The following is a 115,343-nucleotide window of genomic DNA, read 5'->3' on the forward strand; positions in this document are numbered from 1 at the left end:
CTATTTTAATTTGTTTATCATCAGGTATTTCTTGATAAGAAATGACACGTAAACTCGGAATCGTGTATTTAACAAACTTAGCCAACACGTGTCGTAATATACCTGATGTTAATAATATTGGTGTATCTCCAGCCATTTCTTGCTGGTTAGCTCCTTCAGTTAATGATTGCTGTAAGCGTTCCGCTAAACCTGGTTCAATACCAGCACCATCATCTCCTGCCATTTGCATTGACTGATGCAACATTTGTTCCAACTCTGGAGCCAAAGTTATGACAGGTACTTCTTGTGCGCCACCCACAAGGTCTTGAACAATAAATTTTCTTAAACTAATTCGCACTGCGGCGGTAAGTACTTCAGCATCTTGACTTTTTGGTCCGTACTCAACAAGGGTTTGCACTATCGAACGCATATCACGTACGGCTACACCTTCATTCATTAAGCTTTGTAATACTTTGACAACCGTACCTAAAGTTAAAGTGTCTGGAACAAATCCTTCTACCAACTTAGGGTAGTTTTTAGCAAGTAAATCCAATAGGTTTTGCACTTCCTCATGGCCTAATAGCTGAGCAGCATTATTTGTCAATATTTGACTTAAATGAGTAGCCAATACGGTAGCAGAGTCAACCACGGTATAACCCAAAGTTTGCGCCTGTTCACGCTGATTTTGATTAATCCAAGTTGCATCAAGGCCAAAAGCGGGGTCTTTTGTCGCTACCCCATCAAGCTGTCCAAATACCTGCCCAGGATTGATGGCAAGCTCTTGGTCATGTCTAATTTGCGCTGTGCCGACAACAACTCCCATCAATGAAATTTGATAACTGTTTGGGTCTAAATCTAAATTGTCACGAATATGCACTGCGGGTACTAAAAAGCCAAATTCTTGAGAAAGCTTTTTACGAACGCCTTTAATTCGGCTCAGTAGCTCGCCACCTTGCGCTTTATCTACCAATGGAATTAAACGATAACCAATTTCTAGACCAATAACATCGACATGATTAACATCATCCCAATCAAGTTCTTTTACTTCATCTTGTTTTTGTTGATGCTGAACTTGTTCATTTTGTGCTATTTTTTCAAGTTCGACTTTTTGATTTACTTTATTTTTAGCGCCAAAAAAAGCTGCTGATGCGATGATCGCTGCAAATAACAAAAAGACAAAATGTGGCATACCTGGGATTACGCCCATAACAAACATTACACCGGCAGCGACGTAGAGTGATTTCTCTTGACCAAGTTGACTACTTACTTGCTCACCCATGTCTTGCGATGTATTTTGACGGGTTACGACAATGGCAGTACCAATTGACAGTAGTAAACCTGGTATTTGTGCAACCAGACCATCACCAATAGTAAGTAAAGTATATATCTCAACAGCACGACTAAAAGTTAAATCATGCTGAACCATACCAATAATTAAGCCACCAACAATATTGATGAATAAAATCAGAATACCGGCAATCGCATCACCTTTCACAAACTTACTGGCACCATCCATAGAGCCATAAAAATCGGCTTCACTAGTTACTTCAGTTCTGCGTTCTTTGGCTTGTTCTTGGGTAATAAAACCAGCATTTAAATCAGCATCAATTGCCATTTGTTTACCTGGCATTGCATCTAAGGTAAAACGAGCTGTCACTTCAGCGATTCGCCCCGCACCTTTGGTTACAACAACAAAGTTAATAATGATCAATATAAGAAAAACCACTAAACCAACAGCATAGTTTCCGCCGATAACAACAGAGCCAAATGCTTCAATGACCTTACCGGCAGCCTCAGGACCTTCATGTCCTTCTAATAGAACCACTCGCGTACTAGCAACATTTAGTGCCAACCTTAAAATAGTCGCGACTAGCAGCACCGCAGGGAAAGAGCCAAAATCAAGAGGTTTTAAGGTATAGACGGTAATCAGTAATACAACGAGGGAGAGTGCGATATTAAAAGAAAATAAAATATCTAATAACCAAGCTGGCATAGGTAAAATAATCATACCTAAGGCAGCCATAACCAATATAGGTGTCCCTAAGCCGGTCAGATGGCGGAGTGTGGTTTTATCAAACTGATTAAAATAAGCGGTTAATTGCATTACTACTTCATGATGTTTTTTTGACAGATACCTTGAATTAGCAATTTTTATACCAAAAAAAGACAGCTGTAATTATTTACAACCAAAGCGAAAGTTATCACCCAGTTTTATAAAAGAGCACTTTGCATTACCGAGTGACTAATATCTAAAGTCATCAGGTATCGGAAGATCTTTAGAAACTGGCGTTGGTTTTTTAGCATTACCTTTTTTATGTTCATTAAGTTGAAAAATAAAGGCTAATACTTGGGCTACCGCAGCAAATAACTCTTCTGGAATATCATCGCCAACTTCTGCGGTATAATAAAGTGAGCGGGCTAATGCTGGTGATTGAATTATCTCTACTTGGTGCTCTTTTGCAATGGTACGGATATGTAGAGCCATTTCATCAACACCTTTGGCTGATAATACCGGTGCTCCGCCTACCGCGGCATCATATTTAAGTGCGATTGAAAAATGTGTTGGATTAACAATCACCACATCAGAATCAGGCACGTCTTGCATCATACGTCGTTGTGACATTTCATATTGTGTTCGACGAATACGGCCCTTTATTTCAGGACTACCCTCAGTGCCCTTATGTTCATCTTTAATTTCTTGCTTAGTCATTTTCAACTGTCGATTGTGATTCCAAACTTGGTACGGCGCATCAATGACAACAATAATGCCTATTGATAAAGCAAGTATCAAAAACATCCACTGCAACATGGTAAGAGCGTGTTCAAAGTTATTGGGAATCGTTTCTCGGCTTAAACCAAGGATTTCTTCAAACAAACCACTTAACAGCAAAAAGGCGACGATAAAAACTACAAAGAACTTTAAAATAGATTTGATCAGTTCGACAGCAGCTTGGACACCAAACATACGTTTAAAACCGGCAGCAGGGGAAAGTTTACTTGCTTTAGGCATCATGGCTTCTCCTGAGAAACTCATACCGCCAAGTAAGGTATTGCCAATAAATGCCGCTAGCATGACAATAAAAAAAATCCACAGTAATGGCGAGACAATTTGATAAACGCCATCATTTATCACTTTAAAAAGTGCATTTACATCCATGACTTCTTTACGACTTAGGCTAAATAAATGTTTCATCATGTTAGCCATTGCACTAGCTAAAGCTGATCCCATCAATAACATGGCGCAAGCGCTACCCACTAAAACAAAAAAAGTACCTAAATCTTTAGAACGGGCAATTTGACCTTTCTTACGGGCATCGCTAAGTTTTTTAGCCGTGGGTTCTTCACTTTTTTCACCACTATCAGAATCAGCCATTTAGGTCGCCTTACAATCAATAAGGTAACAACTAAAATCAAGCGCTCGTTGCCACTGCAACTCAAAGTGAGTGAAAAAATTACCAAAGGTTAGCCACATAATAAGTAAACCTGCCATCATAGTAATAGGAAAACCAATGGCAAAAATATTAAGTTGTGGAGCCGCTCTGGTCATAATACCAAAAGAAAAATTGATCAATAACATGGCAGTGATTGGCGCTAAAGCAAGTGATAAAGCTGTTGCAAACATCCAGCTGCCCCATTCAACTACTTCGCGGTATTTGATGCTAGATAAGTGCTCCGTTGGGATTGGTAAAGTATCGAAACTTGCGACAATAAATTGCAAATAAGCAAGGTGACCATCCATCACCCAAAATAACAATGAAGATAAAATGAGAAAGAATTGCCCAATGGCAGGTACATTCATACCACTTGCGGGATCAACTAAAGAAGCAAAGCCAAGGCCAGACTGCATAGCAATAATTTGACCCGCTAGGGTGAAAGTATTAACCACCATGATAGTGACAAAACCAAGCATAATGCCAATGATCATTTGCTGTCCCAGTAGAATAGCAGTATTGAGTGACATTAAATTATCTACAGTAGCTGGCGGAATTGCTGGCATCACAGCAATGGTAATACTGACGCATAAAAACAGTTTGACCCGACCTGGAATAGTCTTTGAGCTAAAACCTATCATTGTCATAATCAAAGCCGAAATACGACTGAATGGCAGAATAAAATCGGCCATATATTGATTAATAATAGACTCAGTAAATTCCATTAAGCTGCCCTAGTAATAGAGATGCCTAGACACATAACTAAACAATCACACTAGGAATACTAGCAATTAGCCGGATTGTATAATCCATGACTTTTTGTACTAACCAATGTCCACCAATAATTAAAGCTAGCAAGGTGACGATTAATCTTGGTAAAAAACTTAAGGTTTGTTCGTTAATGGATGTAGCCGCTTGAAAAATAGCGACCATTAGACCCACGGCTAGACTCGGCAGGATAATAGCGCACACTAAAAGGATCACAAGTAATAATGCATCACCTAACATATCTACATAAATTTCTGGACCCATAAGCTGCTCTCTTTACTTATCTAACATTTTTAACAATATAATGAATAACGACTGAAAAACTAGGTTAGGTTCCTAATCCGTAACTGGTTGCGATAGTGCCAATAACTAAATTCCAGCCATCAACTAAAACAAATAGCATTAATTTAAAAGGTAAAGAGACTATCATTGGTGAAAGCATCATCATGCCCATCGCCATTAAAATACTAGCAACAACTAAATCAATAATCAAAAAGGGAATAAAGAGTATGAAACCAATCTGAAAAGCCGTTTTTAATTCACTAATAATAAAAGCAGGAATAATGACTGTCATGGGCAAATCAGTTGGTTTGTCAACTGTATCGATACCAGCCATTGACGCTAAAGTATCTAGATCTTTCACACGGGTTTGCTCTAACATGAAGGCACGTAATGGCACCTTACCCAGGTTAATAGCTTCAGTGGTTGTTAATTCCTCTGATAAATATGGCTGAATTGCCGTTTTATCTATTTGATTATAAACAGGTGTCATAATAAAGAGTGTCATAAAAAGTGTTAAACCAATAATCACTTGATTTGACGGTGTTTGCTGAAGACCAAAGGCTTGTCGTAAAATCGCCATCACCACAACAATACGGGTAAACGATGTCATCATAATAACCGCTGCTGGAATAAAACTCAGCGCAGTCATAAAGATCAAAATCTGTAGGTTTACCGAATACTCTTGTGAGCCATCAGGGTTAGTAGTAAGTGTTAATGCTGATAGTGATAAATCTTCAGCAAAAGCTCCGAAACTCATACTGAGCAAACATAATACTATAATTGTTAATAACGAGATTCTTTTCATAGTTCGTTGGTCTTCCCTAAAAAACAACCTGATTTACAGTCGTTATAATGGCATTTATGAGTAACAATTGTGAGCCTATTCAATATTAAGACTTTTTAGCTAACAGAAAAGACAATAAACCTTTGGGTAACTCAGTTGCTTTTAACGTTTGAGTAGCTAAGGGCTCAGCCAAGTGCTCAATTAAGGTAACTTGTTGTGCGGTAACCCCTAGGAGCAACTGTTGTTCTCCTGCTTGAATGACAACGACACGCTCTTTAGCTCCTAATGATAAACTCGTCACAATCTTTAACTGGCTAACATTTTGTTGACTAAAGTTAAAACGTTTAAGCACTAAAGCACAAATAATAATTAAGGCTAGCACCATTAACAAAGATAAAATCATACTGCCAGCATCCATGTTAGCCATAACATGCTTCCCGACTTCAGGGCTATCACTAACAAGTGCTTGTGGAACAGAAATTTCCTGAGTTATATCTTGCTGTACCGAACGTTGAAGTGCCAGGCTTTCCTGTGCTGTTTGCTTATGGTTGACCGACTCTACAATAACACTTTTTGATAGCTCATTTTCAGATACACTTTCTTGTGCTAAAACCACTAGAGACATTAAACAACAACTAAAAGCCAGTAATATTCGCATTGTTTTTACCATATTAATTTTATGTCTCTATTGAATTAGTACTTATTAAGCCATTTTGATTAATTTATTTTAATTTTTTAATACGTTCAACTTGGCTAACCACATCGGTTAAGCGAATACCAAATTTATCATTAACAACCACTACTTCACCATGTGCAATCAAGGTACCATTAACTAATACATCAAGTGATTCACCCGCGACTCGGTCTAATTCAACTACCGAACCTTGATTTAATTGTAATAAATTTCTGATGCTAATATTACTTCGACCTACTTCCATCGAAATAGTAACTGGAATATCTAAAATAGAATCAAGTTTTCGCTTCTCTTCACCGGTAATCGGCACATCATCGGGAGTTAACTCTTCCAGTTCAATTGCTTCAGCATCGGCTCTTGCTTCTGCTTGCTCATCTAATGCTTCATCCCACATACTTAGATCTTCATCTTTATCGTCACTCATACCACAGGCCTCAATTTATAATTTTGTTCAAATAGGTCAACTTATACTACTTATAAGTCATCTTCTAGCAGATGAAGCTCTGCATCACTATCAAGGCGTTTACCACCTTTAGTTAAGATAGTTAATTCAGATTTAGCTGATTCAGGTCGTTTAATTTTCGATTCGATTTTCAATGCTATATTATCTCTACTTCGGCCTAATTTAGCTCTAAAAGACGGTAAGTCTTCAATTAGCACCGTAATGTGCTCAGGCATTTCAATCGGTATAATATCCCCTGCCTTTAATTCCATCACTTGACTTAAGGTGAGGTCAACCTCAATAAACTTAGTATTAATGGTAACCGGTACATCCATAATTTCATCACGAAGCGCTTTAGACCAGCGCATATCAGTATCTTCTTTATCACTTTGTACACCCGCATCAAGTAATTCACGAATAGGTTCGAGCATAGAATAAGGCAATGCGATGTGAAAATCACCACCGCCACCGTCTAATTCGATATGAAAAGAACTAATAACCACCACTTCGGTAGGGCTAACTATATTTGCCATTGATGGGTTAACTTCTGAATCTAGATATTCAAAAGAAACGTCCATGACAGGAGACCAAGCCTCTTTGTAATCTTCAAAAATAAGCTTTAATAGCATTTGAATAATACGGCGCTCTGTCGGAGTGAATTCACGGCCTTCTATCTTGGCATGGTAACGACCATCTCCACCAAAGAAATTATCTACCAGAATAAAAACTAAGCGAGCTTCCATAGTAATTAGCGCGGTTCCCTTTAAAGGGCGAAAACGCACCATATTCAAGCTAGTAGGTACAAACAAAGTATGTATGTACTCACCAAACTTTATCATTTGAATACCATTAATGGAGACTTCAGCAGTTCGACGCATCATATTAAATAAGCTAATACGCATATGGCGAGCAAAACGTTCATTAACCATTTCCAACGTTGGCATACGGCCACGCACAATACGATCTTGTGAAGAGAAATCATAATCAGAGGTACCATCTCGTGATTGGACGACATCCTCAATTACGTCTTCTTCTTCAACATCATCAACACCATGTAATAAGGCATCAATTTCGTCTTGGGATAATAAATCACTCACTCGATAATCTCTTCATATTTACTTTGCTTTTCTTAAGGTTAAGCTTAACTAGAATGATGGGTATTTCAGCCAAGAAACTTAGCTGACTATTGCATGACAAAACCGGTAAAAAGTACTTTTTCAACCGTTTTATCACCTTCTACATCTGTCATGATTTTCTGAACTGCTGCTAAAGATTGCTGTTTTAAAGACGTTTTTCCGGCACTTGTCGCTAAATCATCAGCATTGGCTTGCGAGAATATGCCGAGCAAGGTACTTTCTATCAATGGAATATGCATTTTAGCATTTTCTTCATTATTGCCACCGCGAACAAGTAACTGTACACGTATTTCAACAAAACGATCTCGAGCGGCGCCAGGCACATTAAAGCGAAATGGTCTTGGCATTGGCACATAAAGTGCGCTCCCCAACTTTGCCCCCGAAGCCGCTTTAACCGCTGTAGTTTCTCCATTACTACTATCAAGTGCAGCAGCTAGCTGTGCTTCACTACTATCACCACCAGACATAAAGAAAAAGTAAGCTCCTACACCACCGCCGAGTAAAACAACCACAGCAATAATGATAATCATCATTTTTTTCTTTTTGCCTGATTTGTCTAGCTCTAATTCGCCTTCTTTGCCATTTTCTTTTTCGTCTGCCATGAGAACCCTTAAAATTTTATCGCCACAAATAGTGATTATAATAAGTGACTAATTAATGACAAATTAATGACATAGTATTTATTGATAGACTATATCCTTGAATAGTCTTCTAGCCAATGTGTTTTCATCAACTTCACTTCATTTTGAACGATTAAGCATAGTAATCTACGCTAGTTGCAGAAGAATCGAACAATTGCGCCGATAAAATGTGCTCTACATTATGCTCATCTTTTTGAGTTCCGTTTGTTAAAATATCTCTATTGCCATTATTTTGCTGCAAGTTTTGTTCATCATTGTTTTGCTGCTGATTTTGTTGCTCAACATTAGCGTCACCTACATCAACACCTTGCTCTGATAACATATCTCTTAATTTGTGCATATTCTGTTCTAGTGCATCTTTTGCTTGCTGATTTTGCACAACAAAATTAACTGAAGCTTGCTCACCTTGTAAGTTAACGCGCACTTGCATATTACCAAATTCTGGCGGATCTAATGTTATGTCAAACTGCTGCAACTTCTGATTAATGGTCATCATCACTTTATCTTTTACCGCATCGGCAAAATCTTTTCTAAAAATAGAGATGGTTTCTTGCTGAAGCTGAATATTATTTTTCTGTATCTGTGCGGTATCACTAGCAACATTATGATTGAGTACTTCAGACACTTGATGCTCAAGGTAAGCATCATTACTTTGTTTCGTTTGCATCGCTTGCACTGTTTGAGTTTGTAATTCAGATACAGAACGTATTGCAATATTATCTATAACTTTACTGTTTGTTTTTACACCTTGTTCTTTGGGCTGTTCTTCAGCAAAAAGCATTGGTTCGATATGCTCTTCACCTGCACCTTCAAGGGCTTGTTGCTCACTAATCGCTGACTGTACTTTTTGTTGGGCCTGAATTTGCTGTAATGCCTGTAATTGAGCACTTGTTATCACTGGTTGTTTGTCTTGATTCGCCACTGATTGTTCTTTGGAAATATTCTCAACTGTAGCTTGTGAATTTCGCTCTACTATCAGTTTATCAACATTAACTGTACTTAACTGCGATGTCCCCGAATCACTCTTATTCGGCTTAACATTTAAAAAATCTGACGAAACATCACTCTTTTTTGTTGAAGGAATAAGAGTATCTTCAACTGTTTCAGAGGCCAATTCGGCATCTATTTCACCTTGGGGTTTAACGAGTAAATTTTCTTTATTTCCAGCTTGAGTTATTTTTTGCTGAGATATCTCATCTTTAACAACTGAAACTTTAGCCGAATTGGCTATGTTCTCAGTGATAGATTCGTCCTTGCCAACTTCCTCAACAGGCAATTGGTATAAGCCAGAGTCTACTTGCTCTGTAAGCAAGCTTTTACTCGCTAGTGATACACCCGAGGCAACATCAGTGATGCTATTATTGTTCAGTTTCGCATTAGCTAACTGGGCATTCATTAACTGCTCGCTGGTAATACTTTCACTTTTTATAAAACCTTGCTGAGATTGTAATGATAATTGGTAATCTTTTAATGCTTGACCACTTAATTGCGTATTCAAAACATTGTTATTATTTAGCTGCGTACGCGCTAGTAGTTCGTCTTTAGAAAATGCTTTTAACTTATGCTCACTCGTGAGGTCAGGATTATCTTGCGACGAAGACACGGCAACAACTTCGGCCTTTGCATTTTTACTCATAATTGTTGCATCATCAACGTTGATATTTGCATCATTTACTTGACCTAAATTAGCATTAAATGTGTCCTTACCTGCCTTAGTTTTATCACCCTTCTCAGCTAAGGTTTGGTCACTATTATAAAGTAATGCCATAAACTGTTCAGATTCAGTTAAAGGTTCATTATTTGTTGAAGAATCTTTATTCGCCTCATTTTCTTTTGTCTGGATTTCATCTACAGGAGCTTCTCCACTGGTATTACTAGCACTCTGTGATTGCTTAGCGCTATTTTCTTGGCGACTATTAGTCTCATCGATGTCATTTTTGCCGTTGCCGGCAATGGTTTTACCATCAGTTGCCATGGCATCTTGCTCAGCTGCTGTAGACTCTTTTCGGCTATTCGCTTTATTTTCTTCTGGAAGGTGTTGCTCAACTAAACTAAAAAAATCAGTATTTTTATTGCTGCCAGCGGAAGCGTTTGATGATTCTTTATTCTTTAAATCAGCATCTTGCGAGACAAAAACAGGTAAAACATTCACTGGTTGCATAATAACCCCAATAACTTAAATCAATTTTAATGGTTTTAATTAGAACAATAAATCCGCGTATTGTTAGTACAGCGCGTCTTAGCATTCTCAGGTTTTCTTTCTAACTATGGAAAATAGAGCAAAAATCATTCCACTTCATCATGATGACCAAATAGATAAACTTACTACCATAGATGTTTAGCGATTTGGACGGCGAATATATTGCTGCGTCGCTATTTCATCAAACATTTTTTGTTCCGATTTATCAGCTGCCACGGCTATTATTTTCAAACGCTTATCACGTAATAACTCAACGGCTTTAACTTTTTGTCTTTGCTTAAACCAGATATTCTTACTTTGCTCTACCAATGCTTTTGCTTGTCGCGTGGCTATTTCAACTTGTTTAGACGCGGTATCAAGCTTGCCAATAAAGGCATGGTAATGGCTATAGGTGGCGCTATCTAAACCGTGTTCAGCTCTTTGACTTAAACGTTTCATGTATTCTAAACGATAGTCCGCAACGCCTTGTAACCGATTAATATTCTGTTGATATTCATTTTCAGCAATCTTTAATTGATCAGCGCAACGTTGCTCGTTGTCACGTTCATACTTTAAAATGGTATCAAGTTGCTTCATTGGCATGCTGAGTACTCTTTCTATCAATCTTTTTGGTTCAATGCTTTTTATCAAAAAGTATAATGTTTTGACTATCGATTATTGACTACTGATTATTATGAGCATGTGCTGCTGCGATGATTTCTTTCATTTGAGCAATACTTTGATCATACGGAATAACTTCACTAATTTTTTGTTGTAAAAAGAAGTTAATTACCGGTAGCACGTTTATTGCCTGATCAATACGAGGGTCATTACCTTTGGTATAAGCACCTATCGCAATGAGATCTTTATTTTGTTGATAAAGGGCATACATTTGCTTTAATTGTTTTGCTAATTCTTGATGGTCATCGCTCGTAACCATTGGCATTACCCTAGAGATAGAGCCTTCAATATTTACCGCGGGATAATGCCCCGCATCAGCTAACTCTCGAGACAATACAACATGTCCATCTAAAATAGCACGAGCAGCATCAGCTACAGGGTCTTGCAAATCATCGCCCTCTGTTAATACCGTATAAAAAGCAGTAATTGATCCTTGCCCTTCTCCACCATTGCCTGCACGTTCAACTAACTGAGGTAATTTAGAAAAAACTGATGGCGGATATCCTTTTGTTGCTGGCGGCTCGCCAACGGCTAAAGCAATTTCACGTTGTGCTTGTGCGTAACGTGTTAATGAATCAAGTAATAACAAAACATTTAAGCCTTGATCACGAAAGTACTCACTAATTTGTACTGCAGTTTCACAGCCTTTAAGACGCATTAAGGGGGAGTTATCGGCGGGCGCCGCAACAACAACGGCTCGCTTTAGCCCTTCATCACCTAAAATCTCTTCGATAAATTCTTTGACTTCCCGGCCACGTTCGCCAACCAAGCCTACAACGACAACATCGGCCGTTGTGCCACGTGTCATCATACCCATCAATACACTTTTACCGACACCTGAGCCAGCAAAAAGCCCCATGCGCTGACCTTTCCCGATACTGATGAAACTATTGATAGAACGAACCCCTACATCAAGTACTTCAGTAATGGCTCGTCGTGACAATGGATTAATTGGTCTACTGTCATGGTGATAGTCATCATCAGACTTGATAGGTCCTTTACCGTCAAGTGGTTTGCCTACGCCGTTAATTACACGACCGAGTAGATCCATTGATAAAGGTACTTTAGCTTTACTCGATATAGGTAATACTCGCGCGCCTGGCATAACACCACGCAGACTTTCTTCTGGCATTAAATAGGTGATATCTTGAGCAAAGCCAACCACTTCTGCTAATAAATCGCCATGTGCCGTTTCAACGAGGCATTGGCTACCCACAGGCGCTTTAACACCAACAGCTTCTAATGTTAAACCGACAACACGGACAAGTCTGCCCGCAACGGGGGCTTTGAAGTTATGAATAAATTGCTGACTTTTTTGTAAGCGCTCGGTTAAGCGTAAGCTATCAACCATAGAATCTATTTACCTTAAAATAAACATTCAACATATAAGAATATGACGCTCAATTAATTAAGAGCTTTGGTGTAAAGCATTCTGCAAGAAAGGTTCCAGCACTTGCTTTAATCTAGCCTTCATCTGTAAATCAATATTTGATGTGCTGTTTTCTATTTGACAACTGCCTTGAGCTACTTGTGGCGCAGGTAATAATCGCCAGCCTTGTTGGGCAATGTGTTCTGCACCAAATTGAGCTTCTACCAGCTTAATATCAATGGGATTCAAGTATATTTGTGTCTGCGCGTCGCTGCTAGGCAAACTTTTGATACCCGTTGCAATCGCCGCCATTAAAATGTCAGGGTTGGTTTTTGCTTCATGTAAAACTACCGCTTCAGTCAATTGTAAAACTAAATTAAGTAATTGCTCTTCGACATTTTTTTCCACGCTGGCAAGCGGCTGATGTAATTGATCAATTAGACTTTGCCAATTCGAACTTTGTTCGTCAATGTGATCCTTGCCTTGTGCTAAACCTTGTTCAGTACCTTCTGTTATTCCCTGTGCCAGACCTTCTTCCAAACCTTTAGCTTTACCTTCTTCATAACCTTTAGCAAAACCTTCTTCTTTTCCTTGACCAAATCCTTCATCACTTGCCGCTTGACGAATTTCTTCAATATCTTGGGCAGTTAAGGGTTGAGGTTCTACTTCTTCAGGCTCTGGAGGCTCATATACCCAGTTGTTTTTTTTACCTAAAGCGTTTGTTTTCTCGTTATCTTGAACACTGGCTTGCTTTTGCACACTGGGCAGAGACCAAACATCTGTCACGTCTTCTTGAGACGCTTTAATAATACGGATAGGTGATTTACTCATAAAAAGACCTTTTATACTAAACGGATTAGTTTATTGTTATAAGAACTCATCGCCGCCACCGCCGCCGCCAAGCATAATTTCACCCGCGTCAGATAATCGTCGGGCAACAGATAAAATTTCTTTTTGTGCCGCTTCAACTTCACTAATTCGTACTGGTCCCATCGCTTCTAGATCATCCATCATCATTTCTGCAGCACGTTTTGACATGTTACTCATTATTTTTTCTTTTAATGCCTCATCGGTACCTTTAATTGCTTTCATCAAGGCCTCTTGTTGCACTTCACGTAGGATAGCCTGCATACCACGGTCATCAACATCAGCAAGGTTTTCAAAGACAAACATTAAATCTTGAATTTGCTGACTCATCTCTTCATCATTTTCGCGAATTGAATCCATCAACATACCTTCAACATTAGACTCTAGGTAGTTCATAATATCTGCAGCCGCTTTTAAGCCACCCATTTTCGCAGCTTGCGCGCCAGCTTGACCCGCAAATTGTTTCTCCATGATTTCATTCAACTCTTGTAATGCCGCGGGTTGTACTTCTTCCAAATTGGCAATACGCATCATTAAGTCTAAACGAACTTTATCGGTAAACTGACTCATAATTTCCGCTGACTGCTCAGGCTCAAGATAGGAAAGCACAATAGTTTGAATTTGAGGATGTTCATTACGAATAATATTTGCTACTTGTTTAGAATCCATCCATTTCAAAGAATCTAAACCTTTAGCACCACCACCCATGACTATTTGGTCAATTAAGTTACCTGCTTTATCTTCACCCAATGCCGCGGTTAACGCTTTACGAACAAACTCTTCGCTTTGGAAACCAATGGTGGAGAAATTTTGTATTTCATGAATAAATAACTTATGAACAGCGGTGATTTTTTCTTGAGTAAAATCCGTCATCGCCGCCATCACAGTGCCCACTTGCTGCACTTGCTTGGGTTCAAGGTGTTTTAGAATTTGTGCTGCATCTTCTTCAGATAGACTAAGCAGTAATATTGCTGCTTTTTCAGAGCCTTCTAATTTGTCTACATCAAAGCCTGTAGGCGCTGCGGCTAATTCGCCGATTTCTTGTTTGTCATCACTCATCTTCGTTCAACCAACTTTTAACTACTTGCGATGATAATTCTGGCTCATTCGCGACTAACGCTCGAACCGCTTTTAATACATCTTCATCTCGATGAAGATCAGGTAATTGTAAACTACCATCAGGTGCAAAACCTACTGCACCCGCGTCAAAATCAGACGTCAGCATATCCATGGTTTCATCACCTAAATCGATATGGCCATCAAGTGATTTATCACCGTAATCATCAGGTGTTTGATCTGGGTAGATTAAACGTTTCAGCATAGGACGAACAACGGCTAAAATCAGAACTATAATAACCAAAGCACCCAATACTAATTTAAGTACTTTAACAAACCAAGGTTGTTGCCAGATAGGTAACTCTACTACTACGCCAAAATCGGGACGATTAAAGGGTATAGTCACCACTTCTAAAACATCACCACGCTGTAAATCAAAACCAATACTACCTTGTAAAAGACGACGGATACTAGCCGTTTCAACTGCAGAACGTGGAACTAAGCTTGCCGCTGGCGTATTGGCACCTCCTTCAATAGGCGCCGTTGCAACACCTGCGACATAATCAAGTGCTACAGATACACTAACACGTCTAACTACGCCCGCTTGCTGTTTAGTATGGCTAATAGCTTCATCAAGCTCATAATTTTTAGTCGATTCAGAATGCTTTCTGCTTGGCATGCTTTTCTTTTGTCCGCCAACTGCATTTTCAGGAATAAAAGATTCAATGGGTGGCTGGTTTGTTAAGGCGCCAGGAATACCACCTAATGCGCCACCAATATTACTGGTTTCAACGCTCATTTCACTTCGCAACGCCGGTAAATCTGAATTATAACGACGTTGTGTTTCTTCAACATTGGTAAAATCCATGGTGATATCAACTTGTGCGGTATAGTTTCCTAGACCTACAACAGGGATAAGAATACTGTCGATTTTCTCCATGTATTCTTGTTCACGTTTTTGTTCAATCTCAAATTCTTTTCTTGAGCGAGAGGAGATAGAGTCCTGTGAGCCTGAATTAAGTAAACGACCATTTTGATCTGTCACTGTGACTCGATTAGGCGTTAAGCCTTGTACTGCCGAAGCAACAATATCAACGACGGCATCAACTTCTTCTTCCGATAGCATTTTTCCGCGTTGCAGAGTAAGTACAACGGTCGCTGAAGGATTTTTTTCTCTACGGGCAAATATATTTTCACGAGGAATGGCCAGTAATACTTTAGCGCGACTTATGCTTTTTAATTGCTCTATTGTTTTAGCAATTTGTTGCTCTCTACCATATTTTAATCTTTCACGTTCAAGGCGTTGGCTAACACCAAAGCCCATATCTTTCATTAAAATGTCTTCACCTTGAGAAGGCTCATCTGTTAATCCCTCTCGAGCCAACAATAATTTGATATCTTGATATTCATCTGTAGGCACTGAAATGGTGTTGTTTTCTTGACGATACTCCACTTGATTGGCATCAAGAAAGTCCATGGTGGTAATTAATTGCTTAGTGGGGAGTTTTGAGAGGAAGCGGTATTCCGGCTCATTAGCCAGCATAATAACAAATACGGCAATGGCTAAACAAATAGCCAAAGCAACCACTATGGTGATTTGTCGTAAAATATCCACATTACCTAATGAGGCAGAGAATCCTGATTTTTGTTCTCCTATACCCGCATCATCAGCTTCGCTGGCGATCATATCACCACTGCGATCGGCTGTAACCATTGCGTTTGTATCAGACACTTTACTTCTCCGCTGTACTGTTTTTTAAATAAATTTTACAAAATAATTGATAAAAATTATTTCAATAGTCAGATTTAACTGTGGATAAATCAATTATAACAAGGCACTTAATTGATGAATAGCTAGCCTATTCTGAAAGAGAATAACGCTGTCATAAGTGATTTAGACCAACTAAATTATACTGGCATACTCATTATTTCTTTATAAGCTTCAACAAATTTATTTCTTATTTGCACGGTCGCATCCAAGGCAATACCTGACTTAGAAGAAGCAATCATGACTTCAGCAAGCGTTACATTACTGTCGCCCATTTCAAAAGCCCTCTTCTTGTCGCCAGACTCTTTCTGTAATTCATTAACGCTCTTAAGTGCGTCGGTAAGCATATCGCCAAAATTACTGGTAGATTCATTGATTTTACCAACACTATTACTGGCAGTACCGTTGATACCAATAGCGTCAACGTCAATTGCTGGCGGCTTATTACCCATAGCTTGTAAAGACATGCTTTGCATTTGGCTATATAGAGAATTACTTTTGATATCCATAGGGCGCTCACTTTTGTCAATTTTTTAACGTTAAACAAGATATAACAGTGAGGTTGCAAACATAGTGCCAAAAGAACCAATTTACGTTGTGAAGTGATCTAGAGAGGTTTAACTGAGGCTTGATTCCCCTTGAAAATATAGTTAACCGAGAAGTTAATCTACATTTTAGGGGGATGGAATCACGTTTTCAAAGTATCATTTATAATAACGGAAGGTTAATTATGCTGGGATCTCGATACCTGAATCACGCATTTTTGCAATTTTATAGCGTAGTGTCCGTGGGCTTATTCCTAAACGTTCGGCTACGTCTTTTCTACTGCCATGACAGGCTTGTAAGGTATCTAGAATAATTTGATGTTCTTGTAATTTAAGCTCACTGCCGAGTTTATCTTCACTAATAGTGTCTTTCTCTGCTTCTACGATCAATGCCGTATCAAAGTTTTCAATCAGTAAGTCTCCAGCATCGATGAGCTGGTCGGTATGTAAAATGAGTGCTCTTTGAATAACGTTGTCTAATTCACGCACATTACCAGGCCAATGGTAGGCATTAAGCTTACTGCGCGCTGCACCTGAAAACTCAGGAATAACATCGCCATTTTTTTGACAATGACGGGAAACTAAGTGTTGTGCTAACACAAGTATATCATCAACTCGCTGGGCTAACGGTAACCAGGAAAGCGGAAAAACATTAAGGCGATAATAAAGGTCTTCTCGAAATACCCCATCATTTACCGCGCCTTTTAAATCTCGGTTACTGGTGGCAATAACACGGACATCAAGGCTTATCATTTTTCTTCCACCTAAACGTTCAACTTCACGCTCTTGTAATACCCGTAAAATTTTTGCCTGCAAACTCAAATCCATTTCGGTTATTTCATCAAGTAAAATAGTGCCACCTTGTGCTTGTTCAAACTTCCCTGGGCAGGCTTGTATTGCGCCAGTAAAAGCCCCTTTTTCATAGCCAAATAACGTTGCTTCAAGCATGTTTTCAGGAATTGCCGCGCAATTAATAGCGACAAAAGGCTGAGTACTACGCTTTGAATGGTTGTGCACGTACTGCGCTAAGACTTCTTTACCTGAGCCACTTGGCCCAAGGATCATAACGGATGCATCAGTGCTAGCAACCTTTTTAGCCAAGGTAAGTAGTTCTAATGAGCGTTTATCTGCAACGATAGGATCATTTTTATTCACTATTTGTGGCGGAATATATTGGCTGACCATATTGAGCAGTACTTGAGGCGCGAAAGGCTTAGCAATATAGTTACACGCACCATCTTTCATAGCTTGTACCGCATCATTTATGGTGCCATAAGCAGTCATCAATAATACCGGTAAATTAGCATGCTGACTTTTAATACTTTTTAGTAAAGATAAACCACTCATGCCACCCATTTGTACATCACTGATGACAATATCCACCTGATGGTTTTTTAACGCTAACAAAGCAGCCTCGCCAGAGTCAGCTTCAATGCAGTGATAATCAGCTAATGAAAGTGTATCCACCAGCGCTTCGCGCAACCCGGCATCATCTTCCACAACGAGAATTTTATGTTCAGTCATGAGTTTCTCCTACTGGACTACTATTCATTACGTTACCTTGCTGTAGCAAAGGTAACTTAATAACAAAGTGCGCACCTGTATTTCCGTTCGTATTAGTTTCGTTAAGTAGACTCACCTCACCTTGATGTGCGCCAACTACCGATTTAACAACCGCTAAACCAAGACCAGTTCCCTTACTGCTTGAGGTATAGAAAGGCTGAAAAATTTTATCGCTAATATTAACGTCAATACCAGGGCCATTGTCTTTAAGACTTAAATATAGATAGTTAGCTTGGCTATATACTTGAATATTTATCAACGGGTCTATCACATTATGAGTACTCAACGCTTGTAATGAGTTATGTAATAAGTTTTGAATTGCCCCTGTTAAAGCATTTTTATTACCTAATATATAAAGATCATCGTCCGGTAATTGTACTTTTACCTGCACAGTAGCTTTGTCTAGCATTGCATCCATTGAGCTAACCGCATCATTAATGAGTTCACCTACCTTTACAGGAGCAACCACTTGCTCTGTACCACTCTTAGAAAATAACAGCATATCGTTCACTTGCTGCTCTAAGTCATGTAAGCGATCATTTAATTTTCCTTGAAATTTTAACCGTGAAGTTTCTGCTAGTTTATTCGATGCTAAGTTTTCGCTATATAAAATGGCGGCAGATAAAGGAGTACGTATTTGATGAGCCAGTGTTGATACCATTTTACCTAACGACGAAAGACGCTGCATTTGCGCTAATTTATCTTGCAGTAAACGGGTTTCTGTTAGATCAGTTATCATAATTAACTGACCGGGTTGCGATCCTAAGCTAGTAATCTCTAACTTTACTCGGCGACCATCTTTAAGTGATATCTCATGCCAATCGTCTTCTCGTGGATTAAATGATCGGGCAATAACATTAAACCAAGGTTGGCCAAGAATAGGCTCATCAAGTAATCGTCTAGCGACTTGGTTTATTTTTACCACAATACCATTACCATCAAGCATAACTAAGCCTGTAGGCATCACTTCTATTAGCTGGTCTGCTAATAAATTAGCACTGAGGGGCTGTTTTTGTGACGTTGAGCTATGACAATGATTAGTACTGGCAATTGAACGAGGGAAAAAATTATCCGTTGTACTTTGAGTAGCTTGTGCTCTCAGTGCTGCTAATTCACCAGGAAAAGCTTCATGCTCAAGAAAAGAAGGCTTACTTGCCCCGACCACATTCATTGAATGAAACGCGGCATTAACGCTTGCTTCCCTTGCTAAAGGCATAATGCTAGGGATTACTGCAGGGTTTGCTTGTGCCATAACTTGTGCCATACATAGGTACTCAATAAAACTATCTAGTACCTATAAAGCATTTACTATGCCATTATTTTATTCTTATAATTCAATACAATAAAAACAAAAAAAACACATTCCGTTAATATTCACTGTCAATCTATTGACTTTCACCATTGATCTTGGCCAAGTTATTCACTTGGTTTATTCAACTCATATTTACGCATTTTTTCAACTAACGTTGTTCTCCGCATGCCCAGTGTTTCGGCCGCACGGGCAACCACATAATCATGCTTACTTAACGATTGTTTAATTAACGACACTTCAAGATCAGCCAAATGCTCTTTTAGGTTTAAACCATCACTGGGTAATAAAGTTGCATTGGTAGTGTTTTGCACGTCATTAATATCACTTTCAACAGTTACCCCATCTTCCGCATCATAGTCGCTGTCGTCATCGTCATAATCAAAACCAGAGAAAAGCTCATTAATAACATCTTGCTCTTGTAACTCTTCTGGGTATTCGGGGTTATAAGCTTGTACATCTATATGCTGATATTTATAAGGTAACTCTGCAACATCAACAATTTGATCACCGTACATAATTAACATACGTTCAATCAAGTTTGATAGTTCTCGAACATTACCTGCCCAAGGATGTTCCATCAATGACTCAATAGCTTTTTCAGTAAAGCGAACTGTTTTATTTTGTTCAACTTCAAAGCGAGTAAGTAATTCTTTTAGCAGTAGTGGAATGTCTTCTTTTCGGTCACGTAACGCTGGAGTCTCTATTGGGAATACATTCAAACGATAGAATAAATCCTCTCTAAAGCTGCCCTCTTTGATCATTTCTTCTAAATCTTGATGCGTAGCAGCAACAATACGCACATCAGCTTTAATACTTTTACTGCCTCCTACGCGTTCAAAAGTTCGCTCTTGTAGAACACGTAACAATTTTACTTGCATAGGTTGTGGCATATCACCAATTTCATCTAGAAATAACGTACCACCTTCAGCTAATTCAAAACGACCTTTACGGGTAGAAATAGCGCCAGTGAATGCACCTTTTTCATGACCAAACAATTCACTTTCAAGTAACTCAGCGGGAATAGCACCACAATTAATAGGTACAAAAGCTTCTTTTGCCCGATCAGATAAATTATGAATATTCCGTGCAACCACTTCTTTACCTGTGCCTGATTCACCAAGCACAAGCACACTGGCGGGTGTTTTCGCAACTTGCTCAATTAAAAATCGAACTTGTGCCATCGGTTCACTACTGCCAACCAATGAACGAAATAAAGCACTCGAGTTAAGTTTAGAGCCATTACGCGGTAATTTATTATGGTATTGATGGCAGTGATGAATTAGCTCTGTCAGTTGAGCATAATTGAGTGGAGCAGAAAGAGTACCGATAACATTAACATAAGCGGCTAATAAATTGGCATCAAGCACATCATGCAGAATAAATGGCACGCTCGGATTAGCTTTAATTAGGCTTGCACATTCCGCACTGACATTACCCGTTAAAATAACCGTAAGTATATGGCTTCTATCGGCTAATTTTTCAGTAGCTTCTTCTTGTGGGCAATGAATAAAGTGCTCACCAACAAAGGCAAGTACGGTACTCAATTGATGACCTCTGGCGGCATCATTATCAACCACTAAAATTTGCTTATGCCCTGTTAATACTACCGTATCATTCATAACTGACTCTTTGCTGCTAATGCTAACATGCTATTTTTAATATTGTTTTATAGCTTGAAAGTCAATTTTAGACATTAATATAATTTAAGCAACAATAAATTGACGCATAGTCGTCATTTATTTGTCATTGTTCATAAAGAATCAAAATATCTATTGTTGAAAATTCACACAAATTAGACTCAAGAAATAAAATGATCTGCCGATATACAACTATTACAGCTAATTATTTCGCCTTATTAAAGTCAAAGACTAATGACGTGATGCTTATATGAATACAATAAATACCAATGTAACAAGCTTATTTCTGCAGAGACAACTTACAGATAACACTAACAAGTTATCTGTGACTTTTGCACGCTTGTCATCTGGTATGCGTATTAACTCTGCTGCGGATGATGCAGCAGGCTTACAAATATCGAATAGACTGACTTCGCAAGTTAATGGTTTAGCGGTTGCCCAACGAAATGCTAATGACGGTATTTCAATTGCCCAAACTGCTGAGGGTGCGTTAACTGAATCAACTAATATATTGTTTAGAATGCGAGATTTATCATTACAAGCCAGTAACGGTTCACTATCTACAGAAGATAAATCAGCCCTTAATAAAGAATCAGAGCAATTAAAACTTGAACTAGACCGAATAAATAGCACCACATCCTTTGGCGGCAACCAACTTTTCGAACAAACAGATTCGATAGCTTCAGGGAGTGGATCCGAAGCGGAAAGAAATATATTACAAATTCTACAAAGTGGTGTATTAGCTGAGTCAGAAGATATTATTCAAAGTGTTTTAGGGCTTACAGGAGACGGTTCAAAATTTAAAATTGACTTGGAAAATGTTGACGGTGCTGGAGGAAAGTTAGCCTCTGTTTCATTTCTATCAACAAACCCTGGTACTAACTTAGTGATGACCATTGACCTAGATGATTTTTCAACCCTTGATGCAAGTAAAACTAAGCAATTAAAGTCCACTTTACTACATGAAATGACCCATGCAGTGATGGCAAATAACATGGATCTAACAACTGTTCCTTTATGGTTTGTTGAAGGAACCGCTGAAGCGATCAGTGGTGCTGATAGTCGTGTTGCTGGGGATATTAGCAGTTATGGCGTTGCTGCAATAAAAACAGAGTTAAATGGTATATTTGGTAGTAATAGCCCCCCTCTTGTATCTGGCATTGATGTGGCAGGTGTCTATTCTGGTGGTTATATAGCCATGCGCTACTTAGAAGACCAAATAGGTGAAGCGGGTATTCAAAGTATTATGACAAGCTTGTCTGGTGGGTCCACTTTTGATGCGGCTCTTGCTGCCCAAGGTACATTTGCCAGTAACGCAGCTTTACAAACTGCATTAACTGATCCTATGACTACCGTTTTTGAAGATTTCATTACATCAAACATAAATACAGCTAATGCTGATAATGGTGCTTTTGGCGGTTTAGACGCTGCTGGAGGAGCTAGTAGAGAAGAAACTATTGTTGGTGCTAATGGCGCAGAGACAACAGCAAACTTTAGTGCTTTTTTTGTTAGTGGTGATGATGATACCGACCAAACTGATTTTGATTCTAGCAATGCTAACTGGGATCCCACAATATTTAATGAAGTGTCTCTTGCTAATTACAGTACAGCCTTTACTTTATCAGGTACAAAAACTGACTTTCAAATAGGCGCTAACGCTAATGAAACCATCGATTTAGAGGTAGCAGGCTTTTCAAGTAAGAATATGGGGTTAGCCAATGTAGATTTAGTGTCTGATTCACAGTTAGCGATAAAACAAATTGATGATGCTTTACAATACATTGATAATCAGCGTTCTAGTTTAGGTGCTTTTATGAATAGACTAGAGCACACCATATCAAATTTAAGTAATATCAGTGAAAATGTCTCAGCTAGTCGTTCTCGCATTCAAGACACTGATTTTGCGACAGAAACAGCCCAATTAACATCTCTGCAAATTAAGCAACAAGCAACAACTGCATTAATGGCTCAAAGTAATATTGCAGCGGAATCAATATTAAAATTATTGGGTTAAGTTGCACTATCAAAAAGTTGACGCCTTCTTTAATAAAGACTTGAAAAACTCAACATTGAAAAACAAAGTGTTAATTATCAATCAATTACACCAAAAAAAAGCGTCAACCTCACTATTGGCATAAAAAAAGCATAGTCATAATTAGTATTATTTTTAACCCGGTTTTAGTAATAGTAGGATAATGAGATGTTGATCATAAATGGCACTGCTGAATTAATGCAAGATAATCAAGAGTTCACCAAAGGGACTCGACATGAATTTAATATGTTCTCAAGAGAAATGCCTTTTGAACAACAAGTTACACAAATAGAAGCATATTTAGTAAAACGTGGCTGGGATAATATTGAAGTATTAAGTAATGGTGTCATCGAAGATGCAAAAGAGATTACTCACAACATTTTACAACAAGCTTTTGAAAAAGCTAAAAAAGAAGGCTTTGCGGTCACTGTTAATAATCAACCGTTAACTTAGTTAATATAAGCTGCCACATATCTAAGCTAAGACTAAGTTATCACTAAGACTATTGTTTCAATTCTAGAAGTTTTCTATACTTAATTTATAGCTAACGCGGAGGTGTCTATGACACATGCATCACTTAAAAAATACCACCAAACAAATAAAAGCACTGCCCAGCAGGCTTCTCCTTATCAGTTAGTAGCGATGTTATTTCAAAAACTATTAGGAAATATCGCGACCGCTAAAGGAGCTATTTCACAAAATAATTTCGATAAAAAAGGCACCGAGCTATCTAATGCTATTGCTATTATTGGTGTTTTAGAAGGCTCTCTCGACTTTAAACAAGGCGGTGAAGTTTCAGAAAATTTAGCATCACTTTATAAGTTTTGTTCAGAGCAGCTATTAGTTGCCAGTACTAACAATGACCCAGACAAGCTAGAGGAAGTTATCCAAATTCTATTACCAATAAAAGCAGGTTGGGATTCAATCCCCTTAGAAAATCAAAATCAGGTGAGCTTTTAGTGTCTAATGATACCAAAAAATCACTTGAAGAAATAAATGAGGTATCGCGGCAGTTACTGTCGCGTATGCTTGCTATTCATAGAGACTCGAAAACGCAGCCTCAAGTACTTGATTTAGATATTTCCGAAGAACAATCAGCTAATAAAGAAAATAAAAAATCAGCTGAGTTAACGGAATTAACTCAAAAGCGACAAATATTAATAACGAAGTTATTTAAAGAAAGTACAGCTGAAAACCTGAATACTGAATCCGATCTTTTACAGAAGATGATAGCGCTTGATAGCGAATTAACCGCTAACGCTAAATTATCTAAACAAGCAATAACCGCACAAGTGATTAAAATAAAAAAAAGTAAAAAAGTGACTAAATCCTACCAAAAATATTAACTCATATGCCTTTTAGCCAAGCACTATTTACTTAATTGAGTAAAAAAACAGTTCAAAGCCTATAATCCAAACGCAACAATTATACCTGTACCAATCAGGTATAGTATCACTGTACTTAATAACTATTCTATTCATTACGACGCTATTTGTTACTCTGTTATTCAACGCCCCTCCCCCCAAAACCTCTCAATAGTTTAAATTATGAACAATCACTTCTATACTTAACGTTATATCGATTATTTCAGTTATTGAACACTTAACTGATGACTTAGAGACGACGCTGGAGAGTGTTATGTCAATTGCCAATCCACTAACCGCAAGTAGTGATATATCACGAAGTTTTGCTTCAAGAATTCAAGCTCCTGAGAAAGAGAACCCTTTAAAGCCAGATTTAGGAGTGTTTTCAGCTGATGTTGTTGAAATTTCAAGGCTGGGTATTGAAAAGCAGCAAAAGGAAACACAAGTTGAAGCATCAAGAGAGATTGAAGATATTGCCAGTGAAGTGATAAGGATCAGCTCAACTATAGGTAGGGCACGTTCTGTGGGTAATTTAACAAATAATCAAGCAACTAACCTTTATAATAAAATAGCGTCTTTGCTATAAATAACATTTCAGTATTTATTAATTACTGATTGGAAATTATTGCTTACTGTACTCGTAGAAACTTATTTATCTTTTCGAACCACACCTGGCATGTTATCTAATTGAGCCATTATATAACTACTGGTAGAGTTTAACTGGGCCACAAGTAAATCCATGGCATTGTACTGAGCAAATAATCGCGCTTCTAATGAGTCCATCCTGCGAGCAAAAGCTATATTATCATCATCTAATCGGTCTAATTGCGTTGTTCTACTGTCAATTCTATTTTGAATAATACCATCTGTGTCGGTATAAAAACTGGTCAATTCTTTAAATGACGCGGCAAAGCCATTTGTTGAATCAGTGCCAACAAAAAACTGTTCTATACCATTAACATCATCGTTAATAAACTCATTCAAATTTTCTGTATCTAAGCTTAAAACACCATAACGGTCACTTGTTACACCTAGCTCAGATAGAGATAAAGTATTAGCATTACCTGTATCAAAGCCTTTACTTAGCTCTTGACGTAATTTTCCCATCACGCCCCGAAGCAAAGAATCACCGGCTAGAGGCCCACTACCGCCCTCTCCTGCCGCACCTAACTGCTTACTTAATTTTTGTAATTGATTATAGCTTTCTACAAATCCCTCTAAGCCTGATTGAATATTAGCGTTATTCTCACTAAAACTAATTTGGCTAATATCATCATCAACGTCATGCAATTTTTTAGCAGTTATATCAACACCATCAATAACATCTGTGAACTCATTAGTGCTGCTAGTAACGACAAGCGTGCCATCGATAGTAATCTGTGCATCAAGCGCTTCAGTAACCTCAGCTAAATTTGTAATATGATTGATAGGAAGTGGATCTGAAACATCATAAGCAAGGCGTGACAATCCTAAATTATCAGTATTATTACCATCACTAACATCCGTAACTGTAGTGGTAATAGTGTTAGCAACACCCGTTTCCTTACTGGTCATAATAAGATGTTGACCCGCATCATCCGTCACTATAGTGGCGATAACAGAATCATTATCAACACTGTCATTAATTGCATCTCGAATATCACTTAAGGTATCGGTAGCCGACACAGTAATATCAAAATCACCTGCCGCTACCGCAATATTTAAAGTTCCTTCACCAACAGCTTCCGTTTCACCAATAGCGCCCGACATTAATTTATGAGATTGTGCTAAGGCATCAACTTTTACCGAATAATTACCTACTTGCGCATCTTTACTAGCACTAAGGTTAACAAAACTATCAGCACCACTGGCTCTTCTTTGCTGGTAATTATCAGCATCAGATAAACTTTCTATAGAATCGGTAACACTTTCTAAAGCAGACTTTAATGCGCCGATAGCAGAAATATCAGTGGTGATTTTTGACTGTTGCTTATTAAAACGAGAAACATAAGGGGCGGTTTCTGCACCAACAATAGCATTAACTATTTCGCTAACTTGCAACCCTGAGCCTATCCCAGTAAACGTTAAATCAGGCATAAGACCCCCTTTTCATTTAAAAAACAATCAGTTTTCTATAGTGTAGGTAATACCTACACTATAGAAAACAACTTACATCACTATACTTTGGCGTCAACAAAACCGCCAACCATATCAGACAACTTAGCGACTAAAGTTAATACTTCTTCTGATGGATATTGCTTAACCAAATCACCACTGCTTTTATCAATAACCTTAATCACATCACGACCTGAATCTTTATCAACAGTAAATTCTAGACCACGATTCATTTCTCCAACAAAATCCTGCAGTTGTTGTGCCACTTTTTCAAGTTGCTCTGCCGTTAAGGGTTGCTTGTCATCTGCTTTATCAACGGCTTTATCGACAGCGATTTTCGGAGTAACATTTTCACCTTCCGCTATGTTATTATCAATTGCTTTTGCTAATGACACATTACTTTCTGAGTTTTGTGTTTTTGCGTACTCAGAAGTTAAGTTAGAAGAGCTAAGATCAATACTACTTTGTATTACACTCATTATAGACTCCTTATTTTATAACTACACTTTTTTGACTATTGGCTGAGAACTTAAGCTGAACGAAAACACAAAAAGGAAGAGGTATTTGGGCCCCTTCCTTTTCAATACTTTAGGCCGAACTTAGCTAATTTAGCTTTAGCTCTTAATGAGATTAACCAATTAAGCTTAATGCAGCTTGTGGCAATTGGTTAGCCTGGGCTAAAATTGACGTACCTGCTTGTTGCAATATTTGGTTTTTAGTCATTTGTGCAGTTTCTACAGCAAAGTCAGTGTCTTGAATACGGCTACGTGACGCTGATACATTTTCTGAGATATTAGCCAAGTTACTAATAGTATGCCCAAATCGGTTTTGCAATGCACCCAAATCTGCACGACTGTCATCAATACTTGCTAACGCCGCATCAATAACATCAATAGCACTTTGAGAGCCCGCTTGCGTTGATAAATCAACATTTGCAATGCTATCTAGGGACGAGCTAGCACCCGCGACTGCAAAAACATCTGTACTAGTAGCCCCTGAAAAGCTAAATGAATCACTACTTGTTAACTTAATTTCACCAACAGCAATATAATTAGCTACAGCCTCACCAGTAGTTACTGGCGTAGTTCCTTCCTGACCTGTGATATTCATAGTAGCAACAGCTACAGTGCCTACAATTTCACCAAACGCTAAATCAATATCTTTATCTGCACTTAAAGTAAGTGATGAAGGGTCATTCTCATTAATAGTGGCAGTTACACCTGTTGTCGCTGACTCTTCATTTATAGCACTAACTAGTTTACTTAAATCTGTATTACTAAAACTAGTAACATCTATAGCTGTACCTTCAATGGTTAAGCGGACACCATTACCTGCTGTACCTGCACTAAAACTGTCCAAAGTTACTGAATTTTGCACTTCAGCCTTAACTGCCACACCACTTGAAGAGGTTGCTACATTGATCTCTTGTGCAATAGTAGCCGAGTCTGCATGCTGGGCGAAATCGATATCTCCAGCTTGCGTAGAATTACCACCACCAGAAATAACCATAAGAGCGTCGGCCACAATCGTATTAGCGCCAATAGCTCCAGTTATAACGGCACCTGCTTTACCTCCAGCAGTATCATATGTCTCACTACCAATGGCTTCAGCAGATATGTTGCCCATACTCATTGTAATAGTTTCATTTGCATTAGCGCCAACTTGGAATTCTTTACCGCTAAATGTTCCATCTAACAATTTTTGACCACCAAAGGAAGTCGTTTCTGAAATACGTGTTAACTCTGCCTGTAGTGCGCCAACTTCTTTCTGTAAAGCATCACGGTCTGAAGAAGAGTTTGAACCGTTAGCTGATTGCAATGCTAACTCTCGCATACGTTGTAAAATATCGGTAGAGGCTTGCATTGCACCCTCTCCAGTTTGTGCAATTGAGATACCATCATTGGCATTACGTTGCGCCACACCTAAACCATTAATTTGCGATGTTAAACGGTTTGAGATCTGTAGGCCCGCCGCATCGTCTTTTGCGCTGTTAATACGCATACCTGATGATAAACGTTGCATTGATGTTGCTAAGTCGCCACCTGATTTAGACAAGTTACGTTGAGCATTTAGTGATGATACGTTAGTAATTACTGAAATAGCCATGTTAAAACTCCTGCTTACAAAAATGTAATGCGTTAAATTAGTTTATTAAATTGGAACTTTCAGTAATGCTGCCAGTCCCCGTTCTAATCACCTTAACGGCAGGTGGAAAATTAACTTTAGGTTTTTTATTGAAATACTTAATAAATTTTTTAGATGGGGCTTGAATAGGTAATATTACTTAGGCAGAGCCTGTCAAACACGCCTTCATGAAAGGATTACAGGAGATTGTCCGACTGAAGTTCTCCCTACAATAATATAAAACATGATTAACTACACCGAACGTAGGGGCTAATTTATTCGCCTGAAAATACACAGCATAAACGGTTGGTGTTATTTTGACGCTGTTAATTAGGCGACTGAAGTCGCCTCAACAAGAGTATAAACATTATTAACTACACCGAACGTAGGGGCTAATTTATTCGCCTGAATATAGATGTATCAAAATATAGAGGTGATTGGATCGGGTACGTGATTAGGCGACTGAAGTCGCCTCTACGTCCCTCCCCTCTACGAAATCAACTCAAATCACTCATCACCATGCAAATACACTGAATCCCAAAATGGATAATCACCTACGTTCGCAACTAACCTAGCCCTTAATGGATTAGCAACAATATAACGTGATACCGCTAATAAACTTTCTTCCGTTCTAATAGCGTGATCATAAAAACCTCGTTGCCATGAAAATCCCATTCCCTCATCATGCTGATTTATAACTCTAGCGCTTCGCCCTTTTAACGTTTGAATAACTTTAGACAAGCTATTTTCTGACGTTAATTGAAATAACCAATGTAAATGGTCAGGCATAATCACCCAGGTAATAGATTCAATTTCATGTTGGTCAGTTAAGTTTTTCATTTCATTGATTAACAGGCGAGCACATTGGAAGTCATTGAAGAGTGGTTGACGATTTTGAGTGCATGTTGTGACGTGGTACACATGATGTTTGAGGGAGGTTCGTCCTTTGATAAGGTTGTTGCGTGACATAATCAAAATCCTTTTGATGTAGTGTTATTTTATTGTAGTCAAATAATTGTTGTTTTAATAATAGGCGACTAAAGTCGCCTCTACGGTCTCTTCAACCCTACAGTGCTTTCCGGCGATATTTAACCTTGCTGCCACCATCGCATGTAGGGGCGAATTTATTCGCCCAACGATAGATGCAACATAATGCAGAGGTGGTTGGTGCGGGGGGGTTAGGTTAAGCGACTGAAGTCGCCCCTACAGTCGCCTCTACAATCTGCAAAGCGTCAAACATACAAGTTTAAAAACAAAAAACCGAACTTACATTCGGTTTTTAATATTAACCACAATAATATGGTTAACGATATTACTAACGGTTAAAACTAACCACCAATCAAGCTAATCGCTGCTTGTGGTATTTGATTAGCTTGCGCTAGAATTGATGTACCTGCTTGTTGCAATATTTGGTTCTTCGTCATCACTGCCGTTTCTACCGCAAAATCGGTATCTTGAATTCGACTACGTGACGCCGACACATTTTCTTGGATGTTTGCTAAGTTACTAATAGTATGACCAAAACGGTTCTGAATAGCACCTAAACTAGCACGACTATCATCAATAGTTGCTAACGCCGCATCAATAACGTCAATAGCGCTTTGAGAGCCGTCTTGCGTTGATAAATCAACATTCGCAATGCTATCTAGGGACGAGCTAGCACCCGCGACTGCAAAAACATCTGTACTAGTAGCCCCTGAAAAGCTAAATGAATCACTACTTGTTAACTTAATTTCACCAACAGCAATATAATTAGCTACAGCCTCACCAGTAGTTACTGGCGTAGTTCCTTCCTGACCTGTGATATTCATAGTAGCAACAGCTACAGTGCCTACAATTTCACCAAACGCTAAATCAATATCTTTATCTGCACTTAAAGTAAGTGATGAAGGGTCATTCTCATTAATAGTGGCAGTTACACCTGTTGTCGCTGACTCTTCATTTATAGCACTAACTAGTTTACTTAAATCTGTATTACTAAAACTAGTAACATCTATAGCTGTACCTTCAATGGTTAAGCGGACACCATTACCTGCTGTACCTGCACTAAAACTGTCCAAAGTTACTGAATTTTGCACTTCAGCCTTAACTGCCACACCACTTGAAGAGGTTGCTACATTGATCTCTTGTGCAATAGTAGCCGAGTCTGCATGCTGGGCGAAATCGATATCTCCAGCTTGCGTAGAATTACCACCACCAGAAATAACCATAAGAGCGTCGGCCACAATCGTATTAGCGCCAATAGCTCCAGTTATTACTGAACCTGCTTTACCTCCAGCAGTATCATATATCTCACTACCCATTGAATCGGCAGCAATATTATTCATTGTCATATCAATGGTTTCGTTGGCATTTGCACCCACTTGGAAAGCCTTCGAACCAAAGGTACCATCTAGTAGTTTTTGACCACCAAACGATGTTGTCTCGGCAATACGCGTTAACTCCTCCTGCAATGCTGCCACTTCTTTCTGCAAAGCGCTACGGTCTTCAGCAGAGTTTGAGCCGTTAGCAGATTGCAGAGCTAACTCTCGCATACGTTGGAGAATGTCGGTAGAGGCTTGCATTGCCCCCTCAGCTGTTTGCGCCATTGAAATACCATCGTTGGCATTTCGTTGCGCTACTGCTAAACCATTTATTTGCGAGGTTAAGCGGTTAGATATTTGTAAACCTGCAGCATCGTCTTTGGCGCTGTTGATTCGCATACCTGATGACAAACGTTGCATTGATGTAGCAAGCCCTTCACCTGATTTTGTTAAATTACGTTGTGCATTTAGTGATGAAACGTTAGTGACTACTGATAAAGCCATGATAAAACTCCTAATGTGCTAACTGGTGTTAACGTCTGTTTATGTGTTGATGTAGCGTTGTCCATAAACCGGACGTTAACGCTTGGTTATTAGAAGCTTGGTAAGCAAGCCTCTGCTCTTTTACTAATAAAAAACGGTCGGGGTATTTAATTTCTAGTTAAAGTTTACCGACATCATTTTGTTGTTTTTTGTTATTACTTACTATTCAAAGCATAAATAATGCCACTTTAAAAAAGTGCACGTATTTGGTTATATATAATTTAATAAGCTTAAACCTTGCACCTTACTAAATGTCTGCTGTGACGCTTGCAAGGCCATTTTTGATTGCTCAAATTCTGAAATGGCTTTGGCAAAATCTAAATCTTCAATATTTGATTTTCCTGAAGTTAGACTTAACTCTGAATCAAGGTGCCTACTCTCCTGACTTTCAAGTACTTGTAAGCGAATACCAGCATCGACTCGTCTTGAGGTTATGTGAGACGTGGAAGAGTTGAGTTGATCAAGTAAAGTGTTGTAATCTACTTGGTGTTGCTCTGTATTGGTTGAAACAGAACCTTTTTCCAACCAAGTAAGCGCATCATTAATAGTATCAAATATACTAATATTGGCCTGTTCATTAAGAGTAAAGCTCTCACCCGGCAATGGATTGCCGCTTAAAGTAACGTCAATGCCGTCAAAGGAAATAGTTTCTCCTGCCACATAAGGAGCAGGAAATGCTGGCGGTAATGGGAAAACAGTAGCGTTAGTACTGTCTGTAACCGTTAAATCATTAGTAATTGGGTCCGTAGTAAAAGTATGAGGACCTGCACTTGTATTGTATGCATTTCTGTCGGTTACATTGGCACTTTCAACTGCAACACCAGAGGTGTTAGCATTAAGGATAGTGGCTGTCGGGGGATAATTGACACTAAAGTCCCCAATAGTATTATCTACTTTCATAAAAGCAGCATCGCCAGATTGACTGGTGGGTATTTTTATATTTTTAGCTATTTGTAACTCTCTAACGCCTGTATCGCCGCTATAAGAAACAGTACCGTCAACTTGTTGACTAAAAGGCTGCTGTTCGGTTTGAAAGCCCGAAAAAATATAATCACCATTTTCATTTTGACTATTAGCCATATCAATTAAGTGTTCAAGGTTATTTCTAGTCTGTTTAGCTATTGCTTGTAAGTCTTCAGATGTCATCGCACCGTTATTTGCTTGTATCATGTGTTCTTTAATATTATTTAAAATATTTTCTGCATTAGCAAAAACAACTTCTTGCAAGTTATTATGACTTTCAGCTTGGGTAATATTACGCTTATATTTTTCGATATTAGCTAAACCATCTTTATAGCCCGCCAACGTGCCAAAAGATACGGCATCATCTTTAGCGGTTAATACCCTTTTACCACTAGATAGGTAAGCCATTTGCTCATTCACTTCAGAGCTTTTTTGACTCATTTGTTGAGCACTTTGTAAATAAAACTGAGAGGTAGATACGCGCATAAAAAGCTCCTTATCTCACTGCGGCTAAAATGGTGTCAAAAAGTGTATTGGCGGTAGATATAATTTGAGAAGCCGCCTGATAAGCTTGTTGATACTTCAAAAGATTTGCCGCTTCTTCATCTAGATTGACCCCTGATGTAGATTGATTTCGGTTATAGGCTTGAGTAAACAATGCTTGCGCTGTATCTGCAGTTAAATTGGCATTACTTGCTTTTGAACCCACCACGGAGGTAGAAACCGCTAAGCTTTTACTAAAGGTTTCTTTGCCGCCGTTGGTTACACCAATCTCTTGAGTTTTTGCCATGGCAACAGCATGATTACCGTTACCAACACCAAAGGCATCTCCTAAGGTAAAGGTTTCACGAGCATTAGTACCAGAGCCAACTAAATCGCCACTAATTTCAATTTGAAAATCAGGCGTACCTGCAGGAATATCAATCACAGCACTTGCCCCTGAGGCATAAGAGCCTGCCGCTATAGTTGGTGCTGGTGGTGGTGTAGTGGTGTTATAAACACGATAGCTAAATATACCAGAGGCACTTTCATAGACATCAACGGTGACATCATAACCTCGTGCTGCTGCGGGATCGGTAACACTGGTTATTTCTATTTTTCCATTACTAACATTATTCGCGGATGGAGTCACCGCAACGGCAGTACTTGCTGCAATAGCATTACCATCGGTTAATGTTGCCTTCATCAGTGCTGCACTGTTTTTTGTGGGCACAATGCTAAAGGTATCACCCGCTTGAAGTGAGGCTCCATTTGTCTCAACAAATGAAAAACCATAATCAGGTGATGTAGGTGTATGAGTGGTGGTGCCAGAAGGTAATGTTGGTGGACCTAAGTTCTCACTTGCACCTGACGTTAAGTTATGCAGTGTAAAATCTGTACCATCAAAACGTACTTCAAACTCATCAGTTGGTAACTTAGACACATCTGTTATAGTAACTTGTGTTTGTATAGTGGCTGAATTAGATGAATGCGCTAATACTCGGCCTTGCTGTAATTGCGTGGTGTTAATATCAGTAAATATATTGCTACCTTGTAAGCCATTCAAATCTAAGCCACTGGCTTGGCTATCGTTTAGCGTAGAGGATATTGCCATCGCCAACCGATCAATTTCAGTACGGGTTTGGCTTAAATGCTTATCTCTAAATTCAAAACTTGCCGCTAACGAACCACCTAGCTTTGTACCGTTTATCGCAACGCTACTGCTACCACTGACTAACCTTAACTCTGTTTGTGTTGTATCTGGATCACCCGAACTAACTTGTAATGTTAGCGGGGTTATGCCGGCAACTAACGTAGTGCCTTGCCCAATCATTACCGTTAACACACCATTACTATCTTCTACTGTAGAAACACGGGTAAACTTACTTAGCTCACCAATTAGTTGGTCGCGCTTATCAAGTAAATCATTTGGCTGCCCTGTTTGTAGCGTGCCATTTGATTGCATAATAGTTTCATTGATTTTGGCCAATTCTTTTGATATTTCAGATATTTTACTGACGACTTGTTCTATTTCACCATTGACCGCTTTGGTCATATTGTCAAAGTTACTGGTTAACTCATTAAAGTCATTACTGAGAATATTCGCTTGGTTAAGCACTATGCTACGTAAGCCTGAATCATTGGGATTATCAGCAACCCCATGTAGTGCTTGGTAAAAATTATCTAATGAACCGACAACGGCATTACCCGCAGTAGCCATCACTTGGTCAAGCTGCGTTAAACTGGCATGCAGAAAGTCAGCATTACCTAAATTACTTTGATTAAGTAGCTGCTCTTTGTGGGAGAATTGGTCGTACAAGCGCGTAATATCTTGAATATAGGTGCCCGCACCTATGTAGTTATTACCATTATTAAGACCCACAGAGGCATTTTGTTCTGCGCGTTGACGGGTATAACCGTCAGTATTAACGTTAGCAATGTTATGACCTGTTGTTGCCAGCTGCTGCTGAGCGGCTAATAAGCCACTCACACCGGTTTGGTACAAACTTACTGTCATAATATTGTCTCCTATAACAAGGTGGGCTGAGATAAGCGCAAGCGTAAATACAGCGATATGACCTGTTATAAATAATGTTTTTTGAAAGGTTGCAGCAAGAGCAGCTATAAATGAATTTATACTTGTCTTGTGGGGTACCCTTCCCTAATTTATTTGTTTTATTTATTTGGCTAGCAGGTTAGTAACTGTTTTCAATGTGCCAAGAATTTTATCGGCATATTGAGGATCGGTTGCATAACCTGCTTTTTGTAAACCTTGCAGGAAGTGTTCCACATTGCCTGAGTCTTGCAATGCTTCTTGGTAGCGTTCGCTAGTTGATAGGAAGTTTATGTAGTCATCGACACTGTCGCTCAGTGATTGATAGGTTCTAAAAGGTTCCGATTTTTTAATCATAGCGCCCTGTTCAAACTCTAAAGTATCTTTAGTTATTTTATCGCCAGCCCAGCGAGAATCGGCTTTAATGTTAAAGAGGTTATTTGAACTTGCCCCCTCTTTATCTTTAATCATTTTTTGTCCCCAACCGGTTTCAAGTGCCGCTTGGGCAATAACCACTTGAAAAGGAACACCTAAGGTTTTTTGAACTTTTTGGGCGGGTTCAATTAAAGCGGTGACAAAATCTTTAGGTTCATTAAAGTTGTGATTTGATAAAGGTGCTGAATTATTGACGCTTTGTGATTGGTTATTAACTTTATTTGTTCTTTTGTCCACGTCACGGATAACAAATTGACTTGCGGCATTGCTCACTTGATTACTGGTAATATTTTGAGCTTGATAACTGCCTGCAAAAGGAATATCAATATCTGGCTTAATTTTACTTTTATCCGCCAGCATTTTTTCTATTAAGGAGTTATGTTGATTGTCTTTCTTGGCTTTACTTACTTTATCATCGCTAGCATTAACACTCTCTGTTACCGTCAAATTTCCATCATTACGCAACACTGAGCTTGGTTTAAAGTTGCCGCTATCACCGCCAAGTTGCCTAACAATTAAATCAGTTAACCCGAGAGAGCCATTAGAAGATAGCTCGACGGCCATTTGTTGGTCATGCATATCACGATAGAATTTGGTTGATTGCGAGTTAAATGGGCTGTCTGATTCAAGAACTTCTTGTGCTTTACGCATACTCGACAGTAACATTTTCATAAAGATAGCTTCAAACTGCTGAGCTGCTTCTTGTAAAGCTTCCTTTTTAGCCTCGCCATCTCCTGCACGTGATTGCTGACGAATATCATTTAAACCATTAAGATCAAGGGCATTACGCGCTTGATCAAAATTTTGTTTTTGGCTTGAATTGATATCCATAATTTCACTTACCTAAAAATAGAATGATTTATACCAATTGAAATAATGAATACATCATCTTCAAATGGTCTAAACACCCAATTTCTGCGTTGCGCTCAATCCCAATAGCTAGCTATTGCTCAATCACGCGCCTTGAACTTGAATATTTATCCTCATTGAATTTTGATCAATTCTTTAATTCATTTGGTATTACTGTTTATTAAAAACCTAACGTTGTCTTTGTTGTTCTTTTACTATTTATTTTCTGTAGCGTGGTCAATATTTACTTATTTAACTATTAACTGTTTAGCTTTAAGCTATATGGTTCAAGTTAAAGGAAATAGCACGGAGCTGGCGTTAGTCAGTGAGTACTTTTGACGCCTTAATTGATTCATACAACGGCAAGATAAATAGTTAAAATTAGATGATGACCAATTCGCCTCGTATCGCACCCGCTTGATCTAATGCCTCTAAAATAGCCATCACATCACCCGGGCCTGCGCCCACTTCATTAATTGCTCTAACGAGAGTTTCTAGCGTAACACCTGGTTTGAAAACAAACATACGGGCATCTGTATTACTAACATTGACCGCTGATTGATTGGTTACTACCGTTTCACCTTCAGCAAATGCATTAGGCTGCGAGACATCTTGAACTTCGTTAATGGTAACGGTAATACCACCATGGGTAATGGCTGCGGCAAGTAATGTTACTTCTGAGCCGATGACAATAGTACCCGTACGTGAATTAACAATAATCTTAGCTGAGGGAGATGCGGGTTCAAACTCAAGGTTCTCAAGTACGGATAAAAAACTGACTCGGTCGCTGATATCACGCGGAGCGTTAACTCGTACAGAAGTTGCATCAATTGCTTTGGCTGAGCCTGCAATAAGTTCATTAATGGTATCTGATAAAAGTTTCGCGGTAGTAAAATCAGACTGATGCAAATTAAAGGTAATATGATCACCGGTGGAAAAAGGTGATTTGACTTCTCGTTCAACAATACCACCATTAGCGATACGACCAACCGTTGGAATATTAACTAACACTTGAGAGCCATCTAAGCCTTGTGCACCTAAGCCACTAACGATTAAAGAACCTTGCGCTACGGCATAAGCATTACCATCAATACCCATTAAAATAGTTTGTATTAAAGTGCCTCCCCGTAAACTTTGAGCACTCCCCATACTAGAAACGGTAACATCAATAGTTTGACCTGGTTTAGTAAAGGCGCCTAATTCTGCATGAACAGCTACTGCGGCAACGTTCTTTATTTTAGGCTTTAAATTATCCGGCATGGTGATACCGAAGTTACTTAACATAGTTTTAAAGCTTTGCTCGGTAAATGGGCTTTGCTCACCAGTACCCGGTAACCCGACGACTAAACCATAACCCACTAATTGGTTTGAGCGTACACCCGCAACATCAGCTAAATCTTTAATTCGCTGAGCATTCACTGACAATGAAGCGAGTAAAGAGAAAAAGATAAATGTATTTATTATAGCTTTCATATTTTAGTACCTTAAAACAATATTCTAAAAAAACCTTAAAACAAGACCTTAACCTAAAGCCTTAAACAACATAGGAAGAAATATATCTAAATAGTACATCCACTAAAATGGCCACCAAGTGCTATTGAAAAACTTAACCAACCAACCTTGTTCATTGGCATCAGCAAAGCTACCGGTACCTGCATATTGAATGCGGGCGTTAGCAACTTTGTTAGATAAAATAGTGTTATTGGAATTAATATCTTTTGAACGAATAACACCTGTTAAACGAATATATTCATCACCATTGTTTAACGTTAACCATTTTTCACCACGGATCATTAAATTACCATTGGGTAATACTCTCAGAACGTGCACTGAAATATTACCGCTTAAGCTATTACCTTGATCCGCTTTAGCATCACCTTTAAAGTTTGAATCTTGGCTGATACCAAACTGTAATGACTCGCCTCCAATGGTTACAGGAACGCCACCTAAACCGGTTACAGCATCCAAATTAGTTGCATTTTCTTTTTTCAATTCAGTTTTAGCATTTTTCTTCGCTTGAGTTTTTTCACTCAAGATAACAGAGATAATATCGCCTACACGATGCGCTTTAGAATCTGAATAAATGTTATTAACATAATGCGGCTTAAACAATGAACCCGATGGCACAATTCGCTCTTCTTCTTCTTCAGGCATTATCGGCGCAAAATCGGGATCATTGGGTAGTGCTTTACTTAACTCTACGGTATTACTACATGCCGTAGTAACAGCGATGAGTAAACTAATGGTAAGTAACTTAACGATACGAAGCTTAGCTATGCTTAACTTAAGTCGATTTAACCTATATATACTTTTCATCTCTGCCTCCATTTATTCTTTAAACTTTTATATAAATTTTTACTGAAATAATAATTATTTACTAAAGCTGCTGGTTGATATAACTCAACATTTCATCAACAGCTGAAATCACTTTCGAATTCATTTCATAAACACGCTGACTTTCAATTAAGTTCACCAATTCCTCAGTGGTATTTACGTTTGAGGTTTCAAGCGCGCCTTGTACCAACATACCGTAACCTTCAAGGCCAGGAACCCCTTCTTGTGGCGCTCCACTTACCGCAGTTTCTGTGTATAGGTTTTGTCCTATTGGTTGAAGGCCTGTCGGGTTAACAAAGTTGATTAGGTTGATTTGACCAACAACCGCAGGATCAGCTTGACCTTGAAGTGTCACTGACACCTCACCATCTTGAGAAACTATAATGCTTAATGCATCTTGCGGAATAGTGACTTGCGGCTGAATCATATAACCAGCGCCCGGAGTAACCATGTTGCCCTCATCATCCATGGTAAATTGACCATTGCGACTATAAGCAGAACTACCATCAGGCATCTGTATTTCAAAAAAACCTTCACCTTGAATCATTAAGTCAAGCGCGTTGTCTGTGGTAATCATGTCACCTTGGGTATGAATTTTTTGTGTCGCGACAACTTTGGTACCAGCGCCTAACATTAATCCTGAAGGAGCTTCAGTATCTTGCGCGGTTCTGCCACCTGGCTGATTAATATTTTGATAAAGTAAATCTTCAAATACCGCTCGGCTTTTCTTAAAGCCAATAGTACTGGCGTTTGCCAGGTTGTTAGAAATTACCGCAATATCTTTATTTTGCGCATCTAAGCCGGTTTTACTTATCCATAATGCTGGGTTCATACATCACCTCTGATTGTGTAGTAACGACTAACTAAATTAAGTTGAGTTAATCTAATCATTACTGATAGTTTGCTATGCTTAGAAAGCACGTAATAGGGAAGCTGCGCTTGTATCAATTTCTTCCGCAGTCTTCATCATTTTTAATTGCATTTCAAACTGACGCTGTAAGGCAATCATTTCTGTCATTTCACTAATGGGGTTTACATTACTCGATTCGAGTGATCCGCCAAGAACATTGACATTAATATCGGCAAGTAATTGCCCACCATTTTTGGCGCGAAAAAGACCATCGTTGCCTTTTTCAACAAGACGGGTATCAGGGTTGACCATTTTGATACGGCCGACTTCTTCTTGCACGCTACTAGGTGCTCCTTCTGGCTGTACCATGATGGTGCCATCACGACCAATTTGAATGTTATTAACCGGTAGTGGCAAAATAATGGGGCCATCTTCACCAATAACTAATTCACCATCATTGGTTTCTAACGCGCCGGTTTCGGTTAAGCGAAAGTGACCGCCGCGGGTATAAGCTTCTTGGCCATCTTCAGCTTGAACAGCAAAGAATCCCTCACCTTCAATCGCCATATCTAATGAACGACCGGTAGTGAGAATAGATCCTGAGTCAAAATTTTGGCTAGCACGTTCTGTCATTGAAAAAACACGTGAAGATTGCCCCTCACCAAATGCTTGCATACTTCGCGCTTGCGCTAAATCAGCTTTAAAGCCTGTTGTTTTAGCATTCGCCAAGTTGTTGGCATTAATTGATAAGGCTTGCATGTTTTGTTTAGCGCCACTCATGGCGATATAAAGCAACTTATCCATAATGTATTTCCAAAAAATAAAAGGTTATACAGAGTAAATGCAAATAGAGTGCCATTTATAATAAAAACGTTGCTTTACGTGGGGATTGGAACAAATTACTTAGGTAGGATTTAGTGACAAAAAAAACTGCTAGCAAAGTAAAATATACTTAGTACTAACAGCTTTTATGATTGAAGTAACAACAACTTTAGTTTGCTATCGAATCATTTATAAATTATCTAATTTGCAAGATGGTTTGGTTTAGTTGGTTATCAACTTCTAATGCTCTCGAGTTAGCCTGAAAGTTTCGCTGCGCGGAAATCAAATCAATTAACTCTGTGGTCAAGTTAACATTAGATTGCTCTAATGCTGAAGAGTTAATGGTACCAAAAGTGCCTGAGCCACCTTCACCTGCAAGTGCTTCACCAGAAACAATACTCTCCTTCCAGTTGGTACTGCCGACTTGTGATAACCCCTGTTCGTTAGCAAAATTTACCATGGCAATACGTGCTAGGGGCTGTGAAGTGCCATTACTATAAGTTGCGCGTACTAAGCCATCAACTCCAATATCAATACCCGTTAATCGCCCTACCGCTAAACCATCTTGATTTAAAGCCGTTACTTCAAAGTTTGACGCAAACTGGGTTGGTTCATTCGGGTTAGGTGCTGTTGGATCTAGATTAAAATCAATTTGTACTGATTGTGTATTATCTGCACCATTGGGTAAATGATTGGTAAAGGGTACTGTAACTATACCGCCATTTGCTAATGGGGGAAGCTGAGAAATAAAGTCACCTGAAGCGTTAAAAACTAAACGTGCCCCAATAACACCGCCTGTTGCTTGTAATGGGCCGGAAACACTACCGCCAACACGTCCATCAGCTACAGCAGTACCGTTAGGATCTTCTAAATCGATAACTTTACCGTCTACTGCTGCAAACAACATCCACTCATTAGGGTTAGTGGTAGGATCATCTTTGACAAAAAAGTAAGTCATTACATGACTGTCGCCTAATGAGTCAAAAATGGTTACTGAAGTAGAGTTATTAAAGGTAAGTGGATCATTGGGATCAAAATTACCGGGTGCTCCAGCGTTATAACTATCCCCTGCGGGTAAGTTCATTCGCACATCTACTGAACTTGTTTTTGTTGGTGCGCCAGATGCTGTTGGTATACGAATAGGCTCGGCGGTACTTAAACTAACCGAAGCGGATGAGCCATCAGGGTTAACCGGAAAGCCCAACAGATGGCCACCTTGTGAATTAACAACAAAGTTGTCGGCATTCAGTTTAAATTGACCTGCGCGTGTATAGGAAGTTTCTAACGAGTCGAGCTCGGGTACCGTGGCAAAAAAGCCATTACCGGTAATGGCTAAATCAAGCGCGTTATTGGTAAATTGAATACTACCTTGAGAAAATTGCTGAGCAACATCGGCAGTTAATACACCATCGCCTACTTTAGTTTTACCCGATGCCAGTAAAGATGCAGCATAAACATCAACAAATTCAGCTCGAGACTCTTTAAAACCAACCGTATTGACGTTGGCAATATTATTTGATGATACATCTAAATCTTTTTGTGCCGCGTTTAAACCGCTTAATGCAATATTAAATGACATATTTTAATCCTCTTAAAAATTCGTTACTTTGCTTAACACCTGTTCTGCATAATATTTATGTTAGCTCTGTCAGGTACAGCCAATAATTTCTACTTACTTACTTTTACTAAAATACTTAAGTATCGCCTTCAGATACTTCAACTACATCAGCTAGTGCCATAGAACTGCCACCGTTAAGGTTAAGCACTATATTGCCACCTGAACCAGCTAAGGTAACACTGTCTACTTTCCGATAAGTCTGGGCTTCTATTTCTGATGCTTCCCCCTCGACTAAACCAACAATGCGGAAGCGATATGCACCTTCTGCAGCGGGTTCGCCCTTAGCTGTTTGTCCGTCCCAGGTAAAAGTAAATCCTCCGGCAGCAACACTTCCTACAGGAACAGTTTGAATCACTTCACCGGCAATATTTTCAACATAGATATTGACGTTACTAGCCGCTTTGTCTGAGACTAACTTGCCTTTAACCGCTTCACCTTCTGACATACCAAATACATTGTCTTCAACGAGAACACTTCGTCCAACCAAAGAAGATGCTTGTAATGCTTGGCTAGAAGTCATTGAAGTTGCAAAGTTGTTGAATTGATCATTTAGCTTTTGAACGCCATCAGTAGTGGAGAAGGCTGTCATTTGCGAGATCATTTCATTATTATCAACCGGCTTAGTTGGGTCTTGATTCGACAGTTCTTTAGTCAGTAGCGCAAAAAAGTCAGCTTGTGTGAGCATACCTTTATCTTGCTCAGCAACTTTGTACTCTTCTTTTTGCCAACGAATACCCTCTAAGGGATTAGTGCCTTTAACTGTTTCCATTATCAACTCCTACATTACGCAATAAGCTAAACGACATATTAATGTTGCCCATTATCTTTGTCCTAACTGTAAGGTTTTATTCAACATATTTTTAGCTGACTCAGCTAACTGAACATTCGTTTGATACGAACGCGATGCAGAAATCATGTTGGTCATTTCCTCAATAACATTGACATTAGGCTTATAGATATAGCCATCTTTATCTGCCATTGGGTGACTAGGTGCATATTCCACATTCAATGGTTTATCACTTTCAACAATACCTAAGACACTAACTCCAACCCCACTGCCATCATTTGAACCCTGCCCTGCGGCAGCTTCTTGCATAGCAGCGGCAAAAACAGGATGCCTAGCACGGTAAGTTTGATCGGCACTGCTACTAACACTATCAGCATTGGCAATATTACTCGCGGTAGTATTTAGGCGCACTGATTGTGCGCTCATACCACTACCGGTAATATCAAATACGTTAAAAAGACTCATAATTATTGACCTCCGCTGATAACTTTCTTCATGGCTTTAATTTTTCCATCAAGAAACTGAATACTTGCTTGATATTCCATTGAGTTTTTTAGGAACAAGTTTCGTTCAACTTGTACGTCAACCGTATTACCATCACCTGTATCAGGTTGATTTGGCACACGAAAATCTACGGAATTATTTAACTGGGTTCGTACATCAAAGTGTTTATCATTAGTACGCGACATACCCATTTGCTGCTTAGATGCTGCTTGTGCGAATGCTTGCTTAAAGTCTAGTCCTTTAGCTTTGTAACCCGGCGTATCTGCATTGGCAATATTACTGGCAATAACTTCTGAACGTTGAGAACGGATAAGCATGCCCTGCGTATGCAGTTGAAAGCCTTTATCAAAACCTATAGCCATAATAGCCTCACAATGATTTACGTTTAGCTAAAAGGTATACAATATTTATGCCAGTTAATTACATAAGAAAGGAAAAAGGGTGAGATGGCAATCGGGGGATAATAAATAAAATAGCTAACAGCAAGTAAAAGTAGCTGTTAGCTTAGGAGGGATTAAATTATTTTTTCTGATAAACAATACCGGGGTTACAGCGTAACATATTAAAATCTTGGTTTATGCCTGATAAGGATTCTGAAGCGCCTAAAAATAAATAGCCATCATTATTTAATACGCCATGAATTTGACTAATTATTTGCGTTTTTATCTCTGGAGAGAAATAAATTAAAACATTACGACAAAAAACAATATCGAAGCGCCCCATTAAACTATAGCTATTAAGTAAATTTAGCGGTCTAAAGCTGACCATTTGCTTTACTTGGTCTTTTATCTTCAACATACCATTGTCACCCGCTTCAAAAAACCGCTGCTTACGCTCCGCAGATAAGCCTCGAGCAAGCGCTAGATTGTCATAATGTCCATATTTACAATGTTCTAGCATAGTCGTGGATATATCAGTGCCGATAACTTGCACACCACGTGGAAAGGCACCCGGATTTTTTTGTTGGTATTCTAATACTGACATAGCGATAGAATATGGTTCTTGACCTGAAGAACTTGCCGCAGACCAAATTTTTACTGGCGTTTTACGATTAGCAAAATCAGGTAGCAACTTACTTTGAAGTAACTTGAAAGGGTAGTCATCACGAAACCATAACGTTTCATTTGTGGTCATGGCATCTATTACAGCGGCACGCATTTGCCGCTCAACCGGAGCAAGCGTACGATTAACTAATTCACTCAAGGAACTTAGTTCAAATTTAGCCATCAAGGGAGCTAATCGGCTTTTAACTAAATACTGCTTTTTATCACCCAGTACTATGCCACATTGCTGCTCTAGGAATATTCTAAATTGATTGTAACTTTTTTCATCAAGTTCTCTTGCTGACACTATAACTTCCTATTTATTTAAAATTATTTAACCCTCCTTTAAAATGGAGGTCGCCATTAATTCACTATAATGGCTATTCAAATAGAGGAAGAATTAATCTTCTATTTTTAACCATTTCTTCACAGCTGTTGCGAGCTCATCAGGATGAAATTTAGGTATAAAATCTTCGGCACCAACTTTTTCAACCATTGCATTATTAAAAACGCCACTTAACGATGTGTGTAAAATGATAGGCATTTTTGACATGCGAGGATTTCCTTTCACTTCAGCAGTTAGGGTATAGCCATCCATTTCGGGCATTTCGATATCAGAGATCATTAATGCGACTTTTTCAGTGATACTATTTTCACAAGTCGCTTCAATGGCCAATAATTGCTCTAAGGCATCTCGACCATTTTTAGCTAAAACCATATTAATGCCTAATGGCTCTAGTGCTCTTCTTACTTGATTTCTTGCTACGGTGGAATCATCTGCAATCATGACAAGCTTATCCCCTAGGCTTTCACCGACAGAGACATCAATGATATCTTCACTTAATTCCGTTGAGACAGGACTAATTTCATTTAAAATTTTCTCAACATCTAATATTGATACCATCTGACCGTCTATTTCAGTCACCGCGGTTAAGTAGCTAGATTTACCAGCACCTTCAGGCGGTGGCATAACATCAGCCCAACTTAGCGTTACTATTCGTTCAACACCAGCAACAAGAAAGCCTTGCACACTTCGGTTATATTCAGCAATGATAATATAACTCTCTGCTGTTTGCTCAATTGCCGGCCCGCCTGTAGATTTACTTAAATCAATAACCGAGATGGTTTGCCCACGAATATGTGCAACCCCTTTTATAAAGGCATCTTGTTTAGGTAGTATCGTTAAACGCGGACATGGCATGACTTCACGAACTTTAAAAACATTAATGCCAAATCGTTGTGTACCATTAAGTTTGAAAAGTAACAATTCCAACCTATTTTCACCAACAAGTTGTGTACGCTGGTTTACTGAATCGAGTATGCCTGCCATATGAACCTCATGTAAGACCGTACCATTTATTATGTTTAACCTAATAAACACATAAGGCACAATTCTTGAATTGTATTTAAGATATCGAGTTGATAATCACACTAAGCGTCTGAAAATTGACGCATGATTTAACCTCATTTCACATTGCTGACTTAGGTTAAGCATAGACGACTATTTGCATTTACTTAAAGATAGATAACAAAATATATGCGCCTAACCAAACTTTTTTTTACTTTTTTATTCTTATTGTTCATTAAGCAAACAATTGCTAATGCAACTGAGCTAGATAGTGCTTTTATAGAACATTTTGCAAAGGCTTATTTAACAGAGCAGTTTCCTTCAACCGAAGAAGAAAATGTACGAATTTCTGTTGCACATTTAGACCCTAGAATTAGTATTAATCCCTGTAAAATTCCGCTTACTGCAAATATACCTGAAAAAAGTAGTACGAGAAATGTAAATATAAAAATTAGTTGTGATGAATCAATATCATGGAAAATATATTTATCGGCAAAAATTGAAATAACTAAAGCAGTTTTAATTGCAAAAAGTACAATTAGTAAAGGGGAAAAACTTGACGACAGTAATATTGAGTTAGCTTATATCCCAATCAACAGGATTCGAGGTGATAAGTTAACGGATATAAATATTGTTTTTGGTGCTAAAGCTGAAAAACGAATTGCAAAAGGTAGAACCATCAGTAAAAGCAGTATCTGCTTAATATGCAAAGGAGATTTCGTAACCATCATCGCATCATCAAGTACTTTTAGTATCAAAGCTCGAGGAGTCGCTTTAAGTTCAGGTAATATTAATGAACAAATTAGAGTAAAAAACTCACGTTCTAATAAAATAATTACCCCTCGAGTCAAAACTATTAACCAAGTAGTAATTAATCTATAATGAAAATATACATAAACGAAGTTAACAAAGAACTTGAGAGTTAACCTCCGCAAGATTTTATTTATATTTTAATCTATTTTTAGCTAAAGTTTCTACCGTAATGGTCGATAACAAGATACTAGAACTTTTTGAAATATCATTTCATTGCTAAAGGATGAAATTATGGCTATAAATATCAACAACTTGAATGCAAGCAATCAAGTTAAACACACTCAACAAAATCAAATAAAGCAGCAGTCTGCCCAAACGGCATCGAGTAATGCTCAGGTAAAAAGCTCAGGACAAGATTCTGTGTCGATTACTCCACAAGCAAAGCAGCTTAATGAATTACAGAAAAAAGCAGCAGATGCACCGGTTATTAACCAAAAGAAAATTGATGAACTGAAAAAAGCTATTAGCGCTGGTGAGTATAAAGTTAATCCAGAAAAATTAGCGGCCAACATTGCTAACTTTGAATTCAAGCTTGTTTAACGATAGACTGTAAAGTAAATCATTTACAGTCAAATCAAAGGTAAACCTTCATGTTATCAAGCTCAAAAAACCAGGGATTAACTCCCACCGAATTGGTAGCAAAACAACATCAGCAATTAACTTTGCTAGCGCGGATTATTGCTGACGAAAAGCAAATATTGCAGCAGCACGACCCTCAAGCGCTGCTTACGATCAGTCAAGAAAAAAACACCTTACTTTTAGCTATTCAACAGCTTGATCAAGAAATTGGTCAAAATCAAGGTTTCGCTCAAGAGAAAGCAGCTGGAAAACTCACCCAAGAACTTGCAGAAATAGCTGATTTATTAATTAATTGCCAGCAAAAAAACCTAGTAAATGGCCAAATCATTCAGCAATCTCAACTTGCTGTAGAACGTATGAAAACGAGCCTACTAGAAAACCATAATAAGAACGCAATTACTTATGATAAGAAGGGTAAAAAAAGCGCTGGACTCTCTAGCTTAGGGCTAAAAGCCTAGCGACTTTGACAATTGTAAAGCACAAAAAAGGCGTTCATCATTATGATAAACGCCTTTTTTGATATCGACTGTAAATAAATACTCGCTAGTTATGAGCTACACTCCTTAAAAGTGTGTCACTTCTTTGATTTCTTTTCTATTCTGATTTGCTTGATAAATATTATAGACATCTTCAAAGTTTAACTGTAACTCAGTGGTATAAACATCTCCTACTGGATAGCTTTTTATCACCTTAGCACCGCGAATAACTCCTTGAACTGAAGCCATTAATTGCTGTTCTTCAATTAACAAATCAGCCATGGTTACTTTACCAGCAATTTGCTGACCATATACCTGCTCCGCAAGCTCGGCATAAGCGGCAATTTTTGACGCTTTAATGGCCATTAACATCCGCTGAGTCTCATGTGTTGATTTTTGCATACTGATGGGGGCAAACCCTGTAGCATAAAGCACAGGAAAAACGTCAGGTTTAACCGTTTGCCATTGTACGTGCTTATCGTAAATAAGGGAGCATGCGCTAGTAAAAATAAGCGTGCTCAAAATAAGAATAACCCGAGCCAATGATTTATTCATAGGTGCTCCTTTGATTGTAATCGCTAGTAAAACTAATAGAAAATCGACAACTTATTAATAAAATAGGGTGAGTAATAATTTCGTCTAATAAGACTAATTTTGAATAATTACAGCACGTTCATCCTTATGCAACATAGCATTATCACGAATAATCATACCGTCTTTCATCTTTACTTTTTCACTATGGCTCATCTCATCACCCAGAACCCAGGCCGGAATAAATGACTGCGCGGTAGCAACAACAACCTTTGACTGAATACCTATCATACGAGCATTCACTAAAATACCATCGTTTTGTTCAACCATAGTTCCAGAAACAACGTAGTCAATTATCTGACGTTCAGGTAATTCCTGCCAGTCACGACTAAAGACAAAGTCCCCTGCTTTGGTGACACGAATATGCCCTGTAGTTTTATAATCTATAACGACTAAACCATGACGCTGTAATTCATGAACAAAACTTTCAGCCAGTTGATTCCCTAGCCAATTAGTGCTTTCAAGATTCTTTAAATCGACAAAGGAAGCCACGGCAACAGGAGTTTTCGCATTGACAAAGCTACTACTCGCTAGCATTTGATAAGCTAAACCTTTTACCACGTCATTAATGGCATGACGCGGTAGTTCAAAGCTATCAATCTCACCTTTTTCAATATGAGTTGATTGATAAAAACCATCATTATTAGTTGCTCCACATGAGAGTAAAGCAGGTAAAATCAATGGTATAATCCATTTTTTCATGGTGTTCCCCTTCAAAACTAAGTACTAACAAGTATAACGGATAGTAATACTTTATTAATTTTCATACTCAGAACAATGCACATTCTAAGCCAACAATCATCACTGGATAATTCAATGATAAGATGAAGGGCATGAAATATGCATAATCACTGTTAGTTAACAAAATAGCGCTATTCCCGATATGAGTAATGTCAATCGGGTTAAAGCTAAACAGGAATACGTAAGAATATGCACACACTCATTAAACAATTAACTATCTTTAGCTTATTATGCAGTTTTTCTGTTTGTAGCCAGTGGTACGAGACGCAAGGCCATGCTAGAACCAATGATACAAGTGTTGAAATTGCACGCACTAAAGCGATAGAAAACGCCCTTAAAAAAGCACTACTAGTCTCAGGTGCCAGTGTTTCGAGCGTTCAACAAGTGGTTAATGGTTTGCTAACGAAAGATCAAATCAATATCAGAGCAAGTGGCAGTGTCAATTCTATTGAGCTAGTTGATGAAGTGCATAGTAATAACCTTATTACGGTGACAATTCGTGCCGATATATTTCCACAAGAGAGAAAATGTTTTGCGGTAAACTTTAAAAAATCACTCTTAATTACACGTAGCCACTTGCTTCAAAGAGAACAAGCTAATATTGGTGAGATTTACTTAATTGATAAAGCGATTATGCGTAAACTAGGCGAACAACTTAACGAACACAGTGTTTTTACCAAAACCAGTAGCATACTCAATAATAAAACTGACTTTTCTCGCCTTAATAATAGCTTACAAAGTGATGAAATATCTCAATTAACACAGTCGTTAAGTGAGAGTACCGATAGTCAATATATTATGTTTAGTGAAATAACCAATGTTTCATTCGATAAACAAGCCACCAATAGTTGGTTGTTTTGGCAGCAAGGTGTGTATCCAAGAAATTTTGCCATAAACTTCTATCTATATAATGGTTTAAATGGAGAATTAGTTTGGCAAGACGATTATCAAAACACAGCGCCGTGGACGTTTACAAAACGTATTAAAGTTGATGTCAATGGTAATGCTTTTTGGCAAAGTGATTATGGGATGATGATAGATAACATCTTAGATAAAGTCATAAAAGATATCGATGAAAATATCATGTGTGAACCAAGTAGAGGTAAAATCATTCAAGTTCAGGGTAATCAAGTTACCATTAACTTAGGCAGAGATCATGGCTTGAAAATAGGCGATGAATTTAGCTTATTACACTTAACTCATTTTACCAACAATTCAGGAAAGTCTTACGCCGGCTTTAACGTAAGCCCTTACAAAGTGAAGGTAACAAAGTTAACTAGAAAAACAGCAACAGCAGCAACTCCTGATGGTCTCTTATTTGGTAACATTCAGATTGATGATTTAGCCGTACGCTATGAAAACTGATAACAACCAAACGAGATAGTTCGAAGCTTATATAAGTGGCTTTATAAAAGATAAACGCCGACTAAGGTTCCCCTTAGTCGGCGTTTATCTATAAATTTAAAACGGTTAAAGGAACATTATTGCAGCGGATATTGCGGTAACTTGTGCCTTGATACAATTTTCATCATCAACTAACGGGCTGTCAGGGTAAACCTCGGTCGTAGTAACATATGGCGCATCAGTTAGCCCCATACATAAACCTAGCTCTCTTCCTGAATAATTTATAACACCAAATTGCTCAATATCAACTCCGATCAATTTATCATTGCTATCTGGTGGAGCAATGTGAGTAACTTTTGCTACCGCTTGATTAATTGCTAATTGGAAATCTGCTGCAGGCTTAGTTGAATCACCAACCAAATAAAAACCATCGGGGATATTCCAGCTTTTCTGTTCAATAGCATCACGTGCAGCAAGTGCAGGTCTAAATTCACTATTATCTGTATCAGTAGTTTCATGTAAATCGATATGCATAGCAATATCGACATCAAGTTCATTAATGAAAGACATAAGTGCCGCCGACTCTTGGGCCGGACTGTCTGGATAAAAGGAACGGTTTGGATCTATCGCCTCATTATTCCAGCGATTAATTGTTTCATAACCCCAAGGGCTCACACAAGGAACAACAATGATATTAAATTGTTCACTAAAGTCGTTCGCACACGTTTCTAAAAAACGAATTGCACCTTGAACACCACTGGTTTCATAACCATGAACACCACCAGTAACTAACACGGTTTGATTGTTGGTTTGCCAATTTTTACTTTGCATAGCATATAAAGGATATCGGCTTTCATCAATAGATAAACTGCCGTATTGAATCATATCAAATGAAGCCGTTAATAATTCAAGTTTTGCTAATACTTCGTCTTGATAAGAGCGCTTAATACTTTGCTTCGTATGCCATAAAGCTTTCTCAGTATCTGCCCATGCTTGACCTTGCGTACCGATAGAATAAACTGAATCACTCATGATTTTACCTTATTGTTCAAGTAACTAGTAAATAGCTTTTAGTTACTAGTATGTCGTTTTTAGCGCTGATCCCGAGTAATAAAAAATGCCCGAATAGTCGGGCATTTTTTATTGGTTACTTTTTTTTATTGGTTACTTAGTATAGAGATCGTAGAGAAAAGCTTATTATTTCGAGTCAGCTCGACCCATAAACTTGCGTTCTTCGGTATTGACTTTAATTTTATCACCCGTTGAAATGTGCTCAGGCACTTGAATAATTAACCCTGTAGAAAGAGTTGCAGGTTTAGTGCGAGCACTTGCTGAAGCACCTTTAATAGAAGGGTCAGTCTCTGTAATCAATAATTCAACACTGGCAGGAAGGGCTATAGCTACTGGTGCATCGTCAACGATGATGACAGATATTCCTTGAGTCTCTTCGTCGATAAAAAGAATTTCATCTGCAATTGATTCTTTATCTAAGCTATACGGTGTGTAATCTTCATTATCCATAAAAACATATTGTTCGCCATCAATATAAGAAAACATTGATGGACGACGGCTTAAGTCAGCAAAATTCAACATATCTTCGGCTTTAAAAGTTTCATCCACTTTAGCACCTGTCACTACATCGTATAAGCGCATTCTATATAAACTTCCGCCTGCTCTACCTTGCGGTACTGAACGGGTAATATCTCTAACAATTAACACTTTACCATTGTGCTCTATCGCAGCATTTTTCTTTATATCGCTTGCCTTTGGCATAAGATGACTTCCTCTGAATTTATTGTTAATAATTTTGTTTTAAACGCAATGCAGGGAAAATAGCATGAACCCAAAGATATGCAAATAATTTATCAAGGGAAAAGTGTTTTTTTCATCAAAACCTCAGTTAAATCAAAATACAAATGATAACTTTCATAACAGAGATCATTTAAAAGCAAAAAAGACAAATATATAAACTATATTTGTCTTTTCAATCTATTGAGCTTTGTGTTTTTATACTCGCTAATTAATGACTATTATAAAGTAATAATTAAGTGAGAAAATACTAAGCAAACTACTCGTAAGAACGCTCAAGCCAAGCGATTTGTAACTTTAAATCTTCAATTTCATGGTTTGCATCGGCTAATTGTTCTAACGCTGACTTTTGATCATCATTACAGTTATCTACACTAGCATCAGTACTTTTTGACATATTACGTCTTTCCTCATGGGCCATGTTAGCCTCCAAAAAATTGTTACCACACATGTATTATTACATAATAACTTTCACATGTAAGCTTTTGTCCTAAAATTGTCCTAAAAAATAAATAGCTAAACTGTAAACTAATGTTAAATATTTATCCTATGGCCCATATCGACAAATTGGTTCGTGAAGATTAATTCAGAGGGTATAGTATTTAGTAATCCTCAAAGTTACCTGATTTAATTCACCTTATTAGCCTATTCACTGTAGTTTTTTATTATTAAGACCGAAAATAAGATAAATATAACTCAAGATAAATACCTGCAAATTTAATCAGAAAAACTATACTTTATAGGTGAATAAGTAGGAGGTGACTATGCTAATAGCGTGCTCTAAAAGAAATGCATTAATTGCTTTTATCTGCTTTATAATGACTAATGCGTTGCTTGCAGTACACGCAGGGCAATTAAATATTCAATTGGAAAATGATGGCATCTTTGCTAACGATGGAAACTATACCAATGGGTTTTCATTCGCTTGGGAAAGCAAACCTCTGCTCAGCCATCAGCATGAACAGCCCGCAAGTATGCCGACACTCTTTCAATTGCAACACTATATTAGATTGCCGATAACTCAAACACATAGTGCTTGGGGATTGAAAATTTCTCAGCGTATGTGGACACCAAATAATATTGATATCATAGAGCCGCAAAGTGATGACAGACCTTATGCTGCGTTACTTGAAGTTGAAAGTCATACCGTAGACTACGGGCCAAAATTTGCTCAAAAAAGCTGGCTAGCACTGGGTACCATAGGTCCCAACTCTAAAGCGGAATACTTCCAAAAAAAAATACATGCTTTAATTGGTTCAACCACACCCTTGGGCTGGCATTACCAAGTACAACAACAAATCACTTTACAGTTTGCCTATGAGGTAGACGCGCTAGTATTTAGATCAAATAAATTTATAGAAAAACCTTCTCCTCATAATCAATGGGAAGTCAGCAGTTATAGTCATATCGCCTTAGGAAATTTTAATACTGAAGCATCATTGGGGTTATTATTCAGGTGGGGAAGCAAGTTAAACAAAACCTTTGGCCGACTAAGTAGTCATTTTGGCCATATAGGCAATACCACCCAAATTATTAATAGCAATAGCTTCACTGTATTTACAAGGTTGCAGCTAGGTTATCGCTTTAACGACTTAACCATTGACGGTGAGCTTCCTTATGAGTCTCACGTTGATATTGAGCATAATCAAGCCAAAGCGGCTATTGGCATCAATTGGATCATTGATAATTACATGATTACTTGGAGCTTAAATAGCTACACCCGCGCTTATCGTAGTGATAATAAATCTTGGTATAGTTATGGCTCTTTAACTTTAAGCAGCGAGATCTAATCAGCTTTGCAATAGATAGGAGCGGGTCACCAACTTAATATTATACCCAAACTACCTCAAGATGCTCGTTTCAGGACGTCTGAGCGAATCATGTTCAAGGCGCATCTTTTTATTAATGGATGTTCCCTTAAAAACAGATGGTACGATGGGCATGGTTTGCTCAGCTGTCCCCAAAGGGCTGGTTTAAAATAGTTTTAAGCTGCGTTATTGATTTCGACAAGGACGCTCCATGGATGCAGCTTATTAGAGAGTGCTGGAGCATATTCTCCTGAATAACCATTCTCTGCAATCAATGCCTTGCCTAAAGACGTTTCTAATTCCAGCTGCCTCTTGAGGTTGTTTGGGTATAGAACCATTAATGCTGTTACTAGTACCGTAATATTTACAATAAAGGCATCATTATCAATGCGTAATTGGCGCTTTATAACAACTTTATACTGATTTAATTTTAAGGGTTGTTTAAGGTATCAACCTATAGGCTCCATTAACCTGCTTAGGAAAAGATATGTACGATCCCCTCACTGATGAATCACTTGCCGGTAATGCGCCCTACCCTAATAGTTATTGGGCTGATGTCGCAGGTACTGCACCTGAAGATGACGGTCAGTTAAATAAAGATATCACTGTTGATGTAGCGATTATTGGTGCCGGTTATACCGGCTTATCCACCGCGCTGCATTTAGCGCGTGAGCACGGTATCAAAGCGACGGTCTTAGAGGCTAATCGCACGGCCTGGGGAGCAAGTGGGCGTAATGCTGGTTTTATTTTAAAGTCCTCAGGACGAAAGCCCTATGCGAGCATGCAATCTCAATGGGGAGAAGAAGTCATGCGCGGCATTTACAATGAGATGTGTGCGGGTGTAGATACCGTCAAAAGTTTTATTAGCGAGGGCATTGATTGCGATCCGCAAGACAATGGTTATATTCGCGTGGCGCACAAGCCCGGCATGTTAAAAAGTTTACTTGCTACTGCTGCGCTGCAAAAAAAGATGTTTGGTTATGATGTCCAAGAGTTAACTCGTGAGCAGTTACACCAAGATTATATGGCAGATCACAATGCTTATGGCGCCATCCGTTATCATGATGGTTTTGGCATTAACCCATTAAAACTTGCTTGGGGTTATCAAAACCTTGCTCGAAAAGCTGGCGTCACTATTCATTGTGATAGTCCCGTAGGAAAATGGCATCAAGAGTCGTCGCATAAAGCAGCACAGCAAAGCCAAACCACACAAATATTGCACACGCCCAAGGGTATTGTAAAAGCTAAAAAGGTTGTTATTGCAACTAATGGTTACTCTGCCAAAAACTTTCATCCCTTAATTAAGAGCAAGAGCTTACCAGTATTATCGCAAATTATTGTCACTCAGCCACTCACACAAGAACAATTAGCCGCATGTAACTTTTTAACGAGTAATGTCATCATGGATACCCGCGCGTTAAAATACTACTATCGAAAGTTACCTGACAATCGTATTTTATTTGGTGGCCGAGGGGCTATAACGGGAAAAAATGCAACTGATCCCTACTACGCCAACCGTTTACTTGCAGTACTGAAAACAAGCTTCCCCGCACTACAGTCCTTACGTTACGATTATGCTTGGTCTGGATGGTTAAGTATGTCATTAGACGATATGCCTCATGTCTATCAAAATGAACAAAAAAATATTTTTTATTCGATGGGCTATTGCGGTAGTGGCGTTTCATTTTCTGTGCAAGCAGGCAAACGTTTGGCTGAAAAGGTAGCGGGTGTCACTGTCCCCAACTTGCCAATTTATCAAACTCCTTTAGTAACATTTCCCTTCGCTCCTTTAAGGCGTGTTGGGCAATGGGGCTATTTTCAGTATGGTAAAGTAAAGGATCGCTGGCTATAACATTTTATTCTCTTAAAGGGAGACCACTTAGTGATCATATTATAACGATGATCAATACGTGCCGTAATATTAAAACTTGTATCACCGAACCAATTGTATACAATATACCTGAAATTTTTTATTGAGTACTCTGGCCATATCAGCAAATGCTCAGTAAATATCCCCAAATTATTAAGTGCTTTAAAGGAAGATTATATGACCATTGGTATTGGTGGCTCTACAGCCGAAATAGAATTAGACAAATTAATCGATATGACAACTGATATCACCCCTATCTCATTAGGTGAATATCAACAGCGTATTGTTAAAGCACAGCAATTAATGCGTGAACAAAACATTAGTGCTTTATATCTTAATGCGGGTACTAATTTAGCGTATTTTACGGGTACAGCTTGGTATGCTTCAGAGCGATTAGTCGGTGCTATTTTACCAGCACAAGGCGATTTAGTTTATATCGCACCTTGGTTCGAAGTAAGTACGCTATCTGGCTTTATGGAAATAAAATCTGAAGTCGCTAGTTGGCACGAACATGAATCACCATACCAACTTGTCATTGAAGTACTTAAGAAAAATAATTGTGCACAAGGCACTATTGCCATTGATGAGTCTACGGCTTTTTTTGCCGTTGATGGTATGATTAATGCGGCAAAAGCTCAAAACCTCTCGTTAGATTTTACCAGTAGCAAAAATATTACCGCCGGCTGTAGAATGATTAAATCAGCAAGCGAAATTGCTTTATTACAACGCGCTAAAGACATGACCATGGTGGTACATCGCGCAGTAGCTAAAATATTAACGGTTGGTATCACAACGTCCCAAGTCACTGACTTTATTAACAAAGCACATATTAAATTGGGAGCCCCAAAAGGTTCATCTTTTTGCATCGTTTTATTTGGTCAAGATACCGCCTATCCTCATGGTGTAAAGGAGCCGAAAACACTCGACACTAACGATATGGTATTAATAGATACTGGTTGCTTAGTTCAGGGATATAATTCAGATATAACCCGTAGTTATGTCTTTGGCGAAGCAAGCCAAAAGCAACGGGATGTTTGGTTACATGAAAGAACGGCACAATTACACGGCTTTGCTGCTGCACAAATATCTTCCCCTTGTGAAGCGGTAGATATTGCTGCTCGCAGCTACCTTGAAACGCAAGGTTATGGACCAGACTACCAAGTACCTGGGCTACCACACCGAACTGGGCATGGTGTTGGCTTAGACATTCATGAGTGGCCTTATTTAGTTAGAGGCGATAAAACACCATTAGATGCTGGCATGTGTTTCTCTAATGAGCCTATGTTATGTCTTTATGGTGAGTTTGGTGTGCGTTTAGAAGATCACTTCTATATGACCACATCAGGACCAAAATGGTTTAGTGAACCTGCTCACTCAATTGATGATCCTTTTGGCTATGAAGCCTAATAAAAATCAGTATCAGTATAAATGAGCATTCACACGGTATAAAAATGAAACACTTAGCTTAAAATAATAAGTGCATATACATATCAATAAATAATAAAAAGGCGCTACCGCAAATATAGGTAGCGCCTTTTATATTAAATGCGAAAGCTATTCTGCCAACTTTTCAACCACACAATGTGCTGCCACTAAATCACTTATCGCGGTGCCTACCGACTTAAAAAGCGTTATTTCTTGGGCTGATTGACGAAGCAATGCAGGTGTTTTACACATATCAGCAAGTTCTCCAACAATATCGTGTTTATTAAAAGCACCTTCAGCTATAGGTATCAGTAATTCACCCGCTTCGTTTAAGGTATTGGTTAAGCTGTCAACAAAAACCCTAGCACGCGTTACCGTTGCTGTATCGCACTCACGTGCATCTTTCATGTGATTACCTAAGCAATCGATATGAGTACCATTACTGACAAGATGACCATCAAATAAAGGTGTTTTAGCACCCGTTGCACAACAAATAATATCTGCATTCGCAATTTCACTATCAAGATCAATACTGGCTTTAAAAATGACGGCTGGATATAAGACGGTATAAGACTCAATCAATTCAGCTACTTTTTCAGGGTTACGTCCCCAAAGAGTAACGTGCTTAATATCTCGCACACTTAAATGCGCTTTTACTAAGTAATTTGCTAAGTTTCCGGTGCCAAATAACATTAAATGCTGGCTGTCTTCTCTAGAAAGTAATTGACTCGCTAGTGCTGAAATAGCTGCTGTTCGCCAATAAGTCACACTCGTACCATCAACTAACGCTAGCGGCTCACCCGTTTGGCGTTTAAATAGCATAATTTTAGAAAACAAGCTCGGTAGTTCATGCTTAGCAGCATTGTCAGGGAAGTAAGTGAACATTTTATTACCAATCACTTTTTCATTCCATGAAGGTAATAAAGCAAAAGCATCATGATTCCCACTCTGCTCTGGTGAAAGTGCATGAACTTGACGCTGAGGCATACTAAAAGTATGACTAAAGCTATGTTTTAGTAATGGAATTAACTCATCAAAATTAAGATTTTGATGAACTTGTTCGGCACTAATAATTTTCATGGTGGTCTCGTTTTACTGTTCATTATTTAAAGTGGTATTGAGCAGCTATAAGCTACCCATAGAAGTTAAATCTGACTCAGGCTAATTCTGACTTAGACTAAATTTTGCGTAGGTCAAAAACCTAGAGCTCTATCAGGCCTTTAGGTGATTTGGTGATGATTTTTAAACCATCGTCAGTTAATACCACATCATCTTCAATACGCACACCGCCCCAACCAGGAATATAAATACCCGGTTCAATAGTAAAAACGCAGCCTTTCTCAATAGCGATATGGCAATCAGGTCCAATAAATGGTTGTTCATGTAAAACTAGCCCTACGCCATGACCTAAGCCTTCACCGGCATATTTTTTATATTCACTATTAAGCAGTATGTTCGCTGATTGTTGGTATAAATGGCTGCCAAGAACACCTTCAGATACGGCATCAATTGCTGCTTGTTGTGCTGATTGCACCAAGTTATAAATATGTTTTTGCTCTGCACTTGCTTGACCAAAGACAAAGGTTCGTGTCATATCAGATCGATAACCATTAACCACAGCACCAAAATCAATTAAGATTAGATCACCAAGCTTTAGTTGCTTATCTGACGGGATACCATGGGGTAAAGCACTACGTTCACCAAATAATAAAATGGTGGCAAAAGACACTTCTTCTGAGCCAAGTAACGCCATTTGATAATCAAGTTCAATAGCCAATTCGCGTTCGGTAACGCCGGCTTTAACTGAGTTAAGCATTAACGCTAATGCTGTATCTGCTATGTGAGCTGCTTGTTGCATTGAAGCTATTTCACTTGCTGACTTAATAAATCGTAGCGCTTCAACAGCACCGCTTACCGGCTCTATTTGACTAAGCTTAGTTAATTGGCTTATCTGCTGATGAATCTGTTGCCATTGCATCACGCTAATATGTTCACTCTCAAAACCAAGGCTTTGACAGTCATCTTGAAATAATAGCTCTTCGATTAATGACGCTAAACTTTGGTTAGCCCTATCGCGACAAATAACGGTAAAGTGACTTGCTTGAGATTTAGCTTGTTCAAAATAACGGTAGTCGGTCAGTAAATAGTTGCCCTTGCAGGTCAATAATACTGTCGCCGCGTGACCCGTGAATGTGGAAAGGTAGCTGATATTAATATCACTAAAAATCAGCATAGCACTGTGAGGGGGGTTTAGTACTTTATCTCGTAATTTAGCTAAGTTCATAATAATCCTTAAAAATTCTATTCGAATATTAAATTTAATCGCTTGTTAATTGTAAGTTATCTTAATAAGAAACCATCTTTTAATGGGTCTTGTGAATTAATCAGCCACTGGGCTTTGCCACAAACATAGGCATCACCAGTCACTTCTGGAATAACGGCATCAACTCCGGCAAAGGTGAGCGCTTCAATAGCACGAACACTAAATGGGCTAGCTAAAATACTTTCAATAATGATAGATTCATCAAGAGCGACTTGCTGATTAGCATAATGCAAGGCAATACGACCACTCACGCCACTGCCTGTTGGGCTTCTATCCAGCTCACCGTCCGCAAAAATACACACATTACGTGAATGAACGTCTTTATTTGGCGAATCATCAATAAAAATCACGCCATATAAAAAACTCAACTCTGGCGTAGTTGGATGTGAAATAGTTAATTCTGGGGCTGAAGAATTCATGATGGCTTTTTTGATTTTTCGACCATAATCAATGAGCTTTTCTTGTTGCTCTGCCACTAATGACAAACCAAGTGATGAGGCTTGTACATAAGCATAAAAAGCACCACCGTAAGCAATATCAAACTGAACGCTGCCAATGCCATCCACTTCAATTTTTTGATCTTTGATATAAACAAATGACGGTACGCATTGAAAGCTAACTTTTTTCACGACATCGTTATCGCTATAAGCCAGCGCGTGAATTTGGCCACAAGGAACATCGATAACAACCTTAGTAACATCACCTGTTCTGGCAACAACTCCTGACTCTACCGCGGTTTTTGTTAAGGCGATCACCGCATGACCACACATAGTGCTATATCCTTCGTTATGGATAAATATAGCGCCAAAATGGCTATCGTCCAGCTCAGCATCCGTAATAATAGCGCCATACATATCAGCATGACCGCGTGGTTCAAACATTAGTGCTCGGCGAAGATCATCGTGATTTTTCTTGCAATAGTCTCTTTTCTCTAAGATCGTATTGCCTTTAAGGGCAGGAAATCCGCTGGTAATAATACGTAAGGGCTCACCACCGGTATGGCACTCAAGGGTGTTAATGGTTAAGAAACTTTCTTGCTCATTGTTTGGCTGCCATTGTTCAAATTTTTCTGCTGCTTTGTTGATATTTTTAGTCATGTTTTTTACTCTTTCATTTACAATTTACTTGTCCTACTTTTACTCGAGGCAATTGACCCTAAAAAATAAACAGCCTCTTCATAGCTAATTCCCTAAGCTACCGATGTTGATTGTTTAGCTGATTGTTCAGCTAATTGCTCTGTTAATTGTTCTTTTTGCGCTAACTGCTGCTTTTGTATAGCGCTGATAAAATGCTTATTAAATAAATAAAAGGCGATACAAGTAGCAAAACCAAGACAGGCAATAATGGCCCACATCATTTCAGGCCGTGATAACTCTGTGGCAAAGTAGCCATATAACCAACCAGAAAGTAAGCCGGCAAATAAGTTCCCCAATGCCATTGAAACAAAGTAGTAACCCATAAACATGGCCGCTTTGTCTTTAGGTGAAAAGCTTGCCACATACTCTTGACTTTTCGGTACTGAAATCATTTCGCCAACAGCAAAAACAGCTACAGCGCAACTGACGAATAAACCGCCAAAAATCATACCGTGGGCAAAACCTTGCATTAACATAGAAATGGATAAAATAGCGGTACCAACAATCAAGGCAGGCAAGGCTTTAAACTTGTCAACAAAATGGCTAATACTTATTTGAAAGATAATGATCATTAAAAAATCAATACTTAAAATAGTCGCTGGATTCATTTGACGATACTGTGAGGCCCACTGCTGTGCCCATTGCTGAGCAACATCTGGGGTGAGTATTTGTACCATAGCCGCTGATTGGCCTACTTGGTTTAGTTGGCTTAACTGGCCAAAACTATTAATAATTTCTTGCTGAGGAAGACGTATATCTAAAGCTGATAACGTTCGAGTGATCTCTTCTATAGCAACTTGGCTTTGCGCAATATCTACCTGACTATAACTGGCCGCTAAACGCGTTATTTCACCCGTTAGGGTATCAATATTGATCGACGTTAAGACGTCATGTAACCAAGGGTTTATGCTATGTAACAAGGTTACTAAATCTGAACTATCGACAAAATCTCGAATATAAACAGGTAAGGTTACAAAAATTTGCATATAGACAGTCCAAAACCCTGTCAAAATAAGTAAATAGACCATAAAAGGTTTATTACCAATACGCATTTTTTGTAAATACCATGGCGGGTTTACTGGCGCTGATTTTCGTTGTGGTACTTGGTTTTGTATTGCGTTGTTATTGTCATATTTAGCAACAACAACGTCCCAAATAATCGCACTTACAATCAGTACTATCACAGTTATTAATGTCATTGTTTCATTAATAAAACCGGCATAAAAACCAACTAACAACACCAATAATGGCACAGCTAATAAGGCTAAACGGAAGTTGCCCAGCACTTGCTGCATTTCATGAAAAACTTGTGTCAGTGTTTTATTTTCAGCATGACGTTCAGGTTCTTTATAGAAAAATAACGCCGGAATAAAGTTTACTGAAATCCAAATACACGCGAAAATAAACACCCATTCCCAGCCATAATGCTTTTGGATAATAGGCGCTAATAACGGGCCTAAAAAGCCGCCGATATTAACCATCATATAAAAGATACCAAAACCTAAGCCTCTGTTAGTATCATCAGTTGTACGGCTAATGGTTGCGATGACCACAGGTTTGAAAATTCCGGCTCCGAGGGCTATCAACATGAATATACTCATGAAACTGCCCAAATCTTTGGCATAACCCAAGAAATAATAACTTGGCGCCATCAGAGTAAGTGATAATAAAAACATTTTTCGATAGCCAAACCTATCCGCTAACGCACCAGAAACCACAGGGAAAAGATAAAGGAAGAAAGGTACCACGCCCATAATCAAGCCACGCTCGGTATTACCTAACCCCAAACCTCCTTGACTAGTCGGTGTCATAATATAGCTAGCAAGTAACGTGTACATGCCATACCAGGCAAGTCGCTCAAAAATCTCCATGGTATTGGCTACATAAAAGGATCGCTGAAAAGGACTTCTTTTTATTTGGCTCACTATCTTATCTACCTGTAGTGTTAAGCTTGCTACAACCCTTGGGTTATGCAATTGAAAGTAATAATTTACCCGTGAATGACAATGACACCCACTGACCAATAAATTTAATGAATATGTTTAATCGTTAACGTTAATTTCGAACACTATTGCTAAGTTAATCGCTAATTTAAAAGTAAAAAAAAGCCAAGTACTTAACATGCACTTGGCTTTAAAATTAGTCTTTCAACAAAGTCGGTAATAACTCTGCCGGCATATTTTGATAACAGATAGGACGTCTAAAGCGAGTAATGGCTTCACTGCCCACTGACGTTGTTCTGATATTGGTTGATGCTGGGAATGGACCGCCGTGGTTCATTGAAGCACACACTTCAACCCCGGTAGGCATTTGATTATAAATCAAACGACCAACTTTATGGGCAAGGCTTAAACTTAACTCTTTCGATGCAGATAAATCACTATCCAAACCATGAATACTTGCGGTTAAATTACCTTTAAGTAAGGTAACAAACTGCATCATTTCAGTCATATCTGCACAACGCACAACTAAAGCGCTAAAACCAAAAACTTCTTCTTGAAGCAATGGCGTTTTAGCGAAGGTAGCAAGGTCAGTAGCAAACAATGATGCTGAACACTCTTGCTCACTGCCCGTTTTACCCGTTGCGACTAAGTTAACACCGCTTAGCGATTTACGCTCTGTAACAGCAGCATTATAACCTGCACACATAGCTGGCGTTAACATGACACCAGCACTTTGCTGTGCTAAAGATTCACTTGCTGAGGTAATAAAGGTTTGATAATCAGCGCTGTCTTCATCGCCTACTACAACCCAAACGCCGGGGCTGGTACAAAATTGTCCTTGTCCCATCATTAATGAAGCAACTAAGCCTTGTGCTATTTCAGCACCATCTTGTGCAACTTTATTAGCCATAATAAACTGCGGGTTAATGCTGCCAAGTTCACCATAAAAAGGAATAGGCTCAGGGCGTTGATGAATTTGCGCTTGCAAAATCATACCTACACGTTCAGAACCAGTAAAACCAACAGCTTTCACTAATGGGTGCGTAACAATTTGAGTCGCTATCGCGTAGTTTTTACCTTGGATAAGCGAAAAAACACCACTATCTAATTCACAGCTTTTAATCGCATTTAATATCGCTCTTGCCACTAATTCAGCCGTAGCCGGATGTGCTGCGTGTGCTTTCATCACAACGGGACAACCTGCTGCTAAAGCAGATGCAGTGTCACCACCAGCGGTAGAGAAGGCAAGAGGAAAGTTACTTGCTGCAAAAACACCAACCACACCTAAAGGTAAATAACCTAAACGAGTATCAGGCTTTGGTAACGGCTGACGATCATTATTTGCTTGTTCAATGATGCCTTGATATTCCCCTGCTTCTAATAAGTCAGCAAACAAACCAAGTTGCCCTATCGTTCTGCCACGCTCGCCTTGAATACGTATTGCTGGTAAACCTGTTTCACCGCAAGCTGTTTCAACAAGCTCATCGCCTAAGGCAAGTATTTCAGCACCTATAGCACGTAAAAAAGCAGCGCGTTTTGTCGCACTTAACTGGCTATAAGAGGTGAAAGCGTCATTCGCGCGGGTGATTGCTGTGTTTACTTCAAGTTCGGTCGCATCAGCAAACTCAATATCAATAGCACTATGTGTTTGGGCATTAAATGCTTTAAAACCACCTTCAGTATTGCCTGACCATTCGCCCGCAATTAAATTTTGTCCTGTTATTGTCATTTTCTTCCTCACTTATGTTACTTAATGCCTTTATAGAATAAACGCACAGGGTATAATCTTTATTTCAACAAAGGCCTAACTGAGTGTTTTCCTCAATTAAGCCTTTGTTAACTATATTAGTTAACACTAAAACCAAAGGCATAAGGGTCATCATCATCAATAGTAATGCAATTTTTTGCAAAAACTTTTGCCCAACCTTGAATGCTTGGCATAATCGCGGTGATAGTTTTACCGTGACCATCAAGCTCAACCACGCCTTCAATCTTGCCGGTGAATTGGCTACCGATATAACTCTCATGAACAAAACTATCGCCTAAACCTAATTCACCTTTGGCAAATAACTGCGCCATTCTCGCGCTAGTTCCGGTACCACAAGGTGAACGGTCAATGGCTTTATCGCCATAAAATACGGCATTGGCTGCATCTGAGCCTTGAGTTTGCGGCTTGCCTGTCCACAAAACGTGACTGACGCCATTAACGCTGGCATCTTCTGGGTGAACACAGTCAAGCATTTTGCTCGCTACTTCACGGACAATAGGGCTCCACTTTAGTATTTCTGCAGCACTCCATTGATCGATACCTGGAAAATTCTCTTGAGGCTCAACAATGACATAAAAGTTACCACCATAAGAAACATCAACCGTTAACTGACCTAATTCTGGAATATCTAAGGTGACATCACGATGCGCTAAATAAGCAGCAACATTAAATATTTTAACGTTAGAAACTTTGCCCGCATTTTCTTGATACTCAATGACAATTTGCCCTGCAGGAACATCAATAATAAGTTTCCCTGGCGTTTTAGGGGTAATAAGACCGTTTTCTAAGCCTGCCGTGATTGTGCCGATAGTGCCGTGGCCACACATAGGTAAACAGCCTGATGTTTCAATAAATAAAATGGCCGCATCGGCATTAGCACTACAAGGTGGATATAAAAACGCGCCAGACATCATATCGTGCCCGCGAGGTTCAAACATTAGACCTTGACGTATCCAGTCATAATGTTCAATAAAATCAAGGCGCTTCTCACTCATGGTTTTACCGACTAGGTTTGGATGACCACTGGTCACTAACCTAACAGGATTACCGCAGGTGTGTGCGTCAATGCAAAAGAATGTACCTTTAACCATATTATGTCCCCCAAGCTTTGTTATTTTTATGCTTTGTTTTTTATGCTTTGATTTAACCGACTAAGGGGAAGCACAGAAATCAACTTTCCATGCTTCCCCAAAATCTAAAATAAAGCGATTAATCTCAGTTGTATTAATCTCAGTTGTATTAATCTAGGTTAAATTTACTTAAATCAATACGATTAGCTACGGCTTCATTATAGATACGTTCAACGTTTGCACGTTCAACGCCAATTAATGACATGCGAGGTGCGCGAGTTAACTCACTACCATGACTAGCAAGTTGTTCACATAATTTAATACTACAATGGATTTTATGAGAACTATTGCTAGTCAAATTTAAGTATATTGTATACAATCCACATTGAATGGCAAGTATAATTTATTTTACTTTATCGCTTGCATAAATAACCAATAATAATAACGACTTAGACCTCTAATCATTACAAGGTGTAAATTAATGAATATAGATAAAAACGAACTAAAAGGTAATAGCCAACCAACTGTCGCTGTAATTGGCGCTGGTATTATTGGGATAAATTGTGCGTTAGAATTACAAAGTTTGGGTTATCAAGTCACCTTAGTTGATAAAGGTGACATAGGTCAGGGGTGCTCCAAAGGTAACGCCGGACATTTTGCCACCGAGCAAGTATTTCCACTGGCTGAGTCTTCATTATTATGGCAAATGCCAAAACTTTTACTCGACCCACTTGGGCCTGTGTCTTTATCTGCCAAGCACTTTATTAAAGCAATCCCTTGGTTTATGCAGTTTTTTAATAATATGCGACCAAGTTTACGTGACAAAAATACAGTGGCGATAAAAGCATTAAATAAAAATGCCATCAGTCACTACTGTGCGCTATTAAAAGAGGCAAATATAGAGCACCTCATTACCTTACAAGGTTCGTTGCTTGTTTTTGAAACGAGTGATTACAATAAAGTTGATGCCATGTATCAGCATTATAAAAATGAAGGCGTTGCAGTAAAACTATTAGATAGAGCAGAAACTATTAGGCTTGAGCCAAGCTTAAACGACAATATTAATTATTCATTATTTTTTACCGATGTAGCTCATACTATTGACCCATTAGCGTTGAGTGTTGCCCTAAGCGAATTTGCCAAAAGTAAAGGCATGACTTTCCAGCAAAGTGCCGTTACTGAAATAACTCAAGCAGAGACTGGAGTTACCGTGCGGACAGAACTGGGTAGTTTAACCGTTGATCATTGTGTAGTTGCTTGTGGTGCTTGGTCTAAGAAGCTATTAAAAGCATTAAACTATCATTTACCTATTGAGGCTGAACGCGGTTACAGCTTGAGTTTACCTATTTCAGACCAAGCAAAGCCAATGTTAAATCGCCCAGTAGCTTCCGCTGAGCGTCGCTTTATCATAACTCCAATGGATAAGTCTTTAAGACTAGCGGGAACCGTAGAGTATGCAGGACTTAATGCGCCTGCAAACTATAAGCGCGCCGAGATGTTAAAAGATAATGCCGCCTTTATCTTAAAGACGCTTCCTGAACAGGAAACAGAACAAGAATCAGAGAAAAAATCTGAGCAAGAAGCTTGGATGGGTTGTCGCCCGTCATTACCTGACTCTTTACCTGTTATTTGCCAAGCGCCAAATCATGATAAAATATTTTTTGCTCTTGGCCATCAGCACTTAGGCCTAACCCAAGGCGCTATTACCGGCAAACTAATTGGTCAATTAGTCACGAAGAAAAAGACGGAAATTGACGTTAGTCCTTTTTGTATTAGTCGCTTTAACTAGCATTAACTCAGGCAACTGCGACAGTAAAAATTGAACAGTTCATTTTTGAAAATTCGGAGCAAACTAAATCACTTGTAGAAAATCCCACAGAACGCTTACTGAATAGGGAAAATTCAACAGTAGGCTTGGATGAAAGTATGGTGATTTAATATATCCAAAATCAAGAGAAGAATGATGAGTTCAGGGAGCAACTGAAGTTTGGCATGTAATACGCTTTGAGCGTTAACTTAAGCCCTTTGAGGGCGTAACCCAATAAGCCTCGGGCTTTGCCGAAAGTAGTTTAACTGACACGACTTATTTGGTATAATGTATACAATATGATTTTAAGCAAGAGGAAATATGATGGAAACAAATAGTACAGATTGGCGATATACAGTTATGCCGGCCGTGTTTACATGGCTAAAAGAGTCAGAATCCGGTGTCCTTGAAATTGACTTTGATGTAACACAAAAACAGGCCGCAAGTGTTTTAAAAGCTCAGGGAAAGGGCGGAAGCAGAATGGGTGGACTTGTCGCTTCTGGTACTCTGGGTGAGAATAGCTACCTGAGCACACAGCAGCGTCTTTCTTTACTTAAATCCCTTTCTGAGGTTGCTAGAGAATACAATGTCCCGTTAATCAGTGGCGCTGCAGCTGAAACTAAAGAAGAGCTTGCTAAAATCATTGAAGGACTCGCAACGGTTGGCGTGGATACAGTCATGGTGATGCCACCAAAAACTAAGTCGACTCCTTCTGATGAAGAAATGTATGCGTACTATGAGCTTGCTGCAATAGCTGCAAAAGAGGCAGGCGTAACAATTATGCCTTATAACAACCCTGATGCAGCCGGATATCATGCAATTTCAACAGATATTCTTAGAAGACTTGCTGCTCTACCTGAAGTAACGGCTCTTAAAATATCGACTACAGATGTGTCAACTATTGAAACGCTGATGTTAGAGAACAAAGATTTAAAGATTTTGGCAGGTGTTGACACGGTAACTGTACACGCAGGACTTGCTGGAGCATGCGGTGGGATTACAGGTGTAGGTACTATCTTCCCAAAAGCTAGTGTTACTATGCAGGAGCATGTTTTAAAAGGCGAATGGGCTGAGGCAAATAAAATTTCTCAGGCTATGAATTCTATATCATATCTAGATGCTCAACCGTTGCTTATGGAATACCTTAAGTTTGCTATGGGAATTCATCATAATGATGCTGATGGAGGGCTTCGTACCCTTGGTAAGAAATTAACTCAACAGCAAATTGATGATGTCCGCGCACGATATATTCTAGCAAAAGAAAGACTTGAACTTCTGGATTTAATAGACTGATCCTTTCAAATATTCAAAAAGATAAAGCTCCGTTTTTACTGGGCTTTATCATTACCCCTATGGACAAGTCTTTAAGATTAGCGGGCACTGTTGAATATGCCGGACTAAACGCACCAGCAAATTATAAACGTGCTGAAATGTTAAAAGATAATGTCGCTCTAATTAGGCTATAACAAAGCGGTTAATGAAGTTAAGTTTCATCGACTCAAACAAGCAAGGCTGTGTGATAATAAATCACACGGCCTTTTTTTTATCCATACTTACTCGTTTGAGATTATACCAAGTTGATTAAGTTCTTTCCCACTCAGCGAGAATTAAAAGGCTTAGAGGCAAGGCATTGATTGAAGAGAATGGTTATTCCCTTATCAAAATCAATAACGCGGCATATAAACCTTTTAAACTCGCCCTCTGGGAGCTTTCTCGATGTTCCCTAACATCGTTAAGTTTATTTGATTTAGAATGACTAAACCGAAACAAATTTGCCTTGTTATTGAACATCGAGCAGAGCTCTGAGTTGGGAAGAAATTTAATCAAATTGGTATTAGCCCCAATCAAGCAAACGCTGCTGCCCTTCAATTTTTAAAATCTCAGTGATATCTTGCGACATCTCAATAACCCCTTTGTAGTTATCTTCTTTATCCCTGAGAGCAAAATAACGAATATGAATTTTTTTATCTTTAAAGTTAATCCAAAACTCAGCGGTATCTTGAGTGCCCTTCTTAAAGGCTTCAAGAATTTGTAAAACAGGGTCTACCGATTTAGGCGGATGACAGAATTTAACTTCTCGACCAATAATACCAGCCGAGCGAGGGAAAACGCGATTTTCACCACGGTTATAAAACACAACGATGTCATTTTCATCAACATAGGTTAAATCAACCGGCATAAACTGCAGCATTAAATTAAGCTGCTCAGCAGACATGTAGCCTTCATTCATACGTATTCGGTCATCGGTTGAAAAAGGTAAACGCCGTTTACGTCTATCTTCACCTGGATGTACATATTCTTCTTCCGCAGTTTCTTTTGGGTACGCGACTGGCTCTTGAGATAACATCCAACCAATTTCTACATCACCTTCACGCATCTCTTTCCAATCATCTTCACTAAGTAACTCGAGCGCATTAGGAAACAATCTATGCTCCTCAACTTCCATCAGATGAAACAACTCACCAGCAATACGTTTCACAATACGTGAGACTTTATTTAATGTTTTAGCTTCAATACAAGCACGTACCTCACGGAATAAATCACGAATTTCATCATGAAAGGCCCACATTCCTTGACTAGGCCCAGTCCAACCATGTTTTTCAAGATAAGGGAAAAGTTGGTTTTCTTTGCGAGAGAAACGCTTTTCAACTTCAGCGAGTTGATTAAACAAATTAAAAAATAGTTCAAAATCTTGCTCTGCATCAGATCCTGTAAGTTGTGACAATAATGACTGGATTAAGTGATTTTCTTCAAAATAAACTGTTACCGGATGCCCTTCAGGTAGTTCGGTAACATATTGCGGCCAAGAATTCATGAGTGACTCTACTAAAAAATAAAGCGTTATTTTGGCAAACTCTCATGAAAGGAATTTAGGTATAGATCATTAATTTGGCTTTTAATGATATTTAATTGAGCAAATTGATTAAATTGTATTTTAGCGCCCGTTCACACAATTCTAATTTTCAATCAAACTGATCACTATTAAAACAATTGTAATCATCAAGTCACACTATCTCGATAGAGCTGGTGGAAACAGTTATTACAGCAAGTATTATTTTATTAGCGTGGCAGATAACTTAAAGCACCACCAACAACCAAGCTTAAGTTTGCGTTATCCGGTATTAGTATCTCCAAGCTTTGCTCTACTGCTGGTTTGTTTTTACTGCAGTACACAGCGATATTATTTTACTTGAAGCGGAAAAGTTAATGACCCTAGCCAGCTTTAATATTTAAGTTAGATAAAAATGGAGAATGACAATTTTGTTGTGTTTTATAGTTTTTTCAGTCTGAATAAACCTATAGTTAGGATGTTCAGATCATGTGCCTATTTCATATCAACAGCTTAGTATGGTTATTTTTTGACTGGTCATTAAGTACAATCAATTTTATAGTTCCACACCATTTTTTATCAATAAAGCCATATAGAACCTATACTGGAGTAAACCAACTAATTCAATAAATATGAGCCACTTATATGAACGATCTTTTAGAGCCTCATGGAAGCTTTAATCTTAGCGTCAGTAATAATATTTTAATCGCTAGGTTATCCGACTCATGGAATAAAGAATGCGCTGAAGACTTTTCCATTAACTTTAAAATTAAAGCAAGCCCATTACTAGGCAAGCCTTGGGGACATTTGGTTTTTTTAGATAACTGGAACCTAGGTGTACCTGAAATGCTACCTATAATTACAGAGTTGGTTACATGGTGTATAGAGAACGGTTTGGAAAAATCCGCCCAAGTTTATAATGACTCTATGATAAAAAAATATACTATTGATCAAATGGTAGTTAAACAAAAAGGGGGATTTGAAAGACGAATTTTTGCTGAACCAGACAAGGCAATTACTTGGTTAAGCCAATACGGTTTTATAGTTGATGAAAATATCTGTCCTCAAGATGCTGTTTGAATATCCCATACAAAAATTATTTGGCTGATTTAAATTCTCCCAATATGAGAATTAACGAATATTCTCCCTTATATTTCCCTATAGACAGAGGCGTTTAGTATCAATAACTCATATGAATTTTTAAGTAGAATACTTGATTCAATCACTGACCATATTGTTGTGATTGATGAAACAGGTAAGATTCAATATGTAAATAAAAGTTGGTCAACATTTGGAAGTAATAATGCGTGCATAATTGGGCCTAACTGGAGTGAAGTCAACTACATTGTAGAGTGTGATAAGGGCTCGGCAATGGGGGATGAATTTAGCACTAAAGCGGGGGCTGGAATTAGGCGTGTTATTGAAAACCGGGATACTACTTTTTATCTTGAGTACCCTTGTCATAGTCCCGATGATAAACGTTGGTTTATGATGAGCGTAACCCACTTCCAAATTTCAGAAAGACACTTTTTCGTTATTTCGCACAAGAATATTACAGAACGAAAATTAGCCGAAGAAGAAGTAAGTCATTTAGCAAGAATAGATGGCCTTACAAACATTCCAAATAGACGAACGTTTGACAACTTTATTCATGAAGAATGGAATAGATGCACTAGACTGCAAAAACCAATTTGTTTAGCTATAGTCGATTTAGATTACTTCAAATTATTAAATGATGACTATGGACACCAAACTGGTGATGAGTGCTTAATCAAAATGGGAGAATTACTCAAAGAATTCGTAAATAGACCTAGCGATATTTGTGCAAGGTATGGTGGTGAAGAGTTTGCTCTGGTATGGGCCGATACATCACTTAAGCAGGCTAAATTAATATGTGAAAGGTTACTAACAAAAATAGTTGAACTTAATATCCCAAACAAAAATTCAGCTACACGTAATTACTTAACAGCTAGTATTGGTTTGGCTGAAATGATACCTGCTCGTAAAGATAAAGAGCACGAATTAATAGGTAAAGCAGATAGAATGCTTTATAAAGCAAAAGGTAGTGGGAGAAATAAGGTTTCGAGCTAAACTTATCCCCTAAGAATAGACTTAGCTGTAGGGCTTATTTATGAGTGTATATCAAATGTTATCTCTATAAAGCTTAAATAACCTGATCAGTGCAAGAAAATTAGATATAGTTCTTGGTACCCCCTCGAAAATCAAACTATGATAGTAAAATCACCATTATTGTAGGAATAATAGTGGCTAAGCAGACTATTTTTTCTGATAAATCAACACCTAACGTAGGTCTTCTTTGTGCTAAAACCCCTTACTTTGCTAACCTATTAGCCCCGCAGTAACTAACCTAAAAACAAATAACCAACAAAACCAAGCCAACTCAAACCTAATAAAAACCAAGGTAGTTTATTGCTACCTTTAACGTCTTCTGACTCATCCAAACCAGCCAGAGCTTCAGCGGTTCTCTGCTTTTGTTTTACTTGTTGCTTACGGTCCTTATCTCGTTCACGCGATTTTTTACTTTGCTGTTTTTTATACTCAGCGATGCCTTTTTCAATGCCTTGGGCAATTAATTTGGTTTGATCTTTAGTTTGCCCTTTCTTTTGAATACCTTTGGCAACTTTTGTCGCTTGCTCTTGCGTTTCTAATGATACTTTATTATTCATAGATAGGATCTCTTTGTTACTTTGTTTGGCCAGTTAAAAAGTGCCGCTAAAACTAACACCATAATGACCACTATTAGCCGTTGGTGAAATGGTAATGCCTGAGTAAGGCTCCGTGAAATATAAGCCTGAAATAATACCTATGGCTGCCCCCGCTAAAACATCTTCTACATAATGCTTATCACTTTGAACTCGACTATAGCCAACAAAAGTGGCTCCAATATAGGCAGGAATGCCCCACTGCCAGCCGTAACGTTGCTGAATAAATGTTGCTGAGGCAAAACTATCGGCGGTATGACCTGAAGGAAATGAGTCATCACCTGAGCCGTCTGGTCTGTCTTTATCTACGGAAAATTTTAAACCTTCAACCGCGACACGAGAGACTACTCCTGACTTAATTAACTGCCAGCTACCTTGATAGTTATCTTCTATTATTATACTTGCACCTAATGCCGCTGCAGGTAACAGCAAGTGCATAATATCACCTGACTTTTCTAGGTTAGATTTTGCTGATACCGAGCCAACTGCCAGCATTAAAAATACCCATAAAAATGTCTTCACCTAACTTACTCATAAAATAACAAATATTGACCGTCTTTATACCTAGCAAAATCAATAATTGCAAAGTTGATTTTCTTACACTCCGCTTCACTAACTAATGACTGATGAACGACAACGCACTGTTTTAGTTGCAGCACCAGATGACATTGTAAAGTTGTACTGACAATAACTTCATCGAGTAAAGTCTACCGTTAAACGTATCCTAGTTGACAATTTTTTAACATGAGAGAGAATGACTGAGTCCAAAGTGGTTCTGTTAGCCATATATATTGGCTAACATGAATAAAAACAAGTGATAAAGCGAGCTGAATCTAAGTTGATAAAACAACAATAAAACCACTTGGTTTAATGCCGCTACGCACCTGTATTATTAATTAATTTAAACCGCTAGTTATATCTAATTCAATTAAAAAGAGATCTCTTTCATGAAAAAATCGTTGATAGCCATTGCCTTAGCAGCCACATTCATTGGTGGTTGTGGCATGTTTACTGCCAGTAATGACAGTAATAATAAAAATATTGTCGCCAGTAAAGCCGAGCTAGGCAGCTTTGGTGTTGATTTAAGTGCCCGCAATGAAGTTGTAAAACCTGGTGATGACTTCTTTATGTATGCCAGTGGGACTTGGTATGATCATTATGTAATGCCTGCAGATAAAACCCGTTATGGTGCTTTTACTGGTTTAGCTGAGCGTAGTGAAACACAAGTAAAAGAAATTATTGATGATATTACTAGTCGCACTAACCTTAACGCCGACGAGCAGTTAGTTGCTAATTTTTATCAAGCATATATGGATACTGAAACCGTTAATAAATTGGGCATCAGCCCAATTCAGTCAACGTTAGATCAAATTAGCGCGGTAAAAAATACACAAGACTTAACCAAAATATTTGGTGAAGCATGGTTAACAGGCACAGAGTCTCCTCTTGGTGGTTATATGTGGTTTAACCGTTTAGACCCGAATCAATATGAAATGTCTGTGGGTGCTGGTGGTTTAGGACTGCCTGATCGTTCTTATTACTTAGAAGAAAGTGAGCGTTTTGAGAAAACCCGTAATGCTTATGTAGCACACATCGCTACTATGCTAGCTTTTGCTGGTATTGAAAATAGCCAAAAACGTGCTGAACAAATTTTAGCGCTAGAAACAAAAATAGCTCAAGGTCATTGGCCGCGTGAGAAAAAACGTAACCGTGACTTAACCTTAAACCAAGTAAAACGAGCTGATTTAGCCAAGCAATATCCTGACTTTGATTGGGATACGTATTTTGCTCAATCCGGTTATAAAGTACCACAGCTTAATATTTCTCAGCCAGAGCCCGTCAAGGCAATGATCGCTTTAGTTAACGCTGAGCCTTTATCTGTTTGGCAAGATTACCTAACCTTCCATACGATTAGTGGCAATGCCGGTTTATTATCTGAAGATATTTATGCCGCTAACTTTGCTTTTTATGGTAAAGAACTAAACGGTCAACAAGAGCCTCGTCCACGTTGGAAGCGCGCTATTGGTGAAATGTCTGATACTGAATCTTTAGGTTTTGCTATTGGCAAAGTGTATGTAGCGCGTTTCTTCCCTGAAAGCTCTAAATTACAGATGGCGCAATTAGTTGAAAATTTACGTACCGCACTGGGTCAGCGTATCGACGGTCTTGATTGGATGGGTGAAGAAACTAAAGTAAATGCTCATGCTAAGCTTGCTGCTTTTAACCCGAAAATTGGTTACCCTGATATATGGCAAGAGTTTGACGGCGTAACTATTTCTAAAACTGACCTCGTCGGTAACATTAAAAACCTACGTCAATTTTTCCAAGCTGATAGTGTTGCCAAAGAGTTGAAGAAAACCGATCGTAATCGTTGGGGCATGACGCCACAACGCGTTAATGCTTACTACAATAGTTCATTTAACGAAATTGTCTTTCCTGCAGCAATTTTACAACCACCATTTTTCGATCCAAATGCAGACGCAGCAGTTAACTACGGTGCTATTGGTGCGGTAATTGGTCATGAAATGGGTCATGGTTTTGATGATCAAGGTTCAAAGTCAGATGCTAATGGTATTCAACGTAACTGGTGGACTGATGAAGATCGCGATGCCTTTGATGCTAAAGCAGACCAATTAGTCGAACAATACAATAAGTATGAGCCTATTGCTGATAACTTTGTTAACGGTCGTAACAGCCTAGGCGAAAACATTGGTGATGTTGGCGGTTTATCAATGGCCTACCATGCCTATAGATTAAGCTTAAATGGTAAAGAAGCACCGGTTATTAATGGCATTTCTGGTGACCAACGTTTCTTCTTAGCTTGGGCACAAGTCTGGAAAGAGAAACGCACAGAAAAGAGTATGTTAAATCAGTTACGTGGCGGCACACATGCACCGGGCCGTTTTCGTGCTCAAGCACCGCGTAACCACGATGCATGGTACAAAGCGTTTGACGTGAAACCAGGCGATGCCTTGTACTTACCAGAAGATGAACGCGTACGTATCTGGTAGTAAGGGTAATACGAAGAGTACCGTTTAACGGATAAATCACTCTAATCAAAAATGCCAGTCAGATAATCTGACTGGCATTTTTATTGGGCAACTATTTTCTAATTTATTATGTCTATGTATTATTTACTCATTAGACAACCAATTATAAGAATTAGTTAAATTTAAAGCGGGATACTAAGTCATTTAGGTGAGCAGCCTTATCTCTTAATTCACTACAAGCAATGGAGGTTTGCTGAACGATTTCACTATTAGCACGTGAAATATCAGCAACGGCAGTAACGTGTGGATTAATTTCACCAACAACATTAGATTGCTCCCCTGTCGCCGTCGCAATTTGTAAGTTCATATCATTCATAATACTGATACTCTCCGAGATACTTTCTAAATGCTTACCCGAGTGCCCAGCCTCTGTTTGACTGGTGTTACTTAAGATTGTGCTTTGAGAAATAGCAGCAACCACCTCTTCTGTTTTAGCTTGCAGCTTTTCAATAATATTTTTAATTTCTTCGGTAGAATCATGACTGCGTGATGCTAAAGTTCTGACTTCATCAGCAACCACGGCAAAGCCTCTACCTTGCTCTCCTGCACGAGCAGCTTCGATAGCGGCATTAAGCGCTAATAAGTTAGTTTGCTCTGACACACTTCGGATTACTTCAACAACCGTATCAATAGAACGGGCATCATCGGCTAATTGGGCGATCATGGCGCTAGTAGAAACAAGTTGCTCACTCATATCTGACACACTGGCAATGGTCTGTACCACAGAATCATTACCTTGCTGCACTGTTGCATCAGCAGCCTGAGCAGTTTCTGCTGCATTATTAGCGCTACCGGCAATTTCTTCTGCAGTCATGCCCATTTCATGCATTGCTGTCGCAATTTGCTCAACTCTACTAACTTGTTCATTAATCTCTGATTCCATTAACTTGGCTTGGGAATCTATTTGCTCAATAGCACTAGAGAGTTCATTGCCGGTATTAGAAACTTGTTGCAATAATTCGCTTAAATGGCTAACAAATTGGTTATAACCTCTTGCCATAGTACCCGCCTCGTCTTGACGTGAATCATCTAAACGACGCGTTAAATCTCCGCCACCTTTGCCAATCTCAGCCAACATATCAGCAAGCTGACCAAAAGGTTCAATTAAACGAGAAATAAGCCAAGTACTAACAAACGCAAAAATTACCGCGATAATAAGTCCCATCATGACTAATGCCCATGTCGCTTGCGTTAGTCCACCAAGCACTTCTTCCTTAGGTACCTCTGCAACCACATACCAACCAATACTGTCTAAATAGCGACTAGCAATAAGGGTTTGAGTGCCGTTTAGGGTGAATTCAGTTGAGCTAAATTGTGCTTTCGCTAAAAGATTTTGGCTATTGCTAACGCCGAGATCAGCTAAGCTTTTACCGATTTGTTGAGTATCAGGATGAAGTTTTATTTTGCCCTGCTGATCAACTAAAAACACTTTCCCTGTTTGGGCAATACGATACTGACTTATCGTTTTAGCCATGTTCTGCAGTGATAAGCCAACGCCTACCACCGCGCTAGGCTTACCAGAGACTCTCATTAAATAGTTAATAAATAAAGTGGGGATATTGGTTTCTTCATCAACATCTAAACTCAACTCATATTTTTTACCACTACCGATAAAATCATAGAACCACTGATCTTTATTGTCTTGTGGTGACAACGTTTTAAAAAGCCCGCTAGGTGTAAAATAATTTCCTGTTTTGGCTGAGACTAAAAAAGCGCTAATGGTGTTGAACTCACCTTGGATACTTTTCAAATTTGCGATTACTTGTTGACGATCTTCATCTTGTTCGCCATTAGTAATAAACTGCTGCGAATAAAGGCTACTCGACATAGTTTGCGATACGGTAATAGGTAACAGTAAATGTGCATCTAAGTTATTGGCTACCTCGCCAAGCGCTGCCGGTAATTCCCTTTCAATGGCAGCTTCTAAAATAATGGACCTACTGGAGTTAAGAGCAAAAGCACTCACTATCAATATAGATAACACCACGGCGGTCAAGGTAGTAAGGACAACTTTACGGCGAATAGTTAAATTCAACATAGATAAATATCTTCCTTTGAAGTAAAAGTAGAACAGGATCAGGGGTTAAAACAAGGTCTTAAAACTTACAATAACTTATAAGCTTCTGACTACATATATAATTTATAGATCTTTTAAGTCAGTTAATCAAAGATCTAGACCAATTTGAGTATAGTTCAGATAACATCATAATTTTTAACATAGCCGTTATCACCACTTGTTGACTCCACATAGTGAAAAGCCAGTATTCATTAAATAAAGTATTCGTAATAATTTCCTTCCGTTGCTACAAAACATCTATAAAACATCTATAAAAAAAGACCAAGCTAATTAAAACTTGATCTTTTTATTTATCTTCCATGCCTTATTAAGTCATTATCAGCCAATTTTATAATGACTCAACATGCAAATTTTCTTATTTCGCTTATTTTATTCAGCCGTCTTTGTTTTATATTTTTCAAACCAGGCAAGACTGTGTTCAACTTTAGTGATCATTCTTGATGGTTTACCGGCAATACCATGTGGCGATCCCGGTACTTTCACTAGCACTGTATCTACTCTTCTTAGTTTAAGCGCTTGATAAAACTGCTCTGTTTGCGCCATTGGTGTACGTAAATCTTCTTCTCCTGTTATTAACATAGTCGGGGTTGTGACATTACCCACCAGTGACATAGGCGAACGTTTCCAATAATGTTCTACATGTTCCCACGGCATGCCAGGAAATTGCGTCGGTATTTGCCCTAAACCACTATCTGCTGTTAGCACCTTACTTAACCAGTTAATAACCGGTTTAACCACAACGGCAGCAGAGAAGCGATCAGTTAAACCAATAGCGTAGGCAGTCGCAATGCCTCCGGCAGAGCCGCCAGCAATGAATAAGTTATTCTCATCAATAAATCCTAACGCCAACATGGCATCAACACCTGAGTTATGATCAGCAAAATCTTCTTTAGAGCTGTATTTATATTTTAATAACATGGCAAAACGCTCACCATAAGAGCTACTACCACGGTGGTTATCATAAAAAATAACATAGCCTTGTGCAGCATAGCGTTGTAATTCTGCAGAAAAGTGTGGCCCATAGGCTAAATGAGGACCACCATGGATCTCTAAAATAAGTGGATACTTTTTCTTAGAGTCAAAGTTTGGCGGAGTAATATACCAACCTTGAATTGGCTCACCATCAAATGAAGACTTATAATTGACCTCATGTACTTTACCTAACGTTTTATGATCCAATAAATCTTCATTTAACTGCGTTAACTGAGCCACTTTTTTGTGCGTATTAATGACGGCTACATTTGCGGGGCGTGAAGCACTGCCTTGAGTAAAGGCCATGTAACCTTGGTTTGAAGCCGTGAAACTACCACTAATATAAGGACGACCAAGACTCGTACCAGCAAGCGTATCAGTTAAGTCTTTCACTTTACCTTTAGTGCTTAAAGTGGCAAGTTTACGTTTGCCAAAATCATCGTAGCTTATTGCTAATAATGAACTTGATAACCACTGTGGGTCTCTTATTGAACGGTCAAAATCACTGGCAATAGCGGTTACTTTTTTAGTATTCCAATCCATAATGTTTAATTTTGCATTACGGTAAGGATTCAGTGCATTAGAGGTCGATAAAAAAGCAAGTTTCTTACCGTTCTCTGAAAATACAGGATTATATTCTTTACCCGGTGTTGAAGTGAGTTGCTTAAGTTCACCACCTTTTAGCATGACTTTGAATAAATCGCCTTCCAGTGATTTATATTCCCAATCTTTTATCCTATTTGCTGAAAAAACGATCGCATCACTTTTTTTATTCCAAGTAAGCTGTCCGCTATGATGAAAATCCCCTTGCGTTATTTGGCGAGGTGTACCGCCCTCACTAGGTAAAACAAAAATATGTTTATAACCTGGTTTAAGTAAACCTCGACCATCCGCTTGATAGTATGCTTGATCAATAACTACAACAGGTTTTGACCAGTTAGCCCCTTTTGGTTTTGCTGGCATTTTGGCAATAACCGTTCTCTTCTGGGCAACAAGTTGAGTAAACGCTAGCCACTTACCATCGGGTGACCAGGTTAAACTTCCGACACTACCTTGCACCTGACTGATTAATGCGGTGCGGTTTTGTTCAAGATAATGTACGTGAATTTGATAACTACCTGTTAGGTTACTTACAAACGCTATTTTTTCGCCATCAGCAGACCAACGTGGTTGGGAGTATTGTTTGTCATCTGAAAAAAGTGGCAACTGCTTTTTAGATTTAACATCAATCAACCAGAGGTTTTTATTTTTTCCATCGGTCATGATGTCGTTAGAATTTCTGATATAAACTATTTTATCGCCATCAGGGGAAATTTGTGGATCACTGGCATATTCCAGTGAGAAAATATCTTTAGCTTCAAAAAGACTATTAGTCGCTGCATTAGTAGATATAGCACTGTTAGCCACAGTGATGAACGGTGTACTTAGCACACTAACAGCCAAAAATAATCGACTAGAAAAGCGGGATAAAAAGCGCATTGGTTTACTCCAAATGAAAATGAGTTTGAGTGTCACTCATTATGTGATCAATAACTGTTGTTTATTGTATACAAAACAGCAGAAGTTCACAGGAGTTATCACCGAGTTCTACCTTGTATCTTGGTACATTAGTCGCAAGAATCGACTTAACTGCACTTAGTACTTATATAAAGACGTTCTAAAGAGACTTAATTATATATTTTGGAAGGTAACGAATAAGATAATACCAAGCCGTTACAAAATGTATTTATTGACTATTTTTTATTTTAAATATGATCAATGCCAGTTAATATCTAGCCGGCATTTGATGTTTAAAAAATAATAGATTCAGTTTAAGCATCAGTGATGATGATAAAATAACAATCTAAATGGAAATTAACATGTTAAAAAAGATAAAAATTTACGGCTCAATCTTCATCTTATTAGTGATCGCTTTATTCATATTTAAGAGTTTATCAAAGAATGAAGTTGGTGATATATCGTTAGGGTTTTTCACCTTAAAGGACATAAAAGTGTCGTCTTTAGATGACGATAAAATTTCAGGTGTCACTTGTCACATAGCATCAATTGAAGCCAACTTAAGTTTAGCTGACCCGAGTGATAGTTCTATATCTTGCCGTCAAACAGGTGATATAACTCCTGAAATGATCGCTACGATTGATAAAAGTAAATCTGGTGAAGTAGTGTTCAAGCAATCAAAAAGTATCTTCTTCAAGACCATGAAAGTTAGACGCATATACGATGCTGAAAATCAAACCCTGCTCTACCTTTCTTATACGACAAAAGAAACAGAGGGTAGTTACAAGCACAGCCTTTCTACAGTGCCTTTATGGGGAACTAAAGCTTATACTTCGCCAAAGATTATGTTAAATAATTAGCGGGTTATTTTTAAGTCACGTAGTAACGTGGCTTTTATTTTTTTGTTATTGATCATTGTAAAATATTGATAATTAAAGAGACAATCTCGCTTTAGGTAAAGTAACACTAAATTGCGCGCCACCTAACTCCGACGAGTTTTCAATAATTAGTTCACCATGATGCCACTCAACAATACGCTTGACGATGGCAAGACCCATGCCGTAGCCTTTGACTTTATTATCGGCTCCTTCTCCACGTATAAAAGGTTTGATGATTTTTTCTCTTTGCTCAGTCGGGATCCCCAGTCCATCATCGCTAACCGTAACAATAATATCATTTCTTTTTTCTGCGATTTTCACGTGAATATTTCCGCGACAGTACTGGTGGGCATTTTGTAATAAGTTGCTCATCAAAATCATCAAATATGACAGATCGCCATCAACGAATACGGACTGTTTCGGTGAATCCAATGTCACTTGCACAGTGTCCTGACTTTTATTATTAATACAGGTGGTGGTGAGTGCTAAAAAATCAACGGGCGCTTTGTTTAAGGTAATTAAGGTTTGGTCTAAGCGAGCATAACTAAGCAAGCTTTCCACTAAATCTACCATTTCATCAACGTTATCACTAATGCGTTGCTCAAACCGCTTTCTCAACACCGGATCATCTTCTTCTTGAATGGTATCAATACCAAAACGAATTCTTGCCAGTGGCGTGCGTAGGTCGTGAGAAACCGCACTACTTAACAATTTTATATCGGTCACTAAATCATCAATACGCTGAGCCATGCGATTAAACTCCAGTTCTAAATCACGGATATACGAAATAGAACCGACATTAATACGCTGACTCAAATTACCTTCACCAAATGATTTAGCCGTTTGACGTAAAGTCATTAGCCTCCTCATTAACGGGTAAAGCCAAAGTAGCATGAGTAGCAATACCGCTAAATAAAAGAGGCTGGTCAGTAAAATAGGTAAAAATGAATTACGTTGATTAACTGCTACCGGTAAAGTTGTTAACACCAATACTTCATCTGTACGAGCAAGGTAGAAATGCATTGCGATACTGTTATCGGTTTCAAGTAATAACGGCTGTCCTGCAATTAAATCGGTCAATAGAGCTTGTGGTAGAGGAAAGTTAGTTATCGGTTTTAAACGTAACGACAACAGGCCTTCATTTGGCCATTTTTCAATAAATTCTTGGCGGTTTTCTATACCTGAAAGTGCTATTGATAAGTGAGCACCTACTTGCTCTAATGTATCTACTACACTTTGTTGTCCATTAGTTTCTTGACTAGATTGTTCTGATTTTTGGTTAAGAAATTGATTATAAATACCATCAAACATCCAGCCTAAACCAATCGTAGCGATAAGTACGACCGCAACTAATGAAAGTGTTAAGTTACGCATTGAGTTAGCCTATTATCTTTGAAGGAAGGTTTAAACGAGCTAGCAAGATTTCACTTGCAAGCTCGTCAGGTGTTCAAGGGACGAGTAAAAATTGAGCTAGGTGCTTACCAAACATCATTGGCAAATAAGTAACCTTTGCCCCAAATAGTTTTGATACGAAAAGGCTCTGACGAATCATCTTTTAATTTTTTACGTAATCTTGAAATGCGTAAATCAATTGAGCGGTCAAAACCATCATAATCAAAACCACGAAAATGACTAACAAGCTCTTTTCGTGAAACCACCTGCCCTGCTTTTGTGGCAAGAAACCATAAAACATCAAATTCATTAGAAGAGACTTTTATCAACTCGCCATCAAGGCTAACGCTGCGGGCTTGTTCGCTAATCACTAAACCGCTAAATTTTAGTACGCCTTTAGACTCAAGTTCTTCAGCGGTTAATTGATGAGTATTGTTATTATCTACTGGTCGAGCTTTATCTTCTCGACGCAGTAATCCTCGAATACGGGCTAGTAAGACTCTTGCTCTAACGGGTTTGGTAATATAATCATCTGCGCCCATCTCTAGTCCAAGTACTTCGTCAATTTCTTCATCACGCGCTGTGATCATAATGATTGGGTTAGTAAAGCTGGCCCGAACTGTTTTACAGACATCGAGCCCATCCATGCCAGGTAGCATGCCATCAAGTAAGACAATATCGGGGTTGAGTGATTGAATAAGTTCAACCGCTTCATCACCACGATGGCATGTAGTTACCTTAAAGTCGCGTCCTGTTAAATAATCCGCAATCCACTCAGCAAGATCAATATCATCTTCAACCAACAAAATATGCGCGCCTGCATGTGCTGCCATTAACTACAATCCCTACTCAGTGTCTTATCATGTATTGCTATTATTAGAAGGTATTCTTAAAAGGTATCATTAAAAGTACGGTTACAAGGTATGAGTAAAGGTGCCTCTAATAAATATCATTAGAATATACGCCAAGACTTTCTTGGTTGTCCTTTTTTCTTATGTACCCAAGCCATTTTTACCACAGCTGTTGCTACCGATAAACTTTCATTTTGACGCCTTAATGAAAATTCTACATTTACCTTACTATCAAATGATTTTTTCAATTCACCCGTATTTTTATTTATCCAACAATTAAGCGCCTTAGCATCGCCTGTCGTATACAAACAATAATTACCCGGCGTATCAACTTGCCAACTTAATTCGACTGAAACATAACAAGCTTGACCTTGTCGCATAGCCACACACTGCTCAGGGCTTACGTTCATACTTGCTTGAATTTCTGTCGCATTAGCCACTGAGCTTATGGCGAGTAATAACATCAATAAACAGGACGTTTTTATTTGTAAAAATAGCCTTTGTAACTGTTTTTTAGCGTGCATAATCATGCTCCTCTAAAAAACAAACGTTAATAGAAGACCGCCTCTAACACCGTCTTCAACGGTATCTTGACGTGCAGCAACACTTCGGTCAGAAAGTGCATTATAGCCAACATAGCTACCGATAACCCAGTCTGTCGTTAAAGGATATTCAACACCAACTTCGGCGGAATAACTAATACCTGCTGATGTTGATAAATCATCTTCCACCCAGGTTTGCATGCCATAAGGGGTGACTTCTTTAGAGCGATACTGCGCCCCTACGTTAGTATAGAAATTGATATTTCTATACTGCAAGTTATAGCTGTATGAAATAGACGCTTCGATACCATCGCTACCTTCGCCATTACGACTAACTGGCGAATAAATCATTTGCACCTGACTGTTTTCATAAAAACCGGTCATTCTAAGACCTGCACGTTCATCTTCATTACGCGTTTGAATGCCTTCTAAGCCTTCAATGCCTCGGGTGCTGTATTGGTAAAACAAATCAAATGAGTAATCTTCACTATTGTAGAAGTTTACACCCCAAGCAGGCATAGAATACATACCTTGAATTCGTCTGGTACTAATACCTGGCGATTCCATAAACAGTCCAAGAAGCTGTACGCGATAACTAATCACCACATCAAATTCTGACTCTGTATCTACATTCGCAGCAAAAGAATAATCATCTCCAACGCTGCTTACAGCGCTGACATCTACATAAAATCCATCACGGCGATTTTTAAAAAAGCGATGTAACTTCTCAATTTTTTCACATTTTTCATCATCATCTTCACAACTGTGTGATTGATGAGCTTCATCTTCACAGTCACCGATACAAAAAGAATAATCGTCATCATCTTTTGACTCTGCTTCTTTTTTACTGTCTACCGTAATCTCTTTTTCAACGGAGTCATCTTTTGTTATTTTTTCATCCGCATTATGTTTAGCTATTTCAGTATTTTTACTAGGGTCTTGCTGTGTAGGTGATGCCGATATTGTTGACTCAGTAGTTTTACTTTCAAGTTCGGCATCTGCATTAGCAGTAAAAGAAGTCAAAATGACACTGGTGGCAACTAAGCTAACTACGGCTGTTTTTGTTAAATGTTTCATATATTCCCTGTGAACGTCTGTGTTTGATAACCGTAATATTAACGAAGGTTTACCAAAAAAGACGTAACACAAATTAAGCTGATGTATCAATTTGTATCATATCTTAACGCAATAATAACATCGCTTTACACATGCAGGAATGGGGAGAATGTAACTAAAAGCATATCGCTTTAAATTAAGCCGATTAATATGAATTTTGTCATGCGATTATCACAAATGTGTGGTTTTAAATGATAGATGTAATAGATAACAGATGTTTGATTAACAACCTGGCATCTTATTAAATAGCATGCGCCTTAAAAGTGGGCTATACCTTTGTTTAGGTAAAGTGAGTGTTATTTATACTATCAAGTAATTACTTATAAATTAGATAGTTACTCTGTAATAAAACCGTAACAAAACTGTCGTAATATAAAAATATAACTGTAACACGACTGCAATAAATACAGGTAATTAAAGGGATTTACAATGGATAGTTTAAGCATAAAATGGAAGTTGAGTTTATTAGCAATATTGGCAGGAATAGGTTTCGCAATATTGATGTTTTATAATTATTCAGCTACTTCAACACTAATGGAGTTCAATAATATTTCTCGAAAAACAGTTCAGCTTGAAGCTGAAATGTTAATGCTCAGACGCCATGAAAAGGATTTTATCGCTAGAAAAGATCTTAAATATCTAGAAAAATTTAAGCAAACATTCACTGAAGTCAAGGTAACTCTAGAGCAGATAGAGCGTCAGCTATTGTCTGTCGATATCACTAATCAACAAACAATTGAGCTTAGAGAGCTATTAACAACCTACCAGAACACCTTTTTTCTACTCGTTAAGCAACAGCAAATAGTAGGACTTAATGCTAAAGATGGCTTGTACGGCTCATTAAGAAATGAAGTACACCAAATAGAAAATTTACTAACCGAACATGAAAAATTGTCAGGCTCAAGTTATGAATTACATAGCTTAATGCGAACTATGCTAATGCTACGCAGACATGAAAAAGACTTCATGCTAAGACGCGATGTCAAATATGTTGATAAATTTAATAAACGTTTAGAGGTTATGCGTAATAAATTAATTAACAGTGAGATAAGTGGTGATTTTAAGCAAAAAACTGAACAGGCCTTAGATAACTATCAACAACAATTTTTACAACTTGTGCAAGGTGAGCAAAAGTTTGGGCTAAACAGTTCTCAAGGGCTGCTTGGCGAAATGAGAAATAATATTCATCAAAGTGAATCGCTATTAAAATTATTTAATCAATTCGCGCAAGAAAATATCGAGCAGCATATATCACACAAGGAATTGATTGATATCATTGTAGGCTTCAGCCTATTAATATCAATTATGCTAGCATTGATTACCATCGCCAATGGTATTTCCAGACGTATAACTAACTTATCAAAACTGATGATTTTAGTCGCAACGTCAAAAGATTTAAGTTTGCGAGCTAATGCTCATGGTCATGATGAAATCTGCGAAATGGCTAATATTTATAATGAAATGATGTCAGAATTTGAAACATTGATGTCTGAAGTAAAAGCTTCATCACTAGAACTAGAGCTGGCCTCTAAAAACTTGAAAGCATCAAGCTTACAAACGAGTACAGGTGTCAACCGACAGTTAAGCGATAGCGCACAAGTTGTCTCAGCCCTGACACAAGTGAGTGACTCAGTTGCAGAAGTTGCTTTTAATGCATCTGAAGCAGCTAAAGCTTCTCTTTCTGCCGAGCAAGCATCAAAAAGTGGTCATTTACTGATTAAAGAAAATCGAAAAAGTTTTGAAAAGCTTGTGATTGATATTGAAGCATCGGGTGCAATAATTCAGAATTTAAACAAAGAGAGTAATAATATCGAGGGCATGCTCAACGATATTAGAAGCATTGCTGACCAGACAAACTTGCTCGCCCTTAATGCTGCGATAGAAGCAGCTCGAGCCGGTGAACAAGGCAGAGGTTTTGCTGTTGTAGCGGATGAAGTTAGAACGCTTGCTCAGCGTTCAGCTGCATCGACACAAGAAATAGAACATGTCATTACCCGCCTACAGTCACTAGCGGCAGACGCAGTATTGGCCATGAGTTTAGGGAAATCTCAAGCAGAAAGTAGTGTGGTAGATACGCAAAATGTAGAGTTAGCCTTGATTGACATAAAAAACTACAGCGAAGCGGTAAGTGATATGAATCGACAAATAGCGACTGCAGCAGAACAGCAAGCCACTGTTGTGCAAGAGATTAACCGTAATTTAATGTCTATTACTGAAGTAGTAGAAGATACATCTAGCCTTACAGATACAATATCAGTCTCTAGTGAGCAACTACATCACTTATCTGAACAGCTTGGACTGCGTGTCATTAAATTTACGACTCATTAATGTAGAGTAAGCTAAATTTAATGCATAGATTAGCTAGCGATGATAAATGGCGTAATCTAGAAGTTTATTGAACTAACCTTTTATATTTATTTGGTTAGATCAATAAACATCTCTAACTATCACTGTAGTTATTAGCTAATAAGAATACTGCTCAAAGTTTGCAATATCTTTTCGTAAACGGCGCTGTTCTTTTATCGCTTCAATCTCTCGCCATTTACGTTTTCGCTGTTTTGTTTGACCTTTTTTATCCGGTCTTGTTAGCTCGTCGTCTTCATCGTCTAACACATGCGCTTCCTGCCAATACTCGTTTTCCATATTACTCTCCTATCATCCTCTTACCACTAATGTTAAATAGCAATTTAAGGGAGTTAGGTGAAAGTAATATGAAACAAAGATGACAATTTTATGAAAGTACTCGTTAGACCTTATACAACGATTAACGGTGTTACTGGGCTTTAATTTTCAAACCTTTTAAAAATGCAGATAAAACTTCATCAGAACAATTTTTATAATGCTTATTGCTTACATTTCTAAAGAGTGCGCTTAACTCATGCTTATCTAAGCTAAGTTCAGCTAATTCAAGAATAGAAATCACTTCTTCTGCTTTTAAAGACAAAGCAATTTTTACTTTATTAAAGATCATATTATTCGTTAACTCTTGCTCATTTTCACGTTCGGGTCCTTCACTTGGTCCACGTTGAGCAGTGATCAAACCATTTAAAAAGCTAGAAAATTGCACGTCTTCTATGGCTTGATATTCACTATCATCTTTCTCTTTAAAGAAGTTAGCTAACTGGTCTGCACTAATTTCACATTGGCTTAAAGCAAAAGTAGTTATAATTTTTTCATCAGTTAAGTCAAAGATAGTGCGGATGCGGCGAAGTATGTCGTTATTAATCATGTAATAGCCTAAAAGTTGTTTTGCTTAAGCAGTAATATATATAGCTGCTTGAAAAGTGTTTCAAAAGTATGCAGCCATTATAACTGACTCAGCCGCCCTTGGCGTGTTTTGATTTAATAAATGGCTATCTATCACGTTAAACACCAATTTTTCTAACATATAGTTAAGTAACTTCATAATAATTAGCTACATAAATTGTAATTTTTGCTAGTCAGTATAAAATATTAGTGATTTTAATCATTGTTAATAAAGGAAATTCAATGAGCACAATAGATACCTCTATCACACAACTCGAAACGCTTACTATGAAGGCATATGAACTTGGGCTTGCTTATGCTCCTAAGTTGGTTTTATCGATTCTTACTTTACTGATTGGTTTATGGATCATAAGTGGCATTAGTAAGTTAGTACAAGCATCAATGGTACGTTCAAAGGTTGATCCAACCTTAATCCCTTTTATGGGTAGCTTAGTCTCTTGGTTACTTAAAGTACTTTTATTTATCTCTGTTGCTTCAATGGTAGGCGTTGCGACTACGTCATTTATTGCCGTACTTGGTGCCGCTGGTTTAGCTATCGGTTTAGCATTACAAGGCAGTTTAGCCAACTTTGCCGGTGGTGTGTTAATTATGATATTCAAACCCTATAAAGTAGGTGATTTAATTGAATCTCAAGGCCATCTAGGAGTCGTTAAAGAAGTACAAATATTTAATACTATTTTGCTTTCACCACAATCAAAACGCATTATTATCCCTAATGGTTCAACGTCTAATGGCTCTGTTGTTAACTATAGCGTTGAAGGTAAAATACGTGTTGATCTCACTGTTGGTGTTTCTTATGATGCTGACATTGATCAAACCAAAGCCGTATTAATGGATGTACTTGTTAACAATGACAAAGTAATGCAAGAGCCCGCTCCGTTTGTGGGTCTATCAGAAATGGCTGATAGTTCGGTGAACTTTGCTGTTCGCCCACATTGTTTACCTGAGCACTACTGGGATGTTTACTTTAGTGTCAATGAAGCAATGAAGAAAGCATTGGATAAAAACGCGATTACTATTCCATTCCCACAGCGCGACGTACATTTGATTCAGTCATAGCTAACTCAATGGCTTTATTCTTCGGCCATAAATAGCTAATTTAACCTGAGGTTTAGATAAGAGTTTTGTAACTTATTGAAGTTAGGTGAACAAATTAACTTAAAGTTCCAGTGACGAAATTTAAGTGTCTATTAAGATATTTTTACAAACCAATAACTGGTTATTGGGAGTAAAAATAACGCTGATAGACGCTTAAATAGCGTTATTGGGCAAATTCGCTTATCCGAAGTTCAGGTTAATTTAATGTAATAAAAAACCGCATCAATGAGAGTTATTGACGCGGTTTTATTTTACGATTTTTTATTAACAGTAATTAGCTTAACCGTCTTTTTCACCTTAAAAGTGACTATTTAGTCGGCCATGGGCTTCTCGGTAAGTTACTGCTAGATTCGTTACTTCTAGCAGGGGTTCGTTTCCCTTGATTACTATTGGGCTGATTACGACTCGAAGAACTGTTGCTAGAACGACTGCTGTTAGATTGACTACTTTTAGGTTTAGCATTTTTAGGCTGAAAGTTTAATACCGATACCGGAACTGTCTTTTTCACCGGAAACGCTTCAAACTCTTTTCGCTCAATAATATGACCTAAACGGCTTTCAATGGCACAAAGCTCTCTAAAATTATCTTTAGAAACAAAAGAAACCGCTTCACCTTCGGCGCCCGCACGTCCTGTACGACCAATACGGTGAATATAATCATCAACTTGCCCTGGCAAGTCATAATTTATAACACGCGTAAGTTCACCAATATCAAGACCTCGAGCAGCGATACCCGTAGCAACTAAATATTTTATTTTTCCTGATTTGAAATCACCTAGAATTTTTTCACGAATATCTTGTGTTCTACCACTGTGAATACTCTCCGCTTCAATTCCACGCTTTTCTAACTGACTAACCAATTTGGCTGCGCCATGTTTAGTTTCGATAAAGATAAGGGCTTGCTGCCAATCGAGGTTTTGAATTAAATGACTCAATAATGCTGACTTATTGGTTTTATCGACAGTAACCAACCACTGTTCAATTTTAGGTTTATTGGCACTGTCTTCACGAATAAAAATTTCAACCGGCTTATGAATAGCTCTTTTGGCTAAACCGCGCACATCCTCGGAGATGGTTGCAGAAAAGAGTAAGTTTTGACGGTGCTCGGGTAAACGCTCAATGATCTTATTAATGTCATCAATAAAGCCCATATCAAGCATTCGGTCAGCTTCATCAAGCACTAACATATCGAGTTCATCAAAATGCAATGCTCTTTGATGCGCCATGTCGAGCAATCGACCCGGCGTGGCTACGACGATATCGACGCCCCCAATTAAACGTTGTATTTGTGGTTGTGCATCAATGCCCCCGTACATAGCCATTGAACTTATATCTAAATATTTCGCATATTGACTAATACTTTCTTCAACTTGTACTGCCAACTCACGAGTAGGTACAAGGATTAAAGCACGAATACGCTTACCACGTAGTTTTTTATCAGTGTCTTTATATCGGCTGTTCAGTTGCTCTAATAGAGGTAAAACAAAACTAGCGGTTTTACCTGTACCCGTTTGCGCAGCAGCAATAATATCTTTGCCCGATAACACCACTGGAATAGCTTTTTGTTGAATCGGGGTCGCTTGGCTATAGCCAAGCTCAGCAAGGGCTTTTAATAAAGGTTCAGATAATTTAAGTGTTGAGAAGGACATAGTGTGTCTCAGCCATATTGATAATCAAACTGCTATTCATTGGCCAAATATTACAAAGTGACTAAGGTGCAGATAGATAGGAATAATTATGCAGAGCAGTATAACAGCTATCTAGATCGCGTAGAAGTAAGAAGCGTCTGCCCATGGAAATGTGCTTAGATTCAAATAGGAAGTGTATATAAGTTGATGATACTTTTTGGTTAATTTAACAAAATAACGTCCCCTAGTTGGCAGGACAAGAGAACTCTAACCAAACTTTACTCTGCTCGCCATATTTAGCGATCCAAATAGCGATGGCTTGCTGCTCAGTCTTTTGTTCAATACCATATAAAGAGGACGCATAGGAGATCATCTCAGTGGTAAAGTTCACTTTTTTCATTAACTGATAAACACAAGGCCACTTATTTTTTACGCCTGGCCAAGCCGCTTTTTTAATCAAGGTGACCTTAGGGTTACCACAGTCGTAGAGCATTTCTTTATTTACTCCCCATGCAGGATCTTGTTCACACGCTTTGTCATAATCAGGGAATTCTACAAAATGCCCTTTTATACGCACATCAACCCAGTTAGGACTCCAATGTAATAACACTATCGGCTGCTTAGTCTTCTCAGCTTGATAAAGCTTCTGCCAAAGTTGCTCAGCATCGGCTAAACGTTCTATGGTAAAGTTAATGTCTAATGACCTAATCATTGCGGCATCACGATAATTCCATGGTCCGGTATAATAAACCCCCTTAGTACCATGATTATCATCACTAAAAATAGCAGTGCAATTTTTCAGTGCTTGCCAGCTAGGTAGTTCTGGACATAGTTCTTCAACATATTCTGGATACCACCAATCTTCTCTGCCAAAAGCACTATGTAATCCTAGATCTTCTATATAGCCCTTATTAACAGCTTTAATAAACTCACCATCATCATAAGTTTGCCAAACCTCAACCTGAATATGAACAAAGCCTTTTCTCAATGCCCCTATCTGATTGATAGAACTGATAGGTAAATACTCAACCGGATAACCAAGCTGCTCTATTTTAGCACCAACAATTTTTGATAATAATCGTTGGCTAGGCCAATCATTTAATGGCATCACAATAGCGTCCTCTTTAAAAGCGATAGCCTTTAATGAGAAAATAATAAGTAAGAAAATTGGTAATACAGGCACTGCAGTCTACCCTAAAATATTGATAACTTTTTAAGTATAGCGTTATGAGTGAGGAAGAGCGTATAAACATTTTATAGCAGATTCAAATACAAGCTGTTAGATAGTAACGCTAAGGTATTACAGATAGGATATAATACTGGTAGTAAACTGTTAGCAATGCTCAAGTTAATTGGATCTATCTAAACGATGAAAAATAAGAAAAAAAAAGCCGAAACGGCAATCATAAAAGACATTTCTCTAGGTTATGTTTATGTGATGACACATTCATTTTTTTCAGATGTAGTTAAAATAGGTTGTACTACTGAAGAGCCACAAGAGCATGCAAAATCACTCTCTGCAAAAACTATTGGCGAGTATCACATAGCTTTCTCACTACGATGTAGTAAACCATGTAAAGTAATAAAACAAATAAAAGAATACTTACACGCACAAGAATACGTTAATGAATTTTACCAAGTTTCTCCAGAAGTTGCTGGAAAACTACTCAGAAGAGAAACCTTAAAAATCCCAATTGTACTTACCGTTTAACAGCCTAAAATATTCCCAATTTCCCGACTATATTTTAACTACGCTCAACACCCCATTAAAACAGCTGAATATAACAGGGGATTTAGTAAATAAAAAAGCATAGACCCAAAGGGCTATGCTTTTTATGAGTTAACTAAATAGCTCATATGCTAGTCAACGGTCAGTAAACCTGACAATTAAGCAGCGTATAACTAGATAATATTATAGAAGTGCTATTATTTTAGTGACTCTATTTCAGCAAGTGCTTGAGTAAATTCACTCAATTCCATTTCGACATGCGCATCATCACCTTGCCAGTTAATACCAACAATAACACCGTCATCATTAAGATCTTCAACCCAAAATTCAAACCAATCAGCTAACGAAATTTCACAAGGAATGTAATCACTCCACTCATCAATACAATGTTGCTGAGCTAATTGTGAACTTGACCACAAAGGCATTACATCAGTGTTTTCAAAGCTAGGAGAGTCAAGCACAACCCAATCTTCACTTGCTGTATCTTGTAGTGCCCAAATCACTTGCGTCGGTTTGGTTTCTACTAAAAAATTTTTTAGGGTATTGTTATCACTCATAAGATCATTTCTTCTATTAAAATATATCAGCGGATTATAGCGAAGTTAACGTCATAGGTCATGTTATACCCAATACCATTCAAAATGTTTCTTACTGAGTGCTTAGTCATCTGAACAAAGGGCTGCAGTGTAGTAATAGTTCTTCAGGAAAATAGTACTGGAGAATAACTATTGAATTATCTAATAAGCTGTATATATGTAACGTCATTACAAATAGGTGCAACAGAGATTTACAGAGCAAACAGCACATAACCAATTAAACGCTTTTTATTTTCCTACTTAGTCGATAGACTTGTCGGCTTTTTCAACTGAGATCAATTTATGCTTTTTAGAATGTTCTGTTATTTATTGGTGCTATTTTTAACGCCCTTTTCCTCAGCCAATAATGTTACTCAGTTTAAGAAAGCTTTTTCCGCTCAAGTAAAAAAACAACTCAAGCAATATAGTATTCCCGGCGGTGCTTATGTCATTGTGCAGAACAAAAATATTATAGCGATGGAAAATTTTGGTCATACAGATAAAGCTAAATCTCATCATATTGATAACAACACTGTCTTCCGCTTAGCCTCCGTTTCTAAAACATTTGCTGCCACAATAACCACCATGTTAGCGCAAGATCAGCAATTAAATTTATCAGACCCTATCACCAAATATGTACCACATTTTTCATTAGCTACAGATGGCGCAGCACAAAAAATTCAACTGAAACATTTGTTAAGTCATTCAAGTGGTTTGATGCCAAACGCTTATGATAATCTGCTTCATGAAAATTGGGCGATGGAAAAAATTATTGGCCGATTTGATCGCATCACTCCTATTTGCCAACCAGCAATGTGTTATGGCTACCAAAATATAGCCTATGGGCTGTTACAGCCTGCTATTGAAGCTAGTCAGGGCAAAAGTTATGCGGCGTTATTACAAGACCGTGTATTTACCCCGCTCAATATGACAGATGCTTCCGTAGGCATTGATGTTTATAAAGAACAAGAAAATACAGCAAAACCCCATATCCTTAGAAAGCGAATCAAAACAGGGAAAATAGACTCCGAAGGTAGAGATATTAAAAAGTACATATGGCGCACGGTAAAAGTAGAGTCTGACTTTTACAAAGTCCCTACGGCTGCAGGAGTTAATGCCAGCATCACTGATTTGGCAAAATGGTTGATTGCGAATTTAGGATATAAACCTGAAGTACTATCGCCCTCATTATTAACGGAATTAACAATACCTAGAATCAGAACAAAAAAAGACTTACGTCGACGTTTTTGGCGAGATCACTTAACCGATGCCCATTACGGTTATGGCTGGCGAATATACCAATTTAATGGCCACCCCATCATTTACCATTCAGGCTGGGTTGCCGGATTTCGTGCTGATATAGGTTACTCACCTGAATTAGATATTGGCTTCGCTATTGTTATTAACGCCGAGTCGAATGCCATCAGTAAAATATCAAGCCAGTTTTGGTTACAAGCCAGCAACTTATTTGACAAACAACTTGATGCAAAAGTTAAAAGCTAAATTAAAACAGAAAACGACAAGAGGACCGTTGAGTCCCCGCCAAGTTTAATTATGCTTGGTAAACGTAGCCCTAGGATTATGTATTATGTATTATAACAAACGTGGCCTTGCATCGTTTTTATTGAAAATCATGCCACTTTAACCTTGTAATACTAAGTCGTCTGCTGGTTTATATAATCTAACGTTAACTTATAGTCACTATAATCAAGAGGAACTTGTTGGCATACGCCATCAATCTCAAGCACCAAAGATGGGAAGCCCTGCTGGCTTAATTTTCTTGCTAAACCCACTTGTCTTACTAGCTCTTTATCTGTGTTAGTGGCGTTAATATCAGTAATGAAGTGCTCTAAATCCAAGCCAAGTGACTTTTGTTGGCTAAGTTCTTCTGCCAAGCCAATTAACACACTAAGGTTTGATGGATTTAATGCACGTAAATAATATGCACGCTGAATGGCATCAATCATAGGCAATTGACAACCTTGTTTGTGTGCTGCAATGGCTGCTCTACAAGCATTATATGTTGAACGCCTTGGCGTATTATCACACCAAAAATCATGATTAAATCGTGTCCCTAATTTCTGCTCAATAGTACGCCAATGATTTTGAATCAAATGCTGTTGGGCAATTGGCATTGAGCAATCTGAATCGGGTGCCAAGCCTCCAGCGACATATTCAACAAAAATAGCAGGTGGTAAATTTTGTTGCAATAAATCCCATACAGGACGGTAGCCCCAGCACCAGCTACACATAGGGTCATAAAGATAATATAACGTTGTGCCCATACAACCTCATTTTTTGAATGTTGTTTATACATTACTTATTTAAAGATACAAACTAAGCCAATCTGACTCAATATGCAAAGAGTTAACGGTGAAAAGGATGAAATCTTAACCTTAATCGGGGGATTTTAGGCCTACCGATTAAACAAGCAAAAAGAGGCTTATGACTGGATATTATTTTATATAATATACCAAGAGAAATGTTTGTTCATAACAGCATATATTTGAGATTATACTGAGGTAAGTCATTTATTTTTAATAATAATAAATAGTTTGTTTTGTAATAAATATTTACATTTTTTTGAATTTAATTAATTTTTGTAAAAAAACACATGTATCAACGAAAAAAATCGTACTTTACTTTTTTTAAATACCTACTATGACCTATGGAAATTGCAAGCTACACCCTACAAAAATGGCAAAAGCAACTCTACTAAGTTATTCGTATTTTGTGGCTATTTGTTAGGGCGACGCGGTAAATTACAAAAAATATCCCTTATTTACCTATTGTAATGAAAAATTAGCTGTTCTATAAGTAATTGTCTTAGTTTTTTATACGCTTAAATAAACTATCTAAGCAATAAAATAATAAATAGAAACACATAACTAAAAACAATTAAATATTAGGAAGGTAATAACATGTCAAATACATTCCGTACAGGCACTATAGCGCTAGCTGTAAGCATGGCGTTAGGTACTGTCTCAGCCTATGCTGCTGAAGGTGATAAAACTAAAGCTGAAGATGTTGAAAAAATTGTTGTTGTTGGCTCACGTGGCGCACCACGTTCAGTAAATGATTCTCCAGTACCCATTGATTTAATCGGCAGCGAAGAATTAAAGCGCGGCGGTAATACCAATATGCTTGAGCTATTAAAAGGCACTGTGCCCTCTTTCAACGTTCACGAAAATCCTATTTCAGATGCGGCTAGTTTAGTTAAGCCTGCTAATTTACGTGGCTTATCATCAGACAGTACCTTGATATTGGTCAATGGTAAACGTCGCCATAAAGCATCGGTCATTGCCATGTTAGGTGGCGGCATTAACGATGGCGCGCAAGGCTCTGATATTTCAGTTATCCCTAGCTCTGCTTTAAAGCAAGTTGAAATATTACGTGATGGCGCTGCTGCACAGTATGGCTCTGATGCTATCGCTGGTGTAATGAACTTTGTATTAAGAGATGATGCAGAAGGCGGCTCTTTAACAGCACGTTATGGCTCATATTACGAGGGTGACGGCGATACCATGGAAGTATCAGGTAATGTCGGTATGCCACTTACTAAAGATGGTTTTGTTAATTTGAGTTTTCAATACAAAAACTCTGATGCCACAAGTCGTAGTGTGCAACGCCCTGATGCTCAAGGGCTTATTGATGCAGGTAATACATCAGTATCTTCTTTAGCACAAGTTTGGGGTTCACCTGAAGTCAATGATGATATCACTGTTTTTGCTAACGTAGGTTTAGACTTAGGTGATGATAGTGAAGCTTACATGTTTGGTAACTTCTCAGAGCGTGATGTTCGTGGTGGTTTCTATTACCGTAATCCACATAAGCGTGGCGGTGTTTATTCAAATGACGATGGTGCCTCTTTACTCATTGGTGATATTGCGCAAGCAGGCGGAGCCGATAGAACTTGTCAAGATGTAGCGATTACGAGTGGCAACGTATTAACACAACAAAATTATATCGATAATGTAGCAAACGACCCTAATTGTTTTGCTTTTAACCAATTAGCACCTGGCGGTTTCACTCCTAACTTTGGTGGTAATATCGTTGATACTTCAATCACTATGGGTACTCGTGGTGAATATGATAATGGCGTTATGTATGACTTTAGTGGCTCTGTTGGTATGAATGAATCAAGTTATGTGATTTATAATACAGTGAACTCTTCGCTAGGACTTGAAACACCACGTGATTTTAATCCGGGTAAACATAGACAGCTCGAGAAAACATTTAACATGGATTTCAGTAAAAACGTTGATGTTGATATGTTTGACAACTTAATGGTTGCGGGTGGTTATGAATGGCATGCAGAGTCTTTCGAAGTAACTGCGGGTAATGTTGAGTCATATGAGGCTGGACCATACACAGACCAAGGTTTTGGTATAGGTTCGAATGGTTTCCCTGGCTTTAAACCTTCATCAGCAGGTGTATTCTCTCGTCAAAACTATGCGTTATATGTGGATGTTGAAGCTCAAATTACTCAGGATTTATTAATCGGCACAGCGATTCGTTATGAAGATTATAGTAGTTTTGGTAGTGATACTAACTACAAAATTACAGGCCAATATAACCTCACTGATGATTTTTCATTACGTGGTTCAATCAGCACTGGCTTCCGTGCTCCAACGGTTGGTCAAGCTAACTACTCTAACGTACAAACTGAATTAAAAGAGGGTAAGTTAGTTGATACGGCTTTATTGCCGGCAACTAACCCTATAGCTGTTCAATTAGGCGCTCAAGAGTTAACACCTGAGCAATCAGAAAGCTTTACTTTAGGCGCTGTTTGGAATATTGGTGATGTATTTATTACCCTTGATTATTACAACATTGTTGTTGAAGACCGTGTTTCTAAATCTGATAGCTATACCTTAACTGATGATGATAGAGACGCTTTAAAAGATGCGGGAGTACCAAATGTCGATTCAATTAATGGCGTAAGCTTCTTTACCAATGACTTTGATACCACAACAACTGGTTTTGACTTGATTGGTAACTACGGTACTGAACTATTTGATGGTGATACAACCTTTAGTTTAGCTTATAACTACAACGAAACGAAAGTTGATAAATATACCGACATAACCGGTGATTTTAAAGTATCTCGTTTAGAAAACGATTTACCAAACCATCGTGCAACCGCTACATGGTCACAATCATGGGATCAAGTAAGTTTCTTACTCCGTGGTAACTATTACGGTGAATATCAAGGTGTTCACGTTGATTATGATGCAACGGCTATTACTGGCGATGCAGCAATAACACTTGATGCTGAGGTAAGCTACTTCATCAACGAATCGTTTACGGTTTCTCTTGGTGCACAAAACTTACTTGATCAACAAGCAACAGAGATTGATATCCCAGCTGAGCAGGGTATCCCAAATAATAATTGGGGTGGTAAGTACTATGAAACATCACCATTTGGTTTTAATGGTGGTTTCTATTATGTAAAGGCATCTTATAACTTCTAAGAGTCTTTAATTTAGAGTAAATTTTTGTACAAAATCAATAAAGCCGTAATAAAGAATATTTTATTACGGCTTTATTTTTGGGTAACGATTTTGGATTAACGAGCAATACCAAACGGATTAATGTAAAAATATAACTGACAGTTAACGAAGTGATAAGACATCAATATTTATATCAACATTCCTCGCGAGTATTTTAATAACAAAGAAACATCTAAATAACGATAGGTGTCTTAGCGTGTTATCACAATTAATTGTGTAAACTTGGACACTTTAGCCATACTTTATTCCCCCCCTACTCCCTATACTAGCGCCAATTATTGCTATTCAAGGGGCTTAATATCATGTTTCAAACGTTAAATAAGACACTTTTAACAATTTCTCTTTTACTTTCTAGTTCACTAGCTAGCGCATCGTTGATCACTAATGGCAGCTTTGAAGAATTAATCTTTGCTGACAACTCGTCTTCAAAAGGTAGTGTTCATAAAACTGATTTACAAAATTTTGAAAACAAAAATAGTGCTTGGGATGTTTTTTACACCTTACCTGGTTGGATAACCACAGCTGGTAATGGTATCGAGTTACAAAAAAATGTCGTTACTAATTCTGCCGATGGTCAGCAACATGTTGAACTTGATTCTCACCCTAGTGGTTCATCAAATGCTGTAATGACACAAACACTAGACTCACTCATCATTGGCGCTCAGTATTTATTAGAGTTCTCTTACAAACCCCGTACCAATGAGGTGAACGATAATGGTATTAATGTATTTTGGTATGAAGCTACAACAGATTTCAACCTAAATATGAATGCTGATTTCGCTGTTGATGGGAGGAGTACGCAGACGCCAAACTGGACTGTGCAATCAATTTTTTTAACCGCACAGTCTGACACTATGGACTTAAGCTTTGGCGCCTTTGGTAAACAAAATTCGTTAGGTGGTTTACTTGATAATATCTCGTTAGTACAAATTAGCGATGGCCCTGTAGCCGAAATTCCTGAGCCTTCAGTGTTCGTACTATCATTACTTGGTTTTGCTGCATTAGTTCGCCGTCAGCAGAACATCAAATCAAAATATAACGCTGCTCTTTTGATTACTAATAAATAATTGCCCAATTAAACTTTCTCGGTCAGCCCCCCTCTTTTATAAGAGTGGCTGAGAAAGTTTCCCCAATCAAGACTGAACTGGCAACTATTAAGGTCATTTTCATAACATTAGCTATCAATAAATTATTTACTAGTAAAAAATATTAGCCTTAATCTCACTAAAACCATCAAGGTTTAATACTTCGGCTTTTTGTTCCAATTCACTATAGTCTTTGCGGCCCGTTGCTAGCGCATATAAGCAAGACAGCATAAACAACACTAATTCATCTTGCTTGTTAGCTTTTAGTTCCAACTTACTTACCTTATCTAAGTGATTGAGCTGCTTGATCACACTGGCATCGATATGCCATAAAGATAACATTAAGCTTGAAGCGGCATAGACACTGATATTCATTGAGTCATTAATATGATGGTTAAGTGAGTGTAAATCATCAATACCTTGTAGTGAATGCAACATAAGTTGATGCTTAACAGCATCTTTGTGACACAGTAACAATAGACCTAACAAACCAAAGACCAGTACTTGCTCAATCAGGTCATTATCAAATTTAATAGAAATTCCTGCCGATTTACGCATCAACTGAAAAAATTTTGGTGCTGTCAAAAAAGCATTAGTACATTGATTAATAATATTTTGATCTACATGAGCGACTAGCGCATCTTTAACCGAATATATAACCGCTAAATTCACTACCGTGTTAATACCTAAGCTTCGGCTAACGGCTTCTTGAATATTAATTGGCGTTTTACCGTAAATAGCTTTACTAGCCAACCCCATCAAACGTCCAGTGAAAATAGGATCTTTAGCAACAATTTCAATAACCCGTTGCAGATCCAAACTGTCTTGATCTTTTTCCCCAATAAGTTGTCGGCAGCTATCGGGTAAAGGAGGCAAGTTTTTCGCAATAATACTTAAGTTCTGTTGATTATTTTTATCATTGCCCACCAGAGATAATTCACGAAATTTTGAGGGCGTTATACCAAACTTATGACGAAAAGCACGCTCAAAAGTAGCGCGTTCAGAATAACCTAGTTTCACTACGAGAGTGTCAATACTTACATGCTGAGTCAGTAAGTCGTGAACACACAACTCATTCAAATATTTTTGTTGAATAAGCTTAAATGTTGTATCTTCTTGACTGAGCTTACGTCGAAAAGAGGTCATGCTCATTGTAAGCTCGGCGGCACATTGCTCAATGGTAAGCGTTGCAGGCACAGCACTTTTTGTTAGTAATGAATTGACGGCTTCAGTTAATAATAATATTTTCTTCATGTAAATCGTGACTGTAAATTAGAAAAGTAACAACAGTTTAAATTCTCAATAATTGATTAAATAAGTGCTTAAGAAATCCTATGACTCACTGTGTTAGTAATTATTATCAATTATACAGCTAAACTATTTATTTGTACCTTGTTATCAGGTCTGTTTTTATATGCAAGAAAAAGACAATAAAATAGTGAATATGCCTACTTAGCTAAAGCGGCTAATTCTAAAGTCACGAGGTCTATGCCCTGCTGTGCGATTTTCTTATTCAACTCAGCTTGTTTAGTGCTTAATAATGAAATGCCTTCTACTGTAATATCAAAAGCCTTCCATTGTTTTGTTTTTTTATCTTGTCTCATTTGAAAAACAATATTAATAGTGGGGGCGCCTTGCTCAATAATTTGAGTTTTAATACCAATGATTCTTTTCCCATTGATTGGCTTTTCCGCTTCAAAAACAACTTCTTGGTTCTTATACTTAGATAAAGCAATAGAGTAAGTTCTCACTAAATAATGTCGCATTGCTTTAACAAATTCAGCACGTTGTTCTTTAGATATTGTCTTCAAATGTTTACCCAAAATACGGTATGAAGCGTAGCGATAATCTATGGATGGCATTAACTCTTCTTCCACAATATCACGCATTAAATGTGGAAATTTAGCAATGGCTTGCTGATTAGTCGATATACGGGAAAACAAGTTGGTACCTGCCGTTTTTAAAACCACATAAGGTGAAACACTCTCAGAATAATCAGATGAAGAAAGTGCAGAGTTAGTAGGAACTGTTGCAACTGATGATGCTGCCAATACTTCGGCAGGAAGAGTAGAAATTAAAACCAAAACCAAGACAGTTTTTGTTACTAATGCTCGCATGTGAAAGAAATCCTTAAATAGAGGTACTGTAAACTTGATGAAACATACCGACCAAGCGGTATGGTTAATTATAGCGAGAGAATAGCACCGACCGATCGGTTTGTTAACTATATTAGCAAGAACAAAAAAGTTTACCAAAGTGTAAATAGGAATAAGCGCTTAAGCTGGATGCTGCTAGGCGTTTTAAAATAAAGGTAGGTGATTTAGCAAGGGAAATGAAAACGCTGACATGAACATCTTTATTTTTTCAAGGCCCTAATATAGAGACATAATTCAGCAATAACTTGTTGAAACAATGTTTTATTGCGTGAGCTTTTACTTAAACTGGTAGCGCCATTTAAGGTAGCTACAATAAAATAGCCCACTTGGCTAAACGCTAAATTTTCACGCAAGTCGTCACTTATTTTATCAAGGGCATCAACAATCAACTGATTCAACTGTTCTTGCATAGATAAAATACGCAAACGAAATCCCTCATCAACATTGGCCATTTCTTCACAAAGATTATTAAGCGGGCAACCACAAACCACTTCACTACAAGACATTTGCTCCGTCATTGACATTAAAAAATCACACAAGCCCTCAACGGGATCATCTACACCAAGTGGTGTATGCCATACGTTTAGAAACATCGGGGTGTAAACTTCTTCAAATACAGCGTAACCCAGCTCCATTTTACTAGTGAAGTGATAGTACAGTGCGCCTTTTGATATTTCGCAGCGATTGAGAATAACCGACAAGCTAGTCGCTTTAAAACCATGCTGGTGAATTTCATCGGCAGCCACAGTTAAAATGTTTTGACGGGTTTTCTCTGCATCACTCATGATTATGACTCAATTATTTCACTAAACGGTTTGCTTATCTAAATAATAACCAACCGCTCGGTATGTTGCAAGAGTGGTTATGTAACCAATCAACATATATTTGTTAAGTCTGACAGGAATAGATACCTGCTTTTATCAATATCCCCTCAGATTGAATAATAAATAGCATTAAAATAGTTGATATGAAAACTCGAGTTTCTGTGGCGTTCTCACTAATAATTAACCTTAACAATTAACATATACTGCTCTTTTATCTAGGGTACTTAGCTAGAAAGACTCAATAAAAAGGCTAGAAAGTTCATCTTCCTAGCCTTTATTTAGTCATTGAGGGAGATAACTATTATTTAGAAGTTTCGAATTTCAACGCTATTACTGTTGAAATCGAACTTGTTAATTTTTCCACATTCAGCAATATGGTTACTCGATGCATAAGGAGCATCAACTTGGCTGATATCCCCTTCCCAACCTTGGCCATTTTTAACATACGCCTTAACTTCAAACTTGTTATTGACGGCTTTATTACAATCCATATCAACATCTAACATCCAGTAATGTAGGCCCCAAATATTTAAGGGTTCTTCACCGAAACCATCGGTAGCAACGGTACGAATAGCGCCAAAAGACGATGGCCAAACATTAGTAGTCCAATCAAGAGGAGTACCTTGTGCTTCACTACTTTGACCTGCTTCACTACCATACCAGTCTAAATAACTTTCATTACTCTTCCATGGCGTTGTCGTCGCATTTAATAAATTGTTATGACTGATTGGCATAGCACAATCAAAATTAGACGTTTGACAATTTCTGCCTAAGTTATTATTGGCGTAATCATGATCAATACCACCACGGATAAACATGTCTTGACCACTTTGCGTTTCTGATTGGATAAAGATCACGGTACGTTGCCAATCAGGATCACCTGGATCAACAGTATTTCCAGATATTTTTGCTGCTTGATGAATTGCAAACGCATCCCAAGCACCAACATTAGCATTGATACTACCACCATTGTTCACCGTAATAGTTTCGCCACTACATGATTTAGCATCAGCAGATAATTCACCTTTTAAGACGTTACAATAAGTACCTGACGCCATAGTAGTATTTAGTGTTGCGTTTAAATTACCCTCTTCTTTGTTAATAGCGACAAACCCAGAACTACCACGACCAAAGGCTATTTGATTATTGCCATTATCCCACCAATTAGTGGTGATCCAGTTATCTGCAGTATTGTTTCTAAAATCTACACCACCAGAGATATACGACCATCTGTGTTCACACTTCCAGTCACTACCAAAACATTCTACATTGCCATTGTTATGTACCGGAACACTTGGAGCACCACGGTCAGTATCACCATGAAAGTCATAACTAGACATAACTTTTGGATAACCATACGGATAAGCCAACATAAATACATTGGCTAAATCATATAAACGACCATCTTCAAAAGTAATGACATTTCCTCCCCCGCCATGACCACGCTGATTATCATGGTTATCAACAAAAACTACTGCTGAGCTACTGGATAAAAATCCCCAAGCTTCGCCAAAATTACTGAGTGAAGAAAGGCTGCCATTTTTAAAGATATTACCGAGTTGAGTGGTATATTTAAATTCTGTCACTAAGCCGGTGCTTTGATATTCGCCAGACGAAATAGCTTCACCACCTTGATCAATCACTTCTTGAAAGATTAACGGTGAGCCATTTACTTTAGATAATACTCCTTGAATATCACTTAACGCCATATGCTTGGACGCGTCTAAACGAAAGCCTGTTACACCAATATTTTGTAAATCGTTAAGGTAACCCGCCAACGTTTCTTGCACATAAGATGAGCTAGTATTGAGATCAGTTAAACCTACTAACTCACAGTTTTGAACTTGCCAACGATTGTTATAGTCGGTAATAGCACAAGTATCATGAAAATCTTGTGGTCCAAAGTTAGGGTAGCTTTTGTTGCCATAGTTACTGCCCGCGGTACCGGTTCCACCACCTGCTGCCATATGATTTAAGACAGCATCAACATATATTTCAACCCCTACTGCCTTACAGCGACTAACCATATCGACAAACTGGGCACGGTTACCACCGCGGCTTTCTAGTTGATAACTCACTGGTTGATAACGAGTCCACCATTGACCGCCTTGTATATGTTCATTTGGTGGTGATACTTGCACTGCCGCATAACCTTTAGGCCCTAAATATTCTTCACATTCTTGTGCAATATCTTGCCAATTCCATTCAAATAAGTGAACAAAAGTGGTTGGTTGGGGGACTGCTTGTGCTTGGCAGACAATGCCTAACGCCAAAGCAGTAGTTAACAATGACTTCATTACTTTAGTATTCATTTTTATTTTTATTCCTAATGTAGTGTTAATTTAATGTCAATTAAGTGTTATTTTTTGCTGTTTAAATAACCACATCAGATTGCTATAAATTCAAACAAATGGATATGTAAAAAAAGATGAATACGTATTCAGAAAGTGAGGTATATAAATTAAGTGCTATTGTTATACAAGGAGAATTTTCATTCGAAATTTTAAAAACGGCTATTATTATCTTTAATTCGCCGTGAGAATAAATAGATTAATGTAAGTAAATTAACCTTAGTGTATAAGGAGAACCCTCACTATCTACTAAGGTAAATATAAAAAAGAATGCTAGATTGGAATGAAGCCAGTGACTCATCCCAATCTGATTCTGGTCTTTCTTAGGTGTTAACTGTCACTGCTTGCCATAGCCACGTCATCTTTATTTGATATTTTTTGATACCAAAATGATGCGAGTAAAATAAAGATGCCTATCCCCATAAATAACATAACTTTTTGCCATAACAATGCGTTTGCCGCATCAATCATGGCAAGTTTCACTATGCCTAATAAAATCAGTCCAAAGCTGTATTTTACGGTGGCTATACGCCTATCTTTTAAGAATAAAATCATAGCACCATGCACAGCTAATAACGGCGCAATCAACAAATCTAGGCGATATATCTCAAGTGAAGACAACACGCTTATATAGGTAATTGCAGTAATTGAGTGTAAAAACAAATCACCATTAAGTTTGAGCATCTTATCAAGGATAGACTGCTTAAATCGGTACTGCTTTTGGTATAAGGTTGCAGCCAAGAAGGTAATAGGCACCAATGCATAACTGACTTTATCTTGAATGAGGATCCAAGCGGCAACCAGCAAAATTAAGTTAACTACGGTAATGAAGTATTCATTTCTTTTTAAGTGCTCGGACAGGCTTAAAATATTAAAAGCAGAAGACCAATAGAGTGCCGCACTAATTATTCCATATACAAGACTATTCGTTTGACTACCAATAAATAGGGGTATAGCAAAACCCAAGGTTAGCATTCCCCAGCTACAAACAAATTGATAAATATGCTCTTGAGTTTTGCGATTTAATAAATAGGCCGTTGCGTAATAAGCGCTAAAACCAAACAATGCGATAACACTATTAGTTAGCGATAATTGCTCAATAGCTAAGACCAAAAAGATACTTGCTACCCCAGTTAATACCTTAGCTTCTATAAATAGCAACTTGTGATTCACTTTACGCGCTAACATTAATGCCAATAAGGGTGAAAGCCATAAAAACATAACTGACGCTTCATCAAAACGGTGAATAACAGAGCCTACCCAACAAACAGGAATGAGCAGGTAAAAGAGTATTCTTACCGATTCAGCAAATTGTTTCATGGCACTTTCTTGCTGATATTTTCGATAAAAAGCAGACCATAACCAAAGTTGCGAGAACGCTGAAATTAACGCTATCTTTGCAAAGAGCGGTAACAGGGTAAATCGATAACTATCAACAAACATTGCCCCTTGATAGACATAAAATAGTGGCACGACAATTAATATAGCCGCAAAAATTTCTATCGCTTTATGCTGACAATTTTTAGCTCTAAATAATATAACTAACTGTATCAGGATAACTAAACCGCCCGTCCAGTTTTCTAACCATATAGTGGCGCTGGCAATAACCAAAACAGTAAGCCAAATAACCTCTAATAATTGCAGTAATGGTTTAATTTTCGTTTGAGTTAGTTTATCAAAAGCTTCACTGTTATTAATGAGTCGTTGCCATATTGCGATAATGACAACAATCATCAGTGATAAAACCCAACCATCAATTGATTTTAAGGCAGGTAATGGGAAGTACATAACTAAGGCTGACCATGAGTAAAACAGCGCTATGGCTGTTAATATTTGTCCCTGATGGATAGACGTTGAGAATTTATATCGTCGACCAATAGACAGTAATAATAATCCTTCTACTGCCCACGCTATTCCCCAATAAGCATCACTAATAGCACTAACAATAGTTAATATTGCCCATGAAGCAGAAAGTAAAATGAAGAAAGATGTTAGCTCTCGTTTTACCTTATAAAAGAATACACTTGCTGTGATAGCAATGAAGGTATTTAAAGCAAAAATAATACTTATTTGGGTGCTAAATAATTCAGTTGCTTGCCAGAACAGTAAAATGGTGGCACCTACAAGCGCAGCAAGAAAAACTAAGCTCGGCTTAATGACAGCATCTTCTTTATATAAGCTCGCACAAACGTAAGTAAAAAAGAGCAGGTAAAATAAGTTAACAAGCCAAGCTGACAAAATGATATTTTCAAAACCTAATATCCATTCAAGTGACACTAAGGTAAACGCAAGACTCAAATGAGCAAGCCATGCGCCGACTTGCCGATAAGATAAAATCAAACTGCTGCACACAACAAACGCTAACGAGAGCAAATAGTAAAGTGGCTCAATATTAATCACATTCGAAAGCACTGGCATGGTGGCTATACCTATTATGCCTAATGCGGCAACAACCTTGGTATCTAACCACAGAGCAAGTGCATGACAAACTAAGGCTATAGTTAAATATAAGCTCAACACCGCCAGGTTTGGTATAAGCGCGTAGACACTGCCAGAAAAATAAACAGTACTGTAAGACAGCAATATTCCTAAGGTGACAATCGCGGTAGCAAACTCGCCATAGCGAGTTTTCACTTTCAGACCTATGCCTAACCCCATGACCAAAATGGCCGCAAAGCACATTAATAGTGATTTATAGCCCGCCCCTAATTGATCAATAAGCAGTTGCATTAAATAACCAAAGCCAGCAAGCGTTAAACCTATGCCAACCATGGTAAGGGTGAATATGCCTAACATGCCTCTTTCTTTATAAGACTGATACGCTTTGGTCAACGGAGAAAACCATTCGAAAAATGAAGATAATATCGCTTGAAATAAAACAGTAATGAATGACGGCACCGTAAAAGTTGATGCGGTGCTCTCCCTGCCTGATGAGCATTGAACATTCGTCACATTTTCTTCAGAAACAGCCGTTTTATGAAAAGTTTGTTTAGCTGCTTGTGTTCTTACTGAAGCGAGCTGACCAGTACTCTCCAGCACAAGCTCTGCGCTATGTTCATCAATTTGAGTAATCGCTCGGTGTTGTTGCTCCGCTTGTGTTTCGTCTTGCACAAGCAAGTCATTTAAGCGATTTTCAACAGCAACAAGTCGTTGGCTAAATTGCAGCTTAACAAGCGCTAATTCGGATCTTAGGGCTCTAATGTCTTCATTCATGATTACATCCTGTAACTATGCTTCAAATTTTAAGTTTTTATAACCTCCTAAGATAATGCTATAACCAATTGACTACAATCATTAAGTTATATTTTGATAAGACCTTTCAATATGCCTTCACACTACCGTTACGTGTTTTTTCGAAAGGTTATTGATAAAATATCGATAACCTATGGTATAACGTTTTTAATCCACTCATTTCATAACCTATCATTAAATAGCTTACCACTGCTTTAACAAAGACAAATGAGAAGACTCTTATTTGTCTTTGTCTGCTTTATTCACTTACCATTAAATTAGCTCTTTGCCATTTCAATCAAATAGCCTTTAACATAGTTTTTTAACTTTCGAGATTTTGCTTTTTGGCTCACCTGAGTTAATAATTCTGTATACTTTTTTTGTTCAGAGCGGGCTAATACTTTACAAAAGAAAGCGTATTGTTGTACTTCATCACTCGATAACTCATTGCGTAGATAATTTGCATTAATTTGCTCGACAATTTCCGCCAAAGCATACTCATTAAAATATTCAATATCGATCAAGTTACGGGCCAATTTAGTTTTAAATTCAACATCGCCTGTTTTTAGTTCATCAAGCCATGTACTGCGTATTTTCTCATCGTTAAGTAAATAATCCATTGCGCGTTTATGAATATTCATTGCTATATTTTTACGTAAATACAATCGCCATTTATCAGAATACTTAGTACTCGCTTTACAACGACTTGAGCTATTACTGTCACAGCCAACTTTTTTATAAGACAGCTGATTAAAGGATATTTGTGATTTATCATGCTTAATTTCAAGCACCAACTCATACCCCTTATAGTCATTTAACCAAGCCGTTACCATCGTTGGTGACTTTTCTTTGACTTCCCAGCCTCGTTGCTTAAGTGACTCGATAATTACGGCTTCAGTATCAGTGACATAAGTTTTATTAATCTTAATAGGTTCATCAAACCATGAGCGTTCTGTTGAAAAGGAGTTGCTACTAAAAAATACAAAAATCGACAGTAATAGGGTTTTATAATATTTCATTTTTAATTCCTTAGTGGCTTAATGCATTAATAATGGCGCTACGTAAATCTTTCATGTGACTATAATATTTGCTAGTTTCATTTTTGTAGCAAATACCATCAACATTATTTTGGCATCGATAATCGTCATACGCATCGAGATACTTAAGTTGGATATATTGTTCATCAAATTCAACTTTGGTATAAATTACTGCTTCAGAATAGTCCCAACGAAGTACAAGAAAGTTATCACCATCATCTTCTAATATCCATTTGATACTTTTACTGGTGAGTGCCGCGCTGAGAATAGAAAAACGAACTTCTTCTTGGCTTGATTGATGTTTTATAACCTCATGGGCTGACTTGATATATTTATCTTTAGTCTTTTTTTGTGATTGATCTATGTTAAGTGGTGATATTTCAGCTTGAGTCGATAACGATAGTCCGATTAAAGCTATGATAAAAAGGTTAACAATTTTCATTTACTATTCATCCCTAAGTGTATTTTCGCTTATATATTGTCGTTAGTTAAATTAACAACAAGACGAAAAATGAGGCAAGATAATAACCATTGTAAATATATCGGGTCAAGCAAGGTTTTTTATATGAATAATAGACTTGCCGCTATTTATTAACTAAAACCCTCTCCATATCTCTGCTCTAAAGTCATTCCCTTTTGGTAAAAAGCAATTTTTAATGTCACGGTTCACACCACCGCGAAATAAAAATATTTATAAAATATTCAGCCTTCAACGCGCTAACTGGATCTTAAAAGTTATAACGTTTATATTACCCCAACAAACTGGTACGATGAGTTTGCATTATTCATTCAAAACGATGCAACTCAATTCCTGAATTCAAATACAAAAGTGACTATAAATGAATTTATTATTTAAAAAAGCTTGGATTTTTCGCCTTATTATGAATATCTGGCCGCCCTTATTTTTTGCTGGTATTCGCATCAAGCATATATCAACTGACTTTAAAACCGCTCGTGTTGAATTAACCTTACGTCCGTGGAATAAGAATGCTGTAGGTAGCCATTTTGGTGGTTCTTTATTCGCCATGACCGACCCTTTTTGTATGTTGATGATCCTTGCACAGTTAGGAGATGACTACCTGGTATGGGATAAAGCAGCTGACATTGATTTTATAAAGCCGGGTAAAGGTAAAGTTATTGCAGAATTTTCCATTAACCAAAATCTTATCGACGAGATTATTGCTAATACGGCCAAGGGTGAAAAATACTTACCTCAAATCCCTGTTTATGTGAAAGACGAACAAGGGGATATCGTCGCTAAACTGAATCGTACCTTGTATATTCGTAAAAAGAGACCAAAGAGTATTGAAATGGCAGCCAAGTAGCTGCCACCTGCCTTACCTTAATTATGTTTGCTTTTATGTTGCTTACTTACCGTTACCGCGTGCCTATTTGAAGGCTTATGTGAGGGTTTTTTTACTGGCTTTGATGACTTACTAACCGATGGCTGTCGAGACGAGCTTGATGACGGCTTCGATACTGGCTGTCTATATTCCTGTTTTGACGACGATTTTTTATGTATTGAGTACTGTTTATTACTTGCTTGATGTACGTCCTCTTTCATCGCTTTTTTATCGCTAACTCGCTGTTTATTTTGTTGCTTAATATTTACCGGATATTTATGTTGTACTGGAAATTGATTGGCACGATAATTTTTAGTTTTAGCATTATTACTTGTTGAGTGCCCGCTTTTAATCGCCTTAACCTGCTGATTGTTTTTTATACTATTACTTTTATAACCACTTCTATTGCTTTGCACACTTTTGTTCTGGTGCATACTACTAGGTCGACCGCTATAATATTTTTTCTTTACACTACCACTGCTATAAGCAACACCCCGTCTATGTTTTGGTTGATGATTCCAGCGTTTTGCATGATGACTGTTAACAATTTTTTTTCTTGGATGATAACCATGTCTATTATAGTGACTAACCACTACATGACGGTTATGCCAATGAAAGGCGCTAAAGAAAAATTGACTACTGATATGTACACCATGCCCCCAATAGAAAGGACCATAATATGAGGCATATCGATTAGGATGGTGCCAATAAACAGGTGGATAATGCGACCAATGCCAACGACCATAAACCACACGAGTATCGTAATAGGGTACGTAAATAATCTCTGGCTGCGCGGGCTCAATAATGATCACTTGCTGTTCTTTTATGACTTGAACATTATTCATATTTGCCAAACTACCCGCTTTTTCTGCCTGCTGGCGAAGCGTTTGAATACTGGCAAGCACCCTAGATTCATCTTGTAAAAAAGCATCACCGAGAGTTTGCATCCAGTTAAGATTTTCACTTAATTTAGCCATCACACCAGAAAAAGATAATAATGCTTTAATACTCGCGTCCCATTCTTTGCTCTCTGCCTTATTTTGTAACTGCTCTGCTGTCAGTGTCGAGTGTTTAGTTAGCCAACGTTCAGCCTCAATAACTTCTAAGGGATAAGTAGCGGCAATTAATATATGGGTAAGTAACGTATCAGGATATAAAGCAATAGGTGCTAGCGTTTGTGCAAGCTCGGCTTCAGATAACACCGACTCTGGTTCTTGATATGCTTGCGCTGTAACTGCAGTAGTAAACATCGCAGTTGACAATAAAAACAGTAACAGTGTAGAAAAAATCCGTAATAACATTAGCGGCCTTACCTTTAAGCTGCTTTTTTGTAAGGATATTTGCTTTGAGATGATTTTTTTAAAGCTCTTTTGACAAGGCCATTGATGAGTATTCATAAGCTTACCTTTATTCATTATTAATCTTATTAAATAGAATAAGCTTCTGTAGCTGAACCAATGCTGAACAAAAGTCGAAATAAAGTTAATTTGGGGTGCATCTAAAAATGGATAACACTATCCTCATTTAAACGCTTATCTATAATATTAAGATAAACAGTCGCTTCTGGGACATTGTAGTGATATTCAAGACATTAACAGTTAAATACCTAGGCTGTATTTAACTTTTATTTTATAGGTATCGCGCTAATAATGAAAAATTGGTGGCTAAAATGTTTAGAAATTAAACAAGTGTAATAACCATTTTTAAATCAACGATTAATACGTCTAGACTGCGCAAGTCTAGACGATTATAATCGCGCCATCCTAAATAATTAACATTATTTATTTAGAATACTAACTAAAAACATTATCTTTACTCATTATTTTAACTCTATTTACCGCTCCTGCTGCATTTATATAAAAACCTGAATAGGCTAAAAATGTAAGCCCAAAACAGGTGTAGCAAGCGAGTATAAAATGGCGAATGAGGCTGAAAAGTTAGTGGTTATTCTTAATCACATCACACGCAAAATCTACACTCATGAATCACTTATTTAAGGAAAAAAATGAAAAATTTTACTATCCCCCTAATTACTTGTCTAGCCTTAAGCGCTTGTACTACTTTTGACCCATATACAGGTGAACAAGAAGTCAGTAATACCGCTAAAGGCGCTGGTATTGGAGCGGGTGTTGCAGCAGTGGCGGCTTATTTAGCCAACAAAAATGAAGATGATATAAGTAAAAGAAATCAGCGAATTTTAAAAGCTGCTGCAGGAGGCGCTGCGATTGGCGGTGGTATTGGTTATTATATGGATACCCAAGAAGCTAAACTAAGAAAGCAATTACGTGGTTCTGGCGTCAGCGTTGAACGTGAAGGTGATAACATCAACTTAATTATGCCTGGCAATATCACCTTTGCTTCAGGTAATGCCAATATTGAGCAAAGCTTTTTATCTGTGTTAGATTCAGTGGTTTTAGTCTTAAAAGAATTCGACAAAACCTTAATAGTAGTTGCAGGTCATACCGATAGTTCAGGCTCTGATGCACTTAACCAGAGTTTGTCAGAACGCCGCGCACAATCGGTTTCTAACAATCTAAAAACCGCTGGTGTGATCACAGATAGAATAGAAGTTGTTGGTTTTGGTGAAACTCAGCCAGTTGCGAGTAATAAAACTCAGGCTGGTAAAGAGCTTAATCGAAGAGTAGAGATTACTCTGCTTCCAATTACAGAGTAACTTAGTATGAAATATTTACTTTTGATTTTAATGACTTTTGTACTAACAGCATGTCAAACCGCAACAGAGCTGAGAAATGCATCGGCAAAAGGTTTAGCTAATAGTTATTCTTGTGGACAAATAAACGCGGCTCTTACAGCTTATGAGACAGACAAAAGTTCTTTTATGGCGCTTCAGCAAATTGCCACTATGTCAGGACTAGTAATTGAGCAAAGTTCACAAACGGATGCTAGCTCATATTACGACAATGTAAAATCAGCGGCCAGTATTGCGCTGCTTGTTCAGGGTTGCCCTGCTAGAGCTTAGAATGATTAAATTCAAATAATTTATTAGAAAGCTCCTCATATTTATATGCAGGGGCTTTTTTATTGTCGTTATTATTACCACGAAAATAAAACTTACTCACTGCTATTTAGAGCTAAATGATAGCTGAAATTGCGCGCCACCTAAATTTGCAGAACATCCTATACTCAATTCGCCCTGATAACTTTCAACCAAATCACGCACTATAGCTAAACCAACACCGTGCCCTTCTTGATAAGTGTCGGCTCGGACTCCACGTTCCAGTATACGCTGGACTTCTTGCTCTTTGATACCAACACCATCATCTTCAACGTTTATAATTAGGGTTTTATCTTGTTGTCTGATACTTAATGAAATTTTACTTTTAGCTGCCTTATATGCATTATCAAGTAAATTACCTAACAATTCTAACAAGTCAGCTTCATCGCCTTTAAAGCTTAACTTTTGAGTTAAATTCACAGTGACTTGTTTTTGCTGCCCTTGATAAATTTTGGCAAGAGTATTAAGTAATTTTTCAACCACAGGCGCTATGTCAATACCAATTAACCATGAAGAATTTCCAGCACTTTGTGCGCGCTTTAGTTGATGATCTATAGTTGAGTTAATTCGACTTATCTGTTCTTGATTAACCGCTGATATATCACTTTGCGCCTGCAATACCGCCAGTGGTGTTTTCAAACTATGGGCAAGATCAGATAACGCATTACGATAGCGTTGTCGCTGTTTTTGTTCTGTGTCTAATAACTGATTCAATTGAGACGTTAATTGCGATAACTCTTTAGGATATATACTGGTTAAGCGTTGTGCTTTGCCTTGTTCAATGGCTTTCACTTCTTTTTCTAAGGTAGACAAAGGTTTTAATGTCCACAATAACCAAGCCAACTGCAGTAATAAAATAATCACCATTAACATCGATAAACCAAACCAAAGTTGCTGTTTAAAATCAGCCATGAACGCTAAGAAGGTTTGTTTATCTTTAACGATATGCACTGTCATTGGAAAGTTTTGTTCCCCTTCATTAAAACTAATCGCATAACTATAAATAAAGTGTTCAAAGCCATCTATTTCAATCGTACTAAAGGCAGTATCACCCGTGGTGAGCAACGCTAACTGCTCAGGCAATTGTTTAGGTAGGCTAAGAGTAAGTAAAGACTGTGACCGCCATAATGAATTCGTTTTTAATTTGCTCTGCTGTGAAATAAAGGCATATAAACCTGAGCTACTGACATTAAACTGATTTTCTATTAATCCCTCAGGCATTACTAAGCTGCCTTGCTCTACTTCTGCCACGGCTAAAATAGAATAACTGTAAGCACTCAGCTCATTCTCAATGCTGCGCACCATGTGTTTTTCAAATGAATTCATAATAATAACGGCTATAACCGGTAAAATTATAATGACCATCGCTAATATACTAAC

At 38.1% G+C, this 115,343-nt stretch carries 100 protein-coding genes (2 of these 100 cut by a window edge); 27 read left to right on the forward strand and 73 right to left on the reverse strand.

The features are described 5' to 3' along the window. From flhA to CXF71_RS13455, 19 genes are all read right to left on the reverse strand, one after another. On the reverse strand, positions 1-2,083 hold the 5' portion of the coding sequence (gene flhA / locus CXF71_RS13365) for a flagellar biosynthesis protein FlhA (protein WP_101233452.1). The gene continues 20 nt to the left of window position 1, outside the view; the window shows 2,083 of its 2,103 coding nt (coding positions 1-2,083); it begins with the start codon at positions 2,081-2,083; the stop codon falls past the left edge of the window. A 138-nt stretch (positions 2,084-2,221) separates the two neighbouring features. Then, positions 2,222-3,352, reverse strand: a complete 1,131-nt coding sequence (flhB, locus tag CXF71_RS13370; protein WP_101233453.1) for a flagellar biosynthesis protein FlhB — start codon at positions 3,350-3,352, stop codon at positions 2,222-2,224. Next, positions 3,353-4,135 carry a flagellar biosynthetic protein FliR gene (gene fliR / locus CXF71_RS13375; RefSeq protein ID WP_101233454.1) on the reverse strand — a complete coding sequence of 261 codons (783 nt, stop codon included), beginning with the start codon at positions 4,133-4,135 and terminating at the stop codon, positions 3,353-3,355. 37 nt (positions 4,136-4,172) lie between these two features. Further along, positions 4,173-4,442 carry a flagellar biosynthesis protein FliQ gene (fliQ, locus tag CXF71_RS13380; protein WP_101233455.1) on the reverse strand — a complete coding sequence of 90 codons (270 nt, stop codon included), beginning with the start codon at positions 4,440-4,442 and terminating at the stop codon, positions 4,173-4,175. A 64-nt stretch (positions 4,443-4,506) separates the two neighbouring features. Then, positions 4,507-5,265 carry a flagellar type III secretion system pore protein FliP gene (gene fliP / locus CXF71_RS13385; protein ID WP_101233456.1) on the reverse strand — a complete coding sequence of 253 codons (759 nt, stop codon included), beginning with the start codon at positions 5,263-5,265 and terminating at the stop codon, positions 4,507-4,509. A gap of 85 nt (positions 5,266-5,350) precedes the next feature. Continuing rightward, positions 5,351-5,902, reverse strand: coding sequence for a flagellar biosynthetic protein FliO (gene fliO / locus CXF71_RS13390; protein WP_232771476.1), 552 nt, complete (start codon positions 5,900-5,902; stop codon positions 5,351-5,353). Positions 5,903-5,966: 64 nt separating this feature from the next. Further along, complete coding sequence (gene fliN / locus CXF71_RS13395; protein WP_101233458.1) at positions 5,967-6,362, reverse strand: flagellar motor switch protein FliN; 396 nt, start codon at positions 6,360-6,362, stop codon at positions 5,967-5,969. A 50-nt stretch (positions 6,363-6,412) separates the two neighbouring features. After that, a complete protein-coding gene (gene fliM / locus CXF71_RS13400; protein ID WP_101233459.1) occupies positions 6,413-7,477 on the reverse strand; it encodes a flagellar motor switch protein FliM in 1,065 nt (354 codons plus the stop codon). A gap of 86 nt (positions 7,478-7,563) precedes the next feature. Beyond that, positions 7,564-8,118, reverse strand: a complete 555-nt coding sequence (gene fliL, locus CXF71_RS13405) for a flagellar basal body-associated protein FliL (RefSeq protein WP_101233460.1) — start codon at positions 8,116-8,118, stop codon at positions 7,564-7,566. A 151-nt stretch (positions 8,119-8,269) separates the two neighbouring features. Beyond that, a complete protein-coding gene (locus CXF71_RS13410) occupies positions 8,270-10,318 on the reverse strand; it encodes a flagellar hook-length control protein FliK (protein WP_101233461.1) in 2,049 nt (682 codons plus the stop codon). A gap of 177 nt (positions 10,319-10,495) precedes the next feature. Further along, positions 10,496-10,939, reverse strand: a complete 444-nt coding sequence (fliJ, locus tag CXF71_RS13415) for a flagellar export protein FliJ (protein WP_101233462.1) — start codon at positions 10,937-10,939, stop codon at positions 10,496-10,498. A 79-nt stretch (positions 10,940-11,018) separates the two neighbouring features. Then, positions 11,019-12,368, reverse strand: coding sequence for a flagellar protein export ATPase FliI (gene fliI / locus CXF71_RS13420; protein WP_101233463.1), 1,350 nt, complete (start codon positions 12,366-12,368; stop codon positions 11,019-11,021). A 57-nt stretch (positions 12,369-12,425) separates the two neighbouring features. After that, on the reverse strand, positions 12,426-13,217 hold the full coding sequence (fliH, locus tag CXF71_RS13425) for a flagellar assembly protein FliH (protein WP_101233464.1): 792 nt from the start codon (positions 13,215-13,217) through the stop codon (positions 12,426-12,428). Between the two features lie 36 nt (positions 13,218-13,253). Beyond that, a complete protein-coding gene (fliG, locus tag CXF71_RS13430) occupies positions 13,254-14,312 on the reverse strand; it encodes a flagellar motor switch protein FliG (RefSeq protein WP_101233465.1) in 1,059 nt (352 codons plus the stop codon). Then, on the reverse strand, positions 14,305-15,996 hold the full coding sequence (fliF, locus tag CXF71_RS13435; RefSeq protein ID WP_442871933.1) for a flagellar basal-body MS-ring/collar protein FliF: 1,692 nt from the start codon (positions 15,994-15,996) through the stop codon (positions 14,305-14,307). The genes fliG and fliF overlap by 8 nt, the downstream gene beginning before the upstream one ends. Positions 15,997-16,217: 221 nt before the next feature. Next, positions 16,218-16,586: a flagellar hook-basal body complex protein FliE gene (gene fliE, locus CXF71_RS13440; protein ID WP_101233467.1), complete on the reverse strand. Its 369-nt coding sequence runs from the start codon at positions 16,584-16,586 to the stop codon at positions 16,218-16,220. Positions 16,587-16,805: 219 nt separating this feature from the next. After that, positions 16,806-18,146 carry a sigma-54-dependent transcriptional regulator gene (locus CXF71_RS13445; RefSeq protein WP_101233468.1) on the reverse strand — a complete coding sequence of 447 codons (1,341 nt, stop codon included), beginning with the start codon at positions 18,144-18,146 and terminating at the stop codon, positions 16,806-16,808. Continuing rightward, positions 18,139-19,449: a sensor histidine kinase gene (locus tag CXF71_RS13450; RefSeq protein WP_101233469.1), complete on the reverse strand. Its 1,311-nt coding sequence runs from the start codon at positions 19,447-19,449 to the stop codon at positions 18,139-18,141. Before CXF71_RS13450 ends, CXF71_RS13445 begins: the two co-directional genes overlap by 8 nt. A gap of 152 nt (positions 19,450-19,601) precedes the next feature. After that, positions 19,602-21,116, reverse strand: a complete 1,515-nt coding sequence (locus CXF71_RS13455) for a sigma-54 dependent transcriptional regulator (RefSeq protein WP_101233470.1) — start codon at positions 21,114-21,116, stop codon at positions 19,602-19,604. A 268-nt stretch (positions 21,117-21,384) separates the two neighbouring features. On the opposite strand from CXF71_RS13455, the gene CXF71_RS13460 reads away from it, so the two are divergent. The 5 genes from CXF71_RS13460 to CXF71_RS13480 all read left to right on the forward strand — a co-directional run bounded on the left by CXF71_RS13460 (position 21,385) and on the right by CXF71_RS13480 (position 25,116). Further along, complete coding sequence (locus CXF71_RS13460; protein ID WP_101233471.1) at positions 21,385-23,148, forward strand: flagellinolysin; 1,764 nt, start codon at positions 21,385-21,387, stop codon at positions 23,146-23,148. A gap of 186 nt (positions 23,149-23,334) precedes the next feature. After that, complete coding sequence (locus CXF71_RS13465) at positions 23,335-23,619, forward strand: hypothetical protein (protein ID WP_101233472.1); 285 nt, start codon at positions 23,335-23,337, stop codon at positions 23,617-23,619. A gap of 108 nt (positions 23,620-23,727) precedes the next feature. After that, positions 23,728-24,126, forward strand: coding sequence for a flagellar export chaperone FliS (gene fliS / locus CXF71_RS13470; protein WP_101233473.1), 399 nt, complete (start codon positions 23,728-23,730; stop codon positions 24,124-24,126). Beyond that, a complete protein-coding gene (locus CXF71_RS13475) occupies positions 24,126-24,512 on the forward strand; it encodes a hypothetical protein (protein WP_101233474.1) in 387 nt (128 codons plus the stop codon). Before fliS ends, CXF71_RS13475 begins: the two co-directional genes overlap by 1 nt. 292 nt (positions 24,513-24,804) lie before the next feature. Continuing rightward, positions 24,805-25,116, forward strand: a complete 312-nt coding sequence (locus tag CXF71_RS13480; RefSeq protein ID WP_101233475.1) for a hypothetical protein — start codon at positions 24,805-24,807, stop codon at positions 25,114-25,116. A gap of 62 nt (positions 25,117-25,178) precedes the next feature. Here CXF71_RS13480 and fliD read toward each other — a convergent pair whose 3' ends face one another. The 18 genes from fliD to CXF71_RS13570 all read right to left on the reverse strand — a co-directional run bounded on the left by fliD (position 25,179) and on the right by CXF71_RS13570 (position 45,662). Further along, positions 25,179-26,606 carry a flagellar filament capping protein FliD gene (gene fliD, locus CXF71_RS13485; RefSeq protein WP_101233476.1) on the reverse strand — a complete coding sequence of 476 codons (1,428 nt, stop codon included), beginning with the start codon at positions 26,604-26,606 and terminating at the stop codon, positions 25,179-25,181. 80 nt (positions 26,607-26,686) lie between these two features. Beyond that, positions 26,687-27,103, reverse strand: a complete 417-nt coding sequence (locus CXF71_RS13490; RefSeq protein WP_101233477.1) for a flagellar protein FlaG — start codon at positions 27,101-27,103, stop codon at positions 26,687-26,689. A 151-nt stretch (positions 27,104-27,254) separates the two neighbouring features. Beyond that, positions 27,255-28,730 carry a flagellin gene (locus tag CXF71_RS13495; protein ID WP_101233478.1) on the reverse strand — a complete coding sequence of 492 codons (1,476 nt, stop codon included), beginning with the start codon at positions 28,728-28,730 and terminating at the stop codon, positions 27,255-27,257. A gap of 525 nt (positions 28,731-29,255) precedes the next feature. Continuing rightward, a complete protein-coding gene (locus tag CXF71_RS13500) occupies positions 29,256-29,717 on the reverse strand; it encodes an REP-associated tyrosine transposase (protein WP_101233479.1) in 462 nt (153 codons plus the stop codon). 359 nt (positions 29,718-30,076) lie between these two features. After that, complete coding sequence (locus CXF71_RS13505; protein ID WP_101233480.1) at positions 30,077-31,555, reverse strand: flagellin; 1,479 nt, start codon at positions 31,553-31,555, stop codon at positions 30,077-30,079. A gap of 249 nt (positions 31,556-31,804) precedes the next feature. Then, positions 31,805-33,043: a flagellar hook-associated protein FlgL gene (gene flgL, locus CXF71_RS13510; RefSeq protein ID WP_101233481.1), complete on the reverse strand. Its 1,239-nt coding sequence runs from the start codon at positions 33,041-33,043 to the stop codon at positions 31,805-31,807. A 10-nt stretch (positions 33,044-33,053) separates the two neighbouring features. Continuing rightward, positions 33,054-35,054 carry a flagellar hook-associated protein FlgK gene (gene flgK, locus CXF71_RS13515; RefSeq protein WP_101233482.1) on the reverse strand — a complete coding sequence of 667 codons (2,001 nt, stop codon included), beginning with the start codon at positions 35,052-35,054 and terminating at the stop codon, positions 33,054-33,056. Positions 35,055-35,216: 162 nt separating this feature from the next. Beyond that, the gene (gene flgJ / locus CXF71_RS13520; RefSeq protein WP_101233483.1) at positions 35,217-36,356 is read right to left on the reverse strand and encodes a flagellar assembly peptidoglycan hydrolase FlgJ; all 1,140 of its coding nucleotides are present in this window, start codon (positions 36,354-36,356) and stop codon (positions 35,217-35,219) included. A gap of 399 nt (positions 36,357-36,755) precedes the next feature. Then, positions 36,756-37,847, reverse strand: coding sequence for a flagellar basal body P-ring protein FlgI (locus CXF71_RS13525; protein ID WP_101233484.1), 1,092 nt, complete (start codon positions 37,845-37,847; stop codon positions 36,756-36,758). 102 nt (positions 37,848-37,949) lie between these two features. Next, positions 37,950-38,690: a flagellar basal body L-ring protein FlgH gene (gene flgH, locus CXF71_RS13530; protein WP_101233485.1), complete on the reverse strand. Its 741-nt coding sequence runs from the start codon at positions 38,688-38,690 to the stop codon at positions 37,950-37,952. 61 nt (positions 38,691-38,751) lie between these two features. Beyond that, positions 38,752-39,540: a flagellar basal-body rod protein FlgG gene (gene flgG, locus CXF71_RS13535; protein ID WP_101233486.1), complete on the reverse strand. Its 789-nt coding sequence runs from the start codon at positions 39,538-39,540 to the stop codon at positions 38,752-38,754. A 78-nt stretch (positions 39,541-39,618) separates the two neighbouring features. Further along, positions 39,619-40,362, reverse strand: a complete 744-nt coding sequence (gene flgF, locus CXF71_RS13540; RefSeq protein WP_101233487.1) for a flagellar basal-body rod protein FlgF — start codon at positions 40,360-40,362, stop codon at positions 39,619-39,621. A 214-nt stretch (positions 40,363-40,576) separates the two neighbouring features. Continuing rightward, complete coding sequence (gene flgE / locus CXF71_RS13545) at positions 40,577-41,959, reverse strand: flagellar hook protein FlgE (protein ID WP_101233488.1); 1,383 nt, start codon at positions 41,957-41,959, stop codon at positions 40,577-40,579. A gap of 115 nt (positions 41,960-42,074) precedes the next feature. Continuing rightward, on the reverse strand, positions 42,075-42,767 hold the full coding sequence (locus CXF71_RS13550) for a flagellar hook assembly protein FlgD (protein WP_101233489.1): 693 nt from the start codon (positions 42,765-42,767) through the stop codon (positions 42,075-42,077). A gap of 51 nt (positions 42,768-42,818) precedes the next feature. After that, positions 42,819-43,250, reverse strand: coding sequence for a flagellar basal body rod protein FlgC (gene flgC, locus CXF71_RS13555; RefSeq protein WP_101233490.1), 432 nt, complete (start codon positions 43,248-43,250; stop codon positions 42,819-42,821). Positions 43,251-43,252: 2 nt separating this feature from the next. Continuing rightward, on the reverse strand, positions 43,253-43,651 hold the full coding sequence (gene flgB, locus CXF71_RS13560; protein WP_101233491.1) for a flagellar basal body rod protein FlgB: 399 nt from the start codon (positions 43,649-43,651) through the stop codon (positions 43,253-43,255). Between the two features lie 157 nt (positions 43,652-43,808). Further along, entirely contained in the window at positions 43,809-44,639 is an 831-nt protein-coding gene (locus CXF71_RS13565; protein ID WP_101233492.1) for a CheR family methyltransferase, read from the reverse strand. A gap of 93 nt (positions 44,640-44,732) precedes the next feature. Beyond that, positions 44,733-45,662 (reverse strand): chemotaxis protein CheV, encoded by a 930-nt coding sequence (locus CXF71_RS13570; RefSeq protein WP_101233493.1) that lies wholly within the window; start codon positions 45,660-45,662, stop codon positions 44,733-44,735. Positions 45,663-45,869: 207 nt separating this feature from the next. On the opposite strand from CXF71_RS13570, the gene flgA reads away from it, so the two are divergent. The 3 genes from flgA (at position 45,870) to flgN (ending at position 47,530) form a co-directional block, all read left to right on the forward strand. Continuing rightward, positions 45,870-46,562 (forward strand): flagellar basal body P-ring formation chaperone FlgA, encoded by a 693-nt coding sequence (gene flgA / locus CXF71_RS13575; protein ID WP_101233494.1) that lies wholly within the window; start codon positions 45,870-45,872, stop codon positions 46,560-46,562. A gap of 162 nt (positions 46,563-46,724) precedes the next feature. Continuing rightward, a complete protein-coding gene (flgM, locus tag CXF71_RS13580) occupies positions 46,725-47,033 on the forward strand; it encodes a flagellar biosynthesis anti-sigma factor FlgM (protein WP_101233495.1) in 309 nt (102 codons plus the stop codon). 50 nt (positions 47,034-47,083) lie between these two features. Continuing rightward, the gene (gene flgN / locus CXF71_RS13585) at positions 47,084-47,530 is read left to right on the forward strand and encodes a flagellar export chaperone FlgN (RefSeq protein WP_101233496.1); all 447 of its coding nucleotides are present in this window, start codon (positions 47,084-47,086) and stop codon (positions 47,528-47,530) included. Positions 47,531-47,635: 105 nt separating this feature from the next. Here the strand turns inward: flgN and CXF71_RS13590 are convergent, their stop codons facing one another. Continuing rightward, on the reverse strand, positions 47,636-48,103 hold the full coding sequence (locus tag CXF71_RS13590; RefSeq protein WP_101233497.1) for an LPP20 family lipoprotein: 468 nt from the start codon (positions 48,101-48,103) through the stop codon (positions 47,636-47,638). A gap of 93 nt (positions 48,104-48,196) precedes the next feature. Next, positions 48,197-48,841, reverse strand: a complete 645-nt coding sequence (locus CXF71_RS13595; protein ID WP_101233498.1) for a FlgO family outer membrane protein — start codon at positions 48,839-48,841, stop codon at positions 48,197-48,199. Positions 48,842-49,069: 228 nt separating this feature from the next. Here CXF71_RS13595 and CXF71_RS13600 point away from each other — a divergent pair, with 228 nt between their 5' ends. Continuing rightward, positions 49,070-50,245, forward strand: a complete 1,176-nt coding sequence (locus CXF71_RS13600) for a flagellar assembly protein T N-terminal domain-containing protein (RefSeq protein WP_101233499.1) — start codon at positions 49,070-49,072, stop codon at positions 50,243-50,245. A 105-nt stretch (positions 50,246-50,350) separates the two neighbouring features. Here the strand turns inward: CXF71_RS13600 and CXF71_RS13605 are convergent, their stop codons facing one another. The 3 genes from CXF71_RS13605 to CXF71_RS21540 form a co-directional block, all read right to left on the reverse strand. After that, entirely contained in the window at positions 50,351-51,256 is a 906-nt protein-coding gene (locus CXF71_RS13605) for a M14 family metallopeptidase (protein ID WP_101233500.1), read from the reverse strand. Positions 51,257-51,421: 165 nt separating this feature from the next. Then, positions 51,422-51,997 (reverse strand): elongation factor P-like protein EfpL, encoded by a 576-nt coding sequence (gene efpL, locus CXF71_RS13610; protein WP_101233501.1) that lies wholly within the window; start codon positions 51,995-51,997, stop codon positions 51,422-51,424. Between the two features lie 295 nt (positions 51,998-52,292). Beyond that, positions 52,293-52,430, reverse strand: a complete 138-nt coding sequence (locus tag CXF71_RS21540) for a hypothetical protein (RefSeq protein WP_198559893.1) — start codon at positions 52,428-52,430, stop codon at positions 52,293-52,295. Between the two features lie 367 nt (positions 52,431-52,797). On the opposite strand from CXF71_RS21540, the gene CXF71_RS13615 reads away from it, so the two are divergent. From CXF71_RS13615 to CXF71_RS13625, 3 genes are all read left to right on the forward strand, one after another. After that, positions 52,798-53,823: a lipid A deacylase LpxR family protein gene (locus tag CXF71_RS13615; protein WP_101233502.1), complete on the forward strand. Its 1,026-nt coding sequence runs from the start codon at positions 52,798-52,800 to the stop codon at positions 53,821-53,823. A 505-nt stretch (positions 53,824-54,328) separates the two neighbouring features. Beyond that, positions 54,329-55,693, forward strand: coding sequence for an NAD(P)/FAD-dependent oxidoreductase (locus CXF71_RS13620; RefSeq protein WP_101233503.1), 1,365 nt, complete (start codon positions 54,329-54,331; stop codon positions 55,691-55,693). Positions 55,694-55,888: 195 nt separating this feature from the next. After that, complete coding sequence (locus CXF71_RS13625) at positions 55,889-57,118, forward strand: M24 family metallopeptidase (RefSeq protein ID WP_101233504.1); 1,230 nt, start codon at positions 55,889-55,891, stop codon at positions 57,116-57,118. A gap of 147 nt (positions 57,119-57,265) precedes the next feature. On the opposite strand, the gene CXF71_RS13630 is transcribed toward CXF71_RS13625, so the two are convergent. The 7 genes from CXF71_RS13630 to CXF71_RS13660 form a co-directional block, all read right to left on the reverse strand. Further along, positions 57,266-58,216: an ornithine cyclodeaminase family protein gene (locus CXF71_RS13630; protein ID WP_101233505.1), complete on the reverse strand. Its 951-nt coding sequence runs from the start codon at positions 58,214-58,216 to the stop codon at positions 57,266-57,268. A gap of 121 nt (positions 58,217-58,337) precedes the next feature. Continuing rightward, positions 58,338-59,420, reverse strand: a complete 1,083-nt coding sequence (locus tag CXF71_RS13635; protein ID WP_101233506.1) for a M24 family metallopeptidase — start codon at positions 59,418-59,420, stop codon at positions 58,338-58,340. Positions 59,421-59,476: 56 nt separating this feature from the next. Then, positions 59,477-60,556: a proline racemase family protein gene (locus tag CXF71_RS13640; protein WP_101233507.1), complete on the reverse strand. Its 1,080-nt coding sequence runs from the start codon at positions 60,554-60,556 to the stop codon at positions 59,477-59,479. Positions 60,557-60,648: 92 nt separating this feature from the next. Continuing rightward, positions 60,649-62,520 carry an MFS transporter gene (locus tag CXF71_RS13645; RefSeq protein ID WP_101233508.1) on the reverse strand — a complete coding sequence of 624 codons (1,872 nt, stop codon included), beginning with the start codon at positions 62,518-62,520 and terminating at the stop codon, positions 60,649-60,651. 214 nt (positions 62,521-62,734) lie between these two features. Continuing rightward, the gene (locus tag CXF71_RS13650; protein WP_101233509.1) at positions 62,735-64,267 is read right to left on the reverse strand and encodes an aldehyde dehydrogenase (NADP(+)); all 1,533 of its coding nucleotides are present in this window, start codon (positions 64,265-64,267) and stop codon (positions 62,735-62,737) included. Positions 64,268-64,383: 116 nt separating this feature from the next. Next, on the reverse strand, positions 64,384-65,397 hold the full coding sequence (locus tag CXF71_RS13655; protein WP_101233510.1) for a 4-hydroxyproline epimerase: 1,014 nt from the start codon (positions 65,395-65,397) through the stop codon (positions 64,384-64,386). 148 nt (positions 65,398-65,545) lie between these two features. Then, entirely contained in the window at positions 65,546-65,734 is a 189-nt protein-coding gene (locus CXF71_RS13660) for a hypothetical protein (protein ID WP_198559888.1), read from the reverse strand. A 123-nt stretch (positions 65,735-65,857) separates the two neighbouring features. Here CXF71_RS13660 and CXF71_RS13665 point away from each other — a divergent pair, with 123 nt between their 5' ends. Next, positions 65,858-67,165: an NAD(P)/FAD-dependent oxidoreductase gene (locus CXF71_RS13665; protein ID WP_101233511.1), complete on the forward strand. Its 1,308-nt coding sequence runs from the start codon at positions 65,858-65,860 to the stop codon at positions 67,163-67,165. A gap of 342 nt (positions 67,166-67,507) precedes the next feature. Then, the gene (locus CXF71_RS13670; RefSeq protein WP_101233512.1) at positions 67,508-68,476 is read left to right on the forward strand and encodes a dihydrodipicolinate synthase family protein; all 969 of its coding nucleotides are present in this window, start codon (positions 67,508-67,510) and stop codon (positions 68,474-68,476) included. Between the two features lie 541 nt (positions 68,477-69,017). Here the strand turns inward: CXF71_RS13670 and CXF71_RS13675 are convergent. Further along, complete coding sequence (locus tag CXF71_RS13675) at positions 69,018-69,998, reverse strand: DUF438 domain-containing protein (RefSeq protein WP_101233513.1); 981 nt, start codon at positions 69,996-69,998, stop codon at positions 69,018-69,020. A 660-nt stretch (positions 69,999-70,658) separates the two neighbouring features. On the opposite strand from CXF71_RS13675, the gene CXF71_RS13680 reads away from it, so the two are divergent. Together CXF71_RS13680 and CXF71_RS13685 are read left to right on the forward strand one after the other, a co-directional pair. Then, complete coding sequence (locus tag CXF71_RS13680) at positions 70,659-71,093, forward strand: hypothetical protein (protein ID WP_101233514.1); 435 nt, start codon at positions 70,659-70,661, stop codon at positions 71,091-71,093. A 99-nt stretch (positions 71,094-71,192) separates the two neighbouring features. Further along, positions 71,193-72,104, forward strand: coding sequence for a sensor domain-containing diguanylate cyclase (locus CXF71_RS13685; RefSeq protein ID WP_101233515.1), 912 nt, complete (start codon positions 71,193-71,195; stop codon positions 72,102-72,104). A gap of 272 nt (positions 72,105-72,376) precedes the next feature. Here CXF71_RS13685 and CXF71_RS13690 read toward each other — a convergent pair whose 3' ends face one another. Then, positions 72,377-72,700 carry a DUF2956 domain-containing protein gene (locus CXF71_RS13690; RefSeq protein ID WP_101233516.1) on the reverse strand — a complete coding sequence of 108 codons (324 nt, stop codon included), beginning with the start codon at positions 72,698-72,700 and terminating at the stop codon, positions 72,377-72,379. A 33-nt stretch (positions 72,701-72,733) separates the two neighbouring features. After that, positions 72,734-73,231, reverse strand: coding sequence for a phosphatase PAP2 family protein (locus tag CXF71_RS13695; RefSeq protein WP_101233517.1), 498 nt, complete (start codon positions 73,229-73,231; stop codon positions 72,734-72,736). Between the two features lie 452 nt (positions 73,232-73,683). Here CXF71_RS13695 and CXF71_RS13700 point away from each other — a divergent pair, with 452 nt between their 5' ends. Continuing rightward, positions 73,684-75,747: a M13 family metallopeptidase gene (locus CXF71_RS13700; RefSeq protein WP_101233518.1), complete on the forward strand. Its 2,064-nt coding sequence runs from the start codon at positions 73,684-73,686 to the stop codon at positions 75,745-75,747. Positions 75,748-75,898: 151 nt separating this feature from the next. Here CXF71_RS13700 and CXF71_RS13705 read toward each other — a convergent pair whose 3' ends face one another. Together CXF71_RS13705 and CXF71_RS13710 are read right to left on the reverse strand one after the other, a co-directional pair. Further along, the gene (locus CXF71_RS13705) at positions 75,899-77,824 is read right to left on the reverse strand and encodes a methyl-accepting chemotaxis protein (protein WP_101233519.1); all 1,926 of its coding nucleotides are present in this window, start codon (positions 77,822-77,824) and stop codon (positions 75,899-75,901) included. A gap of 408 nt (positions 77,825-78,232) precedes the next feature. Beyond that, positions 78,233-80,314 (reverse strand): S9 family peptidase, encoded by a 2,082-nt coding sequence (locus tag CXF71_RS13710; RefSeq protein ID WP_101233520.1) that lies wholly within the window; start codon positions 80,312-80,314, stop codon positions 78,233-78,235. A gap of 380 nt (positions 80,315-80,694) precedes the next feature. Between CXF71_RS13710 and CXF71_RS13715 the strand changes: the two genes are divergently transcribed. After that, entirely contained in the window at positions 80,695-81,192 is a 498-nt protein-coding gene (locus tag CXF71_RS13715) for a CreA family protein (RefSeq protein WP_101233521.1), read from the forward strand. A 72-nt stretch (positions 81,193-81,264) separates the two neighbouring features. Here the strand turns inward: CXF71_RS13715 and CXF71_RS13720 are convergent, their stop codons facing one another. The 4 genes from CXF71_RS13720 to CXF71_RS13735 all read right to left on the reverse strand — a co-directional run bounded on the left by CXF71_RS13720 (position 81,265) and on the right by CXF71_RS13735 (position 85,072). Further along, entirely contained in the window at positions 81,265-82,584 is a 1,320-nt protein-coding gene (locus tag CXF71_RS13720) for a sensor histidine kinase (RefSeq protein ID WP_101233522.1), read from the reverse strand. Between the two features lie 104 nt (positions 82,585-82,688). Next, positions 82,689-83,435 carry a response regulator gene (locus tag CXF71_RS13725; RefSeq protein WP_101233523.1) on the reverse strand — a complete coding sequence of 249 codons (747 nt, stop codon included), beginning with the start codon at positions 83,433-83,435 and terminating at the stop codon, positions 82,689-82,691. 119 nt (positions 83,436-83,554) lie between these two features. Continuing rightward, positions 83,555-83,977: a DUF3019 domain-containing protein gene (locus tag CXF71_RS13730; protein WP_232771478.1), complete on the reverse strand. Its 423-nt coding sequence runs from the start codon at positions 83,975-83,977 to the stop codon at positions 83,555-83,557. Positions 83,978-83,989: 12 nt separating this feature from the next. Continuing rightward, complete coding sequence (locus CXF71_RS13735) at positions 83,990-85,072, reverse strand: MipA/OmpV family protein (RefSeq protein ID WP_101233525.1); 1,083 nt, start codon at positions 85,070-85,072, stop codon at positions 83,990-83,992. Positions 85,073-85,540: 468 nt separating this feature from the next. On the opposite strand from CXF71_RS13735, the gene CXF71_RS13740 reads away from it, so the two are divergent. Beyond that, entirely contained in the window at positions 85,541-87,439 is a 1,899-nt protein-coding gene (locus CXF71_RS13740) for a methyl-accepting chemotaxis protein (protein WP_101233526.1), read from the forward strand. Positions 87,440-87,574: 135 nt separating this feature from the next. On the opposite strand, the gene CXF71_RS13745 is transcribed toward CXF71_RS13740, so the two are convergent. Beyond that, a complete protein-coding gene (locus tag CXF71_RS13745; RefSeq protein WP_101233527.1) occupies positions 87,575-87,754 on the reverse strand; it encodes a DUF3545 family protein in 180 nt (59 codons plus the stop codon). Positions 87,755-87,884: 130 nt separating this feature from the next. Then, on the reverse strand, positions 87,885-88,340 hold the full coding sequence (locus tag CXF71_RS13750) for a DUF1456 family protein (protein ID WP_101233528.1): 456 nt from the start codon (positions 88,338-88,340) through the stop codon (positions 87,885-87,887). 260 nt (positions 88,341-88,600) lie between these two features. Between CXF71_RS13750 and CXF71_RS13755 the strand changes: the two genes are divergently transcribed. Further along, on the forward strand, positions 88,601-89,437 hold the full coding sequence (locus tag CXF71_RS13755) for a mechanosensitive ion channel family protein (protein ID WP_101233529.1): 837 nt from the start codon (positions 88,601-88,603) through the stop codon (positions 89,435-89,437). 346 nt (positions 89,438-89,783) lie between these two features. Here the strand turns inward: CXF71_RS13755 and CXF71_RS13760 are convergent, their stop codons facing one another. Both CXF71_RS13760 and CXF71_RS13765 read right to left on the reverse strand, forming a co-directional pair. Further along, positions 89,784-91,124, reverse strand: coding sequence for a DEAD/DEAH box helicase (locus tag CXF71_RS13760; protein ID WP_101233530.1), 1,341 nt, complete (start codon positions 91,122-91,124; stop codon positions 89,784-89,786). Positions 91,125-91,347: 223 nt separating this feature from the next. After that, the gene (locus CXF71_RS13765; protein WP_232771479.1) at positions 91,348-92,286 is read right to left on the reverse strand and encodes an ABC transporter substrate-binding protein; all 939 of its coding nucleotides are present in this window, start codon (positions 92,284-92,286) and stop codon (positions 91,348-91,350) included. Positions 92,287-92,472: 186 nt separating this feature from the next. On the opposite strand from CXF71_RS13765, the gene CXF71_RS13770 reads away from it, so the two are divergent. After that, entirely contained in the window at positions 92,473-92,814 is a 342-nt protein-coding gene (locus tag CXF71_RS13770) for a GIY-YIG nuclease family protein (protein WP_101233531.1), read from the forward strand. A gap of 215 nt (positions 92,815-93,029) precedes the next feature. Here CXF71_RS13770 and CXF71_RS13775 read toward each other — a convergent pair whose 3' ends face one another. Next, positions 93,030-93,389: a DUF2750 domain-containing protein gene (locus CXF71_RS13775; RefSeq protein WP_101233532.1), complete on the reverse strand. Its 360-nt coding sequence runs from the start codon at positions 93,387-93,389 to the stop codon at positions 93,030-93,032. Positions 93,390-93,710: 321 nt separating this feature from the next. On the opposite strand from CXF71_RS13775, the gene CXF71_RS13780 reads away from it, so the two are divergent. Continuing rightward, complete coding sequence (locus CXF71_RS13780; RefSeq protein ID WP_101233533.1) at positions 93,711-94,910, forward strand: serine hydrolase domain-containing protein; 1,200 nt, start codon at positions 93,711-93,713, stop codon at positions 94,908-94,910. Between the two features lie 152 nt (positions 94,911-95,062). Here the strand turns inward: CXF71_RS13780 and CXF71_RS13785 are convergent, their stop codons facing one another. After that, entirely contained in the window at positions 95,063-95,692 is a 630-nt protein-coding gene (locus CXF71_RS13785) for a DsbA family protein (protein ID WP_101233534.1), read from the reverse strand. 636 nt (positions 95,693-96,328) lie between these two features. Here CXF71_RS13785 and CXF71_RS13790 point away from each other — a divergent pair. Both CXF71_RS13790 and CXF71_RS13795 read left to right on the forward strand, forming a co-directional pair. After that, positions 96,329-98,881: a TonB-dependent receptor plug domain-containing protein gene (locus CXF71_RS13790; protein ID WP_101233535.1), complete on the forward strand. Its 2,553-nt coding sequence runs from the start codon at positions 96,329-96,331 to the stop codon at positions 98,879-98,881. A 341-nt stretch (positions 98,882-99,222) separates the two neighbouring features. Continuing rightward, the gene (locus tag CXF71_RS13795; protein WP_101233536.1) at positions 99,223-99,987 is read left to right on the forward strand and encodes a hypothetical protein; all 765 of its coding nucleotides are present in this window, start codon (positions 99,223-99,225) and stop codon (positions 99,985-99,987) included. Between the two features lie 129 nt (positions 99,988-100,116). On the opposite strand, the gene CXF71_RS13800 is transcribed toward CXF71_RS13795, so the two are convergent. The 7 genes from CXF71_RS13800 to CXF71_RS13830 all read right to left on the reverse strand — a co-directional run bounded on the left by CXF71_RS13800 (position 100,117) and on the right by CXF71_RS13830 (position 110,046). Next, positions 100,117-101,259: a helix-turn-helix domain-containing protein gene (locus tag CXF71_RS13800; protein WP_101233537.1), complete on the reverse strand. Its 1,143-nt coding sequence runs from the start codon at positions 101,257-101,259 to the stop codon at positions 100,117-100,119. Between the two features lie 194 nt (positions 101,260-101,453). Continuing rightward, on the reverse strand, positions 101,454-102,122 hold the full coding sequence (locus tag CXF71_RS13805) for an MlaC/ttg2D family ABC transporter substrate-binding protein (protein ID WP_101233538.1): 669 nt from the start codon (positions 102,120-102,122) through the stop codon (positions 101,454-101,456). A gap of 239 nt (positions 102,123-102,361) precedes the next feature. Then, complete coding sequence (locus tag CXF71_RS13810) at positions 102,362-102,946, reverse strand: TetR/AcrR family transcriptional regulator (RefSeq protein WP_101233539.1); 585 nt, start codon at positions 102,944-102,946, stop codon at positions 102,362-102,364. 344 nt (positions 102,947-103,290) lie between these two features. Further along, the gene (locus CXF71_RS13815) at positions 103,291-105,297 is read right to left on the reverse strand and encodes an alpha-amylase (RefSeq protein ID WP_101233540.1); all 2,007 of its coding nucleotides are present in this window, start codon (positions 105,295-105,297) and stop codon (positions 103,291-103,293) included. 369 nt (positions 105,298-105,666) lie between these two features. Then, positions 105,667-108,549, reverse strand: a complete 2,883-nt coding sequence (locus tag CXF71_RS13820; protein WP_101233541.1) for a DUF2339 domain-containing protein — start codon at positions 108,547-108,549, stop codon at positions 105,667-105,669. A 296-nt stretch (positions 108,550-108,845) separates the two neighbouring features. Continuing rightward, positions 108,846-109,586, reverse strand: a complete 741-nt coding sequence (locus CXF71_RS13825) for a hypothetical protein (RefSeq protein WP_101233542.1) — start codon at positions 109,584-109,586, stop codon at positions 108,846-108,848. A 10-nt stretch (positions 109,587-109,596) separates the two neighbouring features. After that, on the reverse strand, positions 109,597-110,046 hold the full coding sequence (locus CXF71_RS13830) for a hypothetical protein (RefSeq protein ID WP_101233543.1): 450 nt from the start codon (positions 110,044-110,046) through the stop codon (positions 109,597-109,599). A gap of 397 nt (positions 110,047-110,443) precedes the next feature. On the opposite strand from CXF71_RS13830, the gene CXF71_RS13835 reads away from it, so the two are divergent. Continuing rightward, positions 110,444-110,929, forward strand: coding sequence for a DUF4442 domain-containing protein (locus CXF71_RS13835; RefSeq protein WP_101233544.1), 486 nt, complete (start codon positions 110,444-110,446; stop codon positions 110,927-110,929). Positions 110,930-110,946: 17 nt separating this feature from the next. Here the strand turns inward: CXF71_RS13835 and CXF71_RS13840 are convergent, their stop codons facing one another. Then, positions 110,947-112,344 carry a DUF3300 domain-containing protein gene (locus tag CXF71_RS13840; protein ID WP_232771480.1) on the reverse strand — a complete coding sequence of 466 codons (1,398 nt, stop codon included), beginning with the start codon at positions 112,342-112,344 and terminating at the stop codon, positions 110,947-110,949. A 608-nt stretch (positions 112,345-112,952) separates the two neighbouring features. Between CXF71_RS13840 and CXF71_RS13845 the strand changes: the two genes are divergently transcribed. Together CXF71_RS13845 and CXF71_RS13850 are read left to right on the forward strand one after the other, a co-directional pair. Then, complete coding sequence (locus tag CXF71_RS13845; protein WP_101233545.1) at positions 112,953-113,621, forward strand: OmpA family protein; 669 nt, start codon at positions 112,953-112,955, stop codon at positions 113,619-113,621. 6 nt (positions 113,622-113,627) lie between these two features. Next, a complete protein-coding gene (locus tag CXF71_RS13850) occupies positions 113,628-113,927 on the forward strand; it encodes a hypothetical protein (protein ID WP_101233546.1) in 300 nt (99 codons plus the stop codon). Between the two features lie 102 nt (positions 113,928-114,029). Here the strand turns inward: CXF71_RS13850 and CXF71_RS13855 are convergent, their stop codons facing one another. Then, positions 114,030-115,343 carry the 3' portion of an ATP-binding protein gene (locus tag CXF71_RS13855; protein WP_101233547.1) on the reverse strand. Its footprint extends 3 nt past the window's final position, so 1,314 of the gene's 1,317 nt are visible here — the last part of the coding sequence; its start codon lies off the right edge, out of view — the gene reads right to left on this strand; it ends in the stop codon at positions 114,030-114,032.

The sequence above is a fragment of the Colwellia sp. 12G3 genome, from assembly GCF_002836775.1.
Classification (GTDB): Bacteria; Pseudomonadota; Gammaproteobacteria; order Enterobacterales; family Alteromonadaceae; genus Colwellia.

Excerpts from the sequence above, each read along its gene's own strand:
- flgE (WP_101233488.1), bottom strand. The coding sequence starts at position 41,959 with ATGTCATTTAATATTGCATTAAGCGGTTTAAACGCGGCACAAAAAGAT.
- fliN (WP_101233458.1), bottom strand. The coding sequence starts at position 6,362 with ATGAGTGACGATAAAGATGAAGATCTAAGTATGTGGGATGAAGCATTA.
- fliP (WP_101233456.1), bottom strand. The coding sequence starts at position 5,265 with ATGAAAAGAATCTCGTTATTAACAATTATAGTATTATGTTTGCTCAGT.
- CXF71_RS13525 (WP_101233484.1), bottom strand. The coding sequence starts at position 37,847 with ATGAAAGCTATAATAAATACATTTATCTTTTTCTCTTTACTCGCTTCA.
- CXF71_RS13730 (WP_232771478.1), bottom strand. The coding sequence starts at position 83,977 with ATGCACGCTAAAAAACAGTTACAAAGGCTATTTTTACAAATAAAAACG.
- CXF71_RS13690 (WP_101233516.1), bottom strand. The coding sequence starts at position 72,700 with ATGAATAATAAAGTATCATTAGAAACGCAAGAGCAAGCGACAAAAGTT.
- CXF71_RS13675 (WP_101233513.1), bottom strand. The coding sequence starts at position 69,998 with ATGAATTCTTGGCCGCAATATGTTACCGAACTACCTGAAGGGCATCCG.
- fliL (WP_101233460.1), bottom strand. The coding sequence starts at position 8,118 with ATGGCAGACGAAAAAGAAAATGGCAAAGAAGGCGAATTAGAGCTAGAC.
- CXF71_RS13725 (WP_101233523.1), bottom strand. The coding sequence starts at position 83,435 with ATGGCAGCACATGCAGGCGCGCATATTTTGTTGGTTGAAGATGATATT.
- CXF71_RS13595 (WP_101233498.1), bottom strand. The coding sequence starts at position 48,841 with ATGAAAAAATGGATTATACCATTGATTTTACCTGCTTTACTCTCATGT.
- CXF71_RS13790 (WP_101233535.1), top strand. The coding sequence starts at position 96,329 with ATGTCAAATACATTCCGTACAGGCACTATAGCGCTAGCTGTAAGCATG.
- CXF71_RS13640 (WP_101233507.1), bottom strand. The coding sequence starts at position 60,556 with ATGACTAAAAATATCAACAAAGCAGCAGAAAAATTTGAACAATGGCAG.
- CXF71_RS13830 (WP_101233543.1), bottom strand. The coding sequence starts at position 110,046 with ATGAAAATTGTTAACCTTTTTATCATAGCTTTAATCGGACTATCGTTA.
- fliQ (WP_101233455.1), bottom strand. The coding sequence starts at position 4,442 with ATGGGTCCAGAAATTTATGTAGATATGTTAGGTGATGCATTATTACTT.
- CXF71_RS13835 (WP_101233544.1), top strand. The coding sequence starts at position 110,444 with ATGAATTTATTATTTAAAAAAGCTTGGATTTTTCGCCTTATTATGAAT.
- flgM (WP_101233495.1), top strand. The coding sequence starts at position 46,725 with ATGGCTATAAATATCAACAACTTGAATGCAAGCAATCAAGTTAAACAC.
- CXF71_RS13745 (WP_101233527.1), bottom strand. The coding sequence starts at position 87,754 with ATGGAAAACGAGTATTGGCAGGAAGCGCATGTGTTAGACGATGAAGAC.
- CXF71_RS13805 (WP_101233538.1), bottom strand. The coding sequence starts at position 102,122 with ATGCGAGCATTAGTAACAAAAACTGTCTTGGTTTTGGTTTTAATTTCT.
- CXF71_RS13750 (WP_101233528.1), bottom strand. The coding sequence starts at position 88,340 with ATGATTAATAACGACATACTTCGCCGCATCCGCACTATCTTTGACTTA.
- CXF71_RS13655 (WP_101233510.1), bottom strand. The coding sequence starts at position 65,397 with ATGGTTAAAGGTACATTCTTTTGCATTGACGCACACACCTGCGGTAAT.
- CXF71_RS13445 (WP_101233468.1), bottom strand. The coding sequence starts at position 18,146 with ATGACTGAACATAAAATTCTCGTTGTGGAAGATGATGCCGGGTTGCGC.
- flgB (WP_101233491.1), bottom strand. The coding sequence starts at position 43,651 with ATGGCTATAGGTTTTGATAAAGGCTTTCAACTGCATACGCAGGGCATG.
- CXF71_RS13705 (WP_101233519.1), bottom strand. The coding sequence starts at position 77,824 with ATGTTGAATTTAACTATTCGCCGTAAAGTTGTCCTTACTACCTTGACC.
- CXF71_RS13780 (WP_101233533.1), top strand. The coding sequence starts at position 93,711 with ATGCTTTTTAGAATGTTCTGTTATTTATTGGTGCTATTTTTAACGCCC.
- CXF71_RS13720 (WP_101233522.1), bottom strand. The coding sequence starts at position 82,584 with ATGCGTAACTTAACACTTTCATTAGTTGCGGTCGTACTTATCGCTACG.
- fliE (WP_101233467.1), bottom strand. The coding sequence starts at position 16,586 with ATGGATATCAAAAGTAATTCTCTATATAGCCAAATGCAAAGCATGTCT.
- fliG (WP_101233465.1), bottom strand. The coding sequence starts at position 14,312 with ATGAGTGATGACAAACAAGAAATCGGCGAATTAGCCGCAGCGCCTACA.
- CXF71_RS13465 (WP_101233472.1), top strand. The coding sequence starts at position 23,335 with ATGTTGATCATAAATGGCACTGCTGAATTAATGCAAGATAATCAAGAG.
- flgL (WP_101233481.1), bottom strand. The coding sequence starts at position 33,043 with ATGCGCGTATCTACCTCTCAGTTTTATTTACAAAGTGCTCAACAAATG.
- CXF71_RS13775 (WP_101233532.1), bottom strand. The coding sequence starts at position 93,389 with ATGAGTGATAACAATACCCTAAAAAATTTTTTAGTAGAAACCAAACCG.
- CXF71_RS13670 (WP_101233512.1), top strand. The coding sequence starts at position 67,508 with ATGGAAACAAATAGTACAGATTGGCGATATACAGTTATGCCGGCCGTG.
- CXF71_RS13810 (WP_101233539.1), bottom strand. The coding sequence starts at position 102,946 with ATGAGTGATGCAGAGAAAACCCGTCAAAACATTTTAACTGTGGCTGCC.
- flgF (WP_101233487.1), bottom strand. The coding sequence starts at position 40,362 with ATGGATAAGTTGCTTTATATCGCCATGAGTGGCGCTAAACAAAACATG.
- CXF71_RS13600 (WP_101233499.1), top strand. The coding sequence starts at position 49,070 with ATGCACACACTCATTAAACAATTAACTATCTTTAGCTTATTATGCAGT.
- CXF71_RS13825 (WP_101233542.1), bottom strand. The coding sequence starts at position 109,586 with ATGAAATATTATAAAACCCTATTACTGTCGATTTTTGTATTTTTTAGT.
- CXF71_RS13785 (WP_101233534.1), bottom strand. The coding sequence starts at position 95,692 with ATGGGCACAACGTTATATTATCTTTATGACCCTATGTGTAGCTGGTGC.
- CXF71_RS13570 (WP_101233493.1), bottom strand. The coding sequence starts at position 45,662 with ATGGCAGGCATACTCGATTCAGTAAACCAGCGTACACAACTTGTTGGT.
- CXF71_RS13770 (WP_101233531.1), top strand. The coding sequence starts at position 92,473 with ATGAAAAATAAGAAAAAAAAAGCCGAAACGGCAATCATAAAAGACATT.
- CXF71_RS13480 (WP_101233475.1), top strand. The coding sequence starts at position 24,805 with ATGTCAATTGCCAATCCACTAACCGCAAGTAGTGATATATCACGAAGT.
- CXF71_RS13630 (WP_101233505.1), bottom strand. The coding sequence starts at position 58,216 with ATGAAAATTATTAGTGCCGAACAAGTTCATCAAAATCTTAATTTTGAT.
- CXF71_RS13460 (WP_101233471.1), top strand. The coding sequence starts at position 21,385 with ATGAATACAATAAATACCAATGTAACAAGCTTATTTCTGCAGAGACAA.
- fliD (WP_101233476.1), bottom strand. The coding sequence starts at position 26,606 with ATGCCTGATTTAACGTTTACTGGGATAGGCTCAGGGTTGCAAGTTAGC.
- CXF71_RS13695 (WP_101233517.1), bottom strand. The coding sequence starts at position 73,231 with ATGCTGGCAGTTGGCTCGGTATCAGCAAAATCTAACCTAGAAAAGTCA.
- CXF71_RS13550 (WP_101233489.1), bottom strand. The coding sequence starts at position 42,767 with ATGGAAACAGTTAAAGGCACTAATCCCTTAGAGGGTATTCGTTGGCAA.
- fliO (WP_232771476.1), bottom strand. The coding sequence starts at position 5,902 with ATGCGAATATTACTGGCTTTTAGTTGTTGTTTAATGTCTCTAGTGGTT.
- CXF71_RS13650 (WP_101233509.1), bottom strand. The coding sequence starts at position 64,267 with ATGACAATAACAGGACAAAATTTAATTGCGGGCGAATGGTCAGGCAAT.
- CXF71_RS13495 (WP_101233478.1), bottom strand. The coding sequence starts at position 28,730 with ATGGCTATTTCAGTAATTACTAACGTATCATCACTAAATGCTCAACGT.
- CXF71_RS13605 (WP_101233500.1), bottom strand. The coding sequence starts at position 51,256 with ATGAGTGATTCAGTTTATTCTATCGGTACGCAAGGTCAAGCATGGGCA.
- CXF71_RS13625 (WP_101233504.1), top strand. The coding sequence starts at position 55,889 with ATGACCATTGGTATTGGTGGCTCTACAGCCGAAATAGAATTAGACAAA.
- fliJ (WP_101233462.1), bottom strand. The coding sequence starts at position 10,939 with ATGCCAATGAAGCAACTTGATACCATTTTAAAGTATGAACGTGACAAC.
- CXF71_RS13800 (WP_101233537.1), bottom strand. The coding sequence starts at position 101,259 with ATGAAGAAAATATTATTATTAACTGAAGCCGTCAATTCATTACTAACA.
- CXF71_RS13715 (WP_101233521.1), top strand. The coding sequence starts at position 80,695 with ATGTTAAAAAAGATAAAAATTTACGGCTCAATCTTCATCTTATTAGTG.
- CXF71_RS13635 (WP_101233506.1), bottom strand. The coding sequence starts at position 59,420 with ATGAACTTAGCTAAATTACGAGATAAAGTACTAAACCCCCCTCACAGT.
- fliS (WP_101233473.1), top strand. The coding sequence starts at position 23,728 with ATGACACATGCATCACTTAAAAAATACCACCAAACAAATAAAAGCACT.
- flgJ (WP_101233483.1), bottom strand. The coding sequence starts at position 36,356 with ATGGATATCAATTCAAGCCAAAAACAAAATTTTGATCAAGCGCGTAAT.
- CXF71_RS13740 (WP_101233526.1), top strand. The coding sequence starts at position 85,541 with ATGGATAGTTTAAGCATAAAATGGAAGTTGAGTTTATTAGCAATATTG.
- CXF71_RS13590 (WP_101233497.1), bottom strand. The coding sequence starts at position 48,103 with ATGAATAAATCATTGGCTCGGGTTATTCTTATTTTGAGCACGCTTATT.
- flgG (WP_101233486.1), bottom strand. The coding sequence starts at position 39,540 with ATGAACCCAGCATTATGGATAAGTAAAACCGGCTTAGATGCGCAAAAT.
- CXF71_RS13755 (WP_101233529.1), top strand. The coding sequence starts at position 88,601 with ATGAGCACAATAGATACCTCTATCACACAACTCGAAACGCTTACTATG.
- CXF71_RS13410 (WP_101233461.1), bottom strand. The coding sequence starts at position 10,318 with ATGCAACCAGTGAATGTTTTACCTGTTTTTGTCTCGCAAGATGCTGAT.
- CXF71_RS21540 (WP_198559893.1), bottom strand. The coding sequence starts at position 52,430 with ATGTCAAAAAGTACTGATGCTAGTGTAGATAACTGTAATGATGATCAA.
- CXF71_RS13845 (WP_101233545.1), top strand. The coding sequence starts at position 112,953 with ATGAAAAATTTTACTATCCCCCTAATTACTTGTCTAGCCTTAAGCGCT.
- CXF71_RS13815 (WP_101233540.1), bottom strand. The coding sequence starts at position 105,297 with ATGAATACTAAAGTAATGAAGTCATTGTTAACTACTGCTTTGGCGTTA.
- fliH (WP_101233464.1), bottom strand. The coding sequence starts at position 13,217 with ATGAGTAAATCACCTATCCGTATTATTAAAGCGTCTCAAGAAGACGTG.
- CXF71_RS13450 (WP_101233469.1), bottom strand. The coding sequence starts at position 19,449 with ATGGCACAAGTTATGGCACAAGCAAACCCTGCAGTAATCCCTAGCATT.
- CXF71_RS13500 (WP_101233479.1), bottom strand. The coding sequence starts at position 29,717 with ATGTCACGCAACAACCTTATCAAAGGACGAACCTCCCTCAAACATCAT.
- flgH (WP_101233485.1), bottom strand. The coding sequence starts at position 38,690 with ATGAAAAGTATATATAGGTTAAATCGACTTAAGTTAAGCATAGCTAAG.
- CXF71_RS13620 (WP_101233503.1), top strand. The coding sequence starts at position 54,329 with ATGTACGATCCCCTCACTGATGAATCACTTGCCGGTAATGCGCCCTAC.
- CXF71_RS13795 (WP_101233536.1), top strand. The coding sequence starts at position 99,223 with ATGTTTCAAACGTTAAATAAGACACTTTTAACAATTTCTCTTTTACTT.
- efpL (WP_101233501.1), bottom strand. The coding sequence starts at position 51,997 with ATGCCAAAGGCAAGCGATATAAAGAAAAATGCTGCGATAGAGCACAAT.
- flgN (WP_101233496.1), top strand. The coding sequence starts at position 47,084 with ATGTTATCAAGCTCAAAAAACCAGGGATTAACTCCCACCGAATTGGTA.
- CXF71_RS13840 (WP_232771480.1), bottom strand. The coding sequence starts at position 112,344 with ATGAATACTCATCAATGGCCTTGTCAAAAGAGCTTTAAAAAAATCATC.
- fliF (WP_442871933.1), bottom strand. The coding sequence starts at position 15,996 with ATGATCGCCAGCGAAGCTGATGATGCGGGTATAGGAGAACAAAAATCA.
- CXF71_RS13680 (WP_101233514.1), top strand. The coding sequence starts at position 70,659 with ATGAACGATCTTTTAGAGCCTCATGGAAGCTTTAATCTTAGCGTCAGT.
- flgK (WP_101233482.1), bottom strand. The coding sequence starts at position 35,054 with ATGACAGTAAGTTTGTACCAAACCGGTGTGAGTGGCTTATTAGCCGCT.
- CXF71_RS13710 (WP_101233520.1), bottom strand. The coding sequence starts at position 80,314 with ATGCGCTTTTTATCCCGCTTTTCTAGTCGATTATTTTTGGCTGTTAGT.
- CXF71_RS13615 (WP_101233502.1), top strand. The coding sequence starts at position 52,798 with ATGCTAATAGCGTGCTCTAAAAGAAATGCATTAATTGCTTTTATCTGC.
- CXF71_RS13700 (WP_101233518.1), top strand. The coding sequence starts at position 73,684 with ATGAAAAAATCGTTGATAGCCATTGCCTTAGCAGCCACATTCATTGGT.
- CXF71_RS13850 (WP_101233546.1), top strand. The coding sequence starts at position 113,628 with ATGAAATATTTACTTTTGATTTTAATGACTTTTGTACTAACAGCATGT.
- flgC (WP_101233490.1), bottom strand. The coding sequence starts at position 43,250 with ATGAGTCTTTTTAACGTATTTGATATTACCGGTAGTGGTATGAGCGCA.
- CXF71_RS13490 (WP_101233477.1), bottom strand. The coding sequence starts at position 27,103 with ATGAGTGTAATACAAAGTAGTATTGATCTTAGCTCTTCTAACTTAACT.
- CXF71_RS13760 (WP_101233530.1), bottom strand. The coding sequence starts at position 91,124 with ATGTCCTTCTCAACACTTAAATTATCTGAACCTTTATTAAAAGCCCTT.
- flgA (WP_101233494.1), top strand. The coding sequence starts at position 45,870 with ATGCGCCTAACCAAACTTTTTTTTACTTTTTTATTCTTATTGTTCATT.
- CXF71_RS13665 (WP_101233511.1), top strand. The coding sequence starts at position 65,858 with ATGAATATAGATAAAAACGAACTAAAAGGTAATAGCCAACCAACTGTC.
- flhB (WP_101233453.1), bottom strand. The coding sequence starts at position 3,352 with ATGGCTGATTCTGATAGTGGTGAAAAAAGTGAAGAACCCACGGCTAAA.
- CXF71_RS13505 (WP_101233480.1), bottom strand. The coding sequence starts at position 31,555 with ATGGCTTTATCAGTAGTCACTAACGTTTCATCACTAAATGCACAACGT.
- CXF71_RS13455 (WP_101233470.1), bottom strand. The coding sequence starts at position 21,116 with ATGAATGATACGGTAGTATTAACAGGGCATAAGCAAATTTTAGTGGTT.
- CXF71_RS13735 (WP_101233525.1), bottom strand. The coding sequence starts at position 85,072 with ATGAAACATTTAACAAAAACAGCCGTAGTTAGCTTAGTTGCCACCAGT.
- CXF71_RS13820 (WP_101233541.1), bottom strand. The coding sequence starts at position 108,549 with ATGAATGAAGACATTAGAGCCCTAAGATCCGAATTAGCGCTTGTTAAG.
- fliI (WP_101233463.1), bottom strand. The coding sequence starts at position 12,368 with ATGGTTGATAGCTTACGCTTAACCGAGCGCTTACAAAAAAGTCAGCAA.
- fliR (WP_101233454.1), bottom strand. The coding sequence starts at position 4,135 with ATGGAATTTACTGAGTCTATTATTAATCAATATATGGCCGATTTTATT.